Source organism: Roseivirga thermotolerans (genome assembly GCF_014653175.1).
Lineage (GTDB): Bacteria > Bacteroidota > Bacteroidia > Cytophagales > Cyclobacteriaceae > Roseivirga > Roseivirga thermotolerans.
Genome location: NZ_BNAG01000002.1, coordinates 57,672 through 173,014, shown reverse-complemented (window position 1 = coordinate 173,014; position 115,343 = coordinate 57,672). Strand labels below are relative to the sequence as shown.

The 115,343-nt window shown below is 43.9% G+C and carries 112 protein-coding genes (2 of these 112 cut by a window edge); 50 read left to right on the top strand and 62 right to left on the bottom strand.

What is annotated here, in order from left to right; all coding sequences use genetic code 11:
* A protein-coding gene (locus IE164_RS06730) for a DUF4349 domain-containing protein (protein ID WP_189629454.1) crosses the window boundary here: on the top strand, nt 1-634 show its 3' portion. Its footprint begins 23 nt before the window's first position; the window shows 634 of its 657 coding nt (coding positions 24-657); its start codon lies off the left edge, out of view; the stop codon is at nt 632-634.
* A 131-nt stretch (nt 635-765) separates the two neighbouring features.
* On the top strand, nt 766-1,650 hold the full coding sequence (locus IE164_RS06725) for a dienelactone hydrolase family protein (RefSeq protein WP_189629453.1): 885 nt from the start codon (nt 766-768) through the stop codon (nt 1,648-1,650).
* A 53-nt stretch (nt 1,651-1,703) separates the two neighbouring features.
* On the opposite strand, the gene IE164_RS06720 is transcribed toward IE164_RS06725, so the two are convergent.
* The 9 genes from IE164_RS06720 to ccoN all read right to left on the bottom strand — a co-directional run bounded on the left by IE164_RS06720 (nt 1,704) and on the right by ccoN (nt 9,995).
* Nucleotides 1,704-2,627, bottom strand: coding sequence for an alpha/beta fold hydrolase (locus IE164_RS06720; RefSeq protein ID WP_229838564.1), 924 nt, complete (start codon nt 2,625-2,627; stop codon nt 1,704-1,706).
* The gene (locus IE164_RS06715) at nt 2,627-2,980 is read right to left on the bottom strand and encodes a translation initiation factor (RefSeq protein ID WP_189629451.1); all 354 of its coding nucleotides are present in this window, start codon (nt 2,978-2,980) and stop codon (nt 2,627-2,629) included. Before IE164_RS06715 ends, IE164_RS06720 begins: the two co-directional genes overlap by 1 nt.
* A 107-nt stretch (nt 2,981-3,087) precedes the next feature.
* Nucleotides 3,088-3,936 (bottom strand): universal stress protein, encoded by an 849-nt coding sequence (locus IE164_RS06710; RefSeq protein WP_189629450.1) that lies wholly within the window; start codon nt 3,934-3,936, stop codon nt 3,088-3,090.
* Between the two features lie 85 nt (nt 3,937-4,021).
* On the bottom strand, nt 4,022-4,729 hold the full coding sequence (locus tag IE164_RS06705) for a sulfite exporter TauE/SafE family protein (RefSeq protein WP_189629449.1): 708 nt from the start codon (nt 4,727-4,729) through the stop codon (nt 4,022-4,024).
* Complete coding sequence (locus IE164_RS06700; RefSeq protein ID WP_189629448.1) at nt 4,729-5,169, bottom strand: FixH family protein; 441 nt, start codon at nt 5,167-5,169, stop codon at nt 4,729-4,731. The genes IE164_RS06705 and IE164_RS06700 overlap by 1 nt, the downstream gene beginning before the upstream one ends.
* Nucleotides 5,166-6,596 (bottom strand): cytochrome c oxidase accessory protein CcoG, encoded by a 1,431-nt coding sequence (gene ccoG / locus IE164_RS06695; RefSeq protein WP_189629447.1) that lies wholly within the window; start codon nt 6,594-6,596, stop codon nt 5,166-5,168. Before ccoG ends, IE164_RS06700 begins: the two co-directional genes overlap by 4 nt.
* Nucleotides 6,597-6,765: 169 nt before the next feature.
* The gene (locus tag IE164_RS06690; protein ID WP_189629446.1) at nt 6,766-7,629 is read right to left on the bottom strand and encodes a cbb3-type cytochrome c oxidase N-terminal domain-containing protein; all 864 of its coding nucleotides are present in this window, start codon (nt 7,627-7,629) and stop codon (nt 6,766-6,768) included.
* Entirely contained in the window at nt 7,626-7,829 is a 204-nt protein-coding gene (locus IE164_RS06685) for a cytochrome C oxidase Cbb3 (RefSeq protein WP_189629445.1), read from the bottom strand. The genes IE164_RS06690 and IE164_RS06685 overlap by 4 nt, the downstream gene beginning before the upstream one ends.
* 3 nt (nt 7,830-7,832) lie before the next feature.
* On the bottom strand, nt 7,833-9,995 hold the full coding sequence (gene ccoN / locus IE164_RS06680; RefSeq protein WP_189629444.1) for a cytochrome-c oxidase, cbb3-type subunit I: 2,163 nt from the start codon (nt 9,993-9,995) through the stop codon (nt 7,833-7,835).
* Nucleotides 9,996-10,378: 383 nt separating this feature from the next.
* Here ccoN and IE164_RS06675 point away from each other — a divergent pair, with 383 nt between their 5' ends.
* Entirely contained in the window at nt 10,379-10,921 is a 543-nt protein-coding gene (locus IE164_RS06675; RefSeq protein ID WP_189629443.1) for an outer membrane beta-barrel protein, read from the top strand.
* 317 nt (nt 10,922-11,238) lie between these two features.
* On the opposite strand, the gene hemN is transcribed toward IE164_RS06675, so the two are convergent.
* The 10 genes from hemN to IE164_RS06625 form a co-directional block, all read right to left on the bottom strand.
* Nucleotides 11,239-12,582 (bottom strand): oxygen-independent coproporphyrinogen III oxidase, encoded by a 1,344-nt coding sequence (hemN, locus tag IE164_RS06670; protein ID WP_189629442.1) that lies wholly within the window; start codon nt 12,580-12,582, stop codon nt 11,239-11,241.
* Nucleotides 12,575-12,736 (bottom strand): cbb3-type cytochrome oxidase assembly protein CcoS, encoded by a 162-nt coding sequence (ccoS, locus tag IE164_RS06665; RefSeq protein ID WP_189629441.1) that lies wholly within the window; start codon nt 12,734-12,736, stop codon nt 12,575-12,577. Before ccoS ends, hemN begins: the two co-directional genes overlap by 8 nt.
* A 1-nt stretch (nt 12,737) precedes the next feature.
* On the bottom strand, nt 12,738-15,134 hold the full coding sequence (locus IE164_RS06660) for a heavy metal translocating P-type ATPase (RefSeq protein WP_189629440.1): 2,397 nt from the start codon (nt 15,132-15,134) through the stop codon (nt 12,738-12,740).
* A 3-nt stretch (nt 15,135-15,137) separates the two neighbouring features.
* On the bottom strand, nt 15,138-15,920 hold the full coding sequence (locus IE164_RS06655; RefSeq protein ID WP_189629439.1) for a hypothetical protein: 783 nt from the start codon (nt 15,918-15,920) through the stop codon (nt 15,138-15,140).
* Between the two features lie 207 nt (nt 15,921-16,127).
* Nucleotides 16,128-16,850, bottom strand: a complete 723-nt coding sequence (locus IE164_RS06650) for a Crp/Fnr family transcriptional regulator (RefSeq protein ID WP_189629438.1) — start codon at nt 16,848-16,850, stop codon at nt 16,128-16,130.
* 67 nt (nt 16,851-16,917) lie between these two features.
* Nucleotides 16,918-17,808, bottom strand: a complete 891-nt coding sequence (locus IE164_RS06645; protein WP_189629437.1) for a 1,4-dihydroxy-2-naphthoate polyprenyltransferase — start codon at nt 17,806-17,808, stop codon at nt 16,918-16,920.
* Between the two features lie 2 nt (nt 17,809-17,810).
* Nucleotides 17,811-18,263 (bottom strand): glutathione peroxidase, encoded by a 453-nt coding sequence (locus IE164_RS06640; RefSeq protein ID WP_308440963.1) that lies wholly within the window; start codon nt 18,261-18,263, stop codon nt 17,811-17,813.
* Nucleotides 18,264-18,377: 114 nt separating this feature from the next.
* A complete protein-coding gene (argS, locus tag IE164_RS06635; protein WP_189629435.1) occupies nt 18,378-20,180 on the bottom strand; it encodes an arginine--tRNA ligase in 1,803 nt (600 codons plus the stop codon).
* Nucleotides 20,181-20,183: 3 nt separating this feature from the next.
* Nucleotides 20,184-21,134: an arginase gene (gene rocF, locus IE164_RS06630; RefSeq protein ID WP_189629434.1), complete on the bottom strand. Its 951-nt coding sequence runs from the start codon at nt 21,132-21,134 to the stop codon at nt 20,184-20,186.
* Nucleotides 21,135-21,147: 13 nt separating this feature from the next.
* Nucleotides 21,148-22,122: a deoxyhypusine synthase family protein gene (locus tag IE164_RS06625; RefSeq protein WP_189629433.1), complete on the bottom strand. Its 975-nt coding sequence runs from the start codon at nt 22,120-22,122 to the stop codon at nt 21,148-21,150.
* Between the two features lie 173 nt (nt 22,123-22,295).
* Between IE164_RS06625 and IE164_RS06620 the strand changes: the two genes are divergently transcribed.
* The 3 genes from IE164_RS06620 to IE164_RS06610 all read left to right on the top strand — a co-directional run bounded on the left by IE164_RS06620 (nt 22,296) and on the right by IE164_RS06610 (nt 26,420).
* On the top strand, nt 22,296-23,681 hold the full coding sequence (locus tag IE164_RS06620; protein WP_189629432.1) for a type III PLP-dependent enzyme domain-containing protein: 1,386 nt from the start codon (nt 22,296-22,298) through the stop codon (nt 23,679-23,681).
* Between the two features lie 720 nt (nt 23,682-24,401).
* The gene (locus IE164_RS06615; RefSeq protein WP_189629431.1) at nt 24,402-26,003 is read left to right on the top strand and encodes a sensor histidine kinase; all 1,602 of its coding nucleotides are present in this window, start codon (nt 24,402-24,404) and stop codon (nt 26,001-26,003) included.
* A 6-nt stretch (nt 26,004-26,009) separates the two neighbouring features.
* Complete coding sequence (locus IE164_RS06610) at nt 26,010-26,420, top strand: response regulator (protein WP_189629430.1); 411 nt, start codon at nt 26,010-26,012, stop codon at nt 26,418-26,420.
* Between the two features lie 69 nt (nt 26,421-26,489).
* On the opposite strand, the gene arsC is transcribed toward IE164_RS06610, so the two are convergent.
* Entirely contained in the window at nt 26,490-26,831 is a 342-nt protein-coding gene (arsC, locus tag IE164_RS06605; protein WP_189629429.1) for an arsenate reductase (glutaredoxin), read from the bottom strand.
* Nucleotides 26,832-26,883: 52 nt separating this feature from the next.
* Here arsC and IE164_RS06600 point away from each other — a divergent pair, with 52 nt between their 5' ends.
* The 4 genes from IE164_RS06600 (at nt 26,884) to IE164_RS06585 (ending at nt 29,689) form a co-directional block, all read left to right on the top strand.
* The gene (locus IE164_RS06600) at nt 26,884-27,783 is read left to right on the top strand and encodes an aldo/keto reductase (RefSeq protein WP_189629428.1); all 900 of its coding nucleotides are present in this window, start codon (nt 26,884-26,886) and stop codon (nt 27,781-27,783) included.
* 47 nt (nt 27,784-27,830) lie between these two features.
* Complete coding sequence (locus IE164_RS06595) at nt 27,831-28,364, top strand: YfiT family bacillithiol transferase (RefSeq protein WP_189629427.1); 534 nt, start codon at nt 27,831-27,833, stop codon at nt 28,362-28,364.
* An 87-nt stretch (nt 28,365-28,451) separates the two neighbouring features.
* The gene (locus tag IE164_RS06590) at nt 28,452-28,829 is read left to right on the top strand and encodes a VOC family protein (RefSeq protein WP_189629426.1); all 378 of its coding nucleotides are present in this window, start codon (nt 28,452-28,454) and stop codon (nt 28,827-28,829) included.
* 53 nt (nt 28,830-28,882) lie between these two features.
* Nucleotides 28,883-29,689, top strand: coding sequence for an SUMF1/EgtB/PvdO family nonheme iron enzyme (locus tag IE164_RS06585; protein ID WP_189629425.1), 807 nt, complete (start codon nt 28,883-28,885; stop codon nt 29,687-29,689).
* A 9-nt stretch (nt 29,690-29,698) separates the two neighbouring features.
* On the opposite strand, the gene IE164_RS06580 is transcribed toward IE164_RS06585, so the two are convergent.
* The 3 genes from IE164_RS06580 to IE164_RS06570 form a co-directional block, all read right to left on the bottom strand.
* Nucleotides 29,699-30,829 carry a DUF819 family protein gene (locus tag IE164_RS06580; RefSeq protein WP_189629424.1) on the bottom strand — a complete coding sequence of 377 codons (1,131 nt, stop codon included), beginning with the start codon at nt 30,827-30,829 and terminating at the stop codon, nt 29,699-29,701.
* A 105-nt stretch (nt 30,830-30,934) separates the two neighbouring features.
* Nucleotides 30,935-32,128, bottom strand: coding sequence for a glycine C-acetyltransferase (kbl, locus tag IE164_RS06575; RefSeq protein WP_189629423.1), 1,194 nt, complete (start codon nt 32,126-32,128; stop codon nt 30,935-30,937).
* A 1-nt stretch (nt 32,129) separates the two neighbouring features.
* A complete protein-coding gene (locus tag IE164_RS06570) occupies nt 32,130-32,384 on the bottom strand; it encodes a hypothetical protein (RefSeq protein WP_308440962.1) in 255 nt (84 codons plus the stop codon).
* Between the two features lie 103 nt (nt 32,385-32,487).
* Here IE164_RS06570 and IE164_RS06565 point away from each other — a divergent pair, with 103 nt between their 5' ends.
* Nucleotides 32,488-33,435 (top strand): NAD-dependent epimerase/dehydratase family protein, encoded by a 948-nt coding sequence (locus tag IE164_RS06565; protein ID WP_189629422.1) that lies wholly within the window; start codon nt 32,488-32,490, stop codon nt 33,433-33,435.
* A gap of 61 nt (nt 33,436-33,496) precedes the next feature.
* Nucleotides 33,497-34,003 (top strand): hypothetical protein, encoded by a 507-nt coding sequence (locus tag IE164_RS06560; RefSeq protein WP_189629421.1) that lies wholly within the window; start codon nt 33,497-33,499, stop codon nt 34,001-34,003.
* Here the strand turns inward: IE164_RS06560 and bioA are convergent.
* Genes bioA through IE164_RS06540 form a run of 4 tightly spaced genes read right to left on the bottom strand, consistent with a single transcriptional unit; the run spans nt 33,992 to nt 38,228 of the window.
* Nucleotides 33,992-35,287, bottom strand: coding sequence for an adenosylmethionine--8-amino-7-oxononanoate transaminase (gene bioA, locus IE164_RS06555; RefSeq protein ID WP_189629420.1), 1,296 nt, complete (start codon nt 35,285-35,287; stop codon nt 33,992-33,994). The genes IE164_RS06560 and bioA overlap by 12 nt on opposite strands.
* The gene (bioD, locus tag IE164_RS06550; protein ID WP_189629419.1) at nt 35,280-35,891 is read right to left on the bottom strand and encodes a dethiobiotin synthase; all 612 of its coding nucleotides are present in this window, start codon (nt 35,889-35,891) and stop codon (nt 35,280-35,282) included. The genes bioA and bioD overlap by 8 nt, the downstream gene beginning before the upstream one ends.
* Nucleotides 35,892-35,900: 9 nt before the next feature.
* The gene (locus tag IE164_RS06545) at nt 35,901-37,958 is read right to left on the bottom strand and encodes an ATP-binding protein (protein ID WP_189629418.1); all 2,058 of its coding nucleotides are present in this window, start codon (nt 37,956-37,958) and stop codon (nt 35,901-35,903) included.
* 36 nt (nt 37,959-37,994) lie between these two features.
* A complete protein-coding gene (locus IE164_RS06540; protein WP_189629417.1) occupies nt 37,995-38,228 on the bottom strand; it encodes a hypothetical protein in 234 nt (77 codons plus the stop codon).
* A 117-nt stretch (nt 38,229-38,345) separates the two neighbouring features.
* Here IE164_RS06540 and IE164_RS06535 point away from each other — a divergent pair, with 117 nt between their 5' ends.
* Nucleotides 38,346-40,565, top strand: coding sequence for a DUF5916 domain-containing protein (locus tag IE164_RS06535; RefSeq protein WP_189629416.1), 2,220 nt, complete (start codon nt 38,346-38,348; stop codon nt 40,563-40,565).
* Between the two features lie 40 nt (nt 40,566-40,605).
* On the opposite strand, the gene IE164_RS06530 is transcribed toward IE164_RS06535, so the two are convergent.
* Nucleotides 40,606-41,010, bottom strand: coding sequence for an OsmC family protein (locus IE164_RS06530; protein ID WP_189629415.1), 405 nt, complete (start codon nt 41,008-41,010; stop codon nt 40,606-40,608).
* A gap of 105 nt (nt 41,011-41,115) precedes the next feature.
* Between IE164_RS06530 and IE164_RS06525 the strand changes: the two genes are divergently transcribed.
* Nucleotides 41,116-42,135: a vWA domain-containing protein gene (locus tag IE164_RS06525; RefSeq protein ID WP_189629414.1), complete on the top strand. Its 1,020-nt coding sequence runs from the start codon at nt 41,116-41,118 to the stop codon at nt 42,133-42,135.
* 4 nt (nt 42,136-42,139) lie between these two features.
* Here the strand turns inward: IE164_RS06525 and IE164_RS06520 are convergent, their stop codons facing one another.
* Nucleotides 42,140-42,613 carry a hypothetical protein gene (locus tag IE164_RS06520; protein WP_189629413.1) on the bottom strand — a complete coding sequence of 158 codons (474 nt, stop codon included), beginning with the start codon at nt 42,611-42,613 and terminating at the stop codon, nt 42,140-42,142.
* Between the two features lie 470 nt (nt 42,614-43,083).
* Between IE164_RS06520 and IE164_RS06515 the strand changes: the two genes are divergently transcribed.
* On the top strand, nt 43,084-43,536 hold the full coding sequence (locus tag IE164_RS06515) for a response regulator (RefSeq protein ID WP_189629412.1): 453 nt from the start codon (nt 43,084-43,086) through the stop codon (nt 43,534-43,536).
* 9 nt (nt 43,537-43,545) lie between these two features.
* Nucleotides 43,546-44,601 (top strand): hybrid sensor histidine kinase/response regulator, encoded by a 1,056-nt coding sequence (locus tag IE164_RS06510; RefSeq protein WP_189629411.1) that lies wholly within the window; start codon nt 43,546-43,548, stop codon nt 44,599-44,601.
* Between the two features lie 3 nt (nt 44,602-44,604).
* Here the strand turns inward: IE164_RS06510 and IE164_RS06505 are convergent, their stop codons facing one another.
* From IE164_RS06505 to IE164_RS18610, 10 genes are all read right to left on the bottom strand, one after another.
* Complete coding sequence (locus tag IE164_RS06505; RefSeq protein WP_189629410.1) at nt 44,605-45,249, bottom strand: response regulator transcription factor; 645 nt, start codon at nt 45,247-45,249, stop codon at nt 44,605-44,607.
* A gap of 82 nt (nt 45,250-45,331) precedes the next feature.
* Complete coding sequence (locus tag IE164_RS06500; RefSeq protein ID WP_189629409.1) at nt 45,332-45,763, bottom strand: response regulator; 432 nt, start codon at nt 45,761-45,763, stop codon at nt 45,332-45,334.
* The gene (locus IE164_RS06495) at nt 45,760-47,652 is read right to left on the bottom strand and encodes a sensor histidine kinase (protein WP_189629408.1); all 1,893 of its coding nucleotides are present in this window, start codon (nt 47,650-47,652) and stop codon (nt 45,760-45,762) included. Before IE164_RS06495 ends, IE164_RS06500 begins: the two co-directional genes overlap by 4 nt.
* A gap of 69 nt (nt 47,653-47,721) precedes the next feature.
* Nucleotides 47,722-48,642 carry a polyketide cyclase gene (locus tag IE164_RS06490; protein WP_189629407.1) on the bottom strand — a complete coding sequence of 307 codons (921 nt, stop codon included), beginning with the start codon at nt 48,640-48,642 and terminating at the stop codon, nt 47,722-47,724.
* Between the two features lie 3 nt (nt 48,643-48,645).
* A complete protein-coding gene (locus IE164_RS06485) occupies nt 48,646-49,566 on the bottom strand; it encodes a TIGR01777 family oxidoreductase (RefSeq protein WP_189629406.1) in 921 nt (306 codons plus the stop codon).
* Nucleotides 49,563-49,970, bottom strand: coding sequence for a hypothetical protein (locus tag IE164_RS06480; RefSeq protein WP_189629405.1), 408 nt, complete (start codon nt 49,968-49,970; stop codon nt 49,563-49,565). Before IE164_RS06480 ends, IE164_RS06485 begins: the two co-directional genes overlap by 4 nt.
* A gap of 392 nt (nt 49,971-50,362) precedes the next feature.
* Nucleotides 50,363-50,863, bottom strand: coding sequence for a GbsR/MarR family transcriptional regulator (locus tag IE164_RS06475; protein ID WP_189629404.1), 501 nt, complete (start codon nt 50,861-50,863; stop codon nt 50,363-50,365).
* Nucleotides 50,864-50,963: 100 nt separating this feature from the next.
* Nucleotides 50,964-51,521 carry a DUF1684 domain-containing protein gene (locus tag IE164_RS06470; RefSeq protein ID WP_189629403.1) on the bottom strand — a complete coding sequence of 186 codons (558 nt, stop codon included), beginning with the start codon at nt 51,519-51,521 and terminating at the stop codon, nt 50,964-50,966.
* Nucleotides 51,522-51,569: 48 nt separating this feature from the next.
* Nucleotides 51,570-52,088: a DUF4199 domain-containing protein gene (locus IE164_RS06465; RefSeq protein WP_189629402.1), complete on the bottom strand. Its 519-nt coding sequence runs from the start codon at nt 52,086-52,088 to the stop codon at nt 51,570-51,572.
* Between the two features lie 178 nt (nt 52,089-52,266).
* On the bottom strand, nt 52,267-52,689 hold the full coding sequence (locus IE164_RS18610; protein ID WP_189629401.1) for a response regulator transcription factor: 423 nt from the start codon (nt 52,687-52,689) through the stop codon (nt 52,267-52,269).
* A gap of 225 nt (nt 52,690-52,914) precedes the next feature.
* Between IE164_RS18610 and IE164_RS06455 the strand changes: the two genes are divergently transcribed.
* Entirely contained in the window at nt 52,915-54,321 is a 1,407-nt protein-coding gene (locus tag IE164_RS06455; RefSeq protein ID WP_189629400.1) for an amidohydrolase family protein, read from the top strand.
* 181 nt (nt 54,322-54,502) lie between these two features.
* Here IE164_RS06455 and IE164_RS06450 read toward each other — a convergent pair whose 3' ends face one another.
* The 3 genes from IE164_RS06450 to IE164_RS06440 all read right to left on the bottom strand — a co-directional run bounded on the left by IE164_RS06450 (nt 54,503) and on the right by IE164_RS06440 (nt 58,567).
* Nucleotides 54,503-55,750: an RNA polymerase sigma factor gene (locus IE164_RS06450; protein ID WP_189629399.1), complete on the bottom strand. Its 1,248-nt coding sequence runs from the start codon at nt 55,748-55,750 to the stop codon at nt 54,503-54,505.
* Between the two features lie 146 nt (nt 55,751-55,896).
* Nucleotides 55,897-56,241 (bottom strand): YciI family protein, encoded by a 345-nt coding sequence (locus IE164_RS06445; protein ID WP_189629398.1) that lies wholly within the window; start codon nt 56,239-56,241, stop codon nt 55,897-55,899.
* An 841-nt stretch (nt 56,242-57,082) separates the two neighbouring features.
* On the bottom strand, nt 57,083-58,567 hold the full coding sequence (locus IE164_RS06440) for an aminotransferase-like domain-containing protein (RefSeq protein WP_189629397.1): 1,485 nt from the start codon (nt 58,565-58,567) through the stop codon (nt 57,083-57,085).
* A gap of 67 nt (nt 58,568-58,634) precedes the next feature.
* Here IE164_RS06440 and IE164_RS06435 point away from each other — a divergent pair, with 67 nt between their 5' ends.
* The 4 genes from IE164_RS06435 (at nt 58,635) to IE164_RS06420 (ending at nt 62,105) form a co-directional block, all read left to right on the top strand.
* Nucleotides 58,635-59,309, top strand: a complete 675-nt coding sequence (locus IE164_RS06435; protein WP_189629396.1) for a pyridoxamine 5'-phosphate oxidase family protein — start codon at nt 58,635-58,637, stop codon at nt 59,307-59,309.
* Nucleotides 59,310-59,481: 172 nt separating this feature from the next.
* Nucleotides 59,482-59,835 (top strand): hypothetical protein, encoded by a 354-nt coding sequence (locus IE164_RS06430; protein ID WP_189629395.1) that lies wholly within the window; start codon nt 59,482-59,484, stop codon nt 59,833-59,835.
* 367 nt (nt 59,836-60,202) lie between these two features.
* The gene (locus IE164_RS06425; protein WP_189629394.1) at nt 60,203-60,730 is read left to right on the top strand and encodes a flavodoxin family protein; all 528 of its coding nucleotides are present in this window, start codon (nt 60,203-60,205) and stop codon (nt 60,728-60,730) included.
* Between the two features lie 349 nt (nt 60,731-61,079).
* Entirely contained in the window at nt 61,080-62,105 is a 1,026-nt protein-coding gene (locus IE164_RS06420) for a hypothetical protein (protein WP_189629393.1), read from the top strand.
* 412 nt (nt 62,106-62,517) lie between these two features.
* Here IE164_RS06420 and IE164_RS06415 read toward each other — a convergent pair whose 3' ends face one another.
* The 3 genes from IE164_RS06415 to IE164_RS06405 form a co-directional block, all read right to left on the bottom strand.
* A complete protein-coding gene (locus tag IE164_RS06415) occupies nt 62,518-65,898 on the bottom strand; it encodes a methylmalonyl-CoA mutase family protein (protein ID WP_189629392.1) in 3,381 nt (1,126 codons plus the stop codon).
* Between the two features lie 122 nt (nt 65,899-66,020).
* Nucleotides 66,021-68,201 (bottom strand): patatin-like phospholipase domain-containing protein, encoded by a 2,181-nt coding sequence (locus IE164_RS06410; protein WP_189629391.1) that lies wholly within the window; start codon nt 68,199-68,201, stop codon nt 66,021-66,023.
* Nucleotides 68,198-69,373: a THUMP domain-containing class I SAM-dependent RNA methyltransferase gene (locus IE164_RS06405; RefSeq protein ID WP_189629390.1), complete on the bottom strand. Its 1,176-nt coding sequence runs from the start codon at nt 69,371-69,373 to the stop codon at nt 68,198-68,200. The genes IE164_RS06410 and IE164_RS06405 overlap by 4 nt, the downstream gene beginning before the upstream one ends.
* 475 nt (nt 69,374-69,848) lie before the next feature.
* Here IE164_RS06405 and IE164_RS06400 point away from each other — a divergent pair, with 475 nt between their 5' ends.
* From IE164_RS06400 to IE164_RS06390, 3 genes are read left to right on the top strand one after another with little or no spacing between them, the layout of a single operon-like run.
* Nucleotides 69,849-70,376, top strand: a complete 528-nt coding sequence (locus IE164_RS06400) for a DUF4494 domain-containing protein (RefSeq protein WP_189629389.1) — start codon at nt 69,849-69,851, stop codon at nt 70,374-70,376.
* The gene (locus tag IE164_RS06395; protein ID WP_189629388.1) at nt 70,360-70,620 is read left to right on the top strand and encodes a hypothetical protein; all 261 of its coding nucleotides are present in this window, start codon (nt 70,360-70,362) and stop codon (nt 70,618-70,620) included. The genes IE164_RS06400 and IE164_RS06395 overlap by 17 nt, the downstream gene beginning before the upstream one ends.
* A 59-nt stretch (nt 70,621-70,679) precedes the next feature.
* Nucleotides 70,680-72,062, top strand: a complete 1,383-nt coding sequence (locus IE164_RS06390) for an HTTM domain-containing protein (RefSeq protein WP_189629387.1) — start codon at nt 70,680-70,682, stop codon at nt 72,060-72,062.
* Between the two features lie 130 nt (nt 72,063-72,192).
* Here IE164_RS06390 and IE164_RS06385 read toward each other — a convergent pair whose 3' ends face one another.
* Nucleotides 72,193-73,035, bottom strand: coding sequence for a sterol desaturase family protein (locus IE164_RS06385; RefSeq protein WP_189629386.1), 843 nt, complete (start codon nt 73,033-73,035; stop codon nt 72,193-72,195).
* A 108-nt stretch (nt 73,036-73,143) separates the two neighbouring features.
* On the opposite strand from IE164_RS06385, the gene IE164_RS06380 reads away from it, so the two are divergent.
* Together IE164_RS06380 and IE164_RS06375 are read left to right on the top strand one after the other, a co-directional pair.
* Complete coding sequence (locus tag IE164_RS06380) at nt 73,144-73,695, top strand: PepSY-associated TM helix domain-containing protein (protein ID WP_189629385.1); 552 nt, start codon at nt 73,144-73,146, stop codon at nt 73,693-73,695.
* A 137-nt stretch (nt 73,696-73,832) separates the two neighbouring features.
* Entirely contained in the window at nt 73,833-75,428 is a 1,596-nt protein-coding gene (locus IE164_RS06375) for a M1 family metallopeptidase (RefSeq protein ID WP_189629384.1), read from the top strand.
* Nucleotides 75,429-75,550: 122 nt separating this feature from the next.
* On the opposite strand, the gene IE164_RS06370 is transcribed toward IE164_RS06375, so the two are convergent.
* Nucleotides 75,551-76,003 carry a 3-oxoacyl-ACP synthase gene (locus tag IE164_RS06370; RefSeq protein ID WP_189629383.1) on the bottom strand — a complete coding sequence of 151 codons (453 nt, stop codon included), beginning with the start codon at nt 76,001-76,003 and terminating at the stop codon, nt 75,551-75,553.
* Nucleotides 76,004-76,863: 860 nt separating this feature from the next.
* On the opposite strand from IE164_RS06370, the gene IE164_RS06365 reads away from it, so the two are divergent.
* On the top strand, nt 76,864-77,286 hold the full coding sequence (locus IE164_RS06365) for a BLUF domain-containing protein (protein WP_189629382.1): 423 nt from the start codon (nt 76,864-76,866) through the stop codon (nt 77,284-77,286).
* Here the strand turns inward: IE164_RS06365 and IE164_RS06360 are convergent.
* The 3 genes from IE164_RS06360 to porX are packed head-to-tail and all read right to left on the bottom strand — an operon-like array spanning nt 77,283 to nt 80,496.
* Entirely contained in the window at nt 77,283-78,509 is a 1,227-nt protein-coding gene (locus IE164_RS06360) for an alanine dehydrogenase (protein ID WP_189629381.1), read from the bottom strand. The two genes, IE164_RS06365 and IE164_RS06360, sit on opposite strands and share 4 nt — an antisense overlap.
* Nucleotides 78,499-78,924: a tRNA (adenosine(37)-N6)-threonylcarbamoyltransferase complex ATPase subunit type 1 TsaE gene (gene tsaE, locus IE164_RS06355; protein ID WP_189629380.1), complete on the bottom strand. Its 426-nt coding sequence runs from the start codon at nt 78,922-78,924 to the stop codon at nt 78,499-78,501. Before tsaE ends, IE164_RS06360 begins: the two co-directional genes overlap by 11 nt.
* A 9-nt stretch (nt 78,925-78,933) precedes the next feature.
* On the bottom strand, nt 78,934-80,496 hold the full coding sequence (porX, locus tag IE164_RS06350; protein ID WP_189629379.1) for a T9SS response regulator signal transducer PorX: 1,563 nt from the start codon (nt 80,494-80,496) through the stop codon (nt 78,934-78,936).
* Nucleotides 80,497-80,546: 50 nt separating this feature from the next.
* Here porX and IE164_RS06345 point away from each other — a divergent pair, with 50 nt between their 5' ends.
* The 6 genes from IE164_RS06345 (at nt 80,547) to IE164_RS06320 (ending at nt 86,175) form a co-directional block, all read left to right on the top strand.
* On the top strand, nt 80,547-81,779 hold the full coding sequence (locus IE164_RS06345; protein WP_189629378.1) for an HD domain-containing protein: 1,233 nt from the start codon (nt 80,547-80,549) through the stop codon (nt 81,777-81,779).
* Nucleotides 81,780-81,796: 17 nt separating this feature from the next.
* Nucleotides 81,797-82,819: a UDP-3-O-(3-hydroxymyristoyl)glucosamine N-acyltransferase gene (lpxD, locus tag IE164_RS06340; RefSeq protein ID WP_189629377.1), complete on the top strand. Its 1,023-nt coding sequence runs from the start codon at nt 81,797-81,799 to the stop codon at nt 82,817-82,819.
* 24 nt (nt 82,820-82,843) lie between these two features.
* Nucleotides 82,844-84,232: a bifunctional UDP-3-O-[3-hydroxymyristoyl] N-acetylglucosamine deacetylase/3-hydroxyacyl-ACP dehydratase gene (locus tag IE164_RS06335; protein WP_189629376.1), complete on the top strand. Its 1,389-nt coding sequence runs from the start codon at nt 82,844-82,846 to the stop codon at nt 84,230-84,232.
* Complete coding sequence (gene lpxA, locus IE164_RS06330) at nt 84,229-85,011, top strand: acyl-ACP--UDP-N-acetylglucosamine O-acyltransferase (protein ID WP_189629375.1); 783 nt, start codon at nt 84,229-84,231, stop codon at nt 85,009-85,011. Before IE164_RS06335 ends, lpxA begins: the two co-directional genes overlap by 4 nt.
* Before the next feature lies 1 nt (nt 85,012).
* Nucleotides 85,013-85,630, top strand: coding sequence for an ABC transporter ATP-binding protein (locus IE164_RS06325; RefSeq protein ID WP_189629374.1), 618 nt, complete (start codon nt 85,013-85,015; stop codon nt 85,628-85,630).
* Nucleotides 85,631-85,692: 62 nt separating this feature from the next.
* Nucleotides 85,693-86,175 (top strand): lipocalin-like domain-containing protein, encoded by a 483-nt coding sequence (locus tag IE164_RS06320; RefSeq protein ID WP_189629373.1) that lies wholly within the window; start codon nt 85,693-85,695, stop codon nt 86,173-86,175.
* A gap of 135 nt (nt 86,176-86,310) precedes the next feature.
* Here the strand turns inward: IE164_RS06320 and IE164_RS06315 are convergent, their stop codons facing one another.
* Nucleotides 86,311-87,501, bottom strand: coding sequence for a VOC family protein (locus tag IE164_RS06315; RefSeq protein WP_189629372.1), 1,191 nt, complete (start codon nt 87,499-87,501; stop codon nt 86,311-86,313).
* 121 nt (nt 87,502-87,622) lie between these two features.
* Here IE164_RS06315 and IE164_RS06310 point away from each other — a divergent pair, with 121 nt between their 5' ends.
* From IE164_RS06310 to IE164_RS06300, 3 genes are all read left to right on the top strand, one after another.
* Nucleotides 87,623-89,023 carry a Gfo/Idh/MocA family protein gene (locus tag IE164_RS06310; RefSeq protein WP_189629371.1) on the top strand — a complete coding sequence of 467 codons (1,401 nt, stop codon included), beginning with the start codon at nt 87,623-87,625 and terminating at the stop codon, nt 89,021-89,023.
* Nucleotides 89,024-89,375: 352 nt separating this feature from the next.
* The gene (locus IE164_RS06305) at nt 89,376-89,870 is read left to right on the top strand and encodes a hypothetical protein (protein ID WP_189629370.1); all 495 of its coding nucleotides are present in this window, start codon (nt 89,376-89,378) and stop codon (nt 89,868-89,870) included.
* 903 nt (nt 89,871-90,773) lie between these two features.
* Nucleotides 90,774-91,271, top strand: coding sequence for a hypothetical protein (locus IE164_RS06300; RefSeq protein WP_189629369.1), 498 nt, complete (start codon nt 90,774-90,776; stop codon nt 91,269-91,271).
* A 151-nt stretch (nt 91,272-91,422) separates the two neighbouring features.
* On the opposite strand, the gene IE164_RS06295 is transcribed toward IE164_RS06300, so the two are convergent.
* From IE164_RS06295 to IE164_RS06280, 4 genes are all read right to left on the bottom strand, one after another.
* Entirely contained in the window at nt 91,423-92,106 is a 684-nt protein-coding gene (locus IE164_RS06295; RefSeq protein WP_189629368.1) for a LytR/AlgR family response regulator transcription factor, read from the bottom strand.
* Nucleotides 92,103-93,113, bottom strand: coding sequence for a sensor histidine kinase (locus IE164_RS06290; protein ID WP_189629367.1), 1,011 nt, complete (start codon nt 93,111-93,113; stop codon nt 92,103-92,105). The genes IE164_RS06295 and IE164_RS06290 overlap by 4 nt, the downstream gene beginning before the upstream one ends.
* A complete protein-coding gene (locus IE164_RS06285; protein ID WP_189629366.1) occupies nt 93,110-94,048 on the bottom strand; it encodes a hypothetical protein in 939 nt (312 codons plus the stop codon). The genes IE164_RS06290 and IE164_RS06285 overlap by 4 nt, the downstream gene beginning before the upstream one ends.
* 161 nt (nt 94,049-94,209) lie before the next feature.
* A complete protein-coding gene (locus tag IE164_RS06280) occupies nt 94,210-94,728 on the bottom strand; it encodes a D-glycero-alpha-D-manno-heptose-1,7-bisphosphate 7-phosphatase (protein ID WP_189629365.1) in 519 nt (172 codons plus the stop codon).
* A 144-nt stretch (nt 94,729-94,872) separates the two neighbouring features.
* Here IE164_RS06280 and IE164_RS06275 point away from each other — a divergent pair, with 144 nt between their 5' ends.
* On the top strand, nt 94,873-95,661 hold the full coding sequence (locus tag IE164_RS06275; protein ID WP_189629364.1) for a polyprenol monophosphomannose synthase: 789 nt from the start codon (nt 94,873-94,875) through the stop codon (nt 95,659-95,661).
* Here the strand turns inward: IE164_RS06275 and IE164_RS06270 are convergent.
* Nucleotides 95,623-96,852, bottom strand: coding sequence for an ABC transporter permease (locus tag IE164_RS06270; RefSeq protein ID WP_189629363.1), 1,230 nt, complete (start codon nt 96,850-96,852; stop codon nt 95,623-95,625). The genes IE164_RS06275 and IE164_RS06270 overlap by 39 nt on opposite strands.
* 45 nt (nt 96,853-96,897) lie before the next feature.
* Here IE164_RS06270 and IE164_RS06265 point away from each other — a divergent pair, with 45 nt between their 5' ends.
* From IE164_RS06265 to IE164_RS06250, 4 genes are all read left to right on the top strand, one after another.
* Nucleotides 96,898-98,058, top strand: a complete 1,161-nt coding sequence (locus tag IE164_RS06265; protein WP_189629362.1) for an exo-beta-N-acetylmuramidase NamZ family protein — start codon at nt 96,898-96,900, stop codon at nt 98,056-98,058.
* Nucleotides 98,055-98,861, top strand: a complete 807-nt coding sequence (locus tag IE164_RS06260) for a hypothetical protein (protein ID WP_189629361.1) — start codon at nt 98,055-98,057, stop codon at nt 98,859-98,861. The genes IE164_RS06265 and IE164_RS06260 overlap by 4 nt, the downstream gene beginning before the upstream one ends.
* A gap of 564 nt (nt 98,862-99,425) precedes the next feature.
* Entirely contained in the window at nt 99,426-100,346 is a 921-nt protein-coding gene (fmt, locus tag IE164_RS06255; protein ID WP_229838563.1) for a methionyl-tRNA formyltransferase, read from the top strand.
* Nucleotides 100,343-100,849 (top strand): dihydrofolate reductase, encoded by a 507-nt coding sequence (locus IE164_RS06250; protein ID WP_229838560.1) that lies wholly within the window; start codon nt 100,343-100,345, stop codon nt 100,847-100,849. Before fmt ends, IE164_RS06250 begins: the two co-directional genes overlap by 4 nt.
* Nucleotides 100,850-101,168: 319 nt before the next feature.
* On the opposite strand, the gene IE164_RS18505 is transcribed toward IE164_RS06250, so the two are convergent.
* Nucleotides 101,169-101,315, bottom strand: a complete 147-nt coding sequence (locus tag IE164_RS18505) for a GIY-YIG nuclease family protein (RefSeq protein ID WP_229838558.1) — start codon at nt 101,313-101,315, stop codon at nt 101,169-101,171.
* Nucleotides 101,316-101,380: 65 nt separating this feature from the next.
* On the opposite strand from IE164_RS18505, the gene IE164_RS06240 reads away from it, so the two are divergent.
* Entirely contained in the window at nt 101,381-102,169 is a 789-nt protein-coding gene (locus IE164_RS06240; RefSeq protein WP_189629360.1) for an SDR family oxidoreductase, read from the top strand.
* A 194-nt stretch (nt 102,170-102,363) separates the two neighbouring features.
* Here the strand turns inward: IE164_RS06240 and paaN are convergent, their stop codons facing one another.
* The gene (gene paaN / locus IE164_RS06235; RefSeq protein ID WP_189629359.1) at nt 102,364-104,031 is read right to left on the bottom strand and encodes a phenylacetic acid degradation protein PaaN; all 1,668 of its coding nucleotides are present in this window, start codon (nt 104,029-104,031) and stop codon (nt 102,364-102,366) included.
* Between the two features lie 152 nt (nt 104,032-104,183).
* Here paaN and IE164_RS06230 point away from each other — a divergent pair, with 152 nt between their 5' ends.
* From IE164_RS06230 to IE164_RS06215, 4 genes are all read left to right on the top strand, one after another.
* Nucleotides 104,184-104,945 (top strand): hypothetical protein, encoded by a 762-nt coding sequence (locus tag IE164_RS06230; RefSeq protein WP_189629358.1) that lies wholly within the window; start codon nt 104,184-104,186, stop codon nt 104,943-104,945.
* A gap of 78 nt (nt 104,946-105,023) precedes the next feature.
* Nucleotides 105,024-106,052, top strand: a complete 1,029-nt coding sequence (locus IE164_RS06225) for an AI-2E family transporter (protein ID WP_189629357.1) — start codon at nt 105,024-105,026, stop codon at nt 106,050-106,052.
* Nucleotides 106,053-106,273: 221 nt separating this feature from the next.
* Nucleotides 106,274-106,678 (top strand): large-conductance mechanosensitive channel protein MscL, encoded by a 405-nt coding sequence (mscL, locus tag IE164_RS06220; RefSeq protein ID WP_189629356.1) that lies wholly within the window; start codon nt 106,274-106,276, stop codon nt 106,676-106,678.
* A 319-nt stretch (nt 106,679-106,997) separates the two neighbouring features.
* Nucleotides 106,998-108,449 (top strand): M20 family peptidase, encoded by a 1,452-nt coding sequence (locus IE164_RS06215; RefSeq protein ID WP_189629355.1) that lies wholly within the window; start codon nt 106,998-107,000, stop codon nt 108,447-108,449.
* Nucleotides 108,450-108,755: 306 nt separating this feature from the next.
* On the opposite strand, the gene IE164_RS06210 is transcribed toward IE164_RS06215, so the two are convergent.
* On the bottom strand, nt 108,756-109,193 hold the full coding sequence (locus IE164_RS06210) for a cytochrome B (RefSeq protein ID WP_189629354.1): 438 nt from the start codon (nt 109,191-109,193) through the stop codon (nt 108,756-108,758).
* Between the two features lie 24 nt (nt 109,194-109,217).
* Nucleotides 109,218-109,868, bottom strand: a complete 651-nt coding sequence (locus tag IE164_RS06205; protein WP_189629353.1) for a DUF4412 domain-containing protein — start codon at nt 109,866-109,868, stop codon at nt 109,218-109,220.
* Between the two features lie 86 nt (nt 109,869-109,954).
* On the opposite strand from IE164_RS06205, the gene IE164_RS06200 reads away from it, so the two are divergent.
* Nucleotides 109,955-110,992 carry a zinc-dependent alcohol dehydrogenase family protein gene (locus tag IE164_RS06200; protein ID WP_189629352.1) on the top strand — a complete coding sequence of 346 codons (1,038 nt, stop codon included), beginning with the start codon at nt 109,955-109,957 and terminating at the stop codon, nt 110,990-110,992.
* A 36-nt stretch (nt 110,993-111,028) separates the two neighbouring features.
* On the opposite strand, the gene IE164_RS06195 is transcribed toward IE164_RS06200, so the two are convergent.
* Nucleotides 111,029-111,565 (bottom strand): DsrE family protein, encoded by a 537-nt coding sequence (locus IE164_RS06195; protein ID WP_189629351.1) that lies wholly within the window; start codon nt 111,563-111,565, stop codon nt 111,029-111,031.
* 166 nt (nt 111,566-111,731) lie between these two features.
* Between IE164_RS06195 and IE164_RS06190 the strand changes: the two genes are divergently transcribed.
* A complete protein-coding gene (locus IE164_RS06190; RefSeq protein ID WP_189629350.1) occupies nt 111,732-113,525 on the top strand; it encodes a glycosyltransferase in 1,794 nt (597 codons plus the stop codon).
* Here the strand turns inward: IE164_RS06190 and IE164_RS06185 are convergent.
* On the bottom strand, nt 113,522-114,067 hold the full coding sequence (locus tag IE164_RS06185; protein ID WP_189629349.1) for a DsrE family protein: 546 nt from the start codon (nt 114,065-114,067) through the stop codon (nt 113,522-113,524). The genes IE164_RS06190 and IE164_RS06185 overlap by 4 nt on opposite strands.
* A gap of 225 nt (nt 114,068-114,292) precedes the next feature.
* On the opposite strand from IE164_RS06185, the gene IE164_RS06180 reads away from it, so the two are divergent.
* Complete coding sequence (locus tag IE164_RS06180) at nt 114,293-114,886, top strand: TetR/AcrR family transcriptional regulator (protein ID WP_189629348.1); 594 nt, start codon at nt 114,293-114,295, stop codon at nt 114,884-114,886.
* Nucleotides 114,883-115,343 carry the 5' portion of a beta-ketoacyl-ACP synthase II gene (gene fabF / locus IE164_RS06175; protein ID WP_189629347.1) on the top strand. 781 nt of this gene lie beyond the right edge of the window, so the window shows 461 of its 1,242 coding nt (coding positions 1-461); it begins with the start codon at nt 114,883-114,885; its stop codon lies off the right edge, out of view. The genes IE164_RS06180 and fabF overlap by 4 nt, the downstream gene beginning before the upstream one ends.

Below are 115,343 nucleotides of genomic sequence, written 5' to 3'. Positions count from 1 at the left end.
CCTACTGAGCCTGCTGCTATTCATTAATTGCAGGGGTGCTAATCCCCCTCAGCATAGCCTCTCCAACCATACCTCAGCCATAGATGTAGCGTTGACGGAACCAAGCAGTTCCGAACCTTTAATTTCTCATGAGGCATTGATGGAACTACTAGTAGAGCACCCAGACAGTAGCTTTAAAACCATCAATCGTATTTTCGGCCAAAACAATGGGCTTTTGATATCGAGAAACAACTATCAGTTTAGCTATCGAATACCTTCCGCCTCCTTTTCAAAAACTCTTGAGGACTTAGCCGGTATAGGGAAAGTAAAACAAAGACTAATAAATAGCCGGGACGTAACCAATCAGGTATTCAACTCACAAGACCGACTTAGCAGCCTTAAAAAGGTAAAAGAAAGGTACCTGAACCTTTTACAACAAGCCAATTCCGTTTCTGACATGCTGAGTATTGAGAAGGAGTTGGAGAGAATAAGTGGAGAAATAGAAATACTCGAAAGTGAGCTTAAGAGACTCCAATCGAGTATCGATCACTCTATCATTAATGTAGTACTCAAACAAAAAAAGAAGGCTGGTATTATCGGAGCTATTGGCAAAGGCATTTATTCAGGAGTTAAGTGGTTGTTTGTGAGAAACTAGCGGGCCTAAAAAACAAATTACCAGGCCTCCTGTTGCCATTCAAGCCCAGCACAAATCCGCCAGTAAAAAGATTTATAAGACACAGCCGGTATTTTCTTAACTTATTTATCAGTTAATCAACCCCTTATACTATGCCGCTCAAAAAAGAAGACATTAGCCAAGAAGTGTTCGACCTATATGATGAATATGCCCATAATAAGATTGACCGCAGGAAATTCATTGAACGACTATCGGTCTATGCCGTTGGCGGTATCACTATAAGCTCTCTTCTAAGCTTCATTATGCCCGATTATGAAACCACTGCTTTGGTGAGTGCTGATGACGACCGCTTGAGTAGTGAATATATTACCTACGATTCGCCAAAAGGGGGCGGAAAAATTAAAGGGTTGTTTTCGAAACCGGAAGGTGCTTCTGGCAAACTACCCGGCATAATTGTAGTACACGAAAACAGAGGTTTAAATCCATACATAGAAGATGTGGGTCGAAGATGCGCTGTCGATGGCTTTATGAGTCTTGCTCCGGATGCACTAACACCGTTGGGCGGTTATCCCGGCAATGATGATGAGGGCCGGGCTCTGCAACGGCAACGAGACAGGGATGAAATGCTTGAAGATTTTATAGCGGCTTATCATTGGCTTAAAAACCGACCTGAATCTAACGGAAAAGTGGGAGTAGTTGGTTTCTGCTTTGGTGGGTGGATTTCCAATATGATGGCCGTGCGCTTGCCCGACCTGGGTGCAGCCGTACCCTTTTATGGAAGCCAGCCTTCAAATGAAGATGCCGCCAAAATAAAAGCCCCTCTAATGTTGCAATATGCGGGGCTGGATAGCAGAGTGAATGCCGGATGGCCGGACTACGAACAGGCACTAAAAGCCAATGGGGTAAGCTACGAGGCTTTTGTGTATCCTGATGTAAACCATGGTTTTCACAACAATACAACCCCTCGCTATGACGAGGCTGCTGCCACTCTGGCCTGGCAAAGAACCATTGCCTTTTTCAAAAAGCATTTGATGTAACACGTACCATAACCGTGAGATAGGAACTGAACTAAGGGCAATTAACCTCTCCGTTAATCATCCAGAAAATCTCTAACTGCTCGGTTGAAAGCTATAGGATTTTCAATAAAAGGAAAGTGTCCGGAGGTGGGTATTACCTTAAGGCGTCCGTTGTTGAGAGAGTCTACCATTTTTCGAGCATGCAGGTTAATGGCCGCTTCTGCATCGCCATACATAACCAGTGCAGGAGCTTTAATCTTTTTTAGGTCAGCATATAAGTTGTATTGTGCCAAATCGGGGCCTAACAGTCCAAAAACAGCACTCCTCTTTTGAAAATCTTCCGGGATATTGAGGTTCAGTTGGTCTATCTTGAGTTTATCGAAAAACTGTGCTTTAAATGACAAAAGCATCATTTCTTTTATGTAAGGCACTGGGTTGGGTGTGCGCAGCAAGCCTGTGCTCACAATATTATCTAGCCTCCGCTTGTCTTTAGGGTCTATGTTGTTGGCTGCGGCAAGATTTTCTTTTTGCCAGTCGGCAGAACTAGGCGCCATCGAGTTGGCCAATATAAGACGTTCTACCTTATCGGGATAGGCCATAGCATATTTCATAGCGAGCAGACCTCCCCAGGAGTGCCCCATAATGTGCAGCTTTTCATGGCCCAGCTTGGTTCTTATCTGCTCAATATCATCCACAAAACCATTGAGGTTCATAGTGGCGGAGTCGATCGAAAGTGAAGACTTACCACAGGCGCGTTGGTCATAAAAAATAAGCCGGTAGTCTTTAGCGAGTTCTTCCAAATGGGGTAAAAAATAAGAGTGATCGAGTACGGGTCCTCCGTGAATAACCAACAAGGGGTCGCCACTACCCATGGTTTTATAGTAGACATCTGATCCACTTACAATCATGTAACCTTGCTTCATTTCTGAAGAGGAAGACCCACAAGCCATTAACATGAATAGAAGCAGAAGGCTTACTATGTAATTTCTTTTGAGCATTAGCCGCCTACTCTTTTTGCTCTATATCCATTGCTCTGAAGAAGCTCCAAAACCTTATCTCGAAAATCTCCCTGAATAAGTATTTCACCATCTTTGGCCGTGCCTCCAACACCGCACTTCGATTTCAGCATCTTGCCCAGCTCTTTCAAATCTTCATCTGTACCTACAAAACCTTCAACCAGAGTTACCTGCTTACCTCCTCGGCTTTTCTTGTCGAGCATCACTTTTAGGTTTTGCTCAGCCGGAGCAAGTGTTTCTTCTTCAAAACTTCCTTCATATTCATAGGCAAAGTCCTGATTGGTTGAATAAACCACTCCGCTTCTCCCCTTATCTCTTTTGTTCTTCCTAGACATGCTTCGAAATTAGTTATTCATTGCCTTAAAGTGAAAACAGAAACCGGAAATCGAGCTACTTTTGAGCCCTACTCCGGTTTCTGAAGTATGCTTTCATAAAGCTGTTCCTATTTCTTCATAGAAAGGGTCATTACCGGTATGGTGGCATGGTTTACCAGGTCTTCAGCAATACTTCCGGTGAGCAGGTGCAAGAGCCCTGTTCGGCCATGAGTGGCTATGGCTACCATACACTCTCCAAGGTCTTCAGCAAAATAAAGTATACCATCTTCTTCTGTCACCTCATTATAAATGTTGGTAGTGCAATTAAGAAGCCCATGCTGCTCTTTAAACCGGGCGAACTCCTTATTGAGCTGCCGCTGAGTGTAAAAGTGATTGGGTGTATTTACCTTGAGCAAGTGCAACCGGGCTCCTGTGAACGACTGAACAGTTTTTATATGAGGAATAAATGCAGACTGATCGGTAGACAGATTGGTGGCATACACTATGTTTTTGATGTCTTTAAGGCTTACCTCATTTTTTACAGTTATTACAGGGCACTTGGCATAGCGCACTACTTTTTCTGTATTGGAGCCTATGAGTATTTCGTCTAACCCACTGGAGCCTTTGGTTCCCATTATGAGTAAATCGGCTTTATAGTCGGCTATCAGATTGGAAATACTTTCGTAGGGGCTTCCCATTTCTAAAACGGTTTCAACCGTAAGTCCTTTGAGTGCCTCTTGAGCGGCCGCTTCCTTTAAATGTTTTTTCTGTATTTCAATAAGCTTATTAATAAAGAATGCTTCTTCGCCAACAGGCTCTGAGGCTTCTCCCATGGTGTTGAAGGCAAAGCTGCGGGTACCCTCAATAACATTGAGCAAGACAATTCGGGCTTTCGAATGTCGGGCTATCTCAGCTGCCAGCTTTGTGGCATTGGTAGCTTGTTCCGAAAAATCTGTAGGTACTAGTATAGTTTTCATGATTGATTTGTTTCGTTTTCTGTTAGAATCAAGTTGATCATTATTTCCTTAGAAAATAATGATTTTGATCATAAAGCCAAGAATTCTAGGGCTGTTCGCAAAGCTCAATGGCCTGTCCTTTAACCAGCTTGGGGCTGATGTAAGGAATACCCAAGTTGAGACCACGCACAATGAGTAATAGCGCCACCAGAACTATAAATCGGGGGATCCAACGCCTGACCATGGATTGGTTTAACGATCGGAGCGAACGACCCATCCAGGCCGCGGCAATCATCATTGGCAGTGTACCCAGTCCAAAAGAAATCATGTAGAGCATTCCGCCTTGCACTGAGCCCATAGACAATGAGGCTATAAGTGCCATGTATACCAAACCGCAGGGCAGCAAGCCATTATAGAAGCCCAAAAGGGCATTGGTCTTTGCGGTATTTCCGTTCATGAGCCGGCTCAATGATGCTTTAACTCTCAATAAAAGGCGAGACAATGGCTTTAGCCTAAAACCACCAGAAATTCGCCCTTTGTTAATAAGCAAAAAGAACAATAAGAAAACTCCGGTAATAATGGAAAGGTGCTGCTGAAACCCCATAAGCCTAACCGAGTGCCCTGCCAAGCCAAACAAACTACCCAGCAAAGAATAGGTAATAATTCGGCCAAAGTTGTAGCTGAGGCGGAGCTTCCACCAGTGGAACCGACTGCCGGCCCTAACCGGCATTGCCCAAACAATGGGCGCGCACATGCCCAAACAGTGCAGGCTACCAAATAAGCCAAACAAAAAGCCTGTCCACAGCATCAGCATTAGATCACAAAATCAATTTCCTGATAGTATTCCTTTTGGCCATCGGTCCACAACAACTGCAGTTTCCAGGCTCCGCTAACAAAAGATGCCACATCGACCTCCCAGGTATTTTCACTGCCTAGGTTAAGCTCAATCTCTTTATCATGCCTGGCGTTGCTGGCTCTGTAGAATTTAACTTTGCCACCGGTAACCTGTTTGGCCAACTGCTCGGGAAAGCGCAACTGCACTTTAAGGTTTTGACGGTCGACAATAAATTCCGGCCCGGCTTCTAAACGGTTGGCATTTCGCATGCGAACTATTTGATCTTCGTAGGCCAATTCCTGTTCGTAGTAATCATCGGCCACCAAGCTAAACTCAGTATTCATGCTGATGTAAGCCATGGAGAATATTCCGGCTATAAAACACGCAAAGGCCAATACGATTCTGTTTCCCCAATTCATTTTTCTAGTGTTACAGGTCCTAAGAAATTAGTATTTACTTCATCAATCAGTTGTTCACCCATCCATAACTGAATGGAGAGTTCTGTTTTAGTGGTTTTGAGTTGTTCTTGTGGAAGCTTAATGATGAATACACGGTCTAACTTTGCCTTGGCAGGCAAAATCAAAGCTTCTTCTCCCACCACTTCAACAAGCCCACGTGGTTGATCTTTTAACCGGACAGACAGCTCTATATCCTCAGCGGTTTTATTTACCAATTGTATGTTGTAGATGTTCTGAATGTGGCCATCTTCTAGTTTTTGGTACATCATACCGGGCATTCTCAGCACAGTAGCCTCTACCTCCGACCTGCCAGACACAAACACTACCAGCAGGGTAACTAAAAGTAGAAGCACTCCTGTATACCCGGCCACACGGGGCGTAAACATGCGCTGTCTACCCTCTACAATAGCGGTATAAGAAGTAGGCCGAATAAGTCCTCTGGGTTTACCCAATTTTGTCATCACATCATCGCAGGCATCTATGCATGCGGTGCAGTTCACACATTCCAGTTGGGTTCCGTTGCGAATGTCTATGCCTGTGGGGCACACATGCACACAGAGCTTACAGTCAATGCAATCTCCTTTTTCGGTTCGTTGTTCATTTCGTTTGAGTTTACCCCTGGGCTCTCCGCGCAACCAATCGTACATCACGGCCATGGAGTCTTTGACCAAAAGCACTCCCTGTAAACGGCCATAAGGACAAATAGCCACGCAGGCCTGTTCGCGCAAAAAGGCGAAAACAGCATAGAAAACGGTACTAAAAGCTATGAGTCCTACGAACCCTGCCCAGTGCTCTGAAGGTGGCCGACTTACGATTTCCTTCACCTGCTCAATGCCGATGAGATAGGCCATGGCGGTGTGGCCAATGAGTATGGCAATGAGTGAGAAAATGAGATGTTTGGCCAATCTCTTTCGAATTTTATAGCCTGTCCAGGGCATTTTTTTCAGCTTTCGCTGCTGGGCCGCGTCACCATCTATCCAGTATTCAATTTTTCTGAATACCATTTCCATAAACAGGGTTTGCGGACAGGCCCAGCCGCACCATACCCGACCAAAAACTACGGTAAAGAGGATGATGAAAACAAAGAAGCTGATAGCTATTAAGGCTAGAATAAAGAAGTCTTGTGGCCAAAAGACGGCTCCGAGAATTGAAAACTTGCGCTCAAAAACATTGAGTAATAAGAAAGGTTCCCCACCTATTTTTATGAAGGGACCGGCAAAGAGTATGGTGAGAAGAATTACACTCACCACCATTCTCTTACTATGGTAGCTACCTTTGGGCTTTTTGGGGTAAACCCATACACGCTTACCTTTTTCATCTACCGTGGCAATAGAGTCCCGGTAGTGGTCATCGTAAGTATAGAGGTCCTTTATTTTATCTTGCTCCATCGGTATTATTTTTTAGTCTCCTGAGACACTGCGGCTGGCCACTTCAAAACGCATTCGTCATTCCCATGAAACCGGGAAACCTCCCTTAAGCCCGTGCTAGCCTGGTGAGATTCCCGATCAAGTCGGGAATGACGCAGCCCATTACATTTTGTGACTGTCTCACGATCAATTAATTCTCCGGCTCATACAGTTCTCCATCCGGAGGCAAGGCTCCTGGAGGGTTTGTGCCTTGCAGGGAGAGTACATACGAGGCTACATTTCTCATGCGCAAAGGGTTGAGCTGTCCCTCCCAAGAAATCATGGCGGTGTTGGGAACTCCGTTTTTGATCACTTTGTACACATCGGTTATGCTTCCTCCATTCCTCCAGTATTTATCCGTGAGGTTGGGTCCTGCCAGTCCGCCACCATCGGCCTTATGACAAATGCTGCATTGTTGCTCAAAGAACTTCTGTCCATCAGCCAGCTCGGCCGGATCATCGGTTACGGTTACTGTATTTTCATCGAAGTCAATGACTAAATCGGCTTCCTTATTGGCTTTGAGTGCCTCAGCAGCGGCAATTTCTAACTCGTATTCTTCGTCTTGCAGAGGCGCTGTTTTAAATACATGAAACACCAGGAGATATATTACCGAGTAGACTATGGTTACATAGAACAAACCCTTCCACCATGGCGGTAAATGATTGTCTAGCTCTTTAATACCGTCATAATCATGATCGAGCAAAAGCTCTTCCTCTTCTTCCATAGGTTGAAAAGCGTTCCATTTAGCCCATAACTTAGCCCACCAAGATGGCTGGGTTTTCTGCTCTTCCGTCATTTCCTTTTTAATGAAAATCTTGAGCAATTGGAGCACATAAATGGCAACCAGCAGAACCAGTATTGAAACCACGAATACCAGTCCGAGGGTAATATAGAGCATCGTTTCCTGGCTCAAGGCAGAGTTTGAGCTTTGTGCATAGGTTTTTGTACCGAGTAGCATAAGACCAGCTACCAAAAGCACAGCGGTTTTTCGTTTAAAATGGGTGATTATGCTCATAGTTGTAGGCTTTTTTTCGGAGACTCAATTTCTGTTTCTGCACCATCGGCCAGAGGCAACTCTTGCATATGCTCTACATAGTCTTTGCGCATTTTCCATACATAGGCGATTAGCCCAAGAAAGAATACAAAGAAGATAATGAGCGAAATGATGGGCCATATCTCTACGTTGTGTACTTGCTCGAAATAATATTTGAACATGGCTTATTTGTTTTCGGTTGATTCTGCTTTAATGTCGGTTCCGAGTCTCTGTAGGTAAGCAATGAGTGCTATTATTTCTGAAGACTCGCTAATTTTAACCTCGTTCAGGGCTTCATAAGACCGCAGCGAGCCGCTGGGGTCCTCCTCAAGGTCTTTTAATATTTGGGTGGCCTGCTCTTTGAGTTCTGCATTGGCCACCTTCTCGTAGCCTTCTTCATATGGCACACCCACAGTACGTAGGGCTTTAATCTTACCGGCTGTAAGTTCCGGATCAATGCTTTGAGTATATAACCACGGATAGGGGGGCATTATGGAGCCCGGTGAGGTAGAGGTTGGGTCTACCATGTGGTTGAAATGCCAGGTATTGTTGTAGGCACCTCCTACCCTGTGCAAATCGGGACCCGTTCGCTTCGACCCCCATAAGAACGGGTGATCGTAGACAAACTCTCCGGCCTTAGAGTATTCGCCTTTATACCTTACGGTCTCTGAGCGGAATGGCCTTACCATTTGTGAGTGGCAGTTGTTGCAACCTTCTCTGATGTATATATCCCGACCATGAAGCTCCAAAGGAGTGTAAGGCTGAACACTGGCAATGGTGGGTATATTAGATTTAATAAGGAAAGTAGGCACCATTTCTACCACTCCGCCAATGAGTATAGCCACTAACACTAAAACGGTAAAGAACACGGGCTTGCGCTCAAGGCGATTGTGCCAGTAGCCACCCACTACCTTCTTCTTCTTCTGCAGTGCAGGGGCTTCTGCAGCCTCGTTTGCAATAAAACTACCTTGACGGGCCGTTTTCACCAGGTTTACAGCCATTATAATTACACCGGTAAAGTACAGTAGTCCGCCTATGGCCCTCATCATGTACATGGGCACTATCTGTGTTACCGTTTCCAGAAAATTAGGATACTCCAAAAAGCCTTCCGCATTAAAATTCTTCCACATCAGGCTTTGTACAACTCCGGCCGTATATAGCGGCAAAGCATATACAATAATGCCCAGTGTGCCCAACCAAAAGTGAACATTAGCGGCTTTGGTAGACCACAGTTTAGTACCCCACATTTTAGGCACCAACCAGTATAGAATACCGAAAATGATAAATCCATTCCAGCCTAAGCCTCCCACGTGCACGTGAGCAATAATCCAATCGGTAAAGTGTGCTATGGCATTAATGTTCTTAATACTAAGCAGGGGTCCTTCAAGCGTGGCCATACCATAGGCCGTTACGGCCACCACCATAAACTTGAGTACCGGGTCTTCGCGCACTCTGTCCCAGGCACCACGCAGGGTGAGCAGTCCGTTGAGCATTCCTCCCCACGAGGGAGCAATGAGCATCACTGAAAATACAGTGCCTAACGACTGGGCCCAATCGGGCAAAGAGGTATAAAGCAAGTGGTGCGGCCCTGCCCATATGTATATAAAAATGAGTGACCAGAAGTGAATAATAGACAGCTTGTATGAATAAACAGGCCGATTGGCTGCCTTGGGTAAATAGTAGTACATAAGCCCCAGAAAGGGAGTGGTGAGAAAAAATGCCACAGCATTATGTCCATACCACCACTGAACCAGGGCGTCTTGTACACCCGCATACCACGAGTAGCTTTTTAGAAAGGTGACCGGAATCTCAAACGAGTTGACCACATGGAGGACGGCCACTGTGACGAAGGTGGCTATATAAAACCAAATAGCCACATACATATGTCGCTCTCTTCGTTTAAGAATGGTCCCAATCATATTGATACCGAACACCACCCAAATAAGGGTGATGGCAATATCTATGGGCCATTCTAACTCGGCATATTCTTTAGAGGTGGTATAACCCAGAGGCAAGGTAATGGCTGCTGCCAGAATAATAAGCTGCCAGCCCCAGAAATGAATCCAGCTTAGTAAATCACTAAACATCCTTGCTTTGAGCAAGCGTTGCATGGAGTAGTACACTCCGGCAAACATAGCATTCCCTACAAAAGCAAAAATGACCGCATTGGTGTGCAGTGGCCTGATTCGGCCGAAGGTTGTGTATTGGATTCCAAAGTTTAATTGTGGTAAAAAGAGCTGGGTGGCTATTAGCAGCCCTACCAGCATACCGATAATTCCAAAGATTACCGTTGCAATAGCAAAGTACTTAACGATTTTGTTGTCATACCTGAATTGTTCGAGTTCCATAGTCACAGCTTGGGTTAATCAATATTTGATTCGAAGGTAGCTGTGTGCACAGGATTGCAAGCTGACGGTAATTAGCTGAAAAACTGATATAAATCATGTTATTGAAGCAAAGGAAATAACCGACTGTAATCTAACCACATAGGCAATTAAGCAACCTTAAATGTAGACTCTGAAAAAGCCATGAGAACACTGTTTTCGTGCCTGGTTCTGAATGGCGAAACACCGGAGCTCTTTTAGTGAACAAATAGCTGCCTAACACCCATCATGTAACCATTCAAAATAATTTACTGCCTGTCGTATAGTTCTACACAATCAAAGGCTTAGTTCTTACGTTGCTACACATGTTTATTTTTACATTTTTCAACATATAAAAACTCAGAATTATGAAAAAATTATTTTTAATGGGGTTACTCCTATTCGTTGGGTTCACGGCACAGGCTCAGATTCAAAAAGGCGATGTGCTTTTAAACGGAAATTTGGGGTACACAAAAATTGACGCCATAGGTACTGAAATTTCTAACTTCCTTATCGGTACCCGAGGTGGTTTATTTCTATCGGAGAAAACTAATTTGGGTTTAGTACTTGGTTATAGTAGTTCTAAGAATAATGGAACCAAGAACACTTTGTTTACCTACGGAGCTTATGCCCGATTCTATAAGTCTCTGGCCGACAATTTTTACCTCTTTTACCAGCCTCAGATAGATATGGGAACCGGTGAACTGGGAAACTCTACAGATCAAAGCTCATTTGCTATAAGTTTTAGGCCGGGGCTTTCATATTTTGTTAGCGAGAAAGTTGCCCTTGAAAGTACCTTTGGCGACATCTCCTATACCTCGCAAAAGGTAGGAAACTCCGAATCGGACCGATTCAATTTTAACCTGAACCCGAATACACTAACCTTTGGCATATCTCTTTTATTAAGATAACCTGAGTTCGATGTACGAAAAGAACATCATGCCGGAAAAACAGGCCTTAAACTCTCAAAAAGGGCTGTTTTATCCGGTATCTCAACAGATCCTAAATGAGATTGCGGATATTTTCCTTTGCGTATGTGAAGTTTTCGGTGGAAAATTCCGCAATGACGTCCTAAGGGGGGACATTTTACTACTTCCTTACATCGAACTCCGATTAAGATAGGTTGTTTGTACCCATGATGCACGGGCCAAATGAACCATCCATTTGCCCGCGTTTACATGGATTTTCCGCATTTAAAAGTTAGAATAAATACACTAGGGGTGTTTGGTCAGACAGACTGGCTAAATACCCTTTCTTTTTTGGTAGTTGAATGATAATGTGGGTCGAAAAGTGCGCACACGTTGCGCAAAAACTGATTGCCGCTTTGGCTAATTTCATAACCCTCCCCTTTACTGACCAGTAAACCATCTGCCATCAGCTCATCCAACAATTTTTTAGACTGTTTCGGAAGGGCATCTTCTTTAAAACTCTTCTGACAAGCTACCTGAAGTATTTTCGATTTAGTGTTGAGATCATCGCTCGTCATTAAATGTCCTTTGAACAACGGAAGTTTACCCGCATTCAGTTGGCTGAGGTATCCCTCCACGCTTTTTACATTCTGTGCATAGGCCAAATGTATATCTGAAATAGAAGACACCCCCAACCCCATAAGTAGTTTGCCGGGATTGGTAGTATAACCCATAAAGTTTCTATGTAGCCTACCATTCTTCATGGCTTTTAGCAACTCATCTTCTGGCAAAGCAAAGTGATCCATCCCTACTAACTCATAGCCCAGAGCCAACAATTGCCTGTGTCCTAATTGGTTGAGTTGTTGTTTCTCATAAGCCGATGGTAAATCCTTTTCAGAATAGGCTCGTTGCCCCGGACGCTTCCAGGGCACATGGGCGTAGGAGTAGAAAGCAATTCTATCAGGCATTAGCTCAGCTACCTTTTCTATAGTATGTTCAATACTTTTCCGGGTCTGGAAGGGCAGACCATAGATAAGGTCGAAGTTTACCGAACCATAGCCCAGCTCTCTGGACCAACGGGTTACATCACACACCTGCTCAAAAGACTGCAAGCGATTAATGGCCAACTGTACCTTGGGGTCAAAATCTTGAATTCCGAAACTCACCCTACTAAACCCAAGTTCTCTAAGCACTTTTAAATGGGCATAAGTTGTATTGGCCGGATGCCCTTCAAAACTAAACTCGAAATCGGGATGCAGCACCACTGTTTTCAGTAGTGCCTCCAAAAGTAGCTTTAGGTGCTCTGGAGAAAAGAAGGTGGGAGTGCCTCCACCCAAATGAAGCTCTTTAAGAATGGGCCGATCCGGCAGAATATGGAGATACATACTCCACTCCATAAGAAGCCCCTCTATATAAGGCTTTTCTACAGCATGGTTTACAGTAATGCGGGTATTGCATCCGCAATAGGTGCATAAGCTTTCGCAAAAGGGCAAATGAACGTAGAGCGACAGCCCATCTTCCTTGTAACTAGCAAATGCCTGTAACAGCCGTTCTCTGTAGTCTTCTATTTGAAATAGTTCGGTATTCCAATCGGGTACGGTAGGATAACTCGTGTAGCGGGGCACGGGCACATCATACTTTCTCAACAGACTCAAATCATTCATTGCCTTTACTTTTTTTCTTTTCGTCAAACAACATTCTCACGGAGGGCGAATAGGTGTCATCGTACTGCCCGGATTTTACTGCCCAAAAAAATGCCCCGAGAAAGACCGTTGCTACCACTATAGAGGTAATGATGAGAATAAGAATGACCGACATATTATAATCTTTTTTGTTTAGCGTACATTCTGATCATTGAGGTGGTAAAAACTACCACCGAAATACTACTGAGAGGCATTAGAATAGCCGCTACCAGTGGGGTAAGTAAACCCGTTACGGCAAAGGTTATTCCTCCCAAATTATAGAAAAGAGAAATGCCCATACTAGCCTTTACCACCCGTTTTCCCACCAAAACAAGCTCAAGAAGTTTACTAAGTTTGGAAAAGGCATTGGCATCCATAATGGCATCGCATGCAGGATTAAAAGAAGAAACGTCTTCCGTAATGGCCACTCCCACCTCACTTTGCTTTAAGGCTCCTGCATCGTTCAGTCCATCGCCAAACATCATTACAAAGGCTCCTTCTTGCTGAAGCTGCTTTACCTTACGCAGCTTTTCGTCCGGTCTTTGTTCGAAATACATTGAAGCAGATGGTGGAAATACTTTTTCCAATGCCTTCTTCTCCTGATCGTTGTCGCCCGAAAGCACCAAAAGTCTATACTTTGCAGATAAGTCTTCTACTACGGTCCGAAGCCCGGAGCGATAAGTATTTTTAACGTTGAACACTCCCCTATACCGGCCACCAATGCTCAGGTGTACCTCCGAATGTTGTGGTAAATTGCGGTGGGCCAGCCCAACAAAATGGGCTGAACCCAACCTTAACTCCACTCCGCTAACTACGGCAACAATCCCCTTACCGGTCTCTTCCTTAAATGACTCAATCTGATAAACAGAAGGTTGAGCCCTCAGAAAATCCTTGACGTAACGACTAAGCGGGTGAGTACTGCTAGAAACTGCCGCGGCCACAAGGGCCTGTTCGGCATCACTTAACTCTTCTCCCTCAAAGGTGATGTGCTTTACTTTCGGGTCAGTAATGGTACCGGTCTTATCAAAGATGATGGTATCTACCTGCTGCAGGTCTTCAATTACATCGGCATTCTTTAAAAACAAATGATGCTTGCCCAACATGCGCAACAAACTACCATGGGTGAAGGGGGTAGAAAGAGCCAAAGCACAAGGGCATGCAATAATAAGCACCGATGTAAGTACCAACCAGGTTTTAGTTGCATCATTGAACTGCCAGAAAACAGCCGCCACAAGGGCTATGGCTACTATGACCAGAGTAAAATACTGACTTACCCGATCTACCAGCTTAACGCGCTGCTCCCGTTGCAGGTAGCCTTCTTCATTCCAAAGCGAGGTTAAATAGCTTTGCGAAACGGGTTTCTGAATAATAAAACGTGCTTGTTTACCAACAATTCGGCCTCCCGCATATATGTATTGGCCCTTGCCTTTTTGTATAGGCTCTGCCTCTCCGGTTACAAAACTGTAGTCTATAAAAGCTTCCTCATCAATAAGTACTGAATCGGCCGGAATGAGTTCACCATTTCTAATGAGCATCTCATCTCCTTTTACTAGATAATTAACCACCACAGGCCGGTAGCCCTCCTCCTCTCTTTTTAACACGGCCAACGGAAAATAGCTTTTATAATCCCTGTCGAACGAAAGGGCCTGATAGGTTCTGTTTTGAAACCACTTGCCTATGAGCAGGAAAAACACAAGCCCCACCAGCGAGTCGAAATAGCCGGGCCCGGTAGCGGAGGCTACTTCATAAAAGCTTCTGAGAAAAAGCACAGCCAGCCCCAGTGCAATGGGTACGTCAATATTGGCATATCGTTGCCTGAGCGATTTAACAGCAGAAGTAAAATAGTCCCATCCACTATAAAAAATCACAGGTAATGACAGCAGCACATTGAGCCAGCGAAAGAAAACCTGGTAGTCTTTTTCCAGTTCAGAAATCCCCAGGTAATCGGGAAAACTCAAAAGCATTACGTTTCCAAAACAAAAGCCGGCTATGCCCATTTTTATGAGCAATTGTTTGTCGAACTTTTGATAGAGGTTCTGTTGATCCTCTTGTTTTTCCAGATTGAATACCGGGGTATAACCAATGCGATCGAGCAGTTCGGCCAGTTGCCTGAGGCTCAACTCCTGATGGTGGAAATGGATCGTAAGCCGTCTTTCACTAAAATTTACCTTGGCATCGACAACACCAGAACTAAGTCTACTCAGGTGTTCCAACAACCATATACAGCTACTACAATGAATATTGGGTATGGCCAGACTAACCCTGGCATGAGTTTCATCAGCATATTGCAGAAGTCCACGCACAATCTCATCATTATCCAGAAAATCAAATAAGGTGGTCTTATCCTTTTGCTTTATGCCCGGACTGACCTGCAAAGCGTAATAGTCGCAAAGCTCGTTTTCAGACAGAATTTCAAATACGGTCTTACACCCGGTACAACAGAAGTTTTTATCTTGGGCCGATATTGTTTCTGCTCCGCAATCATCGCCACAATGGTAGCACTTGGTTTGTTGCCTCACTTCTATAGCTTCCATGGGTTAGTCTTTGTAAATAAAAATGGGATGATCAATCAGTACCCGATTAGCTTCCGGCTGGTCAATCAGTACTTTGCCTACCTGTTGGTCTACCAGCAATAAGGGGCTGTTGCACTCGCGACTTACATAGTCGAAAAGGCTATTGGCTATGTCGTCATACACATGCTGAGCACCCAGGTTCTGAAAATACATTTGCAGGTAGTTGATAAATACCCGCTCGCTTTCCATCTGAAGAGTACTGTCTGGCTCGGTCATTAACAAAGAAAGCGGCAGCTCACGATAGTGAGTCCCGAATAGCTTTATAAAGCTCTTCATCATATGTACCGAACACTGGCCTGCGGCATGTACGGCCACATGACATTGCACATTGACTGATTGCGGCAACAGTAGCACGGGACAACTCACCGATTTAATCAGTGGCCAAAGGCCCGATTCGTTTGCATATTGTGCATACCCTTGTACCTCCACCACTAGCAAATCGGCTACGGTGCTTTGGCTAACAATTCTAAAATCATTGGCCGCACTATGAAAAACCTCTACCTCATGGCCCAATTGAGCTCCGTACTTTTCCACCTTCAGGTCTTCTTCTACCCTGTTCACCAGCCAGTCAATACCTTCAGCCTCCGGTTTACCGCTTGTTACCAATTGCCCCGGTTTGTGAGCAAATTCCAGAGTAAATGCCTTTATATATTTCTTATAAGACTTGTGGAGCATATCCTCCATAACCTCCAAAAGAGGGATTAATCGGTTCGAATGAAGGGTCACTATGAGAATGGTATGCTTCACTAGCCTTAAATTCAATGGGTAATCAAAGGTAAATGGGCTGTGAAGCATCGGGATTGACGGCCATCAGATGAAAACATGATTAATGTCATGTTTATGGGTCAAGCCACCGGAAGGTACCGGGAACCACCGAAAATAGCTTTTATAAGTAGAGCAAAGCGATTGGCTGCTGTAAAGGCAACAATGAAGGGGGCTTAAAGTAGTGGCTCCTTAAGCATAAAAATCGGCCTCATGAATAAGGCGTTGTGCGTCAATCACTTCAATTTTCTTACCCTTGAGAGCAATGAGTCCATCGGACTTAAATTCTGAAAGTAAGCGAATTACTGTTTCTGTGGCAGTACCCACTATGTTCGCCAAATCTTCTCTGGAAAGGGCAATGTCTATCACATCGCTTCCATCTCCTTCCATTCCATAGGTTTCTTTGAGCATAATGATGGTCGCTGCCAGACGTTCTCGAACGGATTTCTGAGCCAACTGAGCCATTTTTTCTTCCATTACTCCCAATTCCTTACACACTGCTTTCATAAGCTTTTGAAAGAATGCGGGGTTGCGGTTTAAGATGGTGAAGAAATCGCTCTTGGGAATAAAACAAATAGCTGCCTGCTCCAATACAGTAGCACTGGCTCCGTAGAATTCCTCGCTCAACAAGGAGCGGTAGCCCAGAAAGTCTCCGGGTTTAGCAATAAACAGAATTTGCTCTTTCCCATTCGAACCCATTTTAAACACCTTCACCTTGCCATGATTAATACAGAAAATACCCATAGGCCGTGTTCCTTCATAGAACAGGGTTTGGCCCTTCTTATAGGCCACACAAGACTTGTGAGAAGAGAGTACTTCCAGATCGTCTTCGGGCAATTCAGAAAAATGAGACTCTCCTCTTGATTGACAAAACTGGCATTGAAGGTCTATTTGGGAAGATTTTCTGGTGCTCATATACGCTGTGGAAACACCTAAAATTAACGAGGAGAGGCCGGATTGCCAAAACTTAAACCAACTGTCTTTACAGCAGCTGCCCCAAGCCAAAGAGTAGCACAAAGAGTAAAGTACTCAAAGCCATTTGTTTCAGATAGGGATCTAGTTGCTCGGATGCTGTTTTGGTACTTACTGCTCTGGCATTCATAAGTAACAGAGGGGCCACCAACACAAACAACAATTGTTGCGGTGCAGCAAAATATGTGGCCACATAAACCAGAGAAAACACCAAGCCAAGCCCTAGCAGTAGCTTATGATAAGTTACTGCTGCTTTGCGCCCCAGGCGTACCGCAACAGACTTTTTACCGGCCTTTCGGTCTGAATCAATATCGCGAATATTGTTGACGTTGAGCACAGCTACGGAAAAGAATCCTACGCTTAGTGCGGGCAGAATATAGTTCCAGTTAATGCGCTGTTCGTACAAAAAGGCACTCCCAAGTACCGCTACAAAGCCAAAGAATATGAGTACGCTAATGTCGCCCAGACCTGCGTAGCCATAGGGCCTTTTACCAGCCGTATAGGTGATAGCCGCCAAAATACACAGGCCTCCAAGGCCCATAAAATACCAGAAAAACTCTCCGAAACTTCCAAAAGCCACATAGACCAATGCCACTCCACTGGCCAAAGACAACACAGAAAAAACGATGATGGCCCGTAGCATAGCCCTCTGACTAATCAGGCCACTTTGCACCGCTCTACTAGGCCCCGTTCTTTCGGCTCCATCCGCACCATGTACGGTATCTCCATAGTCGTTAGCCAGATTAGAAAGTATTTGTAGCAGAATGGTGGTGAGCGCACAAAGGCTAAATATTAACGCATTGAAATGCCCAGAGGCGGCTGCTAAAAATGCTCCCATACCTATGGATGCCAGCGCCAAAGGAAGTGTTCTAAGCCTGAATGCCTGGAGCCATTTTTTCATGCCTACAGCTTAGAAGTAATTTGTTCGTCAAGCGGGTTTACAGCCGATGGGTAAAAGGCCAGTACTTCACCTTTTTCACTAATCAGGTATTTGCAGAAATTCCAGTTGGGTGCTTTACCACTTTGCTTTTCCAGCCACTCATAGAGTGGGTGCCGGTCTTTGCCGGTTACCGAAATCTTCTCAAATAGTTGGAAGCTAACCCCATAGTTGGTCTGGCAAAACTCCACTATGTCTTCGTTGCTGCCCGGTTCCTGTCCGCCAAAATCATTGGCCGGAAAGCCCAGTACCACCAACTTATTTCCAAATTGCTCATGCAACTGTTGCAGGTCTTCGTATTGGGGCGTATAACCACAGCGCGAGGCTACATTGACCACCAGAACCTTCTTGCCCTTATATGCATTCAGGTCAACCTTTTTACCATCTATTCCTTTTAGTTCAAAGTCGTAAAACGTCATATCAGTTGGTTTTAGGAGCAGTAAAACGATCCATATTATACTCAGGTACTTCATAGTGGTAGTCTTTATGATACTGAAGCCTATCCTTTGCAGCTCAGGACCTTCCCTCCTACACTACATTCTTTCAGGCACTTCAATACCCAATAACCCCATGCTTCTTTTTATTGTTTCTGCGGTAAGTGCAGAAAGAGCTACCCTAAACTGCATTAGAGTTTCATCGTCTTCATTGAAAATGGAGAGTTCGGTATAGAAGCGGTTATAGTCTTTGGCCATATCATAGGCATACTGAGCCATTACGGCCGGAGAATATGCATCGGCCGCCTGTTGCAATTTTTCCTTAAACTGCCCTATGGCAAAGATCAGGTCTTTCTCTGTTTGGTGAATTTCTTTGACCCCATCGTAGTCTATATTCTGCATGGACACCCCCAGTTGAGAGGCCTTACGCAGAATGGCACTAATTCGTGCATAAGTGTATTGGATGAAGGGTCCGGTATTGCCCTGAAACTCAATGGACTCTTCCGGGTTAAAGAGCATGCGCTTGCGCGGGTCTACCTTCATTAGATAGTATTTTACGGCACCAAGCCCTAGTTTCTCATACAGCTCGGCCGCTTGCTCTTCTGTAAAGCCATCTATTTTACCGAGTTCTTCTGTACGAGCCTTTGCCGTATCTACCATTTCCTGAATCAGGTCATCGGCATCTACAACGGTGCCTTCTCTCGACTTCATTTTGCCGGTTGGTAAGTCTACCATACCGTAGGACAAATGGTAACAGGCATCGGCCCATTCATAACCAAGTTTTTTGAGAATAAGGAAGAGTACTTTGAAGTGATATTCTTGCTCATTGCCCACTGTGTATATGAGCTGGCTTAGTCCCGGAAAATCGTCAAATCGCATTAATGCGGTACCAATATCCTGGGTCATGTACACGGAAGTACCGTCTTTTCTAAGCAATAGCTTTTCATCAAGCCCTTCATCCGTAAGGTCTACCCACACTGAGCCGTCTTCTTTTTTAAAGAAGACTCCCTTCTCCAGCCCTTCCATCACTCTGTCGCGGCCAATAAGGTAGGTATCGCTCTCGTAGTAGAGTTTATCAAAATCTACTCCCATTCGCTCATAAGTGGCATTGAACCCGCTATACACCCATCCGTTCATGGTTTCCCACAGGGCATAGACCTCCGGGTCTTTCTCTTCCCACTTACGAAGCATTTCCTGAGCCTCGAGCAATATAGGAGCTTCCTTCTCTGCCTGCTCTTTGTCCATTCCACCGGCTACCAACTCAGCCACTTCAGCTTTATAGGCTTTATCGAACTCCACGTAGTATTTGCCCACTAAGTGATCACCTTTTATACCTGAAGATTCAGGGGTCTCGCCATTGCCAAACTTTTGCCAGGCGAGCATAGACTTACAGATGTGGATTCCACGATCGTTAATAATCTGTACTTTAGCAACCTTATTTCCGGCTGCTTCCAGTATACGCGCTACCGAGTTACCCAAAAAATTATTGCGCAAATGCCCTAAGTGTAAAGGCTTGTTGGTATTAGGCGAAGAGTACTCTACAACCACAGTTTTACCTGTTGGAGCCATGTGGAAGACAGGCGAATCTGTAGGGCTTTGGCCATTGAACATGGCTGCAAATTGCTGTACCTGAGAGCTCTCAGAAACAGATATATTCAGAAACCCTTTAACGGTATTGTAGGCAGAAACTGCCTTGCAATGCTTTACCAGGTATTCTCCAATTTCATTTCCAGTTTCTTCCGGTCCTTTTCGAGACACTCTGCTCAGCGGAAAGGTGATGTAGGTGTAGGTACCTTCAAACTCTTTACGGGTCGGCTGAAGAGCTATATCTTCAGTCGCCAGTTGGTGTGAATACAGTGTTTCGAGTGCCTCAGCTATACCCTGCTTAATTGCTTGCTCCATTAGTTAGAAATTCTCTATCAGCGAATCGGTTGTGGCCTCTAAAATCTCGAATGCTATTTCGGCCATTTTGTTTTCAGTGTCCAAAGTTGGGTTCACCTCTACAATTTCCCAACAACAAACCCTTTTATCTTTAATCAACTCCTGATTTAGCTCAAAAGCCTGCTCTTTGGTGAGCCCATTGGGCACGGGGGTTCCTGTGCCGGTAGAAACGGATGTATCCAGACTGTCTACATCGAAAGAAATGTAGATTTGATCACAATCTTTGAGGAGTTGAAGAGCCTCTTTGGCCACGGTAACCACTCCTTTGTCGTTTAGCTCTTCGGTCGTAAAGTTCTTTATGCCAAATTTTTCAATCAGGTGGTCTTCGGCTTTTTCCGTATCTCGTACGCCTATATATACAATATCAGAAGGGCTTATTTTGGGCCCGTTGGCTCCTATTTGCTTTATCCGCTCCCAAATGGCTTCAGTCTCTTCTTCCACATCATTGCTCTCGCACTCCTCATTGTCGGTAGCAGTAACCATTGCCAGGGGCATGCCATGCATATTGCCCGATGGTGTGGTATATGGCGAATGAAAATCGGCATGGGCGTCTATCCAAATAACTCCAAGTCTCTTTTCGGGGTGTGCTTTTTTAATGCCACAAATAGTGCCTGCTGCCGTAGAGTGGTCTCCGGCCAACACAATAGGAAATAGCCCCTCTGTTCTTAGGTCGGCAATGTTCTGGCATACCCGGTTTACCATGGTATATACTCCTTCGGCATACTTGGCAAAAGCATACTGTGGTTCGCGAAAAAGCAAACGGTTTTCATCTTGTATGCTCACCGGTTCAAAGCGCATAAAAAAATCGGAGTGCCGCTTGATACTCGCGATTTTCATGGCATCAATGCCCATGCTCGCTCCGCGAGTGCCTGCGGCAATTTCGGAACGAACTTCGACTAGCCTTATCTTTCTCATGGTTTTATGAAAGTTACCAACCCAATATGTAGGCAAACATAAGTGGAGCCACAATGGTGGCATCTGACTCTACCACAAACTTGGGGGTATCGATATCGAGCTTACCCCAGGTGATTTTTTCGTTAGGCACGGCACCGGAGTAAGAACCATAACTGGTGGTTGAATCTGAAATTTGGCAGAAATAGCTCCAGAAAGGTATATCGTGCATCTCTAAATCTTGATACATCATTGGCACAACACATATGGGGAAGTCACCGGCAATTCCTCCACCAATCTGGAAAAAGCCTACTCCTTTACCTTCTGAGTTGTTTTTATACCAGTCGGCCAACCACACCATATATTCGATACCTGATTTCATGGTAGAAGCCTTTAGTTCTCCTTTTATACAGTAAGAAGCAAAGATGTTCCCCATTGTAGAGTCTTCCCAACCGGGCACAACAATGGGTAGGTTTTTTTCGGCTGCGGCTAGCATCCAACTGTTTTTTGGGTCTATCTCATAGTATTGCTCCAAATCGCCCGACAACAACATTTTATACATGTATTCATGTGGGAAGTAGCGCTCTCCGGCATCTTCAGCTTTCTTCCACTGGTAGTGAATATGCTTCTGAAGCCTTCTGAAGGCCTCTTCTTCCGGTATGCAGGTATCGGTTACCCGGTTCAGACCTTGTTCTAAAAGATCCCATTCTTCCTGAGGGGTCAAGTCTCTGTAATTGGGCACTCTTTTGTAGTGCGAGTGAGCCACCAGGTTCATAATATCTTCTTCCAGGTTGGCCCCTGTGCAGGATATAATATCTATTTTGTCTTGCCTGATCATTTCAGCCAGACTTAGCCCTAGTTCAGCGGTACTCATGGCTCCTGCCAGTGTAACCATCATTTTACCTCCTTCGGCCAAGTGCAGTTGATAGCCTTTGGCGGCATCTACCAGAGCTGCGGCATTGAAGTGGCGGTAGTGTTTTTCTATAAATGCTGAAATGGGTGAATTGGACATAATGCTATAGTATTCAGTTTTATGCAAAAATGCTAATTTCTGTGCATTTCGGTTAACTTTGACCTTGTATTTTAACGCCTGAGAAAATCTTAGTGCTTTTTTAATTTCGCACATCTTTGCATCTCGTAATTTGTTGCAATATTTGTGCTTCGTCTTTACACAGAGTTTTATCAATGAAGAGTTACTACGATCTAATTGACCAGACCTTTGATTTTCCTACCAAAGAATTTAAAGTAAACGGCAAGTATCTGGAGTTTCATGACATACCTCTCAAAGAGATTATTAGAGAACATGGCACTCCTCTGAGAATTACCTATCTGCCTAAAATTTCTCAGAACATTCAACTGGCCAAAAAGTGGTTCGAAAAAGCTATAAAGAAAAATAAGTACCAAGGTACCTATACGTACTGCTACTGTACCAAATCTTCGCACTTTAGCTTTGTGTTGGACGAAACCATTAAGAATGGTTGCCAAATTGAAACTTCCTCAGCCTTTGATATTCCCATTGTCAGGAGCCTTCACAAGAAGGGAAAAATCGATAAGGATATATTGGTGATTTGCAATGGTTTCAAGCGTCCGTTGTACACCCAATATATTAGCGAACTCATTAACGATGGCTTTAAAAACTGTGTACCTATTCTGGACAACCTCAATGAACTAGATTTTTACAAGGAGAACATTAAGGGCGACTTTAAAGTGGGGATTCGGGTGGCAGCCGATGAGGAACCTAACTTTGAGTTTTACACCTCCCGTTTGGGAATTCGGTACAGCGATATTAAAGACTTGTACAGAGAACAAATAGAAGGCTCGCAGGCCACGCTAAAAATGCTCCATTTCTTTATTAATACGGGCATTAAAGATACGGCCTACTACTGGAGTGAGCTAAGCCGGTTTATGTACAAATACTGCGAATTAAAGAAGATTTGCCCTACGCTGGATACGGTAGATATTGGTGGCGGATTCCCCATAAAAACCTCTCTGGCCTTTGAGTATGACTACGAATATATGGTCGAGCAGATTGTAGAGAATATTCAGTGGATCTGCAACAAAAGCAATGTGCCGGTACCAAATATAGTCACTGAATTCGGAAGCTTTACGGTGGGCGAAAGTGGTGCTCATATCTATTCCGTACTCGATCAAAAACTACAAAACGATAAGGAGCTTTGGTACATGATTGACGGCTCATTTATCACTCATTTGCCCGATGCCTGGGGCCTCAATCAAAAGTATATTTTACTGGCGATCAACAAATGGGATCACCCCTTCCACAAAGTGAATATGGGCGGCCTGACCTGCGACAGTATGGACTACTACAATTCAGAAGCCCATACCTCTGAGGTATTTATGCCTCTTATTGAAGAAGATGAAAACCTATACGTTGGCTTTTTCCACACGGGAGCGTATCAAGAGTCGCTGGGCGGCTATGGAGGCATTCAGCATTGCCTCATTCCTGCGCCCAAGCACGTGTTGGTAGACCATGATGAAAACGGCAATATTGTTACTCGTGTGTTTGCTGAAGAGCAAAAAGAGGAGTCGATGCTTAAAACCTTGGGATACTAATTTTTTAGGGTTACTTACTTAAGTCGCAGGGCGTATGTTTCGACATTTCGCCACCACTTGTGTCTTCACAAATGGCTCCTATAAAGCACTATGAAGACACCGCTTGTTGCCCAGGTGGTCTATTTATTTCTATGCGACCTGAATAACCTGAGTTCGATGCACGAAAAGAACGTCATGCCGGAAAAACAGGCCTTAAACTCTCAAAAAGGGCTGTTTTATCCGGTATCTCAACAGAGTCTAAATGAGATTGGGGATATTTTCCTTTGCGTATGTGAAGTTTTCAGAGGAAAATTCCGCAATGACGTCCTAAGAGGGGATATTTTACTACTTACTTACATCGAACTCAGGTTAAATAGGTAATCCTATTTTTTTTTGAGTTGTTGGGCCACAAACCGGTAGCCGGCAACTCATTCATTTTTAGTCTACAAGTTGCCCTCCACAGCCACCTCACAGCTTACATAACACCCGCTTAACCCCGGTGCTTTACCACCCACCACAGAAAAAATCCGATTCATTTCTTATATTCATTTCACAAACCTCTTACGAGAGTCAAGTGTTTTTGAGTGTTTCGAACCGTATCCCTTAGATACTCAACCTATTAGCATCGGTTCGTTTGTGTGATTAGTCAAAATATTGGTTGTAGCCTTTGGAAAGTCCTATTGGCTATGGTTTAAGAAGGTTGCGGTAGCAATCTAAGTTTAGATTTTTCAAAGGGAAGGCATGGAAAGTAACAAGAACAAACTCACCAAGGGAATCATATACAGCACTGTCATTATCAGTGCTTTGCCCTATTTATTCATGTTGGCAGGAGTAGATTTTGGCTGGCAACGCACACCTCTAAATGCCGATGAGTTCGGTAGAATGTCTGGGGCTGAACAGCTCGATTCCGTGGTCTCTTCTCTAATTGGAGCTTTTCTTCACTTAATTCTGGAATGGTCTGCCGTAGTAATAGCCATGGCTACAGCCATACTGGCCTTTGTACAATACCGTATTACGGGAAATTCGGCCACAGCCATTATTGGCATTGCCCTGCTTTGTGCAGGTTTTATGGATGCCTTTCATGCCCTATCAGCCTCCAAAATCATCCATTCCGTAGCCGATAATTCCAACTTTATCCCCTTTAGCTGGGCACTCTCTCGAGTGTTCAAAGCTCTCATTCTTTTTGCGGGAGTTGGCATATTCCTTCTGGGACTGGACAAGCAGAAAAGTAAGAGAACAAAAGACAGCTTTGTGCTTTCTACCAGCCTTATTTTTCTGGCGGTATCATACCTGCTCATTCGCATTTGTGCGGTAAGCAATAACCTTCCGAAAACTCAATTTCCCGATCAGCTTATTACCAGGCCTTACGATGTTTTTCCTCTGGCCCTGTTTGTGGTACTGGCCGCTTGGGCAATACCTACATTTCGAAAAAAAGAGAAAAGTATTTTTAGCCACGCGCTACTCTGGAGTATGGTGCCGGCCATAGCCACCCAGTTGCACATGGCTTTTGGTTCGTCCGAACTGTTCGATGCTCACTTTAATGCGGGCCACTTCTTGAAGACCGTTTCCTACATAGTACCGTTTATCGGGGTAACCATAGACTACTTTACCACCTACAAGGAGCAGCGCCTGCAATTGTTGGAAATAAAGAAGGCACACCACTCTCTTGAAAATAAAAACCGTGAGCTTAGCCAAATAGCCTACGTGACCTCTCACGATTTGCAGGAGCCTTTGCGCACACTTATGAGCATGTGCGACATTTTCGATCAGCAATACCGCGATAAGCTCGACCCGGAAGCACAGCAGCTACTCAAATACATTATGCAATCCAGCCAGCGCATGAGTGCTTTGGTTCGCGACCTTATGGTGTATAACTATATAGGCAAGAACAAAGACCTGAGCATGGTAGATTGTAACCTGCTGCTGAAGTCTGTTCAGGAAGATCTGGACTCCAAAATAAAGGAGCATAAGGCATCTATTACGGTAACCGAACTACCTAAAGTACAAGCTCATGAAACCGAATTAAGACTTCTTTTCCAGAACTTAATCAGCAATGCCATTAAGTTTAGAAAGAAAGACCAAAAGCCTGAAATATTAATCAGCTATCAGGAAAAGCGAGGCAAATGGCTGTTTTCCGTAGCCGACAATGGTATTGGTATTGCCGAAAAGCATCAGGAAAAAATATTCAGAATATTTCAGAGGCTTCATAATAAAAAAGAATATGAAGGCACGGGAGTTGGCCTGGCCCACTGCAAAAAAATAATCGACCAGCATGGAGGCGAGATTTGGGTTGAATCCGCAGAAAATGCCGGGAGTACCTTTCACTTTACTATACCAAAATAAGACTGTATGAAACTAGACTGTATCATGTTGATTGATGATGATGAAGCCACCAACTTTGTGCACAAAATGGTTATTAGCCAGATAGATTGTGCAAAAGAGGTGGTAGAGGCTCACAATGGTCAGGAAGCCATAGATTACCTCAAGGAGAGGGCCGGAAAGCAACCGCAACCGGAACTTATCTTTCTGGACATCAACATGCCGGTAATGGACGGATGGGAATTTTTAGAGGAATATGAAAAGCTCGATGAAGACCAGAAAGGTGGAATAGTTGTGGTCATGCTCACCACCTCGCTCAACCCGCACGACCGGGAGATGGCTACTAAAATGGGAGTTATTCATGATTTCATGAACAAACCACTAACCAAGGGAATGCTTGCTGAACTAATAGACAGGCACTTCGGCAACTCAGCACAATAAGTACCGAGTACCAAGACTTCTTCAGCCGGTAACTCTGTGGAGTTATCGGCTGAAGACCGTTATTTTTTGTTAGATCAGTTCTCTAACCTTTTCCGGAGGGCGGCCAATAATCGCTTTGTTGCCTTTAACCACAATTGGCCGCTCTATCAGCTTAGGGTGCATTACCATGGCCTTTATCCACTCCTCATCAGAGAGCAATTTCCCTTTAAACTCCTCTTTATAAATGGCCTCACCTTTGCGCACCAATTCTTCGGGCGAAATGCCCAAAAGCTTAACTAAATCAGTAAGCTCTTCTTCAGAAGGCACTGTTTTTAAGTATTCCACCACCTCAACCATTTCGCCACTTTCTTCAATGATTTTTAGCGTTTCTCTACTTTTTGTACATCTTGGGTTGTGGAAAATTTTTAACATGACTTTTCTGGTTTAATATTGGCGTTCAATGGCCTAAAACTAAAGATTATTGATGGAGCAAATCAAGTTAAATGATGAAGTAAGTCTTTCAAAGTTTGTTCATGGTGTCTGGCGGCTTGCCGAATGGAACTACACCAATGAACAAATACAGCAGTTGGTTGAAGGTTGCCTTGAATTGGGCATCGACACCTTCGACCATGCCGATATTTATGGCGACTATGGCTGCGAAAAGCTTTTTGGCGATGCTTTGAAAAACCGAAATGACCTAAAGGAAAAAATAAAAATAGTAACTAAGTGCGGCATAAAGCTTCTCTCTGCGCAGCGACCCGAACATTACATCAAACATTACGACACCAGCTTTGAGCACATTGTAGGGTCTGCAGAAAACTCACTGCGTCAGTTAGGTGTAGAAGCCATAGACCTACTGCTTATTCACAGACCCGATCCCTTCATAAATCCGCAAGAAGTAGCTAAAGCTTTTGACAAGCTAAAGACCGAAGGCAAGGTAAAAGCTTTTGGGGTAAGTAACTTTCTGCCACAGCAATTCAAAGCCCTGCAAGCGGCCTTAGACTTTCCTTTAGTTACCAATCAGATAGAAATTTCGTGCGTTTCGCTGCATGAATTCGACAACGGCACCATCGATTTCTGCCAGGAAATTGGACTGCACCCAATGGCCTGGTCGCCTCTTGGGGGTGGCAGTATCTTTAATGCTCAAACACACCGAATGCTCACGTTAAAAAACGTATTGCATAAAATTAGCGATCGGCACGACACTACCATTGACCGTATCATGCTTGCCTGGTTGCTGGCTCATCCGGTAGGTATATTACCGGTAATTGGCTCGGGCAACCTCGATAGAATAAAGGCTGCTACAGAGGCACAACACATAAAACTAAGCAGACAAGAATGGTTTGAAATTTGGGTAGCCTCGCGGGGAGAAAATGTACCCTAACCAGGGCTTCGTCAATCTACTTTTACACTTAAAAAAGTAACCTACACATGAACAACGAACAGCTGAGCTACCCTATTGGCCGATTTAGCCCACCCACCAGAATTGATACGGCTATCATAAACACCTGGATAGCCACCATTGAGGAGGCTCCTCAAAGGTATGAGCAGGCGGTAGCCGGTATGACAGACACTCAACTCGACACACCATACCGTGCGGATGGCTGGACTGTACGCCAGGTTGTACACCATGTGGCCGACAGCCATATGAATTCGTACATCCGGTTTCACTGGGCCCTCACCGAACCTAACCCTACCATTAAGGCCTATGACGAAAAAAGCTGGGCTGCACTCAGCTATCAGAAAAAGGTGCCAGTAAGTATCTCGCTGCAATTGCTGGAAAACCTGCACAAACGGTGGGCTATATTGCTGCGAGCTTTGAGCCCTGAAGAGTTAGAAAAGACCTTTGTTCATCCGGAAACAGGAAAAATCAATGTATTAAAGGAAGTTGTAGGCCTCTACGCCTGGCATAGCGAACATCACCTGCATCACATACTACGACTTAAAGAAAGAATGGGCTGGTAGTCATTAGATCAGACACCTCACTCACAAATTCATACCAAAGTATGATCTGTACCGGGTTAAAGATGGTTAACTTGAAAAGAAAAAACCATGAATAAAAAAGCCGGACACATAGGCTGGTTCGACCTTACAGTAGAAAATGCCGAAGAAGTAAAAGATTTTTATGCTAAGGTAGTAGGTTGGGAGCCGCAGCCCGTATCGATGGGCGACTATAACGATTATAACATGACGCTGGATGGTGAACCTAAAACAGGCATATGTCATAAAAAAGGCCCAAATGCGCATATTCCATCGCAATGGATGCTTTACATCAATGTAGAAAATATAGATGAAAGCACTAAAGCGGTTGCCTCTAATGGTGGCCAATTGCTTACAGAAGTAAAGCATATGCCCGGATACGGTAAATACTGTTTCATTAAAGATCCGGCTGGGGCAGTCTTCGCTCTTTTTGAGCATGAAGAACAGTGATTTTCTATTATTAACCGAATAGCATAAATTCAACAGTTGTTTAAATCCTGTTCATGAAAGCTTATATTCTTTGGCTACTACCTTTTCTGGTATTTTTTAAGCCCCCCGACACCAGCTGCTATAACTGTGGTAAGCAAGACACTGAATATCTCTGCGCTTCTAACACATTACCTATTAATTCCAGACTGTGCATCGATATTTCTGAAGTACCCGCGTTTGTGTACAAAGACTATATGGCCTCAATAGCCGAGACCTATGGTAGGGACAGCGATGAGTTTATGGCCGCAGAACCCGACTATGAACTCTGGACCACGGTTTTTGAAGGTACCTCGGCCGAAGAACTCAAAAATAAATTCATTGGTTCAGACGACCTGGCTCTAATGCCCATAATGGGCATTAGCTTTGAACAAGCGGTTAGTTTTGCAGAATGGCGTACTGAGGCTATGGAAAAATACCTGAATGAACTGAGCAAAAATGAGCGAGAGGCTTTTCCAAAGAAGTTTAAGTTCAGGCTACCCACCGAAAATGAATGGGCACGAATTCGCTTTCTAATTCAGGACAAACGAATGCTCAAACAGTTAGCCAAAATTGCCAAAACCAATGAGTCTTCTTTTAAGCTTTCTAAAAGTGATCTAATGAATTCCAGCAAACATCTGAAACCGGTGTATCACCAATCGGCCGAAGACATTGGTTTTTTCAATGTGTTTGGCAATGTGGCTGAAATGACTTCTACAAAAGGAGTAGCTATGGGAGGCAGCTGGAGCGACCCCAACACCGGCAAAGTCTTTACCCGGTCGTTTACCTACGAAGGTCCCTCCACAGCTGTTGGCATTCGAATGATATTTGAGATTATAGAGTAACCACCGGTTTTAAACCAGCCCTGCCACTAAAAAGCCCAAATAAGTGCCCAGCCCTGTGCCCAGGGATCCCGCTAAGATAGCCGGTAGCAGCAAATCGTTTCGCTTAAAGCTCTTAGCCAGAGCCAGGGCCGTACTGGCACCACCAATATTGGCTTGTGAAGCTATGGCTATTACGCACCAATCTGTTCTAAGCACTAACCCCATGAGTATTAGAAAGAGGCCATGCACCAGAACAATGACCACCGTAAACAACAAAATACTGACAGCATGCTCTCCTACTTGCACCAATGCGGTGAGTTCGCAAAAAGCCCCTACAACAACCAGAAAAAGATATACGGCAAACATTCCCAGTAACTTTGCTCCGGGAATCTGCTGAATGACTTTTAGTTGGGCCAAGACGAGGGCTATTGTAGTAAGTACTAACACAGATGGCACACCGGAGAGCTCGGCCAACTGGTTGGACAGCAACATAGCCGTTAAGCCAATAAAAAGCATTAAACCGAGCCGTAGTGGCCCCACGTGTTCTCGCTCAGTATACTGATCTATATCTCCCCTCAAATTCATTTGCAAGGATTTATGTGGTTTCCACCGAGCCATTAGGGCCGGCAAACTAAGGGTTACGAGCATCCAGAGGGCGGTTACAATATTATCGGCTACCACAATACCGGTATATATAGCTCCTTCCCTTACCACATCATAGTGCAGAGCTACTGCATTGAAGTTGGCACTCCCTCCGGTATATGTCCCGGTCATCATTCCCGCAATAGCGGCATAATTCTTCCCAAAAACCTCCTGATAATCTATAAGGTTGAGAGAAACCAATACTCCCAGGGTAGTTCCTGCCGCACCCAGCACAAAAGCCAACAGCATGGGCAAGCCTGCTTTCTTTAGTTCCTTTAGGTTTACCCCCAGTAACAGGTAAAAAATACTGGCAGGAGCCACATAATTAAAAATAGAATCGTACACCGGACTTGCATTAGAAGCCGAAGGGATAAGCCCCAGATTGGCCAGCAATGCTCCCAGAATAATAACCAGCAACGGACCGCTAAGGTGTTTTAAGAAGGTATTTTTAGTGAGCCATTCACTGATAAAAATCAAACCACACAGCACGGTGAGTATGTAGAGGGGGTTCTGAATCATTTCATAAAATAGCTATTTCTTCAGAAACGCCTTAAAAAAGACTGCCCGGTGATACTGGGTACCTCCGGGCAGTTAAGCTTTGCCAGACTATAATGTTTTAGTCTCTTAAATTACTCCAAGCTCCTTTCCTACCTCCGTAAAGGCTGCTATGGCTTTGTCCAAATGGTGTCGTTCATGCCCTGCAGAAACCTGAACCCTAATACGCGCTTGTCCTTTAGGCACAACCGGATAGAAGAAGCCTATCACATAAATACCCTTTTCTAGCAGTGCATCGGCCATTTTCTGAGCCAGGGGAGCATCGTAGAGCATTACCGGAACAATGGCGTGTTCGCCCGGCTTTATATCGAAACCGGCAGCCGTCATTTTCTCTCTGAAATACTTGGTGTTTTCTTCCAGCTTGTCTCTGAGCTCGGTAGTCTCTGAGAGCATATCGAATACGGCTATTGAAGCCCCCACTATAGAAGGTGCCAAGGTATTAGAAAACAAATAAGGGCGCGAGCGCTGCCTTAGAATTTCAATGATCTCCTTCTTTCCGGAAGTAAAACCTCCACTGGCACCGCCAAGAGCTTTACCTAACGTACCGGTAATAATATCTACCCGATCCATGCAGTTTCTATATTCGTGAACTCCACGACCTGTTTTTCCCATAAATCCGGTAGAGTGACACTCGTCTGTCATTACCAACGCCCCATATTTATCGGCCAAATCACAAATTTTATCCAATTGCGCAATGGTACCGTCCATAGAGAACACCCCATCGGTTACAATAACCATTTCTTTGGCTCCCTGATCTTTGGCCTGTTGTAGTTGCTTTTCCAGGTCGGCCATATCGTTGTGCTGATAGCGGAAACGCATTGCCTTACACAACCTCACACCATCTATAATCGAAGCATGGTTTAGAGCATCCGAGATAATGGCATCTTCAGGCCCCAGCAGAGGCTCGAACACACCACCATTAGCATCGAAGGCGGCAGCGTAAAGGATAGTATCCTCAGTACCCAAAAACTCAGATATCTTTTTCTCCAACTCCTTGTGAATGTCTTGAGTACCACAGATAAAACGCACCGATGACATTCCGAACCCATGGGTGTCGATGGCTTTTTTGGCGGCTTCAACCACTTTGGGGTGAGAGGAAAGCCCCAGGTAGTTGTTAGCACAGAAGTTAATCACCTCCCGACCATCGGCCGTTTTTATGTCGGCCGCCTGAGGAGTAACAATAATTCTTTCTTTCTTGAACAGTCCTGCTTCCTTTATCGATTCCAGCTCTGCCTCGAGCTTAGGTTTGAGGGTGTTGTACATATTAATTCGTTTTAGGTTTTACAATCTTTGGTTTGGCCATGGGCTTTCTGGCTACGGCAACCTCCTGCTCCTCCTGCAAAGGATATTTTCTTCTTATGGCATTGATAAGAAATAATTTTTGTGCCGTGAAACTATTAGGATGTACCAGATCGAACACTTTCTTGAGCTCCATAAACCTTTCCATTTCGGCAGAAGCAAAAGATTTAGGGTCTATCTTTTTCTGTTTCAGGTAGGTTTTAAAATCCGGATGTTCCATGGTTGGCCAAATATACACAGCAGATTCCAATCACCTTTGGTCATGCAAACGTTTTGCATCTTATACCTATTAATTAATATTGCAGCGCAAACGAAAAATAGAAATGGATAAAGTATTGGTGATAGGTGCCAGCGGGCAATTAGGTTCAGAACTCACGTTGACGTTGGCCGAAATGTTTGGTGAAAACAATGTGGTGGCTTCAGACATTTCTTCTCCAAGCGCATCCATAAAACATCTTCCTTTCGAAAAACTAGACGTAATGAATGCCCAGCAACTGGGCGAAATTACTGACAAACACCAGATTACGCAGGTGTATCATCTGGCCGCCATACTCAGTGCCAAAGGCGAAGAAAACCCACAGTGGGCCTGGAACCTGAATATGACCGGCCTGTTGAATGTACTTGATCTGGCCAAAGAGAAGGGCCTAAAGAAAGTGTACTGGCCAAGTTCAATTGCTGTTTTTGGGCCTTCTACCCCGGTAGACATGACTCCCCAACATACCGTAATGGATCCCAATACGGTGTATGGAATTAGCAAGCAGGCCGGTGAGCGTTGGTGCGAGTATTATTTTCAGAAATATGGAGTAGATGTTCGGTCGTTGCGATACCCCGGACTCATTGGCTACAAGTCTTTGCCCGGTGGTGGTACAACCGACTATGCGGTAGACATTTACCATAAGGCGTTGGCTGGCGAAACATTCAAATGTTTCTTGTCTGAAAACACCGCATTGCCCATGATGTATATGCCCGATGCCATTAAAGCTACCATAGGCCTTATGGAAGCACCGGCAGAGCACGTAAAAGTAAGATCGAGCTATAATGTTTCGGCCTTTTCATTTACTCCTGCTCAATTGGCAGACTCTATTCGCAAGTTTATTCCTGAATTTGCCATTCAATATGCTCCTGATTTTCGTCAGAAAATTGCCGACTCATGGCCCAATAGTATTGACGACTCTGCGGCAAGAGCAGACTGGAACTGGCAACCTGACTTTAACATAGACGAAATGTCTAAAGACATTTTAGACAACCTGCCGAGCTACTTCGGCCATTAAATGTTTGATTGCTTTACAACCCAAAAGCTTCAAAGGGTGTCAACAAACAAAAAAGAAAGCCATGAAGAAGCTGTTTGGTCTACTCTCTGTTTTGCTTTTGGCAGCCTGTAATAGTGAAAATCCGGGAAGCGTAACTCGCTATTTTTATGAGCAATCGGAAGTGAGCCCTCCTGAAGAAAATGTGGGTATGTATGTAAACTGGACTCCCGGCAACAAAATAGTTTTCAGGTTTGTAATTGTTCACCCCGATGATCCGGATATTGCTGATGATGAGGTGGCCGAAGTTTTTTGGGTTGAGGTACCAAAAAATTTAACAGCGTTTGAATTCGATACCAACGATATTAGCGAAGGCTCAGACATTGAAGTTTATTATACTCGCTCCTGCTACTGTGGTTTTGAAGCTTTCCGTTTTAATTCGGTAGAGGTTACGGGCAAAAAGCGTAACAACGGAAGCTGGCACCTTTCCTTTAAAATGACCGCTGTTTCCGGCAACTATACAGAAGAGGAATACTTTTTGGAAGATGACGGCATCTATGCAAAAGGAATTATAGACAACTCAAATCCTTGATTTCAACGTGGGGTATAGCTCCAGAAACTCAGCAATAGTTTCATATACCCTATCCAGCTCATCATTGGTAATAATGTATGGAGGAATAAGGTAAATAACATTGCCTAACGGTCTGATGAGTAAACCCTTTTCTATAAAGTAAGGATAAAGGTGATGCCTCGCCTCATTAAAATAAGAGCTATCTCTTTCTGTGTTTAAGTCGAAGGCCAGAATGGTGCCTATGGTTCGGGCATTTCTTACCATGCTGTGCCCCTTAATTCGGTGCATAAACTCCTGATGCTTTTGGGCTATTCGTTGGCGGTTGGCTTCACACTCCGGAGTTAAGAGCAAGTCTAGCGAAGCGTTGGCTACCGCACAAATTATTGGGTTGCCCGTAAAAGAGTGTCCATGAAAAAATGTTTTCATGAGATCATCGCTCTTGTAGGCCTCCTGAATGGCCTGGGTACAAGAGGTTACTCCCATGGGCAATACTCCACCGGTCAGTCCTTTAGACAGGCATATGATATCAGGCTTGTGCTGCAAACGATCGGCCGCAAACAAGCTCCCCAATCGGCCGAATCCTGTCATTACCTCATCGGCAATACACACCACCCCATGGCGCTGTGCTATTTCCATGGCGCTATTCAACCACCGCTCGCTGTAGAAACGCATGCCGGAAGCTCCCTGTACCAAAGGTTCGAAGATAAAAGCAGCCACCTCTCCCCCGGCTACCAACAATTCAAACTGTTGCAACACTTGGTCTTCGCTGTGTTGGTCCGGAAAGTCAATAAACTCCACATCGAACAAATATGGATCGAAAGGAGCTGTAAAGGCGCCCCTGTCTCCTACTGACATTGCCCCGAAGGTATCGCCATGGTAGGCACCATCTATGGCTATTATTTTCTTCTTTTCAATTCCCTGATTGTAGAAAAACTGAAAGGCCATTTTAATGCCCACCTCTGTGGCTGTGCTTCCATTGTCTGAGAAGAAGATTTTAGACTGATTTTGAGGCAGTATATCCAACAAACGCTCAGCCAACCGAATGGCAGGTTCATGGGTAAACCCGGCAAAAATTACATGCTCCAACTGCTCTGCCTGTCGGGCAATGGCTTTTGCCAGGTATGGATGGCTATGACCATGCAAATTGACCCACCATGACGATATCACATCCATAATCTTTTTACCCTCATGGGTGTATAAGTAAACACCTTCGCCCTTTTCCAACATCTCCGGGCGGGTCATACCCTTGAGGGGTGTAAACGGGTGCCATATGCTCTCTCTATCTCTGCTTAGCCAATCATTCATACCAATTCATCTTCAGTTGTTCGGCCCAGTAGCTTACCGTTTCTTCATTAATTAAGCCCAACTTTGGCAGGCGAAGCAACACCGGCCAGCCGGTGTGTTTTTCTATAATTTGCTCACTTTCAGGGTTGCTCTCTCCATTAAAAATTAAGCCCTTCACTTTGTAGTTATTCCTTTTCAGAAAATCGGCCGTAAGCAAGGTATGGTTGATGCTCCCTAGATAGAGATTGGCCACCAAAATTATTTCCAGATCTAACTGCCTGGCCAACTCAATTACAAAATTTTGCTGATTAATGGGTACCAATACTCCTCCCGCTCCTTCCACCACCAGTCGGTTATTTACGCCTGGTAGCATAAAGTCCGTCAGTTCAATTTCCAAATGTTCGAACTGGGCTGCCGCATGAGGCGATGCCGGAGTTTTTAATTGAAAGGTCTCCTGATGAAACCGGCTTTTGTTATTCTTCACTAACTCCTTCACCCGGTCTGTATCTGCAGGTAATCCGGCCTGTATAGGCTTCCAGTAGTCGGCTTTCAAGGCTTCGGTCAGAATGGCCGACACCAATGTCTTACCACTGTCGGTACCAATGGCCGTGACGAAATAATTCATGCGGCAAAATTAAGCTTTTGCCTCTTGAATCACCTTGTAACCTTCAATGAGTTTTTCTCTGAGATCGTTGAATTTAATGGGTTTAACCAGGTAGGCGGTCATACCGGCTGCCAAAGCACGCTCAATATCTCCTTTAAAAGCGTTGGCCGAAACTCCTATGATTAGAGGTCTTTGCTCTTCGTCCAGATTGTTGATTATCTCAACCACCTGATAACCATCCATTTTAGGCATGGCTATATCCAGAAGAATCAGGTCGTATTTTTTCTCCTTTACTTTTTTGATTACCTCCAGGCCATCGGTAGCCACATCGGGTATATAGCCCATACGCTCCATAAACAGCATGGAGAGCTTACGGTTTATGGCATTGTCTTCGGCCAGCAGAATTTGTAATGGGTAATCTTCAGCAATATACTCTTCGGTAGATTCAACCATTTTCACATCGGGGTTTTCCATTTGCTCTTTGGCCGAAACCTTACCGGCCAACTTGGCCCTGATGGAAAAAGAAAAGGTAGTACCCACTCCCACTTCGCTCTCCACAGTAACTTTACCATGAAGCATTTTTACCAAACGCTTGACTATGGCCAAACCTAGGCCTGTTCCTCCAAATTTGCGGGAATGCGAAGAATCGACCTGTGTAAACTCTTTGAAGAGGTTGTTCAATTTGTTTTGCGGAATACCAATACCTGTATCCTTCACCTTAAACAGAAGCTCTACATGCCTCTCGGTCGTTTCCAGTGCCTGAACCGAAAGAATGATGGAACCGTGCTCTGTGAACTTTACCGCATTGGATAGCAGGTTTAGCAAAATCTGACGCAACCTGCCTCTGTCTGTTCTGATGAAATTAGGCACGCTCTCATCGACCATGGAGTTGATAATTATCCCTTTTTTTCTGGCTTCGAACCTTACCAACCCTATGGAATCATCAATCACTTTTTTGAGGTAAAACAGGTTTTCTTCAAAAGCCAGCTTGCCCGATTCTATTCTGGAATAGTCCAGAATATCGTTGATAATTCTAAGCAGGGTATCGCTGCTAGCCTGTATGGTTTCCACATATTCTTTTTGCTCTTCGCTCATTTCAGTTTCCGAAAGCAGGCTTATCATCCCTACCACCCCATTCATGGGGGTTCGGATTTCGTGGCTCATGGTAGCCAAAAAGTTACTCTTTGCCTGAGCGGCCGATTCTGCAGCCTCTTTAGCCTTTCGGAGCTCTTTCTCCAGCCTTTTGCTAGAAGATATATCGCGCGAAATAACCAGTAGACGGCTCTCATTGAGTTTAATGACCCGACCTTCGAAAAAACGCTGCGATTCGCCTTCGCCAAAATCGTATTCAAGGGTTTGTAATTTCCCGGAGTCAAAAGCTTTCTGGCAGGCTTCTTCAAAAGCATAATTGAGCGGACTGGGAATTACATCGCGAATGCGTTTACCCAAAAACTCACTGGGCCTGTACCACAAATCTTCCTCATTGCCAATTTTATAATCCATGTAGCGCAGCTCTCTGTCAATCATGAACATGGGATCGGGAATGGCATCGAGAATTAGCGATTGTTGTCTTTCGCTTTCCTTAAGCTCCATTTCGGCCTTATACATGCCCGTGAGGTCTCGCGCAATAGCGTTTACATAGCTTACATTGCCATGATCATCGATATGAGGCGTTTCAAAAATTTCAAGCATGTGCCGATCTCCATAATTGTCGTAGATCTCCAGAAAGTAGGGCTTTATAATGTCGAAGTTGAGCTTGAATAAGTCATCGATATGCCTGAAAACAGTTTGATTAATGGGATTATCGGTGATCAGGTCTTTGAAATGCACATCGCCATCGCTTTTGGCATAACCTAACAGACGTTCCACATTGCTGGAAGCGTAGTTGACATACCCCTGCCGATTGTAACGAAAATAAAAGTCTGAAGAATGCTCCATAAGCATCTCCAGCGATTGCTTAAGCGCAGCCTTTTGTCTCTGATTCAGGTTGCGCTCAATCATCATTTTCTTCTTCTCCCTGATTTGGCGAAAAAGAAGTATGGCCAAAACAATAATGACTGCTCCTGAAAGGATTAGGGCAAAAATCATATTGGGTTAAGGTGTAAACTACAATGGATGCCGAAATTAAGCATTCAAGGCATTTTTTAATGAACGGCCCATTGCATCGAACCGATTCATTGCATCGTTAAAAAAATCATCATTCAACAAGCCTTCAATCTCTTCTTCCAACATATCAAACTCACTCACTTTAAAGGTCTGCTCAAATGGGCCATGCTCCAGTTTAATGATATACTTACCATTCCACGAAAACACGGTCACTTTACATGGTTTATCTAAAAATTCTCTTACTACTCTCATGCAAGTGAAGGTCGAAGTAAAACAATCAAAAAACAAAATGTTAAGCCGCTCATCAGAAACGTGAAAACTAACTTTCAGTTTTCGTTGGCATGTCTTAATGTTGAGCTAATTTTTTCTATGTCTAAACTAGCAATTACCACATTTATACTGCTCATTTTCTCAAAAATACTCTTGGGGCAGGAACCTAAAACCATTCACATAAAAGAGGCTATAGACCCCATAAAAATAGATGGTTTGCTCAATGAAGACAGCTGGACTCAGGCCGAAAAAGGTAGTGACTATTGGCTGAATTTCCCTACCGATACCAGTCGGGCCTCTTCGCAAACCGAGCTAATGTTTACCTATGACGACCGCTTTATTTATGTAGGAGCCAAGCTGTATGCTCCGGATGATGCCACTTATGTAACCCCTTCGCTTAGAAGAGATTTTCGCGGAGCAGGCAATGATATGTTCACCATTGCTTTCGATACGTTCGATGATTTGACCAATGCCTTTCAGTTTGGCATTAACCCCTTTGGAGTTAGACGTGAAGGGTTGGTTTCGAATGGTGGAGCCCAGCGGGGCAACCTCTCGCTCGATTGGGAAAACAAATGGTATGGTGAAGCTACTCAACACGAGGGGTATTGGATGGTAGAGATGGCCATTCCCTTTAAAAGCATACGGTACAAAGAAGGAAATCTGGTTTGGAACATCAACTCATACAGAATAGACTCGCACACTGGTGAGCGGAGTATATGGAACCCTGTACCGCGTAATTTTGCCCTGTATTCATTGGCTCACACAGGCAAACTCGTTTGGGATAAAGCCCCCAAAAAACCGGGAGCCAATGTTTCGGTTATCCCTTATGTATCGGGCAACACCATCAAGGAAGGAGGGTATTTAAACCGCGATGATCAGCAACAAATACCGCGAAGTACTGAATCGAGTTTTGATGCCGGATTTGACGCAAAAGTGGCTCTGGGCCCTGCGCTTAATCTGGATATAACGGTAAACCCCGATTTTTCTCAGGTAGAGGTAGATCGGCAAGTGACCAACCTGGACAGGTTCGAAATATTTTTTCCGGAGCGAAGACAGTTTTTTCTGGAAAACGCTGACTTATTTTCAGAGTTTGGTGCCGATGGACTCAGGCCTTTTTTCTCCAGAAGAATAGGTGTAAGCCGCGATGAAAATACTGGGGTAAATGTGCAAAACAAGATAAACTTTGGTGCGCGTCTAAGTGGCAAGCTCAACAATAACTGGAGGCTGGGGGTGCTCAATATGCAAGCTGCTGCTATCAACGACATTGACCTTCCTCAGATTAATTATACGGTTACGGCCCTTCAGCGCAAGGTTTTTAATCGCTCTAACGTAGGGCTCATTTTTGTGAACAAACAAGACCTTGCCAATAAGAGTAACACAAGCTTCAATCAGTTCAATCGCGTGGTTGGCCTGGATTACAATCTGGCATCGGCCGATAATTCACTGAACGGAAAATTCTTCTATCACAGAACTTTCGAAAAAGATGATTCACAAAACTCGTTTGCAGCTTCGGCCAACCTGCTCTATTCTACCATTAACTGGCAAATTGAAGGTTTGGCTCAAAAGGTAGGCAACGGATACAATCCGGAAGTCGGCTTTGCCAGACGAAACAACTATGAGCGTGGCGCTCTGAGTCTCCGAAAGAATTTCTATCCCAACTCAGGAGCTATTCAACGCATTAGTCCCGGTATTGAAACGGAGGTTTATACCAACGACACCAATGGCACCACAGACTCGCAAGTTTCATTAGGACTGGAACTGGCCATGTTGAACACCAGCAACATCAGGCTTTCTGTAAATCGAAGCTACATTTATCTTTTTAGAGCTTTTGACCCCACCCGAAATAATAATGAAAGGTTACCGGCCGATACTGACTACGAGTATACCAATGTGGAGGCCTTCTTTTCTGGAGATACCCGAAAGCCATTTTACCTGACAGTATTTGCCAATGCCGGAGGCTACTATAATGGAAACAGGCTAGGGCTTGGTGGAAACCTTAATTACCGGGTTTTACCTTACGGGCTTGTAACCATGAATTTTAACTACAACCGTATTAGACTACCCGAACCCTACGGTAGTGCAGATCTGTTTCTGATAGGCCCAAGGTTCGATATTACTTTTACCAAAAAGCTTTTTTGGACAACCTTTATTCAATACAACAATCAGATCGATAACCTGAACATAAACTCCAGAATTCAATGGCGCTTTAAGCCGGTTTCTGACGTGTTTATAGCCTATACCGATAATTACTTCCCTGACGATTTCAGAAATAAAAACCGGGCATTGGTTATTAAGGTCACCTATTGGCTCAACTTATAGAGTACGGCTTGGTAAAGCCCGGCTTAGAAAAAGCCAAGGCTTAATCCCTTACGATTTCAAAGAAGTGGTCTACCTGACAGTTGAGTGTGCCTGCTACGGAGCAGTACTTTGTAGCTGCCATATGACCCAGTTTTTCAAATTCCTCCTGGGTAGCATCGGGCGACTGGAGAATAAAGGTAAGCTTAATATGAGTAAACGCTCTGGGATGCTCTTCTCTTCGGGTTCCCTCCGCCTCTACTTTAAGGCCATTTACAGTCCGTTTGCGTTTCTTAAGCATCTGAACCAAATCTACTGAAGCACAACCCGATAGAGCCGATAATAACAGTTCGGTGGGTGATTGTCCCTGCTTTTTTTCGGCAGGTCGCATGTCCAACAGCACTTTATTTCCGTTGGGGTTTACCGACTCAAACTCATAATCTCCTAGTAACGTGGTAGTTGTCTTCATATTGCTGATTTTAATCTGCCCGCAAAAATAAATGATTTATGCCGTCAACGACACAATACGGCTATTAGTTTCTCAGTTCTTGCGATAAACCACTAACCTAAGAAGATGAAAAACTCAATCCTTAAAATATCTATCCTAGCCCTTGGTATGTTCATGATATTGCTCGGCTGTGGCAACAAAGACGACACTGACACGGGCCTGATGGTAACTATTGAAGATCAGTTTGTCAACCTCCCCTCCAACGTATCGGTGTTCTTTAGGGTACAAGACAATGCCGGTAATGGCGTGGCGGGCTTAAAAGAGAGTGACTTTACCATTTTTGAAAATGGGGCGCAGATTTCTGAGTTCGAAGCTACGCGCAAAATTCAGCCCAACGAACAGGTGTTCGATTACCATATTACTCTGCTGCTAGACCTTAGTGGTAGTGTGCTGGGTGGAGAGAATTTAAGCGGCCTGAAGTCGGCAGCTAAGAGCTTTATCGATGAAGTGGTTCCTGCTGAAGGATCGCCATCTGCTCAGGCCATTAAAATGGAAATTTGGTGGTTCGATGGAGCCGCCAATATTAAGCAACTGCAGGCTTCTTCTAATAATAGCGCCACGCTTAAAGCTGCCATAGATAGAATAAATGCACAAATGAGTTCTGATAACTCCACCAACTTATACGGAGCGGTGATTCAGGGCATTCAAGTAGCCGCGCAAAAACTCTCTCAAACCCGTAATCAGGATCAGATAGCCTCAAGCGCGGTGGTCATCTTTACCGATGGAACCGACCAGGCCAATCGGGCTACCAAAGGCCAGGCTCTGGAAGCAGTTAAGAAGGCCGATGCGGACATGGCCATTTACACCATAGGACTAGGACAAGAGATAGACGAAAGCGTGCTAAGAGCCATTGGAAAAACCAGCTTTGTTTCTGCCGTAAACATTGGAGAGTTGCTCGATAAGTTCAAGGAAATTGGAGACCTGATAAACGGTAGAGCCAACAGTTATTACTTATTGGAATATTGCTCTCCCAAACGCAGCGGCAGCAATCAACTAACCATTGAGGCCAAAAGAGGTGCCTTGAAAGGACGTGCCAGCACTTTCTTCGATGCTTCTGATTTTAATGGAAGCTGCTCTTTGCAATAGTAAACTACTTTTGCTGTAGTTTAAAAGCCACAGAGATTTCTTCGGGAGCTATAGACACTGTAGCTCCTTTTTGTTTAAGAAAATCGAAAACGAACGAGGCGGTCATGGAGTTTTCCAGCACATTAGGTTCCTGGGTCTTCCAGCGCATTAGCAGCGTATAATCGTCCATAGACATAACGGGCTGGCATGGTTGGCTCACCCTAAGCTGTATGAGTTCGCAAATCTGTTCGAGGCATATACCCAGTCTAAGGCCATCGGTAACTATATAGGCGTTGGCAGGAGCTGTCACGAGAGTGGTAGAAAACCTGCTTTTCAAAGCCTCCAGTAGGTCAGAAGCCGTCAGCAATACAGGGTTCCATCGTTTTAAAATTTCGCCCAGCTCATGCATTTTAGCAATTTGACGCTCCAATGCCTGCTTGCTGTCCGATTTATGATATGCCTGCTGCTCGTTGCCTTCTGTAAAATAACTGCCTTTCATCCTCAATACCTTCTACCAATAGAGACTCGAAACTACTGACTTGCGAGAGCATTTCTTTAGGAATGATTAGATTTTAGAGGTAGAAACATCGAATTTCCGCGATTCGCTTATAACACTTTAAGGGTTTCACCTACCTGTAAATAGAATTATTTACAAGGTTATATATTTATATGTAGTAACATTTCTTTTCTACCAATTCGCTGACTAATTTACTGTCTCAACTCAATATACACTCACCAAATTGAGGATGGCACGCATGAATAAGAAGATTATTTTTCCGTGCCTGCTACCAACTCTTCTTTATTAATATTTTTAATACAACTTGGGTGTATCAAAATCATATTTTAGATTTATATATTCAGTGATTAAGAGAATAATTTCGGCTTTTCGCCAAAATATACTTCACTACCCACATTCAATACCACTCTTGGATACGGAAAAGAGCCTTAATTCAGGAAAATAGTTTACCGATGAGCCTATTGAGACCAAAACATAGCGAACTGGATATACTTCTGTTAGAAGACAGCGCGCGAGATGCCGAATTAATTGTAAGGAGTATTGAAGATAACTCCGCTAAGGCGAGCATTGCTGTTGTGGGCAGTGTGCAGGAAGCCATGCACTACTTGGAGAAAGAAGGGGGCTATGAGCATGTGAGCAAACCTAACCTAATAATGCTGGATTTGACCCTTCCTAAAGAGAGTGGTATTGGTTTTTTAGATTTTGTAAAAACTGATGACCGCTTTAGAACCATTCCTGTGATAGTTCTAACCTCTATGCAGGCCGATTCGGCTGTCAGAGATAGCTATGCAAAATACGCCAATTGTTTTATTAATAAGCCAGACAACTTAAGCGACCTAACCTCTATGGTGAATAGGATCACCAACTTCTGGTCTAGTGTAGCCATTTTACCTAAACAAGAATAGCCCGTTTCAATGAATCAAAGGAAAGTATTACTCATTGAAGATAACCTAGACGACCGATTCCTGATAAAGGAATTTCTGTCGTTCAGTACCACCAATTACTGGAAGGTGGAAGAGGCTGCGCGCATTTCTACTGCACTGGAAAAATTAGACAATGCAAAACCAGATGTTATTCTGCTAGACCTGTCGCTCCCAGACTCACAAGGGGTAGATAGCTTTCAGTTGATCAAAAGAAATGTATCGAGCACTCCCATAATTATACTTACAGGCTTTTCTGATGTTAGCTTAGCAAAGCAACTGATTAAACAGGGGGCTCAAGACTATTTGGTTAAAGGAGAATATGACCCTCGCTTGCTGGAAAAATCAATTGAGTATGGTATAGAGCGGCACCGGTTAAAACTGGAAAACGAACGGGCTAAAGAGCGTTTGCTAGACTCCGTGCTGGAGGCACAGGATAAAGAACGATCGAGAATAGCCAAGGAACTTCACGATGGTGTGGTACAAAGCCTTACGGCTGTCTCGTTAAACCTGGGTGTTTTGCGGCAGTGGCTTAAAAAAACGGATGAGGATACGCTAAAGCACTATGAAAAGTGTACGACCAACCTGGCTTCTACCATCGATGAGATTAGAAATATATCGCACTCGCTCATGCCAAGGTCTATTGCCGACATGCCACTTACTGATGCACTGGAGGGGCTAATCGAAGATATTGAAAAGGCTTGCGATATAAAGTTTGAGTTTGTGGCCAGCCTGGAAAAAGAACCGGAAGAAAAACTAAAGCTCACTCTTTACCGCATTGTTCAGGAACTAGTAAACAACGCGCTTAAGCACTCTGAGGCTAATACCCTCTTTGTTCAGCTCATTGAATATCCAGAATACTTACTTTTAATGGTGGAAGATGATGGTGTAGGATTCGACAAGACCAACACACTGGAAAGTAAAAACTGCTTTGGCCTTTATAGTATTGAGAGCCGTGTCAATTCGCTGGGAGGCACCATAGAGCTAGATACCAAACCGGGGCAGGGCACTAACGTATTTGTGTCTTTTCCTAAAAATTTAGAGAATTAGAGTTCAGACCAGCCCTTTTTCTACCGCATATATGGCTAACCCAATAAGGTTTTTAGAACCTGTTTTTTCCATGAGGTTTCTTTTGTGTGCATCTACAGTTTTTGTGCTTATTAGCAGTTCGTTGGCAATTTCGCTATTGCTATATTCCTGAACAATTAGCCTTAGAATCTCTTTTTCTCGCAAGGAAAGTGGCATTTCTACCACCACATGTTCCTTCTTTATTCTACTGGCCAGATTGTTCATTATTTTATGAGAGATTTGCGGGCTAAAGTAGCACTCTCCGCTCATCACTTGTAAGATAGCCGCCCGAAGCTCGCTCTTCTCAGAGTTTTTCAGCACATAGCCATCTACCCCGGTAGAAAGGGCTTTCTTTACGTGCCGATCTTCGTTGATCATGGTGAGTACAATTACCTTTACGGAAGGATACAATTGCCTGAGCCTAACGGATAGCTCTTGCCCGCTAAGCACCGGCATATTTAAATCTGTTAATACCACATCGGGACTAAACTGCTCTGTTTTTTGTAGTGCATCGTGACCGTTTTCGGCTACCGCAACCACTTTAATTCTATCATCATTGAGAAAATAGGTACTGAGTGCATCGCGTATTACAGTCTGATCATCGGCTAAGAGTACTCTTACTTTGCCCATAATAATCTCAAAGGTTGAATCTGTTCACCTAAAAACCTAGTGTTCAGGCCGTTGGTTCATGAGGCAATATAAGAAAAGCTTATTAATCGTTTTTAGGAAGCTTCACCATATCGAACCAAAACTGTTCTATGTGCTCTACCAGAGCAATAAATTCATTAAAGTCCATGGGTTTGGCCAAGTAGCTGTTGGCGTGTCTCTTATAACTATCTTCTATGTCTCGTTCGGCCAGGCTTGTGGTGAGTACAATAATGGGTATGTGCTTTAGCTTATCATCATATTTAACGGCTTCTAATACCTGTTTACCATTGACTTTGGGCATGTTAAGGTCGAGCAAAATGAGATCGGGCAAGGGCGATTTGGCATATTCACCCTGCTGCCTTAGATAAGCCAAACATTCCTCTCCGTTCACCGCTACCGTAATGGAGGTTGGAACCTTCGACCGGTCGAAGGCTAACTTGGTGAGCATTACATCTTCCGGGCTATCTTCTACCAGCAAAATGTGGAGTTCTTTCATTTATTTACAGGCTTTAGATCAAAAATAAAACTTGTTCCTTTTCCTACCTCACTCTCTACTGTAAATGTTGAGCCATGGCTTTCCACAATTTTCTTGCAAATAGCCAGACCAATGCCTGTACCATCGTATTCGTCTCTGGAGTGAAGTCGCTGAAAGATGGTAAAAATTCGCTCCGTATACTTCGACTCTATGCCAATGCCGTTATCGCTTACAGCAATCCTGAATTTTTGTCCCTTTTCGGTGGCTGTGATTTCTACCCTGGGTTGTACATCATGCCTGCGGAACTTAATGGCGTTGCTCATTAGGTTTTGGAACAACTGCTCCAGCCTGCTCCTATCGCCTTCTACAGTAGGCAAGTTGTCGTATACTATTTGAGCATCGGACTCATTGATAGAAAACTCGAGGTTATCGCACACAATTTTTAAAACCTCGTTGAGGTCTACGGGCTCGATTTCTTTAGGAGATGTATCTAGTTTAGAAATGGTGAGCAAATCGTTGATGAGGTTCTTCATGCGGGCAGAAGCCTTAATAATGCTTTGTATAAAGTGCCTGGCTTCATCGTCCAGCTTTTCGGCATGCCCAATTTCCAGTAATTGCAAATAACTGGTTATAACCCGCAAAGGTTCTTGTAAATCGTGTGAAGCCACATAGGCAAAGTCTTGCAGCTCTCTATTAGAACGTTCCAGAGCTTGTAGCGATTCCTGAAGTTCTCTCTCTCGGGTATGTTCTTCGGTGATGTCTCTTACCACCCCGAGGTACAGGGTTTCGTCAGAGTATTTGTCTTCTGAAGGCACTCCCTTGTCGATGAGCACCTTATGCTGACCATCTTTTGTCTTAATTCTATACCGAATCTCATAAGGAGCCCTCTCAGCAATGGCCTGTTCAACCATTTGTTGCACACTCTCTCTATCATCTGAATGAATCAACTGAAAAGATGCCTTTAGCGATGGTTCAATTTCATTGGGATGATAGCCCAAAATGCGGAAACGTTCATCGGACCAATAGTGCTCATCCTTATCTACATACCATCGCCAGCTACCTACTTTGGCTATAGTTTCGGCCTCATTAAGTGCAGACTCGCTTTCTAAAAGTCGCTGTTCGCGCAATTTGCTCTCGTTAATGTCTTGAAAAAGTCCTTTGAGCCTGATAGCTTTTCCTTTCTCATATACCGTTTTGCCAATGGCCCTTACCCAAATCACATTCTTCTTGGCCGTTATGAGCTTTAGGTCAAGGTCAAAGGGTTTTCCCGATTCAATAGCCTCCTGAACAACTCCTGTGATTAAATGAATATGGTCTGGATGATAGTAGCTAATGGCACTCTCTACACTAACTGGAGTACCGGGCTCCATTTCGTGTATTTCATACACTACAGGGCTCCAAAACAATTCATTGTTTCTAAGGTCCAAATGCCAATAGCCTAACCGAACGGTCTTCATGGTGTCGTTGTAGAAATCATTGAGTTCTTCTAACTCATGGTTTTGGCGCTTGAGCTCTTTGTTAATCTGTTCTACCTGGCCCGGAAGACCAATTTTAAGGGCTTTTGGAAAAAACTTAAAGAGCAGAACAATAGTACCGAGTGAAACCAGGCCCGTGCACATTTTTGTGATGGCGCTTACCCGATAGTAAGGCTCCCAAATGTTTACTATGTCTACGAGGTGGCCAATGCCGCAAAAGAATATAAAGGCTGCAAAGGCCTTGAATACAAAAGAAAACTTTAGGTCATTCCGCGCCTTCACATACCTCCACAATACTACAGGGATGAGCATATAGGATATGAAGGTCAGGCCGTCTCCAATAACAATAGGGATGAGTATTTCTTTTTCCCAAAAATAGCAATGCCCATGAGGCATGAAATTGCTATCAAAAACGTGTCTGAACAATTCTAACATATGTACTGAGAGATGTAGAGGACTTTCAATATCTTAAAAATATCTGTATGGTTTAAGTAGAAGTTGACATTAGTGTCCTCTGTCGCCCAGCTTTCTTCTTAAATTCTCAAACACATAGTGGTGTTCCTGTTGTATGCCCTCTTTTTCAAAAGGCTTCCAATAGGCTCGTGGATATAACTCAGAAGTGTAGGTAGTTGTTCGTGTGAGTCTTGTTTGTCCGGTAGTCAGGCTATCGAATGTATAAATGGCTTCTTTAAAACCTAACCAACGCCTACCCGTTAGCTCATAGTCAATTACATCCATTGCAAGCAGTTTGCCGGGCTCAAACATTGTGATTTCCTCCACAATCTTCCCTCCTTCAAAGTAGCAAATCCTGTAAGCACCCACCTCTTCTCTTTCGAGGATGCATTTGTGAGGAACCGGTAAATCCAGTTGCATTAAGAAGGGTTTAGGGCCATAGAGGGTGTCGATAGACTTAATGGCATGAAAAACTTCTGTTGGTGGGTAAGGCAAAATTATCTGAGTCGAAACGGAGTTAACTGTCTTATCATTTTGAAGAGTGAAATGTTCTAGTGGCCCCAATAGAAGTAGTACCAGTAAAGGAGATAGCCGAATAGATAACTCGGATTTGCGACTTAACAACCGATACTGTTTAAAAAGATGGGCAATAATAAACCCCAAAAATACCGGAGGCAAGATGAGAGGTATTAGGAAGACCGTACATATGAGTCCTTCCAGTCCAGAAACAATGCAGAACACAAAGAATATGAGCATGGCTACAAGCAAACCCTTAACCACCGATGATGTACTAGGCAATACGCCCAGACTTAAACCTAAAATGATCGGAAACACAAGAAACATTACCCAGGCATACTCTACTATGTTGTAGTGCAAAAAAACCATGCCCCAGCCCATAAAGAAGAGGGTCTGAACTATACTTATTCTAAAGCTTTTATTCCTCCAGAAATCTTTAAAAGTTAATCGTGCCATTGTTTAGGATTTAGAAGTAGTTGCTACAATATCCAGAAGCGCATCCTGTATTTTTGTAAACCGAAACCTGAATCCTTGAACTAATAATTTTTCGGGAATAACGTAGCGGCCATATATTGCCAGTTCCTCATCAGTTTTCAGTATCCATCTAGCTCCGATGCGCAATGCCCATGTGGGTAATGGAATGGCAATAGGCCATCCCAATACTTTTCTAAGTTGTTTCATTAGTTCGGCATTGGAACAGGGATAAGGTGAAGTTACATTGTAGACTCCTGAGTAATAATCGTTGACTATTGCCTGAAATACAATTCGATTGAAGTCCCTTTGGTGAATCCAACTCATCCCCTGCTTACCAGAAGCTATTGCGCTGCCAAAACCAAGTCTAACCAGGGTTTTCAGTTCTTTGTAAGCACCACCCGATGCACCGAGTACAAAGCCTGTTCGCAAAACAATACCCCTCACCGAATCAGGCTTCATAACCCGAAACTTTTGCTCCCAGGCTCTTCCTACCTCTGGAGCCAATCCTACTCCGGTTATTGAATTCTCATTACATCTTCTGGTTGGCGGATCTCCATAAATGTGAGCCGTAGACATTTGTACCCAAACCTTAGGAGGCTTTTTGAGCCGCTTAAGCGCCTCACCGATAGCCTCTGTGGCCTCGAGCCTCGATCGAAGAATGAGGTCGCGGTTATCTGGTGTTTTGCGGCAGTTTACACTTTTCCCGGCAAAGTTCACCACGGCTTCAGCTCCTTCTAGTTGACTACACCAACTACCAATGGAATAGCCATCCCACAAAATAAGCCGGTAAGGCGTATCTATATGATGCCTTGCAATGAGTATCGGCACAAAGCCTTTTGTCTCTAAATAATCGGCCAGAGACAAGCCCAAAAAGCCGGAACCTCCAAAAATAACAACCTTCTTCATTGCCCTCCTGGTTTTGTGACATCATAAGCCAGTCTGTCGTTATAGGAGTTCTTCACCAACCAGTATTGGTAAATAGGTATAGGCCAACTGATAGCAAAAAGGTAAATATCCATTAACCACCGCCCAGTATTGATATACTCATAGAGAACAAATAAGCCCAACCAATAGCCAATGGATAAAATCCAGTAAAGCCTGAATCCTTTAGTTATTCTGGCAGACCGCGTTCTCTGGCTTGTAATAAAATGAATGCCTGTGAGATGCTGAATAAAGGCCAACGGCATTTGTACAAGAGCAAGTAGATAGAAATAAGATACTTCTCCACTTACCAACACCGTTGCGATAATTAAAATAATAGCCAATAATGCTATTAGATGTGTGTTGATGTATATTCTATAACTTTCCATATTTTTATTATTTTCAATATTTTTTGAAAATCATTATTAAATTTTTTTACTCCAATAAGCCTGAAGAGTCAAATTGACCTGTTGATAAACAGCTATACTGATAGGAAAGAGAACGAACAAATGCGCGATAATCTTAATCTCAAACAAGAGCACTATGGTGATTGCTAACACACAAATGGCTGACATTAACCAGTATACTTTATTACAGATCACAAACTTTCGGCCTGCCGACTTAGTCGTGCGCCTCAATCCGAATGTGGCCATTGGCTGCAACAAAGCAAAACCCATTAAACCAATTAGACCAAAGAACATTTCACCCTCTGACCCAAGATAGATCAGATACGCAATTAAGCATAAGAAGAGATTCATAGAAAAAATTAGCACCCTCTCTATCATCTCATCAACTTCATTAAAACCTGAAAAAACCAGTTTTTATCAGAGCGAATAAACTTATCTAGGGCACCATCCACTTGTTTGGTAAAGCCTGATAAGTCTCCTGTTACTTTTTTGAAATGCTCCACCTGAGGTGTATTGCCCTCCACTTCTTGCACTTCATTTAAAACTCTCATTACCGGCTCAATCTCTCTCCTTCTCCTTTCTCTCGATACCTGTCTGGCCAGTTCCAAAATATCCTTCCCGGTAGTAAAATACTCTTTCCTCTCCCCCGGTTTCAAGACTTTCTGTACAATGCCCCAGTCCATCAAAGACCTTAGATTCATATTGGCATTGCCCCTGGAAATCTTAAGCTCTTCCATTATGTCCTCAGTGGTCAAAGCTTCTTCAGTAATCAGCAGAAGTGCGTGAATCTGCCCCATAGCCTTATTAATTCCCCAAGCGGACCCTAATGTACCCCAAGCTTGAATAAACTGATCTTTCGCTTTATCGTATTGCATGGTGCTAAGATAATGATATTTTTTTTATTTTCAATAATTTCTGAAAATATAATAACACATCTCAATAGACCTCGGTGGCCATACGATTTCCCCGATACTTCTAATACCCCTTTATTCCGGCCTCAATCTTAATGGGCAGATAATTCGCTTCGGGCACTTTGGGGCACTCATAGTTGTCGCTATAGGCACAATACGGATTGTAGAGTTTGTTGAAGTCTATCACCCACTCCGTTCCTTCCGGGATTCCCTCATAATGCATATATCGTCCTGCTCCATAGGTTTCATTACCTGTAGTTTCATCCACCAAAGGAAGGAATACATAAATTGGCTGACCGGGTAAACTGAACCTTCTCTGTTCTACATACGCCTCCAGTGTATAGTCCTCACCATCAAGTTGAAAATGAAGGACACCTATTCTCTTATATACTTTGGTAGTACCCTTGCTGGTGCCTAATGGAAAGGGCTTCGAGTCGGGCGTTGGCTCGAAGCGAGCTATAACTCTATATTTCTCTTGTATGGGATAAAACCGATGCCCTTGAAAACTTCGTCTCTGTTGCTCGGTTAAGGGAGACTTGTTGGGGTCAAGGTATTCTTTATTTAGTTCTTCCTGCCAGGCCTTTACCTCCTGTAAATAACTACCGTTCTGAGCTTTAGTCAAGGTCAGAACGGCAAAAAATGATAGTGTAAGAATAAATCGACCCAAGGGCTATGTGGTTTTTAAGGTTTGTTTTCGCTGCAAAAGCAATCCTCCAATAATACTAATTACAAAACCAATTAGAAATACGGTAAGAAACATAAGCAGTGATTGCCCAAAAGTAGAAGCAAAAAAGCCATAACTATCCAGATGGACCTGATATTTCGCTTCGAACGAAGGGTCTGTAATTTGAATATTCTCCGTGTAAGCAAAATAATTTCTCATAAAGTCTGGATCAATCCACAACACATACACGGCATTATACAAGCCAAAGGCCAAACCACCAATAGAGGAGATTCCCAAACCAATTTTAAAAGCTTCACTGAATGAAAGCAGCCCTCCCTGCTCCTTTCTGTAATTCAACTGAGCCACAATAATTAGCAACATAGCCACCAGAATGGAGGCGTAGCCAATAATTTCTCCCAATGCGTACCCTCCTTCTGCAGTGCCCACAAGCGCAACAGATACAAAGCCAAAACCGACCATTAAAAGGCCACCAATCAATCCGAATTTGATAATGAGATTTTTCATTTGTTCACTTTTTTTTCAGCCAAAACAGTCGGTTTTGCGAGCAATGGGACTCATACTTTTGTATGAAATTAGTGAATCTTTGATTGATTTCTGTTTCGTGGCCACCCTCTGTGTCTATTCCTTAAGCCATCCAGTGAGATTAGCCATAGCCCCCAAAAAAGAGAAAGTAGAAAGTGTACTACTCTATTATCCTCAACTCTTTAGCTCTGGTAACTGCCTGAGTTCTGCGCTTCACATCGAGCTTGACAAACAGATTAGATACATGAGTTTTGACGGTGTTTTCCGAAACAAAGAGCTTCTCTCCAATTTCTACATTAGAAAGCCCGCTGGCAATAAGCCGGAGCACTTCCATTTCCCTTTCAGTGAGCCCGAGGGCTTCGATCTGCTGCTCATCAATTTCAATCACCGTCCCAACCTCCACGATTTCCACCTTTCTGAACTTAAGCCCTAAATAAATACCCAAACCTATAAACGCGGCACCCACTAAACCCAGAATAAGATCTGAGGACATATCCGGAATCAATAGCGACATCCTGCTTAGCTGAAAGAGAATCAACAAAGCGGCTATTATCAACCCAAAACGAAGAATGACCTTGAACATGGATTTGAAACTAGTTATTCAGAACTAAATCTTTGTAAGGATTACCGCAAATTCTCCTTCTAACGCCATAGCAGCACGCCTGCAATCCGCAGGCCTGCACGGGATTTCAGAAATATTACCAACCAATGTGGACTCCCACCTACGTGGGAATGATAGTTCCTTCCATTCAAAAAAATCAATCTGAATAGAAAAGGGAATTCAATTACTTTTAAGAAAACAAGCCTTATGAAATCCAGCGTTCTTCTCTTACTCTTTGCTCTTGCTATATATTCATGTCAACCCAAAGAAGCGGTAGACATTCTTATTACTCATGCGGAAGTAATAGATGTGGAAAGTGGTGAAATACTTAGCGATCGTATGATTGGCATAAAAGAAGGCTCCATTGCCTTCATCTCTGACGATTACTCAAGAAAGTACAATGCTACGCAGACGATAGAGGCCGATGGGAAATTTGTAATCCCGGGGCTTTGGGATATGCACATTCATTTTAGGGGTGGCGAAGAACTCATTGAGGAAAACAAGAATTTGATTCCACTATTTACAGCCAATGGCATAACCGGGGTGCGCGAAGCCGGAGGCGATATGACGCACCAGATATTTGACTGGCAGAAGGCTATTAAAGAGGGAACCATGATAGGCCCTAAAATCTTTACTTCGGGTCCGAAGCTGGACGGGCCGGGAGCAACTTGGGCGGGCTCTATTTCCGTTACCACACAAGCTGAGGCTGCAAAGGCAGTAGATTCACTCGCCAGCATGGGCGTTGATTTTATCAAGCTCTATGACAGCCGCATTTCACGCGATGCTTACCTGTGGATATTAGAAGAAGCACAAAAACGCGGCATTAAAACCTCCGGTCATATGCCATTTACGGTAATGCTTAATGAAGCGGTGGAAGCAGGACTCGGCTCAATCGAACATCTATATTATGTGCTAAAGGGCACATCGGCAGAAGAACAGGAAGTAACAAATGATGTGATTGCCGGAAAAGCCAGCTTTTGGGGCTCTATGAATCGGCTGATGGCCTCTACCGGTGAAGCTCAGGAACAAACAACATTCAATCTGTTGCGCAACCACAACACCTATGTTACCCCCACCCTTTTTATTGGCAACACATTGACTTACCTCAAAGAGGTAGACCACTCTAATGATGAGTATCTGAACTACATAGGAAACGGTATTATTGCCACCTATCAGGGGCGAATTCGTAGCGCGCTGAGTGCCAATGAAGCGTTCACTCAAATGCGTATTGATCTGAACAATACCTTCATAAACCTTGTGCCTAAGCTACACAAGGCAGGAGTTCAGCTGCTGGCCGGCTCAGACTGCGGTGCCTCCAATAGCTATGTGTACCCCGGCCAATCGTTGCATGGGGAATTGAAGGCTTTGGTCGATGCCGGTCTGCCGGAAATTGAGGCCCTTAAGGCCGCAACTATTAACGGAGCCAAGTTTCTGGAAGTGAATGATTTCTACGGAAGCCTGAAGGCAGGCAAATCAGGAGATTTACTCATTCTGAATGATAATCCGCTGGAAGACATTAGCAATACTCAAAGCATCAGCAGCATGGTGCTTCAAGGTAAAGTCTACACAAAATCTGATATGGATTCCATGCTGGAGAGTGTGAGGAAGAAGTAGACTTTGTTTCTGCTGTCATTCCCGCGCAGGTAGAAATCGGATCTCCCAGTTATTCTGTTGTGAAAGACGGGCATTCCCTCCTATACGGAAATGACAAGAGACTACATCCAATCCAGTCAAAGCCACTTATACTCGTTTGCAACAAATATATCAGAGTGCTCAATATAAAATCGACCCAAGATCACTTCCCAATCCAACTCTGGAGCTTCTTTTCCAGAAACCTTCTCTCCGTAATATTCAAAGCCTGACCGATCGCTTTTTGCAGATGAACCCTGGCCGCTGACCAATTACCAATTTCAGCATATAAATCGGCCTTTAGGGCAAGAAGGGACTGATTCCCTTCAATTACTTCTTCCAAGCCCTCCATTTCTTTAAGGGCCGCAGTTGCCCCTTTCACCTTACTCAACACCAATATTCTGCTCATCTGTACTACGGGTACCGGCTTCAGTTTAACCAGCGTATCGTAAAGACTTAGAATGGCTTTCCAGTTGGTTTTTTCGTAGGTCTCAGCTGTGGTGTAATAGCATGATATGGCAGCCTCCAACTGATAAACCGATGAACCTTCGAACTTCGAAGAATCATGTAAAAAATGCCATCCCCACTTGATGTGCTCTTCATCGTACTTGGATCGATCCTGATTTTCCAGGGTCAGCAGATTACCTGCCTCATCAGTTCGTGCCGGAAAACGAGCCGCCTTAAACAACATCATGGCTATAAGCGCCTTCAGCTCGCCTTTATTGCAACTTCGCTCATTGGTCAACAAAAAGGCCAGACGTATGGCTTCTTCACACAAATCTTGCTTCATCAGCTGGTTCCCTTCGGTAGCCTTATAGCCTTCATTGAAAAGCAGGTAAATCACCTGAAGCACCGCTTCCAACCGGTTTTCCAGATCGCCACCCTCAGGTACTTTCAAGGCCCCAACCTCTTCTCTGAATTTGACTTTTGCCCGTGTAATGGCTCGTTTCGTAGCTTCTTCCTGTTTTAACAATGCTCGGGCAATTTCTTTTACAGAAAGTCCGCAAAGCAACTTTAGGCTGAGCATAAGTTGCTCGGTTGGTTTCATGGCCGGGTGACAGCAGGCAAAAATCATTCGAAGCTGATCATCTACAATCACCTTTTCTTCGGGTAGCCTGCTTTCTTCTTCGCCAATGGCATCGGCCGTAACTGCCTGTTCGTAAGAAACCGATTTGGCTTCCTTTCTTAAATAATCAATAATCTGATTATTGACCACTCGGTATAACCAGGCAGAGGGGTTGTTGGGCATGGGCTGAAACGACCATTGCCTGGCCGCTTTGTAGAGAGCCTCTTGAACTGCATCTTCAATGGTATCGATAAGGTGCGGAGAATACTTGTTGGCAAATAAGGAAACCAGCTTTCCATATTCGTGACGAAAAAGATGATCCAGCGTTTGATTGACAGCAGAAGGCATAAGAAAAAGGAGGTGTTAGCTTAAAAACCAACCGTCACCCTGAACCTGTCTGCCTACAGGCAGGCTTGTTTCAGGGTCTTTAATACAAAAGATTCCGAAACAAGTTCGGAATGACGCGTATGTTAACACCTCCCTAAGTTAATGAATTACATATCCTGAATCTCTCTGATTTCAATATGCCCGTCTTCAGCATCCAGAATTGGGCAGCCTTTAGATATTTCGGTGGCTTCTTCTAACGATGAGGCATTGACCATTAGGTAGCCTCCTACAATTTCGGCACCTTCGGCAAAAGGGCCATCAGTAACTACAGCTCCGCCTTTAGAAACTTGCTTACCTTCGGCCTTTAGCGGCAAGCCGTCAATGAGCTGTCCTTTTTCGGCAAGGCCCTGCATCCAGGCTCTCCATTCATCCATATGAGCTTCAACTTCTGCAGGGGACATTTCAGCCATTCGGGCATCGCCACCTCTAAACAGGTATAAATACTTTTGCATTGTTTAAAAATTATGAGTTTGAAATTCGTTTTGAAAAATCGCGATTCATGGGTTTGACGATCGTTTTGACCTTTCGGGACAGAATCTAGAAAAAATATTTTAATCCTCGGGTTTGGTGGCTGGTTGATCGGTGGATGAGTTGATCAGTGAACGGAAATCAGAAAACAGGGATTGATAGTATTGCTCTCAATACTAGCAGAAACATTCCTCCTTTAAAAAAGGAGGTGGCCGAAGGCAGGAGGACTTCTCTGTTGTCATCCTAAGGGACGGTTCTCCATTATCTCTTTTAGAATTGAAACAATCTTAATTTAGCCACAAGCTGTGTCCTCACAGCGTCTTTTAACAGCCATTTGTGAAGACACAAATGGAGGCTAGGTTCAGAAATATACTTCTTGCTACTTAAGTAAGTACCCCTAAAATAACCTGAGTCCGATGTAAGGAAGTAGTAAAATATCCCCCTTAGGACGTCATTGCGGAATTTTCCTCTGAAAACTTTACATACGCAAAGGAAAATATCCGCAATCTCATTTAGGCTCTGTTGAGATACCGGATAAAACAGGCCTTTTTGAGAGTTTAAGGCCTGTTTTTCCGGCATGACGTTCTTTTCTTACATCGAACTCAGGTTAAAATAGAATATTAGTTAATTCACCTCCGCCCAGCAGACACCTCTCCCGATTACTATCGAGAGTTAGAAGACATCCATGCTATCCGAAACTGCATTATTTTCTCCATCCTGAGCTTGTCGAAGGATCTGCACAACTAGAATCTTTGGCCAACCCCTCGACTTCGATCGGGATAAAAAAACCGGATCATACCGAATTCTCCTCCTTACAAAGAGGGATTAGAGGTGATTCATCACCTCCTTCAACACTGAAACTATTTGAGTTTGCTCTTGGAAATTGATGGAAGCAAAACCCATTCGTATTCCATTATTAGCCGTATGATTGAAGTTATAAGTTTGATAATCAGGAATGTTTAACCCTTTCTGCCTGCAGGCTTCCGCAATGTCTATCCAGCTCATATCCTCCCGAAGTTCAACCCACACGGCAAGTCCTCCCTCCGGAACTTTGAAGCGCACAAATTCACTCAACTCAGTTTTCAGCAATTGGCAAAAGTGATCTCTGCGATCCCTGTAGATTTTCAGAGCCTTTTTGGTATGCCTTTGGTAGTCGCCCTGACGAATCATAAGCGCTATGGATCTTTCTAAAATAGCATCACCTTGCCTATCAATAATTCTTCTGAGGTGTGCTACTTCATCGATAAAATCTTTGGGAGCCACCAAGTAACCAACACGGTAAGCCGGTGCCACAATTTTGCAAATGGCACCCATGTAAATTACCTGCCCCGAACGATCGGCACTGGCCAGAGGAAGCAAAGGTGCATTTCGATAGTGAAAATCATAATCGTAGTCATCTTCCAAAATGGCAAAACCATATTCTTCAGCCAATTGGAGGAGCTCTATTCTCCTTTCCACACTAAGGGTTACAGTAGTGGGGTGATGGTGATGTGAGGTTACGTACACGGCAGTTACTTTTTCCTGCCCACAGAGTTTTCGAAGCTCAGAGGTACGAATTCCCTTAAGATCTACAGAAACTGTTTTGACCTTCGCCCCAGCTTCCAGCATGGTAAGGTTGGCTGCAATGTAGTTGGTCTCGCCTACCACGGCCAGTTCTTTGTTTTTAAAAAGTAGCTGTGAGGCCAGATAAGTCCCCATTTGGCTACCTCTCACAATCATTATGTTGTCCTTATCCACGGCCATCCCTCTGGTTTCCTGAAGAAAACCGGCCAGTGTTTCGCGCAATAAAGCATCGCCATACACCGAGCCGTAGCTTAAATGACGGCTATTATACGACCGGGCAACAAAGCTTCTATAATGTTTAATGATATCATTGACCGGGGCAATTCGCACATCCGGAATACCTTCATCCAGAGTCAGCCCCTGAGGTATATCAGGCAAAACCCTTTTCAAATGAGCTTTGGTATAGAAAGTAAAACCGGAGTGTTTTATACTTCTTCCTTCCGAAACTTCACTTAGTTTATGGGGCAGTACGTTCGGTAAACTTTCGCTCACAAAAGTACCCTGTGATGGCCGTACATCAATCCACCCCTGGCTGAATAGCTCTTCATAGGCAGCTACCACAGTTTTGCGGTGTACTGCAAAACTCTGGGCCATAGCCCTGGTTCCCGGCAACCTGCTACCGGGGCGCAATACACCAGCCTTAATCTGTTGAATAAGTCCATTACTAATCTGGAGGTAGACTGGTAACTCAGTGTCCCGATCGATATTGATTAAATGAGGAAGTGCCACCATAACCGGACTACTCATATATTAAAAACCGGATTACATAAGTAGTCCGATAAATGTAGACATTTAACTGAACAAAACTCAGGTCATGTCAGAATTCAGTAAAAACCCTTTGAACAAAGTGGTTCGAGAGTCGAAACGAGCCCAGTACAACAAAGAACTCATTTACAACATTTTAGACTCTCATTTCATTTGTCAGATCCCCTATGTGTTTGAGGAAACTGCTATAGTAATTCCAACCGCTTATGGGCGAAAAGGAAATACTATACTTATCCACGGTTCGCTTAAAAACCGCATGATGCTCTCTTTATTAAACCAAGAAAAAGTAAGCCTCAATGTTACTCATCTGGACGGCATTGTGCTGGCCAGATCGGTCTTTCACCATTCGGTAAATTATCGATCGGTGAATGTTTTTGGAAAGGCCAGGTTGATTGAAGAAGATGCCGAAAAGATGGAGGCCTTGGAAATAATTACGGAAAACATTATTCCGGGCCGATGGAACGAAGCAAGAATACCTAATCAGAAAGAACTCGATGGTACGCTAGTTATAGCCATAGATATTGAAGATGCTTCTGCAAAGGTCAGGGAAGTTGAAGCAGCTGATGACTCTGCAGACTATGACCTGGATGTTTGGGCGGGCGTATTAGAGCTTGAAGTGCAATCCGGAAGGCTCGTTCCTAACTCAGACTGTAAACCCGGACTACCAGAGCCGCAATCGGCCAAGAATTTTAAATTCTCCAACAACCCGGTGAAACAACCATAAAGCTGAAAAAATAGCTTGAGAAATATATTCATACGAAAGAGAAAATTGTGAGGGGATTGATGATAGGGTTGACGAGGTAGGTAATTAGAGTCTCAATCAAAAAAACTACTCCGCATAATCACATATTTTTGAGGAATGAAGAATGGTATTGAGTATTGAGACCTAAATCTACATGAGATATCTGAATGAATGTGAAATAGCACCCCTACTAAATGCTGGAAAAGTAGTAGAGCAATTCATTGGTGAATTCTATCATCAAGGCTTCAAATGCTATAGATACTTCTCTCTCCAAAAGGATCGACATGGGATTCATCTATTGGTCTTTGAAAAATTTGATGAAAGCGATGAAGGGTTAACAAGCATTTATGATTTTTCAAGCCTTGATCCTGATCAGCTATATGGAAAAGAACATGATTCTTTCCCTTCATTGAATGCAGTCCTATTATATCTTGAGAGTGAATATGAAATATCAAGCGATAAGTTTCTCTTGGCAGGTCAATTGGATCAAGTAGTTGGAATAGGATAAGACAGCACTCTTTCTTACACGCTAGAGGGTGGAGGTGCAACATCAGCGTGACCATCGACAGCAACCGAATCTAAGAATGCCAATGCCACTTCGATGGTTTTGATGTTGGTTGCTTTTTCTCCTGCCTGCCGACAGGCAGGTTCACAATGACGGAATCCGATTGACTTGGCCGTGGGCTATCGACCATGGACAAGACACAGCCAACTTTAAACTTAAAACCTTGAATTTTGAACCAATGGCGATACTGCCCTGCCACCAACAAGCCCTGGCTTATTTCGATTTATAATTGACGATCTTATCCCATAGAACCACCAAGTGACCAAACAAAGCTCTCGAACTATTCATAGCCCGGGGCTGTTGCGATCCTATGAGTTTTAAAACCAAGCCCCTGGTTATTGTAGGGAGTGCAAGAAGTGATAGCAACACCTTAAAACTGGTGAATGAGGTTTTTGCTCCGGGAGAAGCAAATATTATGGACTTGCAAAACTTCTTTTTTGAGGGCTATTCCTATAGTCAGCGCTACCCGGCCAATGATGAATTCAATCAACTGGCAAGGGCCGTGCACGAGTCACAAACTATTGTGTTTGCTACACCGGTGTATTGGTATGCCATGAGCGGAATAATGAAAACCTTCTTCGACAGACTCACGGATTTAACCAAAAGACACAAAGCCATGGGTAAACAACTGGCAGGTAAACATACATTTTTGCTTTCAGTAGGTGCCAGTCCGGAACTCCCTGAAGGCTTTGAAGTTCCTTTCAGGAATAGCTCCATATACTTTGATATGCAATATCAGGGTATGCTCTATCGTGACACCTCTGCCAATAAGTTGCCGAAGAATTTTGAAGACCAAGTATGCCGTTTTCGAAAGAAGGTTTTGAAGTTACTTCACTAACCCTTGCTTATAAGGACGGTTCGTAGGAGTCGATTGGTACTCGGCATTCTCGCTTACAATCATCAAACGGATCGCCATGTCTTAAAGAATTTATTTTATTCCATGTCTGCCGACCTTTAGGCCGGCTCGCAATCACTAAATTCGGTTGGTATGGCAACCTTTGCTTACTAGTCTGACCAGTGGTGTGCCATCAGCGAATGCTTAAATACTCGCTAATTTCCAGATCGTATAATTATCGTATATTTTCGTATTATCCCTTTTAATGCCAACCGTAAAAAAGTCTATTGTCTCAAATGGTTAAAGCTGGTTTAGTGGAGAAGCATGGGACTGAGACGAATTATAGTTATTTATGAAACCATCGAAAAGATTAATACAAAGTATTCAGTGTGCCGCCAATTTAGCATACAAGAATAAGTATACTCTGTATTTTGGACAAAATGAAAAAGGTCTTGGGTTAGAACCTATATTTTCCAAAGGAGATGATCAACAAATCAAATGTTTACAAGAAAAAGTTATTGCAGTCTATACAATCAGACAATGTGTGAGGCATTTGTTGATGTCGTATAATTATCTCAGTGCTTCTTACCTACTTTACGACAAAAGACATAAATCCGCATCGGCCATAATGAGCTATAACTCATGTTATCATACGGCTAAAAGTTTCATGGCACTAAAAGGGGACTTGTCTTTTCAAATCAAACCATCTATTAACATAGCATTCAACCCGAGAGAATCAATCAGATTTCATTTTAAAGAAAGGCAGTCTCAGTGGCATACTGATTACAAAGTATTACAAGAAGATCATACAAAGCTATGGAACAGATTTAGTGAGTATTTTAAAGCACACTCACCACCGGAATATTTCAATCCTATGTTTAAATATTGGTTCCCTCGCAAGTTTATTGGGCAAAAAACGGAAAAAGACTTTGCAAGTAAATCTGATTTTTTAGTCTACACATTAACAAACAATGTATGGGGGCATTATAGGTTTCAAGAAAAAAGGAAGGATTTCTTTCATTGTCTTCAACAGTGTAGACATGATGCGATATATAGAAATCAAGGGTTTGATCTGGAGTCTTACCATTATCTAATAGAAGAAAATAGGGGGTTAAAAATTGGCTCCGAGATATTGAGTACTCCAACCACTCTGATCAAAGAGTTCTCTTTTGAATTCTTCAAGGACATATTAAAAGGCATCATATTTTTGCTCAACAATATTAACGTCACTAAAAAAACTCGAGAGTTCTTACTTGTCTCAATTTACTATCCTCCCTTTGATGAAATTGAAAAAGACAGAAATTTAGAAGAGCAATTTGAACAAATAATGAAGATCGAAAACTGGTTCCGAGAAGCTCGTCCAAAAATGATAAGGTAATTATTAACTTATCGGTCGTAAACAACTCGAGTTTCCAACGGAGATGACTCAAAAGCCGATTTGTAATCGGCATGACTACTTGCCAGCAACAAAGGGATTGCCCGCGTCTCAAACGTTTGCTGCGTCACTTTTGCTCCTCTCAATGATGAAATCCGGTTGGCTTGGCAACCTTTGCTTACTGGTCTGACCACTGGTTCGTGCCATTCCCAACTCTTTATTTCTGATTAGCTCACTACTAGTATATTCTTTGCCAGTGATTTGGAGATTCCCGCCTGCGCGGGAATGACAATCCAAAACACTGATTTCCTATCAACTGATGTCCGCCCCCCTTAATTCCGAAATGGGTGCTAAAAAATGGGGTTTCAGGCCCTGATTTCTGATCACCGATTAACTGATCACCACCTCAGAAACATTACATGTTCCTACGATACTGCCCACCTACCTCAAACAAGGCACTGGTGATTTGACCCAGTGAGCAATACTTACAAGCCTCCATTAGTTCTTCAAACATATTTTGGTTTTGAACAGCGGCTTTCTGTACCCTGTCAATCATTTCTTTGGCCTTTTGAGCATTGCCCTTATGCAGATTGCCCAACATGCTGATCTGGTACTCCTTCTCCTCCGTAGTAGCTCTAATTACCTCTTTGGGTTGAACCGTTGGAGAGCCCTTAGAACTCAGGAAGGTATTCACACCAATAATTGGGAATTCTCCGGTATGCTTGAGCGTCTCGTAGTAAAGCGACTCTTCCTGAATCTTGCTGCGCTGATACATGGTTTCCATGGCTCCTAACACGCCCCCTCTTTCAGTTATTCTATCGAATTCGGCTAAAACAGCCTCCTCTACTAGGTCCGTTAGCTCTTCTATAATGAACGAGCCCTGCATAGGGTTCTCATTTTTAGCCAGCCCCAGTTCTTTGTTAATGATGAGCTGAATGGCCATGGCTCTTCTTACCGACTCTTCTGTTGGAGTTGTAATAGCTTCATCGTAGGCATTGGTATGAAGAGAGTTACAGTTATCGTAAATAGCATACAAGGCCTGTAACGTGGTTCTTATATCGTTGAAGTCAATTTCCTGCGCGTGCAACGATCGCCCTGAAGTCTGGATATGGTATTTGAGCATTTGGGCCCGTGAGTTGGCTCCATACTTATTTTTCAAAGCTTTCGCCCAAATTCTTCTGGCCACACGGCCAATCACCGCATACTCCGGATCTATACCATTGGAAAAGAAGAATGAAAGGTTTGGTCCAAAGGCGTTAATATCCATGCCCCGGCTTAGGTAGTACTCTACGTAGGTAAAGCCATTGGCCAATGTAAAAGCCAACTGGGTAATTGGATTAGCTCCTGCTTCGGCAATATGATAGCCCGAAATAGAAACGGAGTAGAAGTTTCTAACTAAGTGTTCGATAAAGTACTCCTGAACATCGCCCATTAGTCTAAGGGCAAACTCAGTAGAGAAAATACATGTGTTTTGCGCCTGGTCTTCTTTCAGAATATCGGCCTGCACTGTTCCGCGTACTACAGAAAGGGTTTTAGCCTTTATCTGGTTATATACATCGGCCGGTAATACCTGGTCGCCTGTTACCCCAAGCAACATAAGCCCGAGCCCATCATTACCTTCGGGCAGTTCACCCTGATATTGCGGTCTGGCTACTCCTTTTTCTTTATAAATGGCTTCAATCTTGGCATTTACTTCATCTTCCAGACCATTCTCCTTGATGTAGATTTCGCACTGCTGGTCAATGGCTGCATTCATAAAGAAGCCTAAGAGCATTGGAGCCGGACCATTGATGGTCATTGAAACCGATGTGGTCGGATCGCACAAATTGAAGCCTGAATAGAGCTTTTTAGCGTCATCCAAGCAGCAAATACTTACCCCTGAGTTACCAATTTTTCCATAAATATCCGGCCTGTAGTCGGGGTCGTTACCATAAAGGGTCACGGAATCGAATGCCGTGGAAAGCCTTGCGGCCGGCATGCCCAAGCTCACATAATGAAAGCGTCTGTTGGTTCTTTCCGGGCCACCTTCTCCCGCGAACATACGGGTAGGATCTTCGCCTTCTCTTTTGAAAGGGTAGATTCCCGCGGTGTATGGAAACTCTCCCGGCACATTTTCCTGCAAAGACCAGCGAATTACATCGCCCCAGCTTCTGAATTTAGGCAGTGATACTTTCGGTATTTGAGTATGCGATAACGATTCGGTATGGGTCTTAATTTTAATTTCCTTGTCACGAACCTTGAAGGAATAAACAGGGTCCGAATATTTTCTTTTCTTTTCTTCCCACTGCTCAATGAGTTGCCAGTTGTAAGGATCGAGGTCCATTTTGACTTGCTCAAAAGATTCTTGTAGGCCTTTAATCAGCCTATCGCGGTCTGCAATGGTAGAGTCTTTTAGGGTATCGATAGACCTCTGGAGTCCATATAGTTTATCTGCTACCTCGGCCTGTGTTAGTGCTGTGGCATCGTATGCCCGGTTTGTTTCGGCAATTTCAGAAAGGTATCGGGTTCGGTTAGGCGGAATCACATAGACCTTCTCCGACATTTCATTGGTAATCTCAAAAGTAGACTTTAGATCGGCCTGTGTTTTCTCCACAATCTTATCCATAATAGACTTGTAGAGCGAATTCATGCCCGGATCGTTAAATTGGGACGCAATGGTGCCAAACACCGGCATATCGTCAATTTTGGCGTTCCAAAGCCCGTGATTACGTTGGTACTGTTTTTTTACATCGCGCAAGGCATCGAGAGCACCACGTTTGTCGAATTTGTTGAGGGCAATTATGTCGGCAAAGTCGAGCATATCTATTTTCTCCAACTGTGTTGCTGCTCCATACTCCGGTGTCATTACATAAAGAGAAACATCGGAGTGATCGAGAATTTCCGTATCGCTCTGACCTATGCCTGAGGTCTCTAAAATAATGAGATCATATTCCGCGGCCTTCAGCACCTGAACCGCCTCGCGCACATGCTTGGACAAGGCCAGGTTGGACTGGCGCGTAGCCAGCGAGCGCATATATACCCGCGGGTTGTTAATGGAGTTCATGCGAATTCGGTCGCCCAACAGGGCTCCACCCGTTTTTCGCTTGGAAGGGTCTACCGAGATAATACCAATGCGCTTTTCCTTAAAGTCGATCAAAAACCTTCTTACCAATTCATCGACCAACGATGATTTTCCGGCTCCTCCGGTTCCGGTTATTCCGAGCACCGGTGTCTTTACCGCCTCTGCCAGTTGGTGAACTTTATCCAGTTCAGGTTTAGATTCTTCCGGGTAGTTTTCTGCAGCCGATATAACTCTGGCTATGGATTTTACATCTTTTTCTTTTAAGTGATTTACCTCTCCGTTTAAGTTTTGTCCGGTAGGAAAATCGCACTGCTTCACCATGTCATTTATCATTCCCTGCAATCCCATGGCGCGGCCATCGTCCGGTGAATAAATGCGCGTAATGCCATAGTCCATTAGCTCTTTTATTTCTTCCGGAAGAATTACTCCTCCACCCCCTCCAAAGATTCTAATGTGTCCGGCACCCTTCTCCTTGAGTAAGTCATACATATACTTGAAGTACTCGTTATGTCCCCCTTGGTAAGACGTCATGGCTATGGCCTGGGCATCTTCTTGAATTGCCGTGTTCACCACTTCCTCCACGCTACGGTCGTGTCCGAGGTGAATTACCTCGCAACCGGTGGCCTGAATAATTCTGCGCATAATATTAATGGCCGCATCGTGACCATCGAACAATGAGGCGGCAGTAACAATTCTAATCTTATTCTTGGGTTTATAAGGAGCTACTTCTTGCATATATCATCCATTTCTAGAATGGCAAATTTAGCCAAAATGAGACTTTTTCCTAACACTTGTTAGGATAGCTTTTTACACCGCTCATTAAAACGGTTAAAACCATTGGTAGGCTTTAATCTCTCTTACTTTAACTTTTGCAGAGCCCGTTGGTTTTCGGGCAAATGAATAGATTCTACTATGTTTTGCTTTTCGAATTCTGTGAGTCGCCAGCTCAGCGAGGCCCTGTTGAGGGTTTGATAGGTGTATTGAAACTCTACCCTTTTGAGATGATCTCCAAAAATCTCTTTGGTGAGTTCATACCACTGGTCGTTCTTTATGGTCTGCACCTTATCCCAACTCTTGTAAACCGACTGTATTGGGGAGAAGAACCGCTCCATTACGTTTTGTGGTTCGGGCGCGGTAAGCTCGTCTTCTTTGCTGGAATCGCGAATGGTAATGAACACCACCTCGCTGGTATTTTCCATAATCCACTCTTTGAACACATTGAGAAAAATAAGTCCGTCTACAATCCCATAATTATCAGAAATACCGGCATCGGCAATTTGAATAGGCGGTTCGGTGGGCAAGGTTATGGTGGGCACCACATAGGGAAAAGTAGCACTCATTCGAAGGGCCGTAAGAAACCGCAAACTATCGGGCTGATGTTCCCTAAGCAGCGACCTGAAATCTACGCCTTGTACAATGGTATTTTCCTCATCGCGGTAGTTCAAAAAGCTTACCGGATGTGGCGAAATATAGAGTTTACGACCATCATTGGTAATAAGAGGGCTCACCAAAAGTGCAGGAATCTCTCCCCTGTATTCGGGCGAACGATAATCGGCCAGAGGCCTGTCTAGTGCCCCATTGAGGTTCTTGGCTAGGTTCTGTTCAAACGTATGGCCTCGTTCTACTTTGTATCGCTGCCCGGCATATTCGAACGATTTTACTTTCAGGAAAATATCGTTGATGAGCAGCTTGAAAATTAAAGGATTTAAAATCTGGTTGCCTATCTCGTGCCGATGGATGCTATTCCGAGGATCGTTGCCCAACCAGAAAAGCTCGCGATAAAAGGCAGCGCCAATTAACCCTCCTGAAGCTCCTGTAATGAGAAACGTTTCGTTCATCAACTGCCCTTGCTTTACGGAATCTATATGTTGCAACACATTGGTGGTCCATAATGCAGAACGTTGCCCTCCACCACTAACAGCAATCAGGTGCATTTTGGGCTTCTCTTGCCCTGTTTTGGCTTTCCAGTTATTGAGCATATCCAGCCAATAGGCCTTGGAGGCTTCAATATCGTCTTTGCCGGAAATCTCATGGATTTCGTCCAGGTTGTAGGGAGTTTTTCCAACGGTATAGTCTATTCCATAGGCCGGATAACGATAGCCCCAGTTAAACTCACTAAAGAGCAGGTTAAAAATAATAAGCAAACCAATGGCTGCCGTAACTACCCAGGACCGCAACCAGTAGCTCAGAGCTCCTGTAGCCATAATAATTACCGTGAGCAACAGCACACTGGAGGCCGCTGCCGGAATTTGAAATGCCCTAGACTCCTGAAAAAGACCCAGACCAAAAACAGTGACAATTAGAAAACTCTCTGCAATAATGGCGTTGCGCTGGTTTTGCTTAAAAATGCCAAGAATAGCCACCCGGTCGTAGTACTTTTCGAAACGCTTGGTGGAAAAAAATCCGAGCCTAATGGACACGTAATGGTCGCAACGCACATTGCCCCTGCGCAGCCTTTGCAACTGCCGAAAGGCATTGCGCTTCTGGCTGATGCCGGCCTTAATTTGCTTGCGGGCCTTTTTGCGCATTACGGCCCGAATATCGCGGTTAGTAAGTGTAAAGTAGCTAAAGAGCAACACCAGCATAATTACGAACCCTGTAAATAAACCAAGCAATGAGTTGGCTATTTCACCAGTGCTGTACAGACCGTAATCGCGCTGAAACTGAATAATTTTTACCACATAGAAGGTCATGAAACTGAGTGGTAAAATGGAGTTGTTCAGGCAAAAGTGAGTAAAGGGCCTTGGCAGGGTGCCAAGAAAAGGAAAACGGAATCCGTCAAGAATGTAAGAAGTGATGTTAAAAGCCATGGAAAACCCGGCCAGGCTGAGCCCCATAATAAAAAAGCCCCAAAACCCTACCGAATCGAGGTATATTGGATCGAGAAACAAATAGGGAATGCCCAAATTTTTACCGAAACCACCGGCCACAGTAGAAAACAAGAAAAACCAGTAGAGCAATAAAAACTGATTGTGCTTTATGTGCACCACCAGGAGTTTGATAGGAAAGCTGTGAAAAATAGCGTTTAATGCTTTCAATCCTTTTGTTTTTTGGAGCCCTTGTACAACTCGTACTTCAGTAATCTACATTCAATTTTTGCATTGTAAAAGGGAATTCGTGCAGAGGTTCTCAAACCAATGCTTTTGGCCAGGTTCATGTTTCCTGTAAATATAAAACCGGTATAGCCCTGACACTTCTGCTTGAAGAAATCACCGATTTGCCTGTATACCTCCAGTAGCTTCTCTTCTTCTCCCAGTCGTTCACCGTACTCAGGGTTAATCATAATTACTCCCGGCTCTTCCGGCATTTGTGTCTCTCGAAAATCACAAAGCTGAAAATCGATCAGTTCTTCAACACCGGCCGTTTTGGCATTCGCCCTCGCAGCTTTAATGGCATCGCGGTTCATGTCTGAGGCCACAATTTTAAGCCCGGGAGCCGGTGCCTTCATTTGCAATTTGGCTAAGCGCTGATAGCCTTGCCACGACTCTTCATCATAGCCCTTTATGTGCATGAAACCAAAGTTTTCTCTTTCCAGCCCGGGGGCTTTATTGATAGCGAACAGAGCGGCTTCTATAGCCAAAGTACCACTACCACACATAGGGTTTACGAAGGGTGTCTGAGCATCCCACTCGCTGGCCCTTATGGTCGAAGCGGCTAAAGATTCAATCATTGGAGCTTTAAAGGGCAGTTTTCTGTAACCGTGTTTGGCTATGGTTTCACCGGAGGTATCGAAGTAAATCCTTACTTTATCTTCTTTCCAGTAAATGTGAATAACCGTTCGATCTTTGTTGGGACCCGAATCCGGGCGTTTGCCGGTTTTTTCTACCATGCGGTCTACAATGGCATCTTTCACCCTCACGTTGGCAAACCTATCGTCTCGAATGGTATCGTTTTTAACATAAGAGGTAATGCTAAAATAGCCATCTGCATGCAAATACTTTTCCCACGGAATAGCTCGCACCCTGCTGTACAAATCGTTGGCATTTTTGGCAGGGAAACGCTGTATCTGATAAAGCACACGGCTTCCTGTTCGCAACCACATATTCAGCCGCAGGCAATCGTCCATATAACCCACGGTTTCTACTTCAGAAATATTGGTGGAAACTACCTCAAACCCCAACGCTTCAATTTCGCTAGCCAGCCAGGGGCTTTGCTCGGGAAAACAGGTAACTACTATGGCCGATTTGTAAGGAAAAACTGCGCTACTCATTGGGACGAAATACGGAAGAATTGATGGATTTAAAAAACCAACTATGCCCATGCCTTATCCTTATGTTGTTGGAATAGGAAGCCTTCAGTCGTAGTTAAGTGTTGTGTCTCCCTGTCGTCATAAACAGTACCTCCATAGCTTAATCAGCCTAAGTCAGGGTAAGAAAACCAAGGCAGGCAGAACATATTTTCCTACTTATCATTTTGAACTTGCCCAAAGAACAGCCAAGGCCTCAAACTCAATATGAAAAGTCTATATAAAGCGTCTGAAAACAACTCTGTTGCCATTAAAAAGAATTGCGAGCCCTCTCCTTTTCAGGCTGGCTTTAGGGCTGGCTTCGGTCTTTATTTCTTCACCCAATGGTAATGGAAAGACCGGTTCAATTGAAAATGGTCAAATTCACTCGAAAGTGACAATCCAAATTTCTTTTTCATTCTTACCCTCTTAACTTCGCGTTCCAATTAAAAGACATCAAATGAAAACCTGGTTTACCTGCAAAGTCAAATATCAAAAAGAGGACGAGCACGGCCGATTGAAAAATGTAACTGAGGCCTACCTGGCCGATGCCCTTTCGTTTACTGAAGCTGAAGCCCGAATTTATGAAGAGATGGGACAGCGGGTAATGGGCGAGTTTGCCGTAACCAGTATTGCTAAGAGTAAAATAGTAGATGTTTTTGAGTATAAAGATGCCGATCAATTTTACCAGGCCAAGGTATCTTATATGGTGGCCGATGCAGACAGTGGCAAGGAGAAGAAAGTAACTAATATAATGCTGGTTACAGCTCAAGATGTAAAGATGGCCTATGAGCGCATTCATGAAAGCCTGAACAACATGTTGGTCACCTTTGTGGTACCGGAGGTTAAAGAATCTCCGATTCTTGAGGTTTTTCATCACTATAAAGACGAAGAAAAGCTTCCTGAAGGTAACTTCAGACCTGTAGCCGAAGTAGAAGCCGAGAGCGTTCATGCCCAAGAAGAAGACGAAGATGAACAAGACATTTAACTCCATAGACCTTTCCATATTCGATTGCCTGAGTGCCAAGCTCAAAGGACAGGGCATTGAAATGGTTGCCCATAGCGGTTATTTGAGCAAAAATGGCATTTCACTCGACTATGCTTTTGACCCTTCGGCACAAACCCTAAGTATACAAAACCTAAAAGTGGGCTTCCCTGCCTCTATGATTGGCATGAATGAGGAGAAAATCATGGGAATATTGGAAAAAGCCATTGAGGAATGTAGGGGTTAGTTAATTTTATAGGTCGTGTACCAAAAGGTACCCGCCAATTTTAACCAGACCCTTTTTCAGTGACCTCAAAGCATTCGGGCGAATTATCAGAAATATGGTCCAGACAGTGGAAAGAAAAGCTGTTTGAACCGGTAGACAATGCCTTTCTTCTGTTGTTTAGGGTACTGTTTGGTGGCATCATGTTTTGGGAGGTAACGCGTTACTTCCGCTACGGGTGGATCTACAGGTATTGGATTGAGCCGTACTTTAACTTTAGCTATGCACCCTTTAACTTCAAGCCACTACCGGAAGATTACATGTTTATTCTATGGCTCATTCTGGGGCTTTTAGCTCTTTTTATTGCCATCGGTTTTCTCTATCGCGTTTCGGCCGGTTTGTTTTTCCTTCTCTTTACTTATACCTATCTGCTGGAACAGGCCCGCTATCTGAATCATTTCTATTTGGTGGTACTTATAAGCTTTCTGCTCATTTTTCTGCCTGCGCACAAAGGATTCTCCGTTGACAGCCTGATTTGGAAAAAACTGCGCAACAGAACGGCTCCACTGTGGACACTCTGGCTCTTAAGGTTCATTATAGCAGTGCCGTATTTCTTTGGAGGCGTTGCCAAACTCAATCCAGACTGGCTGCAGGGCTATCCACTAGCCATGTGGCTTGACCCTGATTTCCCCATCTTAGGCACCTATTTCGAAGAACAATGGATGGTTCTGTTCATTTCATATAGTGGCTTGCTGCTAGACCTGCTCATTGTGCCCTTTTTACTTTGGAAAAAGTCGCGATGGCCGGCATTTATACTCATTACTGCCTTCCACCTAATGAACTCTCAACTCTTTAGCATAGGCATATTTCCGTGGTTTATGATTGGTGCCACTACTATATTCTTTGCTCCTGACTGGCCCAGAAAGCTTTTCGTGCGCTTAAAGCTAGCTCGTCCGGCTGCACTTGAAACCGCCCATGTAATGCCGGGTGTTCGCAAAAGAAAGCTCGTTCTCTGGGCATTGGCCATTTTTGTAACCTTACAGCTTGTTCTTCCATTCAGGCATTGGTTTATTCCCGGTAATGTGCACTGGACCGAAGGAGGACATCGGTATGCCTGGCATATGAAGCTTAGAAGTAAATCGGGCGAAACCAATTTTATCTTGGAAAACAAGGCCAATGGGGAGCGCATACTGGTTGACCTGAGAGGCTACCTGAAAGAATGGCAAATTAATGATATGGAAGGCAAACCTTATATGATTTGGGAGTTTGCCCAGTTTCTGAAGCAAGAATACGCACTGATGGATATGGATGTAATGGTTTTTGCGCAGGCTACTGCATCGCTCAACGGCAGAAAGCCACAACTCATTATTGACCCTACGGTAGATCTGGCCAACGTAAAACGTCCGTGGTGGGGATGGGCCTGGTGGTACTTACCCCTGGAAGAGCCACTTAGAAAGAAGTGGTGAGGTGAGTCTGAAAGCAACTTACCGACAGAATTAAGGCTAAAATTATAGTTTTAAAATATTGAACTGTGGAATATGGCTTATCTTTTTAGCAAATCAACCGATTGACATTTAGCGACTTAAGGAAATACTCCTATTCCCCTCCAAACTTAGTGCCCACCGGAGGTCTGTAAGCCTGAAAAGGAATCTTTAGCAGATTACCCATTTCATCATTCTCTTTCGGGTCCATATGGGTATCGATGCCGTACTTCAATTCCCGGGTATCATCTACCTGAGCAAAAGTGCCGAAAATGCGATCCCAAAAGGAAAAGATATTTCCGTAGTTGGTATCGGTAAGTGGTTGTGTATAATGGTGATGTACCTTATGCATGAGTGGAGTCACAAAAACCCAAGATAAAGCCCTATCCACCGATCTCGGCATGTTAATATTGGCGTGAGTAAGGTGTGCAAACAGCACCGACATACTCTGGTAGAACATGATGATCCACATAGGTGCCCCCACAATAATTGCGGCCAAAATAGTGAACCCTATTCTGAACACGGTTTCTCCGGGATGATGACGCAGCCCTGTAGTTACATCTACCGTAGTGTCGGTATGGTGAACCAAATGAAATTTCCACATCCATTTAACCTTGTGTTCTGTCCAATGCACAAGGTAAGCCCCTATTAAATCGAGAAGAAGTACACCAACTACCAGTTGAGCCCAAAGAGGAAGGTCTATAATATACAATAATCCAAAATGGTTGGCAGCCACCGTATCTGAAGCATACAATAGTGCTCCTGCCAAACCAAACCCAATAATCATAGTGGTGAGGGTAAAGAAAAGGTTAATTCCGGCATGACGAATCTTCTTGTATTGAAAGCGAAAAAGGGGCAGCGTTCCTTCCAGTATCCAAAAGACCACTATACCACCAATTAAGATCCCCGCCCGAAATTCGGTGGGTATATCAGCAAAGAAGTTTACCAGATTTTCCATTCATCAGATTTTCATCTGGCCAATTTAAAAAAATTGTCGGTTGCACTTGTTTCGAATCACTCATCCACTATTTTTGCCGCTATCTATAATCAGTCTAAATAAAATTAAGTGAGAAAGTTTAAGAACTTCTGCCGCAACTACCACCGAGACATTGCCTACTTTTTTGTAGGGCTCATTCTAGCCTTTTCTATTTCGGGAATAGCACTGAACCACAGGAGAACCTTTAACTCGCGTCAATACACCCTCAGTTCGGAACCTCTTACGCTAAACCTGCCGGACACTGAAGAATACAACGATGAGTTAGTGAAATCACTAATTCCGCAGACAGGTGTCGGCAACGAATACCGCAACTTTAGAATACAAAACGGTAACCTAAGAATCTACTTTCAAGATGCTATGGCAGAGGTAAGTCTGGAAAACGGAGAAGGTACTCTGGACTTTTTTGGCCGAAGATATGGACTGGCCGAAATGGCCGACTTGCACCAAACCACCAACTCGGCCTGGATATGGTATTCCGATATTTTTGGTGGCGCCATGATCATCATTGCGCTAACGGGTATGTTCATTGCCAGTGGTAAGTATAGCTTTAAGAAAAGAGGTTGGTGGCTGGCCCTTGCCGGAGTGGCTTTCCCTTTGGTTTTCCTCTTTTGGCTGGCTTGAAAAATTTGATTTCAAACAAGTTTAATCGACTTCAAATTCTGATTTAACCAGTACTCCATCAATTTTTTGATTCATTTTCAAAACAGAGGGAGGTAGAAATCATTTCCCAATAATCACTTTTTAGTTAGCTTGGTAAAATGAAACGATTCATTCTTACCTCTATACTACTGGGGCTTCTATCGGTTGGTGTATATAGCCAAAAGCACTACGAAAGGTTAGCCACCATTGATGTGCAACACTATCGTTTTGAACTACAACTAACAGATGTAAATGACCAAATTACAGGCATTGCTCACGTAACTGTTCATTTCTTAAAAGATAGCCCGGACTTTCACTTTGACCTGGTGAACGAAAACAACGGAAAAGGAATGAAAGTAAACGTGGTAATGGCCAATAGCAAACGTATTGATTTTAGCCACAAAAACAACCAACTTACTCTTAACTATCCGGCAAAATCGGGAGAAAGGGTCACCTTTCTCATAGCCTATGAAGGAGTTCCTGCTAACGGTCTGATTATTTCTAAAAACAAGTATGGCGACCGCACCTTTTTTGGTGACAACTGGCCTGATCGCGGAAAGCACTGGCTGCCCATTGTGGATCACCCTTCTGACAAAGCTACGGTGGAGTGGATTGTGACAGCCCCTGCACATTATCAGGTTATTGGCAACGGAAAACTGGTTGAGCGATCGAACATCGATGACAAGTTAACCCTTACTCATTGGAGATCGGAAGTGGCCATTCCTACTAAAGTAATGGTTATTGGAGCTGCCCGGTTTGCGATTCAAAATAGCGGAGATATTTATGGCATTCCAATTTCTGCCTGGGTGTATCCGCAAGATCGGGAAAAAGGCTTTCATGACTATGCCCTTGCCCTACCCATCACCGATTGGTTCATTAACCATGTTGGCCCCTACCCCTTTTCCAAACTGGCCAACGTACAATCTAAAACACAGTTTGGCGGAATGGAGAATGCCTCCAATATCTTCTATTCCGAAAACTCTGTAAACGGGCAGCGCACCTCTGAAGGATTAATTGCTCATGAAATAGCCCACCAATGGTTCGGCAACTCAGCCTCTGAAGCCAACTGGCATCATGTATGGCTGAGCGAAGGCTTTGCTACCTACTTTACTAACCTGTACATGGAGCAGAAATATGGACGCGACAATTTTGTGCAGCGTGTAAAAGAGCAGCGCCAGCAAATCATTGATTATAGCAAACAAAGCCGAGTGCCCGTTGTAAACAAAGCCATAGAAGATTATATGCAACTGCTCAATACCAACTCTTATCAAAAAGGCGGCTGGGTATTGCACATGCTCAGAAAAGAAGTGGGCGATGAACTGTTTTGGCAAGCCATCCGCACCTATTATGCCAGGTACAAACTAGCCAACGCCTATACCGAAGACCTCAGAAAGGTATTCGAAGAAGTCAGTGGACTGGACTTGGCGCAATTCTTTAAGCAGTGGATAATGCAAGCCGGACAACCGAAGATAGAAGCCACATGGACCTATAAAAACGGAAAGTTGGAAATGGAAATCAACCAGCGCCAACAGGAAGAGTTTTTATTTGATCTGGAAGTGAAAATCACCTACCCCAACGGACAGTCGGAGCTCCGCAAAATTCCGGTACACCAAAAACAGATGGTATGGTCTCCCGAACTGAGTACCCGACCTTCAAAGATTGAGTTAGACCCTAATAGCTGGCTACTTTTTGAAGGCCAACTGACCGAAAAATAGATTATGTGATAGCACCTGACCAGAAGGCCCTCTGAAGCACTTACAATGATCAGTAGTTGCTTCAGGTGGCCTTTAATACAGTCTAATTCCAAAAAAGAGAAGGATAAAATACCTGAAACTACTCAGGCAATGGCAATAATACGCTCCATCTTACCTGCGAAAGCAATGGAATGATTAACTTCCTTTCCCATTAGCTCTTTACCTATGGGCGATACGGGGGAAATAACAAAGACATCTTTACCCCCTACGGTTATTTTTCCCAACGAAACGGCAATGTAGAAAAGCACCGTTGATGTACGGACCAACGAACCCTGGATAATTTTGGAAGCACTATGCTCTACGTTGAGGCTTTCCAGCACTTTACGCATCTGACGAGCATCGTCCAATTGTTCACTTACCTTCTCCTGCTCTAACCCAACCATTTCGCGAGAAGTCTCATACTTATCGCCCATTGAGCTTTTTGTATCTGAGGCTGCAGACTCGCTCAGGCTTCTGAGCTCGGCCTCCAAGGTATTGATGCGTGCACCGACTTTCTCCGAACACATTCGGAAAACGTCCCTTTTCAACTCCAACATGGTGCAAAGAAATGAAATAGTTTTGAGATTTTTTATAAGCCTTACTGCAGCCCAATTAAAGTTTTTACTAAGCCGGTCTGAGCCTCAAATAAACGCCTAAACATCTGCATAAAGACTTCCAGAACTTAGCGATACTTTTCCATACCCGCTTGCCATTATAGCCTCATATTTTAAGAACACTCCCTTCCAAAGGAATCTAATTTAGACTAGTCCGCAACCTAAAATAACCTGAGTTCGATGTAAGGAAGTAGTAAGATGTCCCCCTTAGGACATCATTGCGGAATTTTCCTCTGAAAACTTCACATACGCAAAGGAAAATATCCGCAATCTCATTTAGACTCTGTTGAGATACCGACAAAACAGGCCTTTTTGAGAGTTTAAGGCCTGTTTTTCCGGCATGACGTTCTTTTCTTACATCGAACTCAGGTTAAAATAATTAACTCATGGTATGACAAAAGCACGGCTTTAAAGTATTGAACAGCCTGGTTCAGTTACTCACAGCGCGGCTGAAAACCTGAAACACATGGCTTCTGTGAAAACAGTGATATGAGCCGTCAAGAACGGTTATTGTATTCATTTATACAGTTCCACCTTCTTACCGGCAGCGCACCTTGTCTGGCAGTAATTCAAATGCGCAAAGAAGGGGCTCAGGCAAAACACTTTCTTTCAGCCTGTACACCATCCTGTCAGCCATTTGGATATACCCCATTTATTGCTGGTTCTTACTCAAAAAAAGATTGTTGTTCGTTCAGGAGCTGCTCCAATCTTTTTCAAAAGGTGATTGGCCATCTTTATGCAGTAAGGTATGGTTGACCTGCCTTCTGTAAATGCATTTTTAGTATATTGAAACACCTAGTGTAATGCCTATGCTATACGAACTCATTTACAGAAGTACGGCCAGTTCCGGACTTAGCGAAAAAGATTTTAATGACATACTTTCTACTGCCAGAAGCTTCAACGAAGCCAACCATATTACAGGCTGTTTGCTCTTTCATGGTGGGCAGTTTTTACAAATACTGGAAGGAGAATTCCAGGTTTTACTCGATTTATTCGATCGGATAAAACATGACCCACGCCACTACGATGTATTGCTACTGCATATGAAGGAAAGTGAGTACCGCATTTACCCCAACTGGACGATGGCCTTTAAAACACTGGACGATAAAAACCTGAAAGATCACTCCGGAGTAACCGAGTTTACCGAAATTGACTCTGAAAAGAAAGAAAGCACAATAGCCAAGAGCCTCTTTACAGCATTGAGTAGCCAAATAGTAAAAGACTAAAACCGTGCGGCCATCAGCAGACTTAAATCTTTGTATGGCAGGTTAAATCGCTTGGCAATTTCCAGATGTGTTGTACAGCCTTTGTAGGCATAAATACCCTGGCTAAACCAACTGTACGCATACATCATATCATCAATTCCACCTGTTTCGGCCAATTTAAGCAGCACGGGAGTAAGTATGTTGCTGAGGGCTGTAGTGGCTGTTCTTGCAGCTCTGGAAGCAATATTCGGCACACAATAGTGAATCACATCAAACTTTCTGAATACCGGTTCATCGTGCGTGGTAATCTCAGAAGTTTCTATACAGCCGCCCTGATCTATGGAAACATCAATTATAACCGAACCGGGTTTCATACTAGCTACCATTTCTTCAGTTACTACGCATCGGGCTCTGCCTTTTTCGGCTCTAAGCGCTCCTATCACTACATCGGCCGAGAGTAGAGACTGACTCAGCGTGACACTATCTATTACCGCAGTAAAAGCCTGATTACCCAGCTTGTGCTTTATTCTTCTGAGCTTGTAAATTTCGTTGTCGAAAATACGCACTTCTGCCCCCAATCCTAAGGCAGCTCTGGAGGCATATTCTGCCACAGTACCTGCTCCTAAAATAATTACGCGTGTGGGTGGTACTCCTGTTATACCTCCCAGAATGATTCCTTTTCCGCCATTGGCTGTGCTCAGATACTCTACCGCTATGGGTATGGCCAAACTGCCGGCCAGTTCGCTCATTGCATTCACTATAGGCAAGCCTCCGGCTTTGTCTTGAAGCAACTCAAAACCCAGTGCACTGATCTTCTTTTTATTAAGCGCTTCGTAATAGGCAGCCGAGGTATTGGCTAGTTGCATGGCCGAAAATACCGTAGCCCCTGACTTCATCAGGTCAATTTCTTCACTGGTTGGTGGTTCTACCTTCACAATAAGGTTTGCTTCAAAAGCCTCTTTCTTAGAGTACACAATATTGGCCCCGTTTTCAGCATACTCTGCATCTGAAAAATGAGCATGTTCGCCCGCTCCTTGCTCCACCTGCACCTCATGGCCATTAGCTACCAGTATACCCACTGCGGCTGGAGTAAGACTTACCCGGTTTTCTTGAAAAGACACCTCTTTGGGCACAGAAATGAGCATGTTTTTAGCCCCGGATTTTACCTTGAGTAATTGCTCCTGAGGATATAAACTACCCTCTTTAGCCAATTGAGCAAACCCTGTTTTTTCCTTACCTGCCATTATGCGTTAATGTAAATTCTCGTTGTTCGTTACCTAAGTCTTCAATACGTATAGCCAAATGCCTTTCGGGCAACAAGTTACCTATTTTCTGTGGCCATTCGATCAAACATAAATTGCCGGAATCGAAGTATTCTTCTACCCCAATGGCCAAAGCCTCTTCAGGATGTTTCAGGCGATAAAAATCGAAGTGGTAAATCGAATCTCCTGATAATGTCAGGTATTCGTTGACGATAGAAAATGTTGGGCTTTGCACCGTATCTATTACTCCTAGTACCTGACCGATAGCCTTAGAAAGTGTTGTTTTCCCGGCTCCCATTTCTCCATTCAATACCCAAATCTTTTCACCTCCGGCCCATTCAACCATCTTGGAGGCCAATTCAGGGAGGTCTCCCACACTGTTTGCCTTTAGCTTCATTCTCCTGCTTTAAGCCCTCTTCGAAATTAATGAAATAAAAGGAATTATCATTTCTTCTAGCGATACGCCACCATGCTGAAAAGTATCTCTGTAATACTTAACGTAGTGATTGTAATTGTTCGGGTAGGCAAAGAAAGTATCGTCTGTAGCAAATACATACGAGGTAGACACATTGGGTTTTGGCAAATGGAGCTCTTCTGGTTTTCGTACCTCAAAAATTCCGTCAGTACCATGGTAGCCCAAATTCTTACCCTGCTTATAACGAAGGTTAGTATTCACATTTCTGTCGCCAGCAATTTTAAAAGGGCGTTTCACTCTGTAAGTGCCATGGTCTGTAGTAATCATTACCCGCAAACCCTTATCTGCAATGAGCCGCAGCAAATCGAACAAAGGAGAGTGCAGAAACCACGACTTGGTCAGCGACCTGTAGGCCGCTTCATCGGCCGCCAATTCTTTAATCATTCGAATGTCTGTTCTAGCATGCGACAACATGTCTACAAAGTTGTAGACCACTACGTTGAGCTGGTTGTTAAGCAGGTTATTGAAGTTATCGTTGAGTTGCTTACCCTGATTAGCATGGATTATTTTGTGATAGCTCGTTTTAACATTCAGTCGATGCTTCTTAAGGTTCTCCTTTAAAAATGCCTCCTCATTGTTGTTCTTGCCTTCTTCGCTGTCATCGTCATGTACCCACAATTGCGGATACTTCCGGCTCATGGCCAGAGGCAGTTCACCGGAAAAGATAGCATTTCGGGCATAGGCTGTCGTTGTTGGCAATATAGAATAGTAGGCTGTTTCTTCCATCAGGTTGAAATAGCCAAGAATATCGCGCTCAATAATTTTCCACTGGTCGAACCTCAGGTTATCGATAATAATGAGAAAGGCCGGAGAGTCGTTAAGGGCAGGAAACACCTTATTGGCAAGCAATTGGTGCGACATTAGCGGTCTATCAGCCTCCGGATTATTAAGCCATTCCGAATAGTTTTCGGCCACAAAACGGGCAAAATTAGCATTAGCCTCTACTTTCTGCATTTCCAGAACCTCCGCCATACTCTTGTTTTCCGTCCCCTCAATTTCCAGTTCCCAATACACCAGCTTTTTATAGATTTCGGCCCATTCGTGGTGGTCGATCCAGTCATTGACCTTCATGCTGATATTCCTGAAATCTTGCTGATAATGTAGGTTGGTTCGTTCGCTCACTAGTCTGCGATTGTCCAGCAGTTTCTTTACCGAAATAAGTATCTGATTGGGGTTAAGTGGCTTTATGAGGTAATCGGCAATTTTAGCACCAATAGCTTCTTCCATTATGTGTTCTTCCTCGTTTTTGGTAATCATAACCACAGGAAGAGCCGGACGGCTTCCTTTAATATAGCTCAGTGTTTCCAGGCCCGTCATACCCGGCATATTTTCATCTAAAAAAACAAGATCAAAGGGTTTTTGCTCCACCGCCTCAATGGCATCGGCACCACTGGTTACGGGTGTCACATCATAGCCTCTGTCTTTTAGAAAAAGGATATGCGGTTTCAGCAGATCGATCTCGTCATCAGCCCACAAAATGTTATATCTTTGCATGAATCAAAATTGAGAAGAAGCTCGAATTTAAGAGAATTAAAGCACAAAGTTTGAACAAGCGGAAGATAATCAATGACCCGGTCTACGGGTTCATCACCATCAGAAATGAGCTGATTTTCGATATTATAAACCACCCTAGTTTTCAACGCCTCAGACGTATTAAACAAATGGGGTTGGCAGAGTTGGTTTATCCCGGTGCTCACCACACTCGGTTTCACCATGCGCTGGGTGCTATGCACCTCATGTCTATAACCCTGGACAACCTGAGAAACAAAGGTGTAGAAATTTCAGAAAGTGAATATGAAGGTGCTCTTATTGCCATTTTGTTACACGATGTGGGCCATGGCCCCTTCTCTCATGCTCTGGAATTTAGCCTACTGGAAGATGTACCGCACGAACACCTGAGCCGCATAATTATTTCGCGGCTGAATCAGGAGTTTAATGGTGCACTCACAATGGCACTCGATATATTCAACGGCAGTTGTCACAAACCCTTTCTACACCAACTGGTTTCCAGTCAGTTAGACATAGACCGACTCGACTACCTAAAACGCGATAGCTTCTTTTCCGGAGTATCAGAGGGGACCATAGGGGCCGACCGCATCATTAAAATGCTCGATGTAAAAGACGGCCAACTGGTGGTAGAGGAAAAAGGAATTTACAGCATAGAAAACTTTTTGAGTGCCAGACGCCTTATGTACTGGCAGGTATACCTGCACAAAGCGGGTGTAAGTGCCGAAAAAATGCTGGTATCTATTATTAACAGAGCAAAAAAGCTAACCCGGAAGCAGCCGGAAACTCTATTTATGAGTGACAGCCTCAGGCTGTTTTTTGAACAGGAAATAGGTCTGGAACAATTTGCCGAGAACCCCAAGACACTGGAAGCCTTCTTAGACCTTGATGATTATGATCTCTGGGGAGCCATTAAAATTTGGGCTAAACATAAAGACCCAATACTCTCCAAACTGTGCCAAATGTTACTGAACCGGGAACTCTTTAAAATACATTTTAGCCAGGAACCTACCAGCAGGGAAGAAAAAGAAGCGTTTCAGACTAAAATTGCCGAGGCTTACGGCATAAAACCCAAAGATGTAAAGTACTTCTTTTCAACAGGCCAGGTAACCAATAATGCCTATCTGGCCAACGATAAAAAGATAATGATTGTCTCTAAAAATGGCGAGGTGAGAGATGTAGTAGAAGCTGCTGACCTGCCTAACATTAAGGCCATGAGTAAAATAGTGCGCAAGTACTATCGATGCTGGCCAAAAGACATAAATTTGTGACTCTCAGAAATATAACCATGGAAATATCTGTAGAACAAGTGGCCTCTCTTTTGGGAGGAAAAGTAGAAGGAGATGGAACAGCCAGGGTGAACCGTCTGGAGAAGATTGAAGAAGCCACTCCGGGTAGCATAGCCTTTCTGGCCAACCCCAAGTACCTACCATACATTTACTCAACTAGCGCAAGTGCAGTTATTGTAAAAAGTGATTTTGCACCCGAAAAGCCGGTTAAAGGAGCTCTTATTCGGGTCGATGACCCTTATAGTGCTTTTGCCCGATTGCTCGAGGAGTACGAAAAAATGACAGCCAAAGTAAAAACAGGCATCGAGCAGCCTTCTTTTCAGCACGAGTCGGCCAGCTATGGAGAACAGGTGTATTTGGGGGCTTTTTCGTATCTGGGCGAAAACGTTAAAGTGGGCAAAAACACCAAAATATATCCGCAGGTGTATTTGGGAGACCATGTAGAAGTAGGCGATAATACCATTCTATATCCCGGAGTAAAGGTATATGCCAATTGCAAAATAGGCTCCAACTGCGTTCTGCATTCAGGAGTGGTTGTTGGCAGCGATGGGTTTGGTTTTGCACCCCAAGCCGATGGCACGTACAAAAGCATTCCTCAAACCGGAAATGTAATTATAGAAGACAACGTAGATATAGGAGCCAATACCACCATAGACTGTGCAACTATGGGATCTACAGTAATTCGTAAGGGAGCCAAAATAGACAACCTGGTGCAAATAGCTCACAATGTTGAAGTGGGTAAAAATACGGCAATAGCCTCTCAAGCCGGGCTTTCAGGAAGTGCCAAAATCGGAGAAAATTGCCAAATAGGCGGACAAGCAGGTATTACCGGCCATTTAAGTATTGCCAACAAAACCATTATCGGCCCCCAGGCGGGTGTGCCTAAAACCATTAGTCAGGAGGGCAAAGTCTGGTTCGGCTCACCTATTATGGAACACAAAGATTTTCTGCGGGCAAGCGTTATTCTCCGCAACCTTCCTAATCTTATTGAACGGGTCAAGGAACTGGAAAAAAAGTTATAAATTTGCGGCATTTTCGCAGAAAGCATGAAGACAAAGCAGCATACGATTAGGGAATCCATAACGGTATCTGGAGTTGGCCTCCATACGGGTGTCACTGCCAATATGACCTTCACTCCTGCCCCACCTAACCACGGCATTAAATTCCAGCGAATTGACTTGCCCGACCAGCCGGTTGTAGATGCTGATGTAGACTATGTTGTAGACCTTTCGAGAGGCACTACCATAGAACACAATGGAGCCCGGGTGAATACCGTAGAACATACTCTGGCTGCTTTAGTAGGCCTGGAAATAGACAACGTACTCATTAAAATTGATGGGCCCGAGCCTCCAATATTGGACGGCAGCTCTAAAATGTTTATCGAGGCTTTGGAGAAGGTGGGCGTACAGCAGCAAAATGCACTGCGAAACTTTCTGGAGGTCACCGAAAGCATAATGTACCGCGACCCGGAAAGAGACGTAGAAATTGCAGCACTCCCTCTAGACGATTTTCGGGTTACGGTAATGGTCGATTACAACTCGCCAGTACTAGGTAGCCAGCATGCTTCGCTAACCGATATTCAAGACTTTAAAAAAGACATTGCCTCGAGCAGAACTTTCTGTTTTCTGCACGAACTGGAAATGCTCTATAAAAACAACCTCATTCGAGGTGGCGACCTAAACAATGCCATTGTGGTGGTAGACCGAGTGGTTAAAGACGAGGAGCTTGATTACCTGGCCGGTTTGTTTAACAAACCCAAAGTAGAGGTAAAGAAGGAGGGCATTCTAAACAATGTTGAACTTAGACACCGCAATGAACCTGCCCGCCATAAACTATTGGATGTAGTAGGAGATTTAGCGCTCGTTGGCCGCCCCATAAAAGCACAAATACTGGCCGCAAGGCCCGGGCATGCTGCCAACGTAGCATTTGCCAAAAAATTAAAGAAGGCTATGATGGCCAATAAGAGCTCAGCACCATATTACGACCCGAACGTTGAGCCGGTAATGGATATCAACCAAATCACACAAATTCTACCTCACCGATATCCGTTTTTGCTGATAGACAAGATATTTCATCTGGATGAAACTACCGTAGCAGGTATAAAGAATGTTACCGTTAACGAACCCTTTTTTACAGGCCATTTCCCCGGAAACCCGGTAATGCCGGGAGTGCTACAAATTGAAGCTATGGCTCAAATTGGTGGTATCCTTGTCTTGAACACCGTACCCGATCCTGAGAACTACACACCCTATTTCCTCGGTATCGACAAATGTAAATTCAGAAAAATGGTCATCCCCGGAGACACCATCAAGTTCAAGTGTGAACTCACGGCTCCAATCAAACGAGGCATTGCTCAAATGAATGGATACGCCTACGTTGGAAACACCCTGGTGTGCGAAGCATCTATGACCGCAAGAATTGTAAAGAATCAATGAATCAACCCCTAGCATACATTCACCCGGAAGCCAAAATTGCGCGAAATGTGGTGATAGAACCTTTCGTAACCATTAGCAAAAACGTGGTCATAGAAGAAGGCACCTGGATAGGCTCCAACGTGACCATTATGGAAGGTGCAAGAATTGGTAAAAACGTAAAAATATTCCCCGGTGCAGTTGTCTCGGCCATTCCTCAAGACCTGAAATTTGGTGGTGAAGACACCGTTTTAGAGGTTGGCGACAACACCGTAATCCGTGAGTGTGTAACCCTGAACAGGGGAACAGACGCCACCAACAAAACTGTGATTGGCAAGAACTGCCTGATTATGGCCTATACACACGTAGCTCACGACTGTATAATTGGCGACAATTGTATTTTGGTGAATGCCGTACAATTGGCCGGCCATGTAACTATCGATGACTGGGCTATTGTTGGCGGAGCAGCCGCTGTTCACCAGTTTGTGAATATTGGTGCCCATACCATGGTTTCCGGTGGTTCATTGGTGCGAAAAGATGTGCCTCCCTATACCAAAGCCGGGCGTGAACCCCTCAGCTATGCAGGCATTAACTCCATTGGCCTTAGAAGACGCGGTTTCTCCAACGAGAAGATTGCGGAGATCCAGGAAATTTATCGCTACATATTCCTTAAAGGGTTGAACAACTCCAAAGCCCTCGATTTGGTAGAACTTGAAATGACCCCCTCGAAAGAACGCGATGAAATCATCAATTTCTTTAGAAATTCTGACCGGGGAGTAATGAAAGGATATAGCGCCAAGTAATATGCAGATTGCGGTTGAAGGTTTAGGTAAAAAATTTAACCGTGAGTGGATATTCAGGAACCTATCCATAGCCTTCGAAAAAGGCAAGCATTGTGCTATAACAGGCGGCAATGGCAGTGGTAAATCTACCTTTTTACAGGTGCTATGTGGGTATATTCCGGCTTCAGAAGGTAAGGTCACCTATACGTTCAACAACAAACCGGTACCGACAGAATTAGTCTATCAACACTTCGATATTTCTACACCATACCTGGAGCTTATTGAGGAGTTTACCCTTCGTGAATTCCTAACCTTCCATTTTAAATTTAAGAAGCTCAAAGTAGGGTTAACCATCAATGACTTTGTAGAATTGGTGTACCTGCAAAATAGTGCCGAAAAACCTATTCGAAATTTTTCTTCGGGCATGAAGCAGAGACTTAAGTTGGGGCTTTGTTTTTATTCGCAAAGCGAGATATGCCTTTTAGACGAACCCACTACCAATTTAGATACGGCAGGAATAGCCTGGTATAGGAAGTCAGTAGAGCCTATTTTAGAAGATAAGCTAGTATTAGTAAGCTCCAACCAAAAACATGAATATGAATTTTGTACAGAGAGCTTACATATTCCCGACTTCAAATAGTCTTGGTATAAGCTCATTTTTTCTGAAAAAGTAATTATTATTGATTCTACAACAAACCCAACATGAACAAGATTAAAAGCTACTTTCTACCCCTCAGCCTGCTGCTTATTGTATTGACTGTTTTCTCTTGCGGAGGCGGTGGCGATGATGGTCCCAGCCTTACCCCTGAAGAACAACGGCTAGTAGACCTTGCGGGTACTTCCGGTGTTACCTGGGTAGCTACATCGGTTACCTTCGATGGCGCTCCTGCCAACGGGCTGGAAAACTTCTCCATGACCATTAGGGGAAATGCCACCAGCAAAACATACACCAGTACTGATGGTGATCCATTTTTTGGAGCCAGCGGCACCTGGGACTTTAATGGAAACAACATCAATGAGGTAATTTTCGATGGAGACAATTCCAATGTGTACAGCATATCGCTGAATGCAAGTGCTACGCCACCTACACTTACTATGACCGTTGATTACACCCGCTCTGGTGGTGTAGCTGCCGGGGTTAGTGGGGCTGATGGGCGTTATGTCTTCAACCTGGAAAAACAATAAGAAGCACGACAGCCCCAGTCAAAAAAAAGGTTGTCTTGAAAATGACTTTATGTCATTCTGAACCTATCTACCTTAAACGGATAAGTTCGGAATGACATTTTTTTTTAGAGCCTAATTTTAGTAGATAACTCCTCTCTAATAAAAACGGTAGGTATATAACTCAGGGCCAATCAGACTACCCGAGAAGCCGGGATTACTGGTTCTCAAATAGTTTTGTAAAGCCTCCAATCGTTCTACTTTCCAGCCAATCTCCACTGCTTTTTCGTTGGCATAGTTCTCCATGCCTCTTCGTTCATCCACCAACCCTATAAAGCTACTGTGGGAGGTCTGAAATATCTTTGTCCACCCCTGGTCAGCTACCATTTCAAAACCCAACATCTCTTGATAGTAATTTTGTTGTGCCAATAAATCTTGGTGGTATGTCCAGGTAATAGAGCCATAGAAGCCTAAAGAATCGACAGTAGTTGTCAAATACGGCACCTTACTCAGTGCAGCCATTAGTAGTTCATTTTCCGGATGCTGCTTGAACTGCTCAAACTCCAGAAGATATCCTTCAGGATCAATAGCCACAAAACCATCGTGTGGTCCACCCTCCTTAGGTTTGTAACTATACTTTATGGGAATTCCCAGCTTCTGAACATAGGCGTACCATTCAGGCAACTGATCGGTAAGCAGGGCAATGGCCGTTGATTTAGGTTGTTCTTTGGAGTGTTCAGCAGATAGAGCATGCAGCTGAATGTAGGACGTAGAGCTTATTTGAAAACGGTTATCTTCAAGCGGGGTAAATCCCAATTGTTCAGCATAGAACTGCTTAGCCCTTGCAAGATCATTATAGTACAGGTGAGTGGTTTGCTCTTTAATACCAAAAGAGTTAATTGTTCGAAAGGCGGTGTTCTCCATCAACAAATGGTTGATACCCTGAGTACTATATCCTAAAAGACGCCCCATGCGCCTGGCAAGCAACTGATCGTCCCACCTCCTTCCGGCAATGTCTTGTTTAAGTTGTCTGTACTGCTCTAACCGAAGGCTGTCTTTGAAGATAACGAAGACAGACCTTTCCCTGGTAGTCTCAGCGGGGAACAAAGCGCTAACCGGAAAGTTATCTTCCCTATATACATACAAGTTATTTTTCCGGGCCACTTGTGCAAATTCTGGCATTGCCCGATCGGCCTCCTCCATTGTCATGGGGTGGCTGAGAGCAATTGGTTTGGCGCCATTGGCCACCATTTCGCAATATACCTCAAAGCTGACCAGATCGGTGGTACCGGGCTTGGAGCAGGCACACAGCAGTAGGGCAAAAATCCCTTGCAGAAATATTTTTTTCATTGAACTAAAATGATCAGAGACTTCAGCAAATCAAAGGAAAGCCAAGCAAACTTAAGAAAGGGTTTGACTTTATGCCAAAAAGGTAAGAATATGCCCTTTCAACGTTAACTCACTACAAACTATGTCTAAACTCGACAGACGGAATTTTTTAAAGAAAACCTCACTTTCGGCTGCCGCTCTGGCTACAGCAACGGCATTTACCAGTTGTTCAGAGGAAGAGCAAACCAGACCTAGCGGCTCTCAATACATGGGAGACTTTGCCGCCCCAAAACTAGACCGTGTAAGAATAGCTCTTATTGGAGTGGGAGCTCGTGGCAGCGGGCATGCCCGGGACTTCGCCAGTCTTGAAGGCACTGAAATTGTGGCCATAAGCGATTTATACGAAGACTGGGCGCAGCGTTCAGCCGACCGATGTAAAGAAGCAGGCAACGGACAGCGCCATCAGGACATTAAGCTCTACCATGGCAGTGAAAATGGCTGGAAGCAAATGCTTGAAGAAGTTAAACCGGATGCGGTAATTATAAGCACCAATTGGGTGAACCATGCACCAATGGCTATTGAAAGCATGAAGCAGGGGGCTCACGCATTTGTAGAAGTACCTATGGCCACCACCATAGAAGATATGTGGGCTATTGTAGACACCTCTGAAGCTACGGGAAAGCATTGCATGATGATGGAAAATGTAAACTATGGCCGAGACGAGCTCATGTTCTTAAATATGTGCAGGCAAGGGTTGATTGGCGATATTTTACATGGCGAAGCCTCTTACATACACGAACTGCGGTTCCAGATGGAAGAGCAGGAACGTGGGACAGGCTCATGGAGAACCCACCACTATGCCAACCGAAACGGTAACCTCTACCCTACTCACGGTTTGGGTCCGGTGGCACAGTATATGAACCTGGCAAGAACTGACGATAATTTCGGCACAATGGTATCCTACTCTACCCCGGCAATGGGCAGGGCCAAATATGCCAAGGCCAACTATGCAGCCGATCATAAGTGGAATCAATTAGAGTATAAAGGAGGCGACCTGAACACCTCTATAATCAAAACTGAACTTGGCAGAACCATTATGGTGCAATGGGACGAAACCAGCCCGCGTCCGTACTCAAGACTTAACCTAATACAGGGTACTTTGGGCACATTGGCCGGCTTCCCCACACGCGTTGCTTTGGAGGGTGGTGTGGAAGGACTTACCGACAACCATCATCAGTGGGCTCAAGGAAGAGAGGCCTTGGCGGCTTTATATGAAAGATATGATCACCCGCTGTACAAGAAGCTCAATGAGAGCACCAAAAACAGTGGCCACGGTGGAATGGACGGCATTATGCGTTATCGCATTGTAGAGTGTCTGCGCACCGGCACCCCTCTGGATCAAAACGTATACGAAGGTTGCTTCTGGAGCGCGGTTGGTCCTTTGAGTGAGAAATCTGTAGCTGAAGGCGGCATGCCTCAAGCTTTCCCTGACTTTACCCGTGGTGGATGGAAAGAGACTAAGGCTTTAAGTATAATTAGCTAATCCTTTTTTTATCCCGAGTTTACCGAGGGATCGGCCATACATTTTGCCGATCCTTCCCCCGATAGCTATAAGTAATGCTCAGGATGGGAAAGTAAGAAACAAATCAACTAGTTCGCACTAAGAATTATCGGAGTGACAAAATTGATAAGATTTAGCACCATTGTTATGTCTTCATCACTCATTAAGGTCTTTGTTCTTAATATATGTGAAAGAAATTCAAAGCAACTAAAATCCATCTCATCTGTGATGATTTATGACAACCAATGATATTAATGACATTTTTTTGTATGTTTAATTGTTTTTTAGGACTGATCATCTTTAAATCAACCAATTCATTCACAAATTAAAAACAATGAAAAAAACACTATCACTCATTGGAGCTGCAATAATCTGCCTCCTATCTACAGGTTGTGCCAGCATCTTAAGCAAAAGCACTTATCCTTTAAGTATCAGTAGCAACCCAAATTCCAACATAGTAGTAACAAACTCAAAAGGGGTAGAAATTTATAAAGGGAATACCCCTGCAACGGTTACTCTGAAGTCTGGGGACGGTTTCTTCAAAAGAGCCGAGTATCAGATAAAGTTCACCCAAGCAGGCTATAATGAAAAAGTTGTACCGGTTACATTTAAGGTAGATGGATGGTACTGGGGAAACTTACTTTTAGGAGGTATTCTTGGCATGTTAATCGTAGATCCAGCAACTGGAGCGATGTACAAATTGGAACAAGACTATATTAATGAAACTTTAAGCCAATCTGTAGCTTCCACCGACTCAAAAGAATTCAAGATTTTATCCATAGACGAAATCCCTGATAATCTAAAGTCTAAATTGCAACTGATTAAATAAACTATGACATGATCAACTCTTGAGAAAGTTGAATAATGCTTAATTAACTTATCTTTAAAGCTGAACAGCAATAAAAACTTTTTAAAAGCTTGCTCTTTATTTATTACGAAGAGCAAGCTTTTTATTTATAATTATACCAATCCCGATAACTGTCGGGACGTGACCATCGACCGCAACCGAATCTAAGAATGCCAATGCCACTTCGATGGTTTTGATGCCTGCCTGCGCGTAGCCGCTTTGGCAAAGGCAGGTTGGTCGCTTTTTCTCCTGCCTCCCGACAGGTAGGTTTGTTACTTTTTCTTTGGAGAGTCAAAAGAAAAGCAAGCTCAAAGACTCAGTTAGAATGATACTCTAAAAGGACAACCTTTAGATCCTTCGGCTTCGCTCAGGATAGGAAAAAATTAATCCATCTTCGTTTGTAACAAAGATGCCAGAGCTGTCGATTTGTAATCGGTACTATTTAATACCTTAAGCTTGCCCGGACTTTACTCATGTGGAATGGAAAGAAACCAAGGCGTTGGGCATAATCAGCTAAACTTTTTACCCCGAGTTTACCGAGGGATCGGCCAGGCATTGGGCAGATCCTTCGGCTTCGCTCAGGATGGAAAAGAACTCAACCTCATCTTCGTTTGTAACGAAGATGCTAGAGCTGTCGATTTGTAATCGACACTCTTTTGTGCCAGCAACAGACGGATTGCTTCGTCATGAAACCTTGCTGATGCATGTTTCATTTCTCGCAATGACAGGGTGCTTTAACTGCGGCTGTTTAACCCAACACCTTTAAAACTCTTTACTAGTTAGCACCTGTGGTGCGAACATATATTATCTTGGACTTAAAGCCCAAATTCAAGTTAAGCACTCTTAAAATGTGAGCACTGGTTGAATTACTTAATAAATCACACCATGATTAACCCTCGAATATCCCCTATTAAAAACCTGCTTGAAACGCTCATTGATAGAATCAGAGGTTTTAAGTATGGAGAAAAGGGAATCATATCAATTGAACTGAATGAATCTACAAGTAAGTCAGAGATTGAGACCTTGGTTTCAAAACTAGATCACAGAATGACCTTGAGATTTTATGATGCTTTTTACGGTCTACAGAAAGACGATAAACCATGGCCTCATGGTGACAACGGTGCCTTTACTGATGTAACCATGAAAAGTGGAAGGCTGGTAGCCAAAAGAGGAAATCATGGAGGCTATAAAGATGGTGGGAAATGGCTAAAAATTTCCAAACAAGAGCTAATTGACACCATATTTAAGAGTAGAGACTTCAATTTTGGGAAAATAAAAATTGAATCTAGGCTAATTAGAACGCAATGGGTTAAATCAATGAATTCAAAAGTCTTGGTTGCCTATTACCATGATATCTCCGAGATAAACAGTCAAAAAACTTGAGTATCAGTTCTAAACTCATCTTCGTTTGTAACGAAGATGCCTGAGCAGTCGATTTGTAATTAATATCCTTTTGTGCCGGAACAGGCGGATTGCCACGTCCCAAGTTTGACTGAAGTCAAACTTTGTTCTCGCACAGGACTCCATTAATTGCTCAACCCAAGGCCTTTAAAACCACATCTCTATAACTCTGGCCAATGGAAATCATCTGACTACCAATCTTGATCTGATTGCCTTCAATATACTCCACCTTGGTTTTATTGATGATGTATGATTTATGTGTGCGAAGGAAGATTTGCTCTGGCAGTTCAGCCAGTAGCTTCTTCATGGTGGTAGTGACAATCAGCACTTTGTCTTTCAGGTGAACTTTCACATAATCACCTAAGGCTTCGCAGAAAAGAATGTCTTCATAAGGCGTTCGGTACATCTTCTTATCGGCCTTCAGCATAATGTAATCCTGAACTGGAAGAGAAGTGCTGTTCTGACCGAGCTTATCTTTCACCTTTTGAATGGCCTTGATAAAACGCTCGAAAGCAATAGGCTTCATCAGGTAATCGATGGCATTCAGTTCAAAGCCTTCTACAGCAAATTCAGAATAAGCGGTGGTGAAGATTACTTCCGGTTTCTTCTGTAGCGATTTATAGAAATTCACCCCAGAAAGCTTGGGCATATTGATATCCAGAAAGAGCAGGTCTACCTCATACTTCTCTAGAAAGCTCATGGCTTCCAGAGCATCTTTGCTCTCTCCTGCCAACTCTAAGTCCGGATGATCAGCCACAAAGCCTTTCAGCACCTGACGGCTCAATGGTTCATCATCAACAATTAGGCATCGGATCATTTCAGTTTCAATTTAACTTCAAAAACTTTCTCAGTTTCAGCAATTTCGAACTCATGAGATTTTGGATAAATCAGCTCCAACCTACGCCTTACATTCTCCAGCCCAATACCTCCGTACTTGCCCTGTTCCAGGTCATCTACTTTGCCTTTATTATTGATAATGTTAAACTCAATTCCCTTTCCCACATTCAGTGTCATTTCAATAAAAGCCGACTCAGAAACACCTTTCACTCCATGCTTAAAGGCATTTTCAATCAGTGGAAAGAAGAGTAAAGGAGCTACTTTCTTATCCTTCAAATTTCCCTGCACCTCAAAATGAACCTTGGTGGAATCATCGGCCCTCAACTTTTGCAGCTCAATGTAATTCTCAATCATTTCAACCTCTTTCTCAATATCCACCTTTTCTTCTCCTACTTCATAGAGCATGTAACGCAACAGGTTGGAAAGCTCCAACACGGTCTCCGCAGTCCGTTCACTTTTGGCTAGGGCCAGAGAATAAATACTGTTCAAACTGTTGAATAGAAAGTGAGGGTTCACCTGAGTTTTCAAGGAGTTCAGTTCAATGGAAAGCTTCTCCTTTTCCACCTGCTGGAGCTTATACCACGACTTTGAAAGTGTGAGGAGTGTGCTTAATACCAGATAAATAATAAATATGGTGATCAGCACCTCAGCATCTGTGAAGGATACCATGTAGTACTCCGTTGGAAGGGCGGGCAAAATCAATTCGAACGTGAGTTCATGCACACCATAGGTAACCAATAGGAGTAACGCTACGGCCGGAATATAAAAATGATATTTGCCCTTCTTGAGAAGTTTCGGAACGAGAATCAAAAGATTCACATAAACTAAAAAGAGCAAAGGAATGTGGAACAGCAGCGAGTAGAAAAAGTCGATGAACTTCAAGAGGTTGGAAATGGCGAAATAGTTACCAATCGCATAAACGGAGAGCACCCAGAAAACCGGGTGCTGAATCCATTTTGAGTTTATGACCTGCTGTAACTTTCTCATTGAGCCATTTTGGTGTAGATTTCTCCTTCTTCAAAGACCCTCTCATCATTCGAGTATTTACTAAGGAATTTCTGAATATCTTTGGGCTGAGCGGTAATTAGCACCGTTCCATCTACCATTTCGTGTCTAAGTCTTACTAAGTTTCTTTCGAAAAGCTCATTTAGTTTTTTAAGATCGAATAATGTTAATTTCAACTTACCTTCCTCTAAATTCATTTTCATAAAGGAATGAACCGGAAACATATTTTCACCGAAAGAAGAATCTGTGAATTCTGGCAAAGGGTAAATATCTAGGAAATAGTCCTCTCCAATCTTTACTACGTGTACTTGGTACACCTCCTTTTCACCATCATTCATTGCGGTCATTTTATAGCTTTGCTCCCTAGTGAGGTATGCCGAACCCTTGAATTTCGCTTCGGTCTCTTTAAGAGCTTTGCCCAATTCGCCAACACCATTCCCCAGGTCCTTCAGCATCTTTCCAAACTCGTTGCCTTCAGAGTTTATAGCTGAATCCAGTTGCCCAGCCATTTCCCCGACTCCCTTTTTCAAATCAGTTTTCATTCCCGAAAACAGCTCATCATAGTAAGCTTTAACTTTTACGGGATCAGAAACCTCCTTGCCATCAATTTCTACTGTAATGGGATCATCAGACTTAATGCTCCATCCGTCACCTTGCATAGCATAGGAATATGTATCCTGATCGCCATCACTGTCTTCATTCATTGTAATTCCATCTTCCTTTTCATTATTAGATTCACCCATTGGAGTAAACTCTATATAGTCATCTGGATCGTTAGGGTCAGTAAACCATTTACCTACTAGTTCAGGCAAATAAACAAGGGTGTCTTCCGTATAGATTGGGAATAGAGAATACACACAAGAGCTCATCAGGAAGACCAAAGCACTGAAGGCCGCAAATACTTTTAACTTTTTCATGGTTTTGAGTTTTTGACTTTTCATGCTTCAAATGTGGCCGAACCCTCAGACCTACTCAAATTTTATCGGTGAACACGGTGATTTTCAGGATGAACGTGGCCAAGGCCGGTAATGAGTAGTGGGTACATAGACGGAAGACCGAAGTCGGAAGACGGAAGTAACTATTCATCATTCAAAATTACAGCGGCTGCTTCGACTAAGTCACTCACCTTAAAATCAGCGTATTCAGAAGCTTGCTTGTCGGTCAAATGAATAGCTCCTATGCCCAGTTTTTTAGCCGGAATAAGATCTCTTTCCTTATCTCCTATCATCCAGCTTTGGGTAGGATCAATTCCAAATTTGGCTATGGCCTTTTCAAACATGAGCGAATCCGGCTTGCGCAGTAAACTTTTACTCACCGACTCGTGCCCCGGTGCGAAATACAAGGCATCCATTATCCCTCCGCACGCATGCTGTACAATGGCATGACATTCATACACAAATGCTTCAGTATAGCTCCCCTTAGCAATACCACTCTGGTTGGTTACTACAATCAATAGATAGCCTGCATCTTTCAAGCTTCGTAAAAAGCCCCCTACTCCCTGCTTAAGCCTAAAATCTTTCAGATCAGTAATCTGAAATCCCAACTCTTCGTTGAGCACCCCGTCTCTATCTAGAAATACGCATTTCGCAAGATTCATCTTAACATCTTTTATAGAAAACCGATCAACGCTGTGCTCAAACAGTCGTTTCTCCTTATATTCAATTTAGAGCTAAAATAAGGAAAGTTAATTTCCATCCCTGAATCGCTCTTTATTGGAAATCGTTTAGCTTTGCCGATTCCTATGAGTGATAGTATTGTATTAATTCCCACTTATAACGAAAAAGAGAACATTGCGGAAATGATTCAGACCGTAATGGCTCTTCCAAAAGATTTTCATCTACTGATAATCGATGACAATTCTCCTGATGGTACGGCCAAAATTGTAAAAAAACTTATGCCTCAGTATGAGGGCAGGCTCTATCTGGAAGAAAGAAAGGGCAAATTGGGTTTGGGTACGGCATACATTCATGGCTTCAGATGGGCGCTCAGGCGCGACTACGAGTATATTTTTGAAATGGATGCAGATTTCTCGCACAATCCGCAAGACCTTATCCGGCTCTATGAAGCCTGTGCTCTGAAAGGGAGTCATATGTCTATTGGTTCGCGCTATGTTACAGGGGTGAATGTAGTAAACTGGCCCATGAGCAGGGTTATGCTCAGCTATTTTGCCAGCCATTATGTGCGCCTTATTACGGGCATGCCCATTAACGATACCACTGCGGGGTTTAAATGTTATCATCGCTCTGTGTTGGAAACCATTGAACTGGACAGGGTTCGATTCATGGGCTATGCCTTCCAAATAGAAATGAAATTTCTTACCTGGAAATACGGATTCAGTATTGAGGAGGTACCCATCATATTTACAGACCGCACCAAAGGTGAATCGAAAATGAGTGGGGGTATTATAAAAGAAGCCGTATTGGGGGTTATTCAAATTAAACTCAACAGCCTGTTTCGAACCTTTAGGAGAGAAATGCCGCTTCAGCCCGGACTAATCGAAGCGGATGGCTTTAACGGGACTAACCCGTGAAATAATAGCCGTAGGTAAAATAAGTGTTACTCCAACCAACAGTAAGGTAATTGCATTAATGGCCACAAATCTCCACCAGTTCCAGTCAATTGGTACATGGCCCATGTAATAAGTGGCCGCATCGAGAGGAATGACCTGATAACTGTATTGTAGCCAACCAAAAATAAGGGCAATGCCGTTTCCTATTAATAGCCCCTTTAGTACCAGCCTTACACCATTAAAAGTAAAAATACGCCTAATGAGCTGATTGGTAGCCCCAAACGCTTTGAATGAACCAATCATTGAGGTGCGTTCCATAATGAGTATGAAAAGCACCGAAACCATATTGAAACAGGCCACAAATAGAATGAGGCCGATCAATATGTACACATTTTGAGTCAGTAAATTGAGCCAATCGAACACATTGGCAAATTTCTCATCCATTCGGATAGTCAGATAGCCATACTCTTCTCCGTTAACTATGTCGTTGAGCGCATCGTGTCCCGCTTCAATATGGGCATAGTCTTCTACAAAAACCTCATAGCCCCCTACCTGATCATCGCTCCATCCGTTTAGACTTCTCACAAGTCCAATATCTCCAATCACCACCTGAGCATCGAAATCTTCCAAACCCGAAGTAAAGATGCCCTTAACCACCAGGCTTCGAACCCTTGGAGGATCCATTATGAAATACGCCACCACCTTATCGCCAACTCCCACTTGCATTTGTCTGGCTTGTTTCTCGCTAATGAGTACCTCGTTCGAAAACTCGCCCGACTGAGAAAACACAGGAAAACTCCCCTCCTGCAAGTAAGGAGCAAAAGAAAGTGTATCGAAACTAGGCCCCATTCCTTTAAATAAAAGGCCAAAAACCTCATTGTTCATAGATATGAGGCCCGGCTTATGAGCAAATTCCTGAATGTGGCGTATTTGAGAATGCGCTAATACCTGTTCGCGTACAGAGGTTTCCAAAGTAATAGGATCTTCTTCGTAGGCGTTGGCCAGAGTGAACTTTCTAACTTGCAGATGGCCCGAAAAACTAAAAATCTTGTCTTTAATGCTGTTCTGAAAACCTCCCAAAACCATAAAAGAAATAACCATAATGGCTATACCCAATGCCACACTAGCGATAGCCACTTTATGGATGGTACCAGAAAAACTACCTTTTTCAGTATTATTTATTCTTTTAGAAACGAAGTAAGGGAGGTTCAAGATAATGGTTATTTTAGCCTCAACGCTCAAAGATAAACGAAGCAGATGATTCGCCTATTCCTATCCCTTCTCATTTTTTCATGTTTTGCCTGTTCGCAAGCACAAGAAACTCAAGACCTAAGCCTGGGTGCCGAGCGCATGGACGCATACCTACCTTTATTGGAAGGCAAACGAGTGGCTTTGGTGGTAAACCAAACCTCAACCATAGGTCAAACCCATTTGGTTGACACCCTTTTAAGCAGAGGGGTGAATGTGGTGAAAGTGATGGCTCCCGAGCATGGCTTTAGAGGAGAAGCACCCGATGGTGAAACAATCGACAATACCAAAGATCCTAAAACCGGCCTGCCCATCATTTCTATTTATGGCAAAACCAAAAAACCTTCGGCCGAAATGCTAGCCGATGTGGATGTACTCATTTTCGACATTCAGGATGTTGGCGTGCGTTTTTACACTTTTATCAGCACCATGCATTATGTGATGGAAGCGGCAGCCGAAAATGGCAAAAAAGTGCTGGTTCTCGACCGGCCCAATCCCAACGGCATGTATGTGGATGGCCCTGTCAAAGATGACGACATCAACAGCTTTGTGGCCATGCATCCAATACCCGTAGTTCATGGGCTAACTGTTGGTGAATTGGCCAAGATGATTAATGGTGAAGGTTGGCTTGAAGGGGAAGTAAAGGCCGACTTGACAGTCGTTCCAATGAAAGGTTGGGACCATACGCAGACCTACTCATTACCTATCAGTCCATCGCCCAACCTGCCAACAGATAATTCTATTGTCCTTTACCCCAGTCTGGCCCTGTTTGAAGGCACTGTAGTAAGCGTGGGGCGAGGCACTGACCATCCTTTCGAGGTTATTGGCCACCCTGATTATACGCTTGGTTCTTACTCATTCACTCCAAAGCCCAATGCAGGTTCCAAATACCCACCATTGGAAGGGAAAGAATGTTTTGGGCAGAGTTTTGTAGGCATAGAGGCCCCTCATGAATTCACCCTCAAATATCTGCTTCTGTATCACAATGAACTGAAAGATGACACCACCTTCTTCAGAGATTACATTGACCTGCTAGCAGGCACCAAGGAATTTCGTAAGCAAGTAGAAGCCGGCTTAACTGAAGAGCAAATCAGAGCCACCTGGCAACCTAAGCTGAATGCTTACAAAGCAATTCGCAAGAAGTATTTGATGTACCCTGACTTTCAATGAAGGAACAAAAACTTATCAATAGAGCAATTAAAAAAGGTCAACTGTTAGTTACCCTCCCAGCAATTTTTCTATTAATAGGAACCTCAATAACTGGTTTAATAACCTTTAGAGGGCTGGAAGATGCTAGCAACTATTATCTAGTTTCTTTCTTGGCGGGCTTTATCTTCAGTTGGTTTTACTGGAGCTTATCCATCACATGGTGGAAAGTTTGGGCCTACAAGAATGTTAATAACATAGAAATGTTGGAGAGCGAAGCTGTAAAAGGCCAACTACTGTGGCCAAAAGGAAGCTGGTTTAATAGAACAGCCCTAATAACAAAACGACAAAGAGAGTTATTGCGGATATATGCGGATCAACCCTCTTCAATTGAAATTGAAATAGAGAGGGATTTCCCAATCATTACCAGACTCTATTATCCAAAATCAAATCTGCTTATAGATTTATTATTACCCATTTTAATGAGTTTGGTTGGAGGATACTTGGTGTTTTCCGGAAACCAAGTTTTAGGAGCACTTATAATTATACTTTCGATCTACAGACTCAGCCAAGGATTAAAAAAGGTTAAGAGAGTATTAGGACTGAACCTTTCTATTGACCATAATGGAGTTTCTGTAAATGACGAAAAATATCGATGGGAAGAAATAATGAAATTTGAAGCTAGAGAAGGCATCCGAGGAAGGTCAGACCAAGATTTAATTCTGAACACAAATAAAAGTGGCCAAATCTTGAATATTGGTGACTTCAATCTACATGCTGAAGAAATCAATGATAGAATTGAGTATTATAGATCAAGAAAGAACTAAGTACCGAGGTTTCTCCAAAGCCATGCGTGAGAGGCACTTGTTGTATCAGGATTTTGAGTGACCCACTCCGCCTATCTGCAGCTCCTTAAGATTTAAAACATGAAGAAAGTAGCGTCATCCCAGTGTAAACGGGAATCTCCTGATATTTTTTGGGGGATTCCTGCCTGCGCAGGAATGACATTAATTAAGGAAAGGAATTAGTAACCAGCAGCCTCTAACTCCCAAGGAGGGCTGGAATCCAGCATCAGCGTGACCATCGACTGAGCTATTAGCTAAAAGCACCTTGTTACTTCGATGGTTTTGATGCCTGCCTGCGCGTAGCCGCTTCGGCAAAGGCAGGTTTGTTACTTTTCTTTTGGAGAATCAAAAGAAAAGTAAATTGAATATCAATAACTAGAAACCTCTCTAGCCGATCCCTCCTTAGGTCAGGATGAAAAATCCACCTCCGGCCTTCGGACACCGCTCCCGATAGCTATCGGAAGGAGTTGGGGATGGATACTTGAACTTTCAAAGGCAATGAACCTTCCAATACATTCCCTATTTTTGCCTTCAGAAAATCACTGAATGACAGACCTCCGAATTATATATATGGGTACCCCGGAATTTGCGGTACCAAGCTTACAAAAACTGGTTGAAAATGGCTTCAATGTGGTGGCAGTGATTACAGCTCCTGACAAACCCAAGGGCAGGGGACAAAAGCTGGCCACTTCTCCTGTAAAGGGCTATGCCGTTTCTCAAAACATTCCGGTGCTTCAACCCACCAATCTAAAGTCTCCTGAGTTTATTGAAGAGCTGAGAAGCTACAAAGCCAACCTGCAAATTGTGGTCGCTTTTCGCATGTTGCCGGAAGTTGTCTGGGATATGCCAGAGATTGGAACTTTCAACTTGCATGCTTCACTGCTTCCACAATATCGTGGAGCAGCGCCAATTAACTGGGCGATTATTAACGGGGAAAAGGAAACAGGAGTAACTACCTTCTTCCTCAAGCATGAGATCGATACCGGCAATATTATTTTTCAGGAAAAAGAACCTATCGAAGAAGACGACAATGTGGGTGATTTGTATGAACGTTTAATGGCGAAGGGAGCCAATCTTGTGCTAAAAACGGTTAAAGCCATTCAACAGGGCGACTATCCGCAACTACCGCAAGACGAAAGCGGAGAAATTAAACATGCCCCCAAAATTTTTAAAGAAACCTGCGAAATCGACTGGAAAAAATCTTCGGAAGAAGTGTATAACTTCATCCGTGGATTGTCGCCCTACCCTGCAGCCTGGACCACAATAAATGGGGTGCAGTTTAAGATTTACGACACCGAGAAGCTCGACTTTGCTGTGGCCGGAGAAAATCCCGGAGACTACTCTACTGACAATAAAACCTACCTCCATATACAAACCGGAGGAAAGGCACTGGCCATTAAAGAACTGCAAATGCAGGGCAAAAAGCGCATGAAGATTGAAGATTTCTTAAGAGGGAATAGCCTATGATCAGAACAATAGTAGTCGCAAAATCAAAGAACAACGCCATAGGAAAGGATAATGACCTACTTTGGCGATTGCCCGATGACTTCCGCTTCTTTAAGCAAGTCACCTTAGATCATGCTGTGATCTTAGGTCGAAAAACCTTCGATTCGCTGCCCGGACTTCTCCCCAAAAGAACCTTCATTATCGTTACCAGACAAAAAGACTATGAGGCTCCGAAAGGTCACTTTGCCGTCAATAGTCTCGAAGCTGCCTTTGAGTTAGCCCAAAATGAACTGAAGGTAGAGGAAGTGTTCATCATTGGTGGCGGAGTCATTTACAAGGACTCGCTAGACAAAGGACTGGTCGATAAAATGCATATCACGGAGGTCAATGCCATTATCGAAGAGGCTGACACATTCTTCCCCGAGTTCGAACACAAAAACTGGAAGGAAGAAACCCGCGTTCACCACCCGGCAGACGAAAAGCACCAATATGCCTTTGACTTTGTAACTTATCTCAAGAAATAGGCTACCCCTCCTTTTTCAAAGAGGGAGATAGTCCGTGCCATCATCCATCTGTGGCAGAAGTCCATGGACTTAACTAATGCTTGCTGATTCGCGCGCGTTGAGCCCAATCCCGATAACTATCGGGACCTGACCAACTCCAGGTCTGTCATTCCTGCGCAGGTAGGAATCTCCTTTTTTTTTCGAAAAACATCATCATTCAACCTTCTCATTTCCGGATTCATTTCTTTAATGATTCTCTCCTTCCATTCCCTTTTCCTCTTCTTGAGTAATTTCTCTCGAGCAACTGCAGGCTCAATATGATTGAAACCCTCATAGTAAATCAAACACAATTGTATTTCTTAGAAAGCCCTTTCATTAAACCATTTTCATGCTGATAGGCTCTGCTTTCCAAATCGGAAGTAACTCCGGTATAAAATACAGTTCTATGAGTATTTGACAGGATGTATACATAACCGTTTTTACCCATGATTTAATTTGGCCAAATTAAGAGGGATTCCTGCCTACGCAGGTCAGACAATAACTAATATGGGTATGAACCTACAAAACAAAACCATCTGGCTCACAGGAGCATCGTCAGGCATTGGCGAAGCACTCGCCAAACGGCTTTCCCAGTTTCCAATTAATCTTATCCTTTCTTCAAGAAGAGAAGAAGAACTCAAAAGGGTAAAATCTGAATGTTCGAATCAGGATAGAATCAAAGTGCTTCCGCTCGATTTGATGCAATCGGAAACCTTCGAGCCTAAAGTTCAGGAAGCCATTTCTGCCTTTCACCAAGTAGACATCCTAATCAACAATGGAGGCCGCAGCCAAAGATCGCTGGTCAAAGACACAGTTCTTCAAGTGGACCGCGACCTGATGGAAGTAAACTACTTCGGGTCAGTCGGGCTTACAAAGGCACTTCTCCCTCATATGCTGGAAAGAGGCTCTGGACACTTTGTAGTGGTTACCAGCCTAACCGGAATCTTCGGTACGCCATATCGATCTGGTTATGCAGCAAGCAAACATGCACTGCATGGGTTCTATGACAGCATGCGAGCGGAATTGGAAGACAGTGGTATTAAAGTGACCATTGCCGCCCCCGGCTTTGTTAAAACGAATGTAAGTATTAATGCCTTCACTGGTGATGGCTCAGCACTGGGCAGTATGGACAGTGCTCAGGCCAATGGACTCACACCAGATGAATGCGCCAAAGCCATTATCAGAGCAATGATTAAAGAGAAAAGGGAAGTCTACATTGGAAAAGAATCTTACGGAGCTTACGCTAAGCGTTTTCTACCCGGATTGTTTGCAAGGATGATTAAGAAAGCAAAAGTGAGATGAGCTTAAAACAGAGATCTCCGATCAAGTCGGGGATGACACTATTGATGAGGGTTTGTCATTCCTGATCATTAAGTCGGGGATGATGATTGTGGTGATGGTTCGTGATTGCCAATCAGGTTAGGGATGACGGCAATCATACGGAACCGTCATCCCCGACCCACCCTCAAACAGGGAATTCCTAATATTTCACCGGCCTATGCAGGTTCTCGCATCCCCACCCAGGTAAACCGTCTGTTGACATAGTCCGGGTTAGTGAAAGAAGCATTTCCGGCAGGATTGCCTCCTGTTACGTGGAAATCAGAAAACGCAGCGTTTTGGTTTACAAAGATTTGACCGGTAAGATTAAACGAGACCGGGGTTGCTGCCAGTGACATCTCATCGGCAATATATTCTTTCATTTCCTCATCTGTGGTGTAAGCTCCGCACGATATTGCACCATAGGTTTCGGCCATTTCACGAGCCAGTGCCACTGATTCGCGTGTATCTTTAGTCTTGATGAGGAAGGCTATTGGGCCAAACATTTCTTTAGAAAACTTATCCTTATCGGCCGCAGTCAGCTCAATATAAGTAGGTGTTTGGGTTCTGGCATTCTTAAAATAAGGCACCGATTGCTCAATGCTACGGGTTTCCAACCTTACCTTGCCTCCAATAGACTTGGCAGCAGAAGTTGTTCTTTCGGCTGTCAATGGGTTTTGAATGGTTCCGGCTACAAAAGGTCCGGCTTTCGGGTTATCTATAAGTCCGTTTGTAAATTCTACAATCTTTTGAGCCACCTCATCAAAGCTCACTACTCCTTCCGGTGTCTTTACTCCGCCTTCGGGAATAAAAAAGTTTTGTGGAGCAGTACACATTTGCCCGGAATAGAGTGCTACCGAAAATGTAATGTTCTGAATCATCTTATCCAGATTATCGGTAGAATCCAAAATCATAGAATTCACCCCTGTTTTCTCAGTAAATACTGCTTTGGGCAAAGATTCCAGATAGCTTCCGAACTCAGAATTACCGGTAAAATCTACCAGCTTCACTTTGGGATGTTCGGCCAATTCTTTGGCTATGGGTTTGTCTTTGGTATCTACTGCCAATTGGCAAACCTCCGGATCGAAGCCCGCACTTCGCAAGGCATTTCTAATCTCTGCCACCACAATGGCCATTGGTAAAACTGCTCCCGGGTGGGGTTTTACAATTACTGAGTTTCCGGTAATCATGTTGGCATAAACGCCCGGCACAGAATTCCATGTAGGGAAGGTAGAGCAGCCTATTACCAATCCAATGCCTTTTGGCACAGCTCTCCACTCTTTGTTTATAGTCAGGTTATACTTACCCATGGGCTTTTCCCAAACTGCTTTTTCCGGGAAACGACCCAACTCCTCATAACCGGCTGCTACCGCCTCCAGTGCCCGGTCTGCCGCATGCGGACCAGAGGCCTGAAAAGCCATCATATAGCCCTGCCCTGTGGTATGCATAGTAGCATAGGCATTTTCAAAAAATCGCTTAGAAAATCGTTCTAACGAATCGATTAGTACCGCTGCCCGATCTTCTTTAGATACCTTTCTCCAGCTATGGAAAGCTTTTTCAGCACGCTCAAGCAGTACATCATTAGAAAACTGCGGATAGGTAGTACCTACGGGTTCATCGAAATAAGGAGAGTGCTCTTCGCCTACCCATGCCTCTTCACCACTTTGTTGTAGCTCCTCAAACTTACCTTTACGTAGTTGTTTAAAGGCATTCTTACCTTCCTCATCGGCTGTTTCTCCATAAATGGCCGGAGATGGGTGTTCAGGATATTGGGCATGAAAAACCCGGGTGTGTAATGCCTCAATGGCTTTATCTAAAATTTCTTTTTGTGCAGTTGTCAATCCCATAACTAACGTTTGTTTGGTTTCGAATTTAGCTCTAAATGCACAAAGAACAATAGCCTGAACCGATTGTTAAAAGGGAAAGCCGTGCAGTAGTCTTCTTCTGGACTATGAATTTGCGGTGGCGAATGGTTAACTTTGAAGTATACCTCTTTACCATGAAAAATATTCTGATTGCTATTCTCCTTTTTGCTGCTCCCACCCTTATGGCGCAACAAGCTAAGGCTACGAAAGTTGTGGTTCGCACTCAGGCCAAAGACGCCAAATTTATTGGCTCCAGCATGGGCGGTTCGCTTATCATAATCCGTGATGCCCAAACCAATGAAATACTGGCTAAAGGATATACCAAAGGTGGAACGGGCAATACAGACCTCATTATGCGCACTGCCAGAGAGCGGTACCAATCCATCACCGATGGGGCTGCCTACTTTGAAGCCAACTTGTCTCTGAGCAAGCCTTTGCTGGTAACCATAGAAGCGCAGGCGCCAGCACACCACGAAGAAGCACGCGTTATGGCTCAAACTCAGGCATGGCTCATTCCCGGCAAACCCATGGATGGCGAGGGAATTGTTGTGGAAATACCGGGTTTTGTGGTCGATGGCCTTTACCCACAGACCCATCAGGGTTTCTCTTTGAAAGAAACGACAAGCGTAGAATTAAAAGCCAATATAGTAATGATGTGTGGTTGCACCATTTCTGACGGAGGCCTCTGGGATGCGGGGCGCATGGAGGTAGAGGCAATGGTCTCTATTGATGGTGAATATGTTCGTACCGTAACCATGCAACTAAAGGAAGACAATACTTTCGTGGCCAATCTGCCGCTGGAAAAAACGGGCTCCTATGAAGTAATTATTTCCGCCTACCATATACAGTCTAAAAACACGGGAGTCGATGAACTGTACTTTCGGGTGAGCCAATAAGTTCACATAAACTTATTTGGGTGTACTAAACATTTCTTGCCCTATGTGGTATAACTTTGCGGGCCTTAACGCACAGCAATGAACGACAGAAAAACAACCAACATATTACTGCTTATAATAGTGGTGCCACTGGTTTTCTACATGCTCAAAACCCTGTCTTTTATTTTCATTCCTTTGGTATCGAGCATGTTCATTGCACTCATATTTCTACCACTCATGCGGTGGCTCAAAAAGAAAGGCAGCCCCAAATACCTCAACATATTTATAGTGGTGGTTATTATGGCCATATGCTTTAAGCTCTTTGGAGAACTCATGCAGCTTTCTAGTCGTGAAATTCTGGCTACGGACAATCAGTTTTTTGAACGAGCCAAAGCTAAACTAGGACAGCTCATTGCAAGTCTGGAAGGCTTTTTTGGTGTAGATTTTCTCAAAGGCGAAGAAACACTCAAAGACCTGGTGAGCAAAGAGGCCGTAATGAAAAATCTGGTACCTACGGTCGATTTTGTGAGTGGAACAATATCTATGTTGCTCACCACCATATTCTTTGTACTTCTTTTGTTGGCAGAGTCGTTCGATGTGCAAAAAATAATGCGATCTACGCTTATAAAGCAGCAGTTTGCTTCTATAAAGACCTTCCGGAAAATAGAAAAAGACCTGCTCACCTTCATTAAGGTGAAGTTCTTTGTGAGCTTGCTTACGGGAATTGGCACCGGACTGGTCTGCTGGTTTTTTGGCGTAAGCTTCCCTATTTTCTGGGGTCTGTTCGCCTTTGCCATCAACTTTGTTCAAATGGTGGGGTCCGTAATTTGCGTAATAACCGTTACCATTTTTGCTTTTGTAGAAATAGACTCTGCGTCTATGCTATTGTTCTTCGCATTATCGGCCACGGGTGTTCAGGCCTTATTTGGCGGGGTTCTGGAACCCATTTTCATGGGCAAGTCTTTCTCTATCAATGTCATTACCATACTCATTGCCCTTATGCTTTGGGGATTTGTTTGGGGAGTACCCGGACTCATAATGTCCATTCCTATTACGGTTTTTCTAAAAGTGCTCTTCGAGCAATACAAAAGCACCCGAATGATAGCCCAATTAATGTCAGGGCAATAAGGCTCTACTGGTTACAGGTGCAAAGCAACGCTTGAGAAAAGGGCAGCCCGATAAATCTGATTTTTTGCAAGATAGTAGCTGTTTGAGTCTAGGGGGTCTCTGGTTACAATCGTCTCATTATCAAAAAAGTGTGTATATTCACCCTCCCTCCACCAGAGATTATTTCTTATCTTTCTTCATACCCTTCGGGGCCAACAATCAACCTTAAACGTTAATTACTAATGAAAGAATTTCAGAAATTCATCTCGAAAGGCAATGTAGTAGAAATTGCCGTTGGTCTTATTATGGCCACTTATTTTGGAGCTATTGCCAAATCTTTGGTCAATGACGTGCTCATGCCGCCTATTGGCTTGCTGCTTGGAGGCGTTGATTTTTCTACCATGAAAATTGTGTTGCAAGAGGCAACCGCAGAAGGCACGGCAGAGGTAGCCATCAACTATGGGGTGTTTATCAATACCATACTCACCTTCCTTATTGTGGCTATGGCCGTATTCATGATTGTAAAGGGATATAACCGAATGAAGGAAAAGTGGGAGAAGAAAGAAGAAGCCAAGCCGGCAGCTCCTCCTGCACCATCTAAAGAAGAGCTACTTCTTACTGAAATAAGAGATTTGCTCAAAAAGTAAGTGTCAGAATCTCAAAGGTGGCGAGGTAAAAGAGCCTTCCTATAGCCTGCCTGTACCACTTTTGAGATGCTTTATTTAACCTGAGTTCGATGTAAGTAAGTAGTAAAAATCCCCTCTTAGGACGTCATTGCGGAATTTTCCTCTGAAAACTTCATATACGCAAAGGAAAATATCCGCAATCTCATTTAGGCTCGGTTGAGATACCGGATAAAACAGCCTTTTTTGAGAGTTTAAGGCCTGTTTTTCCGGTATGACGTTCTTTTCGTACATCGAACTCAGTTTTATTTAAAGCTTCACAGGTTTTCGGCTAACTTTAAGTATGAAAAAACTACTGGTTTCAGTACTTCTGCTATTAGTAGCACTTGTAGGCTATATTCTCTTTAAAACCTTTACTTTTAGCTCCAAACAGCTGGAGGTTGCCCTGGTAGAAAAGATAGACGTTCCGGCTAGTGCTACCGCTCATTTGCAAGAGGCGCTGAGACTAAAAACCATCTCCTTCGAAGACCCGGCCAAATTTGACTCTTCGCAGTTTAGCCTTTTCAATGCATTCCTTAAAACAACCTACCCTTTGGCCGATAGCCTTCTGGAACATAGGGTATTTAACGGCTTTAGCCACCTTTACAAATGGAAGGGTTCGCACACAGAATTAAAGCCCATGGTACTAATGGGGCATATTGATGTGGTACCGATAGCTTCTCCCGAGAAATGGACGGTGGAACCTTTTGAAGGGCAAATAAAGGATGGCAAAATATGGGGACGAGGTACCATTGACGATAAATTTTCGGTGGTGGGCATTATGGAAGCTGTAGAGCTCTTACTGGCCGAGGGTTTTCAACCGAAAAGAACACTTTACCTGGCCTTTGGACACGATGAAGAGGTGGGAGGCGAACTGGGAGCCAAAACCATAGCAAGCTTCTTGAAAAATCAGGGGATTGAAGCAGAATACGTACTGGATGAAGGCTACGCCATTACGCAAGGGCTGGTGCCGGGAGTCGACCGTGACGTAGCCATGATTGGTGTGGCAGAAAAGGGCTCCACTACCATTGAATTTACAGTAGATATGGAGGGCGGCCACTCCTCTCAACCGGCTAAAGAAACAGCTATAGATGTGCTAGCCGGAGCGGTAGCCAAACTAAAGGCCGAGCCACTGCCGGCCTCAATCTCCGATGCCATGCAGGGTTTTATAGAACAACTTGGGCCAGAAATGGGCTTTATTAATAAAATGGCATTTGCCAACCGAAAGCTATTCAGTTCACTGATTGTAACCACCTACGAAAACGCAAGCAATGCCGGTAATGCCTTGGTACGAACCACCACTGCTCCAACCATTTTCGAAGCAGGAATTAAAGAAAATGTGATTCCCACTACAGCCCGCGCTCTAGTAAACTTTAGAATTATTCCGGGTCAAACGGCTGAGGAAGTATTGAAACATGCTATTGAGGTGATTGATGATAACAGGGTAAAGGCCCGGTTTTATGGTTTCAACTCCAACCCATCGCCTGTTTCGCCCACTGACAGTCAAGGCTATGAGTGGATTAACCGAAGCATAAAGCAAATTTTTGAAGATACCCACACTGCACCAAACCTGGTAATTGGAGCCACTGATGCCCGGCATTTTTCTTTAATCAGCAAACATGTGTATCGCTTTGTACCTTACCACGTCAACGAGGATAACATTAATACCTTTCATGGTATTGACGAACATATTTTGTTGGAAGACTACGCCAACGCCATCCGTTTTTACCGACAGCTGATTATAAACAGCAACTAGAGGCCGGAAGTCTCTTTAATCGCCCAACTATGGAGGGTACCTCCTGAGTCTTGGCTATAGCGTGAGGGATAGCAGCGGATACCCCGCAACCCGAGTTACTCGGGTGAGGAGTAGTAGCGAATAGCCCGACCCTTGGGGCACGCCCAAAAAAAGCAAGTAGCTTATGTGTCAGAATAGATATATGCCCGACACCTTGGACACAGGCCATGTTCTAGTTGCGCCTTGAAAGGGCCACTATAAAGACTAAAACTAAGGGGAAAGGTAAATCCCTGCCAGCAGCTAGATTGCTACCGGCAGGGGCTTTTATCAGAACCAGCCTGAGCCCAGATTTCGGAAGGGCCAGGGAATTGAAGCAAGTATTAAAATAAGGCCCACAAGATAGAAGGTGGCCACGGCACCAAATTTCTTGGCATCGGTGGCAGCTCTTTTAGCCTTGCTGTAGCCAATGGTGATGAGGGCTATAGCAATGATCATGAGCGTGATGTGTTCTACCGCAAAGAAACGATATACCGGGTTTTGCATAAACCCTTCAACAAACTGCACCTTAGGCGACATAAAATAGAGTATAATACCCAAGACCAGTTGGATATGGGTAAACACCATAGCAAAAAGTGTAATCTTTTTGTCTTTGGCCGTCCATACGCCTCCATTTTTCTTACCAAAGGCGTTGAATATGGCCGCAATGAGTAGAATGAGCACTACCCACCGGAGGCCCGAATGTGCATGTAAAAGTCCTGTATACATGAGATAATTGTTTAAGGTTGAAAATTAATAGCCGCCCCCCATAAGCTTTTCGAACTCAGCCATGGTGTAAGTGGTGTATCCCTCGGGAACGGCAAATTCTTTTGGATCTACTTTACGCTCGGCTACCTTGGTGGCTGTTATGCGCATTTTCATGCCCTGCTCCTCTGTTTCATACTCCAGAGGAAAACCATTAAGCTTTTCAAATTCCTTATGAGTGGCATCGATTTGTTTGGTATACCAAACGTCTATGGTTTGTCCACCATTAATAAGCTGGCCTTTTTGACACTTATAACCCAAAATGGTTTTTGAGCCTTCAAGCGATTTTACGGTTGATTCACCCATGGACTCTTCTTCTTTTTCAATGTCTTCTTTGCTTAGCTTGATATGGAATTTTTGCCCCATCATATCCATCATTATTTCTCCCGTACCCGATGTTTCATCTGAGATAATAGTTTGGCTACCCCCCATAACCTCCTGACGCAACATTGATTTGTTGCCGGAAATGGTCATGGTGATCTCACCGGGAAGCATAGACTCATAGCCTTTCAAATCGTCTGGTAATTGCACATAGGTAATGCTGTAGATTATGTCGCCTTCAAAACGTTTAGTTTCAGAGGTAAAGGAGCTCAAGACTACAATTGAGCAAATGCTTAGGAGGAGAAATAACTTTTTCATAACTATTGATTTATATTCAAATGTAACGATCATGTAAACACCGTAGACGATTGAGGTGTGAAATGATGGAATAATTTTCAGGATTGATGAAAGCTGCGATTTTTGATACGTTTGGTGGCCCCATATCTATAGAAACCGTTCCGGATCCTTCGGTGGTAGCCGGGGGAGTAGTACTACAGGTAAATGCTACCGGCTTATGCCGGTCGGACTGGCATGGGTGGATGGGACACGATGCAGACATTCGTTTGCCCCATGTACCGGGACATGAACTGGCCGGTACCATTGTAGAAACCGGCAAGGGTGTAAAACGCTTTAAGGTGGGCGACAGGGTAACCGTGCCTTTTGTAGGCGGCTGTGGCCACTGCGAACAATGCACCAGCGGCAATCATCAGGTCTGCGACCACCAATTTCAGCCGGGATTTACCCATTGGGGCAGTTTTGCGGAGTATGTGAGTATTCACTATGCCGATGTGAATCTGGTAAAGCTACCAGACAGTGTGGAGTTCCGAACTGCAGCCAGCCTGGGCTGTAGATTCATCACCTCGTATCGGGCTGTGGTTCATCAGGGAAGGTTAAAACAGGGAGAATGGGTAGCTATTCATGGCTGTGGTGGTGTTGGCCTTTCGGCCCTTATGATTGCCAAAGCAGCCGGAGCACAGGTAATTGCCATAGACATTCAGCCAAAAGCACTTTCTCTGGCTCAGCACTTGGGTGCCGATGTACTGGTAAATGCACGCGAAGTGGAGGTGATTGAGGCCGTAAAAGAAGCAAGTCATGGAGGGGCTCACCTTTCTATTGATGCTTTGGGTAGCAAACACACTGCTTACAATTCGGTGGCCAACTTAAGAAAACGCGGACGCCACGTGCAGGTGGGGTTACTGGCAGGCAACGATTTTGAACCCAGGCTGCCCATGCAACTAGTAGTGGCCAACGAATTGGAAATACTGGGAAGCCATGGTATGCAGGCTCATGCGTATCCAGAGATGATGGCACAAATAGCTTCCGGCCGACTTAAGCCTGAACGAATGATTGACAGCGAAATTAGCTTGGAAGACGCCTGCAGGCTTTTGCCCAAAATAGGCACCGAAGGGCTCCCGGGCGTCAGCATAATTACTCGCTTTTAAGAGTCGGCCACACCCCGGTGTCTCCTTGGTTTATTATTAGAATTTTAGTGCCGCAAATCCTTTCAACTGATAGGTGGTCATGGTGGTGAGCATTGAAGTGGCTGTTTCCAGCCCCGGAGCCAACCGCGTATGATCAATGTTTCTGCCCATCATGGATTGACTGCACACAAAGATTTTCACCCCGGCTTCTTGCAGCTCCTTAAAAAGCGGCAAATGGGGGTTATCTACTTCGTATTTGGCTTTATAAGCTTCATTGTCTAGCACCGACCAAACAGCACCGGCATGTATAGCCAACACTACTTCCATATTTTCTTTGGGCACCCCTCCCATAGCATGCAAATTGAGTAACCGGGCCACATTCACCAGCGAGTACATAGGCTCTTTGGGGTTTGAACTTCCTGTGGCAATATCTATTACCACTTTGTACTTCATAGTTGGATCGGGTTTTTCGGTGGCATGCGGGGCATTCATAATAGCACCAAAACTTTGAATCACAGGATTCACCATTTCCTGAGCTTGTATAGCGAAGCAGGACGCAAGGCCAATGAGGAGTATGCAAAATATCTTGGTCATTGTGTTTTTGGGTTTGAGGTCAATTAACAAAAAATAGCCAGAAAACTACAGCGCATATTGAAGAATGGCTGTCTTGTGTTAAACCACGGTTAAAAATAAGTGCTTCGAGGTGTTGAGGTTTGATAAGCATACGCTCATACCATATATTGAAACAAACTTTAAGCGCATGGCTCAGGCACCCAACAACCAACTACTTATTGAGGCTTCGTGGGAAATTTGCAACCAATTGGGAGGCATATACACAGTAATTCGATCCAAGCTTCCGGCTACAATCGAAAAGTTTGGATCGAATTATTGTCTTTTGGGACCCTTGGTCAATGATGGGGTAGACGCAGAGTTTGAAGCCATTGCAGAAAGAGATTCTCCCATAGGCCAGGCCGTGGCCGAGTTGGAGAACAAAGGCTACGAGGTGCGTTATGGCACTTGGTTGGTGAGTGGCAGGCCCAAAACTGTTTTACTCAATCCGGAAAATGCCTTCAGCCGCCTGGGCAGCATTAAAAAACAATTGAACGACCAGTTTGGCATACCGGTGGGTAGTGATGATTCACTTTACGATGTATGCCTGCAATGGTGCGATATGGTATTTCAGTTCTTTCAGGTTCTGGAAAAAAAGGAAAAGAACCCAATTCTTTTTCACGGACACGAGTGGATGGTATGCCCAGCTCTACTTCAGGTAGGTACAGAGCTGCAAAAGGTAAAAACCATTTTTACAACACATGCCACCCGCTTGGGCAGGGTTTTAGCCATAACACACAAAAATTTTTACGACATAATGCACGAGATTGAAGATGAGGCTATGGCCAAACGCTACGGAATTCCCTCTATTCATCAGTTAGAAAAAAAAGGCGCTCAAAAGGCTGACTGCTTTACTACGGTGAGCGAGATAACGGCTCAGGAATGTGAGGCACTTCTGGGGCAAAAACCCCATCACATTACCCCAAACGGCATTAACATTCAGCGGTTTCAAAACCTGCACAGAGTGCAAATACGGCACGAAAAGTACAAGAAGAACATTGAAAACTTTGTAATCGGCCACTTTTTTAACTCCTCCCCCTTCGACCTGGACAAAACTCTTTTCTTCTTTACCAGCGGCCGCTATGAATATGAAAACAAAGGTTACGACATTACCATTAAAGCCCTAAAGAAGCTCAACGAGCGACTCATACAAGAGCGTGTGGATGTGACCATAGTGATGTTTTTTATTACCAATGCCAGGGTTAAATCTTTTAACCCTGTGGTACTGGAAGCCAAAGCCATGCTAGAAGAACTTAAAAACACCTGCAAATCGGTAGAGCAAGAGATTGCCTCCAACCTTCTAAAAAGTGCAGCATCGGCCAAAGATAATTATCAACTCCCCGACCTCAATCAATTTGTGTCGGACTACTGGCGCCTACGGTACCGCAGAGCTATTCAATCGTGGAAAACTGACCAATGGCCTTTGATTGTCACCCACTTGCTGGAAAATGATCAGGAAGACCCTATTCTCAATGGGCTGAGAGAGCAACAGCTGTTCAACAGTCCATTAGATAAGGTGAAGGTGGTTTTTCATCCGGAATTCATTGCCCCTACCAACCCACTGTTTGGCTTGGAGTACTCACAGTTTGTAAGGGGTTGCCACCTTGGTATTTTTCCAAGCTACTACGAACCCTGGGGCTATACACCCCTGGAATGTATTGCCCGGGGAGTACCTACCATTACCAGCGACCTTTCGGGTTTTGGTAGTTACACCCAAAACATCAATGACGATTCTGAAGAAACAGGTGTTTTTGTGCTTCAACGTAAGAACAAATCGGAAGATGAAGTGGTAAATGACCTTACACGAATGATGCTTCAGTTCTCAAAAACCAACTATAACTACCGCGCCATAAAACGCAATAAGCTGGAAGAATTCTCTCAAACCTTCGATTGGCATCAATTGGTAGACCAATACCTCCGAGCCTATACCATTGCCATGGGTTAATCCCATTTAAAGTAGGCATACCCCCTCAGCTGAAAGGTGCTTACGGCTGTCAACGCGGAAGTGGCCACCTTTACCTGAGGAATAACTTTAGATTTATCGTGCCCATAGAGATTGAGCGATTGACCACACACGATTACCTCCACTCCATTGGCCGCCAACTGCTCATACAAGGGAATGTATGGATTGTCTTTTCCATCGTATTTATCCCGATATGCCTCATTATTGATTACTGAGTTGGTAGCCTCGGCATGAATAACCACCGCCACCTTTAACTTGTCTTTAGACACACCACCCACCGCATGAAGATTAATGAGCCTGGCCACATTTGTAGCCGAAAAGTTAATACGTTCAGGGTTATCCATTTTATGAATAAGCTCTATCACAATCTTATACTCCATAGAAGCATCGGGCCGCACATCTACCTCTTCGAGGTCCAGTATGCGCCCATAGTCCTTGATAATTGGGTTGGCCCACTCTCGCTGAGAAAAGCTCTGATGGAAGCACAGCATCAAAAAAAACACTCCTAAAAATCTGATTTTCATAACCTTAATTGTTTATCGATGTAGAAAAGTAAGCATATTATTATTTATCGCACTACTCATTTATATGGTATGGATGCAAGCTCCAGAAATTTACTTCTTGCGGCTTTATTAAGTAGTCCAATTACTTAGATACTGAAATGATTGACTAACGGTGGTTCAGGGGCAAATCGCATATCTTCATTGAAAATTTGAATATTTATACCGATTGGTATATTTTTGTACTACATGTCCAAAGCCGACCGAACCAAACAGTTTATAATAGAGCGGGTTGCCCCCATCTTTAACAAAAAGGGAGCATACGGGACCTCACTGAGTGATATTACAACTGCCACAGGTTTAACAAAGGGAGCTATATATGGCAACTTTAAAGACAAAGACCAGCTGGCATTGGCCTGCTTTGAACATAATCTTAAATTCTTTCAGAAGGGACTTTATAAAGCTCTGGCCTCAACGGGCAACGCCTGGACCAAAGTGGAAAGGTTCTTTCAGTTTTATAAAGACAGTTTTGAGCAAGTCTATAACAATGGTGGTTGTGCCCTGATGAATAGCTCTGTAGAAGCTGATGACGGCTACCCACTACTAAAAGAAAGGGTTAAAAAAACTTTTGAAAATTGGAAGCATGAGTTGGAAGGAATTATCCTGGAAGGACAACAATCCGGTGAATTTAAGGCAGAAATAGAGGCGAGCGATGTGGCCAATCTGATAATAGCAGGCATTGAGGGATCCATTCTTTTGGCTAAAAGCACACAAAACGCCAGAGGCTTTCATGGCCTCTTAAATCATTTAAAAACAATAGTAGAAAAGGAATTAAAGCAATGAAAAGAGTGGTAATAACCGGAATGGGGGCACTGACCCCAATCGGTAACAATCTAAACGATTACTGGGCCAACCTGAAAGCAGGGGTAAGCGGGGCGGGAGAAATTACCCGCTTCGACACCAGCAAGTTTAAAACGCATTTTGCCTGCGAACTAAAAAACTTCAACCTGGAAGACCATATTCCGCGAAGTGAGTCGCGCAAGTATGACAGATTTACATCTTATGCATTGGTGGCAGTTGAGGAAGCGGTGCAACATGCCAAAATAGACTTTGAAACTTTGAACAGAAATAAGATTGGAGTAATCTGGGGCTCGGGTAATGGTGGTATCGAAACCTTTACAGAAGAAATGATTGACTACGTAAAGCGCGAAGAGAATCCAAAATTCAACCCCTTCTTCATTCCTAAAATCATTGCAGACATTGCTTCGGGTGTCATTTCTATGAGATATGGGCTGCGGGG

What these genes read in the sequence shown, in the direction of transcription:
- fmt (WP_229838563.1), top strand. Translation starts at nt 99,426, where the DNA reads ATGACAGACCTCCGAATTATATATATGGGTACCCCGGAATTTGCGGTA.
- lpxD (WP_189629377.1), top strand. Translation starts at nt 81,797, where the DNA reads ATGGAAATATCTGTAGAACAAGTGGCCTCTCTTTTGGGAGGAAAAGTA.
- IE164_RS06180 (WP_189629348.1), top strand. Translation starts at nt 114,293, where the DNA reads ATGTCCAAAGCCGACCGAACCAAACAGTTTATAATAGAGCGGGTTGCC.
- ccoN (WP_189629444.1), bottom strand. Translation starts at nt 9,995, where the DNA reads ATGGAACTCGAACAATTCAGGTATGACAACAAAATCGTTAAGTACTTT.
- arsC (WP_189629429.1), bottom strand. Translation starts at nt 26,831, where the DNA reads ATGTTAAAAATTTTCCACAACCCAAGATGTACAAAAAGTAGAGAAACG.
- bioA (WP_189629420.1), bottom strand. Translation starts at nt 35,287, where the DNA reads ATGAATGATTGGCTAAGCAGAGATAGAGAGAGCATATGGCACCCGTTT.
- IE164_RS06595 (WP_189629427.1), top strand. Translation starts at nt 27,831, where the DNA reads ATGAACAACGAACAGCTGAGCTACCCTATTGGCCGATTTAGCCCACCC.
- IE164_RS06500 (WP_189629409.1), bottom strand. Translation starts at nt 45,763, where the DNA reads ATGAAAGAACTCCACATTTTGCTGGTAGAAGATAGCCCGGAAGATGTA.
- IE164_RS06320 (WP_189629373.1), top strand. Translation starts at nt 85,693, where the DNA reads ATGAACAAGATTAAAAGCTACTTTCTACCCCTCAGCCTGCTGCTTATT.
- IE164_RS06315 (WP_189629372.1), bottom strand. Translation starts at nt 87,501, where the DNA reads ATGAAAAAAATATTTCTGCAAGGGATTTTTGCCCTACTGCTGTGTGCC.
- IE164_RS06625 (WP_189629433.1), bottom strand. Translation starts at nt 22,122, where the DNA reads ATGTCCAATTCACCCATTTCAGCATTTATAGAAAAACACTACCGCCAC.
- IE164_RS06495 (WP_189629408.1), bottom strand. Translation starts at nt 47,652, where the DNA reads ATGTTAGAATTGTTCAGACACGTTTTTGATAGCAATTTCATGCCTCAT.
- IE164_RS06395 (WP_189629388.1), top strand. Translation starts at nt 70,360, where the DNA reads ATGAACAAGACATTTAACTCCATAGACCTTTCCATATTCGATTGCCTG.
- IE164_RS06660 (WP_189629440.1), bottom strand. Translation starts at nt 15,134, where the DNA reads ATGGAAGCTATAGAAGTGAGGCAACAAACCAAGTGCTACCATTGTGGC.
- mscL (WP_189629356.1), top strand. Translation starts at nt 106,274, where the DNA reads ATGAAAGAATTTCAGAAATTCATCTCGAAAGGCAATGTAGTAGAAATT.
- IE164_RS06705 (WP_189629449.1), bottom strand. Translation starts at nt 4,729, where the DNA reads ATGCTGATGCTGTGGACAGGCTTTTTGTTTGGCTTATTTGGTAGCCTG.
- hemN (WP_189629442.1), bottom strand. Translation starts at nt 12,582, where the DNA reads ATGAATGATTTGAGTCTGTTGAGAAAGTATGATGTGCCCGTGCCCCGC.
- IE164_RS06725 (WP_189629453.1), top strand. Translation starts at nt 766, where the DNA reads ATGCCGCTCAAAAAAGAAGACATTAGCCAAGAAGTGTTCGACCTATAT.
- IE164_RS06445 (WP_189629398.1), bottom strand. Translation starts at nt 56,241, where the DNA reads ATGCAAAAGTATTTATACCTGTTTAGAGGTGGCGATGCCCGAATGGCT.
- IE164_RS06480 (WP_189629405.1), bottom strand. Translation starts at nt 49,970, where the DNA reads ATGGAAAGTTATAGAATATACATCAACACACATCTAATAGCATTATTG.
- IE164_RS06505 (WP_189629410.1), bottom strand. Translation starts at nt 45,249, where the DNA reads ATGGGCAAAGTAAGAGTACTCTTAGCCGATGATCAGACTGTAATACGC.
- IE164_RS06310 (WP_189629371.1), top strand. Translation starts at nt 87,623, where the DNA reads ATGTCTAAACTCGACAGACGGAATTTTTTAAAGAAAACCTCACTTTCG.
- IE164_RS06675 (WP_189629443.1), top strand. Translation starts at nt 10,379, where the DNA reads ATGAAAAAATTATTTTTAATGGGGTTACTCCTATTCGTTGGGTTCACG.
- IE164_RS06420 (WP_189629393.1), top strand. Translation starts at nt 61,080, where the DNA reads ATGAAACCATCGAAAAGATTAATACAAAGTATTCAGTGTGCCGCCAAT.
- IE164_RS06450 (WP_189629399.1), bottom strand. Translation starts at nt 55,750, where the DNA reads ATGCCTTCTGCTGTCAATCAAACGCTGGATCATCTTTTTCGTCACGAA.
- IE164_RS06370 (WP_189629383.1), bottom strand. Translation starts at nt 76,003, where the DNA reads ATGTTGGAGTTGAAAAGGGACGTTTTCCGAATGTGTTCGGAGAAAGTC.
- IE164_RS06385 (WP_189629386.1), bottom strand. Translation starts at nt 73,035, where the DNA reads ATGGAAAATCTGGTAAACTTCTTTGCTGATATACCCACCGAATTTCGG.
- ccoS (WP_189629441.1), bottom strand. Translation starts at nt 12,736, where the DNA reads ATGTCGGTCATTCTTATTCTCATCATTACCTCTATAGTGGTAGCAACG.
- lpxA (WP_189629375.1), top strand. Translation starts at nt 84,229, where the DNA reads ATGAATCAACCCCTAGCATACATTCACCCGGAAGCCAAAATTGCGCGA.
- IE164_RS06205 (WP_189629353.1), bottom strand. Translation starts at nt 109,868, where the DNA reads ATGAAAAAGTTATTTCTCCTCCTAAGCATTTGCTCAATTGTAGTCTTG.
- IE164_RS06590 (WP_189629426.1), top strand. Translation starts at nt 28,452, where the DNA reads ATGAATAAAAAAGCCGGACACATAGGCTGGTTCGACCTTACAGTAGAA.
- ccoG (WP_189629447.1), bottom strand. Translation starts at nt 6,596, where the DNA reads ATGGAGCAAGATAAAATAAAGGACCTCTATACTTACGATGACCACTAC.
- porX (WP_189629379.1), bottom strand. Translation starts at nt 80,496, where the DNA reads ATGCAAAGATATAACATTTTGTGGGCTGATGACGAGATCGATCTGCTG.
- bioD (WP_189629419.1), bottom strand. Translation starts at nt 35,891, where the DNA reads ATGAATTATTTCGTCACGGCCATTGGTACCGACAGTGGTAAGACATTG.
- IE164_RS18610 (WP_189629401.1), bottom strand. Translation starts at nt 52,689, where the DNA reads ATGTTCAAGGTCATTCTTCGTTTTGGGTTGATAATAGCCGCTTTGTTG.
- IE164_RS06585 (WP_189629425.1), top strand. Translation starts at nt 28,883, where the DNA reads ATGAAAGCTTATATTCTTTGGCTACTACCTTTTCTGGTATTTTTTAAG.
- IE164_RS06265 (WP_189629362.1), top strand. Translation starts at nt 96,898, where the DNA reads ATGATTCGCCTATTCCTATCCCTTCTCATTTTTTCATGTTTTGCCTGT.
- IE164_RS06570 (WP_308440962.1), bottom strand. Translation starts at nt 32,384, where the DNA reads ATGGAACATCCGGATTTTAAAACCTACCTGAAACAGAAAAAGATAGAC.
- IE164_RS06375 (WP_189629384.1), top strand. Translation starts at nt 73,833, where the DNA reads ATGAAACGATTCATTCTTACCTCTATACTACTGGGGCTTCTATCGGTT.
- IE164_RS06530 (WP_189629415.1), bottom strand. Translation starts at nt 41,010, where the DNA reads ATGAAGACAACTACCACGTTACTAGGAGATTATGAGTTTGAGTCGGTA.
- rocF (WP_189629434.1), bottom strand. Translation starts at nt 21,134, where the DNA reads ATGAGAAAGATAAGGCTAGTCGAAGTTCGTTCCGAAATTGCCGCAGGC.
- IE164_RS06520 (WP_189629413.1), bottom strand. Translation starts at nt 42,613, where the DNA reads ATGAAAGGCAGTTATTTTACAGAAGGCAACGAGCAGCAGGCATATCAT.
- IE164_RS06210 (WP_189629354.1), bottom strand. Translation starts at nt 109,193, where the DNA reads ATGTATACAGGACTTTTACATGCACATTCGGGCCTCCGGTGGGTAGTG.
- IE164_RS06490 (WP_189629407.1), bottom strand. Translation starts at nt 48,642, where the DNA reads ATGGCACGATTAACTTTTAAAGATTTCTGGAGGAATAAAAGCTTTAGA.
- IE164_RS06535 (WP_189629416.1), top strand. Translation starts at nt 38,346, where the DNA reads ATGTCTAAACTAGCAATTACCACATTTATACTGCTCATTTTCTCAAAA.
- IE164_RS06425 (WP_189629394.1), top strand. Translation starts at nt 60,203, where the DNA reads ATGAGTTTTAAAACCAAGCCCCTGGTTATTGTAGGGAGTGCAAGAAGT.
- IE164_RS06430 (WP_189629395.1), top strand. Translation starts at nt 59,482, where the DNA reads ATGAGATATCTGAATGAATGTGAAATAGCACCCCTACTAAATGCTGGA.
- IE164_RS06275 (WP_189629364.1), top strand. Translation starts at nt 94,873, where the DNA reads ATGAGTGATAGTATTGTATTAATTCCCACTTATAACGAAAAAGAGAAC.
- IE164_RS06240 (WP_189629360.1), top strand. Translation starts at nt 101,381, where the DNA reads ATGAACCTACAAAACAAAACCATCTGGCTCACAGGAGCATCGTCAGGC.
- IE164_RS06190 (WP_189629350.1), top strand. Translation starts at nt 111,732, where the DNA reads ATGGCTCAGGCACCCAACAACCAACTACTTATTGAGGCTTCGTGGGAA.
- IE164_RS06440 (WP_189629397.1), bottom strand. Translation starts at nt 58,567, where the DNA reads ATGAGTAGTCCGGTTATGGTGGCACTTCCTCATTTAATCAATATCGAT.
- IE164_RS06545 (WP_189629418.1), bottom strand. Translation starts at nt 37,958, where the DNA reads ATGATTTTTGCCCTAATCCTTTCAGGAGCAGTCATTATTGTTTTGGCC.
- IE164_RS06455 (WP_189629400.1), top strand. Translation starts at nt 52,915, where the DNA reads ATGAAATCCAGCGTTCTTCTCTTACTCTTTGCTCTTGCTATATATTCA.
- IE164_RS06335 (WP_189629376.1), top strand. Translation starts at nt 82,844, where the DNA reads ATGAAGACAAAGCAGCATACGATTAGGGAATCCATAACGGTATCTGGA.
- IE164_RS06580 (WP_189629424.1), bottom strand. Translation starts at nt 30,829, where the DNA reads ATGATTCAGAACCCCCTCTACATACTCACCGTGCTGTGTGGTTTGATT.
- tsaE (WP_189629380.1), bottom strand. Translation starts at nt 78,924, where the DNA reads ATGAAGCTAAAGGCAAACAGTGTGGGAGACCTCCCTGAATTGGCCTCC.
- IE164_RS06300 (WP_189629369.1), top strand. Translation starts at nt 90,774, where the DNA reads ATGATTAACCCTCGAATATCCCCTATTAAAAACCTGCTTGAAACGCTC.
- IE164_RS06565 (WP_189629422.1), top strand. Translation starts at nt 32,488, where the DNA reads ATGGATAAAGTATTGGTGATAGGTGCCAGCGGGCAATTAGGTTCAGAA.
- IE164_RS06250 (WP_229838560.1), top strand. Translation starts at nt 100,343, where the DNA reads ATGATCAGAACAATAGTAGTCGCAAAATCAAAGAACAACGCCATAGGA.
- IE164_RS06215 (WP_189629355.1), top strand. Translation starts at nt 106,998, where the DNA reads ATGAAAAAACTACTGGTTTCAGTACTTCTGCTATTAGTAGCACTTGTA.
- IE164_RS06260 (WP_189629361.1), top strand. Translation starts at nt 98,055, where the DNA reads ATGAAGGAACAAAAACTTATCAATAGAGCAATTAAAAAAGGTCAACTG.
- IE164_RS06305 (WP_189629370.1), top strand. Translation starts at nt 89,376, where the DNA reads ATGAAAAAAACACTATCACTCATTGGAGCTGCAATAATCTGCCTCCTA.
- IE164_RS06295 (WP_189629368.1), bottom strand. Translation starts at nt 92,106, where the DNA reads ATGATCCGATGCCTAATTGTTGATGATGAACCATTGAGCCGTCAGGTG.
- IE164_RS06510 (WP_189629411.1), top strand. Translation starts at nt 43,546, where the DNA reads ATGAATCAAAGGAAAGTATTACTCATTGAAGATAACCTAGACGACCGA.
- IE164_RS06620 (WP_189629432.1), top strand. Translation starts at nt 22,296, where the DNA reads ATGAAGAGTTACTACGATCTAATTGACCAGACCTTTGATTTTCCTACC.
- IE164_RS06525 (WP_189629414.1), top strand. Translation starts at nt 41,116, where the DNA reads ATGAAAAACTCAATCCTTAAAATATCTATCCTAGCCCTTGGTATGTTC.
- paaN (WP_189629359.1), bottom strand. Translation starts at nt 104,031, where the DNA reads ATGGGATTGACAACTGCACAAAAAGAAATTTTAGATAAAGCCATTGAG.
- IE164_RS06325 (WP_189629374.1), top strand. Translation starts at nt 85,013, where the DNA reads ATGCAGATTGCGGTTGAAGGTTTAGGTAAAAAATTTAACCGTGAGTGG.
- kbl (WP_189629423.1), bottom strand. Translation starts at nt 32,128, where the DNA reads ATGTACAACACCCTCAAACCTAAGCTCGAGGCAGAGCTGGAATCGATA.
- IE164_RS06415 (WP_189629392.1), bottom strand. Translation starts at nt 65,898, where the DNA reads ATGCAAGAAGTAGCTCCTTATAAACCCAAGAATAAGATTAGAATTGTT.
- IE164_RS06365 (WP_189629382.1), top strand. Translation starts at nt 76,864, where the DNA reads ATGCCTATGCTATACGAACTCATTTACAGAAGTACGGCCAGTTCCGGA.
- IE164_RS06290 (WP_189629367.1), bottom strand. Translation starts at nt 93,113, where the DNA reads ATGAGAAAGTTACAGCAGGTCATAAACTCAAAATGGATTCAGCACCCG.
- IE164_RS06185 (WP_189629349.1), bottom strand. Translation starts at nt 114,067, where the DNA reads ATGAAAATCAGATTTTTAGGAGTGTTTTTTTTGATGCTGTGCTTCCAT.
- IE164_RS06690 (WP_189629446.1), bottom strand. Translation starts at nt 7,629, where the DNA reads ATGAGCATAATCACCCATTTTAAACGAAAAACCGCTGTGCTTTTGGTA.
- IE164_RS06280 (WP_189629365.1), bottom strand. Translation starts at nt 94,728, where the DNA reads ATGAATCTTGCGAAATGCGTATTTCTAGATAGAGACGGGGTGCTCAAC.
- IE164_RS06540 (WP_189629417.1), bottom strand. Translation starts at nt 38,228, where the DNA reads ATGAGAGTAGTAAGAGAATTTTTAGATAAACCATGTAAAGTGACCGTG.
- IE164_RS06360 (WP_189629381.1), bottom strand. Translation starts at nt 78,509, where the DNA reads ATGGCAGGTAAGGAAAAAACAGGGTTTGCTCAATTGGCTAAAGAGGGT.
- IE164_RS06465 (WP_189629402.1), bottom strand. Translation starts at nt 52,088, where the DNA reads ATGAAAAATCTCATTATCAAATTCGGATTGATTGGTGGCCTTTTAATG.
- IE164_RS06720 (WP_229838564.1), bottom strand. Translation starts at nt 2,627, where the DNA reads ATGCTCAAAAGAAATTACATAGTAAGCCTTCTGCTTCTATTCATGTTA.
- IE164_RS06195 (WP_189629351.1), bottom strand. Translation starts at nt 111,565, where the DNA reads ATGACCAAGATATTTTGCATACTCCTCATTGGCCTTGCGTCCTGCTTC.
- IE164_RS06615 (WP_189629431.1), top strand. Translation starts at nt 24,402, where the DNA reads ATGGAAAGTAACAAGAACAAACTCACCAAGGGAATCATATACAGCACT.
- IE164_RS06700 (WP_189629448.1), bottom strand. Translation starts at nt 5,169, where the DNA reads ATGAATTGGGGAAACAGAATCGTATTGGCCTTTGCGTGTTTTATAGCC.
- IE164_RS06405 (WP_189629390.1), bottom strand. Translation starts at nt 69,373, where the DNA reads ATGAGTAGCGCAGTTTTTCCTTACAAATCGGCCATAGTAGTTACCTGT.
- IE164_RS06640 (WP_308440963.1), bottom strand. Translation starts at nt 18,263, where the DNA reads ATGACGTTTTACGACTTTGAACTAAAAGGAATAGATGGTAAAAAGGTT.
- IE164_RS06400 (WP_189629389.1), top strand. Translation starts at nt 69,849, where the DNA reads ATGAAAACCTGGTTTACCTGCAAAGTCAAATATCAAAAAGAGGACGAG.
- IE164_RS06475 (WP_189629404.1), bottom strand. Translation starts at nt 50,863, where the DNA reads ATGCAATACGATAAAGCGAAAGATCAGTTTATTCAAGCTTGGGGTACA.
- IE164_RS06515 (WP_189629412.1), top strand. Translation starts at nt 43,084, where the DNA reads ATGAGCCTATTGAGACCAAAACATAGCGAACTGGATATACTTCTGTTA.
- IE164_RS06285 (WP_189629366.1), bottom strand. Translation starts at nt 94,048, where the DNA reads ATGAAAAAGTTAAAAGTATTTGCGGCCTTCAGTGCTTTGGTCTTCCTG.
- IE164_RS06600 (WP_189629428.1), top strand. Translation starts at nt 26,884, where the DNA reads ATGGAGCAAATCAAGTTAAATGATGAAGTAAGTCTTTCAAAGTTTGTT.
- IE164_RS06485 (WP_189629406.1), bottom strand. Translation starts at nt 49,566, where the DNA reads ATGAAGAAGGTTGTTATTTTTGGAGGTTCCGGCTTTTTGGGCTTGTCT.
- IE164_RS06225 (WP_189629357.1), top strand. Translation starts at nt 105,024, where the DNA reads ATGAACGACAGAAAAACAACCAACATATTACTGCTTATAATAGTGGTG.
- IE164_RS06715 (WP_189629451.1), bottom strand. Translation starts at nt 2,980, where the DNA reads ATGTCTAGGAAGAACAAAAGAGATAAGGGGAGAAGCGGAGTGGTTTAT.
- IE164_RS06200 (WP_189629352.1), top strand. Translation starts at nt 109,955, where the DNA reads ATGAAAGCTGCGATTTTTGATACGTTTGGTGGCCCCATATCTATAGAA.
- IE164_RS06435 (WP_189629396.1), top strand. Translation starts at nt 58,635, where the DNA reads ATGTCAGAATTCAGTAAAAACCCTTTGAACAAAGTGGTTCGAGAGTCG.
- IE164_RS06650 (WP_189629438.1), bottom strand. Translation starts at nt 16,850, where the DNA reads ATGAGCACCAGAAAATCTTCCCAAATAGACCTTCAATGCCAGTTTTGT.
- IE164_RS06685 (WP_189629445.1), bottom strand. Translation starts at nt 7,829, where the DNA reads ATGTTCAAATATTATTTCGAGCAAGTACACAACGTAGAGATATGGCCC.
- IE164_RS06560 (WP_189629421.1), top strand. Translation starts at nt 33,497, where the DNA reads ATGAAGAAGCTGTTTGGTCTACTCTCTGTTTTGCTTTTGGCAGCCTGT.
- IE164_RS06230 (WP_189629358.1), top strand. Translation starts at nt 104,184, where the DNA reads ATGAAAAATATTCTGATTGCTATTCTCCTTTTTGCTGCTCCCACCCTT.
- IE164_RS06710 (WP_189629450.1), bottom strand. Translation starts at nt 3,936, where the DNA reads ATGAAAACTATACTAGTACCTACAGATTTTTCGGAACAAGCTACCAAT.
- IE164_RS18505 (WP_229838558.1), bottom strand. Translation starts at nt 101,315, where the DNA reads ATGGGTAAAAACGGTTATGTATACATCCTGTCAAATACTCATAGAACT.
- IE164_RS06610 (WP_189629430.1), top strand. Translation starts at nt 26,010, where the DNA reads ATGAAACTAGACTGTATCATGTTGATTGATGATGATGAAGCCACCAAC.
- argS (WP_189629435.1), bottom strand. Translation starts at nt 20,180, where the DNA reads ATGGAGCAAGCAATTAAGCAGGGTATAGCTGAGGCACTCGAAACACTG.
- IE164_RS06645 (WP_189629437.1), bottom strand. Translation starts at nt 17,808, where the DNA reads ATGAAAAAATGGCTCCAGGCATTCAGGCTTAGAACACTTCCTTTGGCG.